We start from the raw sequence: 113,175 nt of genomic DNA, 5'->3' as shown, positions 1-113,175 counted from the left end.
ATCGCGCTGAGGCGGCGTGAATAGCTGCGGAACCGAAATCTCCAATCCGATAGCAAGCTTCTTGAGCGCATCGTAAGTGGGCGACATCTGCCCGTTTTCAATCTTGCTGAGGGTTGAGCGTGCCAAACCGGCCTGACTGGCGGCCTGTTCCAACGTCCATTCCCGCGCCTTGCGCAGCTCTCGCACGCGCGCGCCCAGGTCCAGCGGTTCAACTTCGGTGTGATCACCAGAGTCGCGGGCAATTCGGATCAGGGATTTGGGATCTTGGGTGCTCATGCCCTTCTCTATAGGCCCGGCCAGCCGCGCTTGCAACGCGACAGGCGGCGCGGTAGCCAGAGGTCATGTTGTCCATCTTCGATCAGGGGGCGCCCGTGCCCTGCCCCGCTCCGTTCAACCTGGCAGCCCATGTTCTGGGCCGCGCGGATCAAGTCCCGAATAAAGTGGCTTTGTCAGTCTTACAAACGAACGGCGCGCAGGATTGGAGCTATCTCGATCTGAAAGCAGCTGTGCTGGGCACCGGCACGGGTTTGCTGCAGGCCGGTCTGAAACGCGGTGACATTGCTCTGATGCGGCTGGGCAATACAGTGGATTTCCCGATCGCCTATCTGGGTGCGATTGCCGTGGGCATTGTACCGGTGCCAACCTCGTCGCAATTGACGGAACCCGAAACTGCGAAATTGATCAACGATCTCTCTCCGGCGGCAATTCTGCGTGATCCGGATGTTGCCTGTGCCGTTCATCCCAAGCAGATCGAATTAGATACATTGCAAGCGATGCGAAACCTGCCACAGGCGGGCTTCGACATGGGCGACCCCGAACGTATGGCCTACATCGTCTATACTTCAGGTACGTCGGGCAAGCCTCGTGCAGTGGCCCATGCCCACCGTGCAATCTGGGCGCGGCAGATGATGGTCGATGGTTGGTACGGCCTGCGCGAGACCGACCGGCTGTGCCACGCTGGGGCATTCAATTGGACGTATACGCTGGGCACCGGCTTGATGGACCCATGGACCATCGGTGCGACGGCCCTGATCCCGGACCCCGGCACCGATATCACCGCCCTACCCACCATGCTGCGCCAGCATCGCGCAACGATCTTTGCTGCGGCCCCCGGCGTCTTTCGCAGGATATTACAAAAAACTGATCGGATGACGCTGCCAGACCTGCGGCACGGCTTGTGCGCAGGTGAGAAACTATCGCGCGCCCTGCATGAGAATTGGACGGCTTTAACCGGCACCGAGCTTTTCGAAGCCTACGGAATGTCCGAATGCTCGACCTTTATTTCTTCCAGCCCTGATTATCCCGCACGCGACGACGCATTGGGGCAACCGCAACCGGGGCGTCGTGTGGCGATCCTCGGCCCCGACGGTCCTGTGCCTCGGGGGAAGGAAGGCACCATCGCCATTCACCATTCTGACCCCGGGCTGATGCTGACTTATCTCAACGCCCCCGATGAAGTTGAAGAGCGTATGCAGGGTGAGTGGTTCCTGACCGGCGATCAAGGCGCCATGGCGGTGGATGGCCAGATCAGCTATCTGGGTCGCGACGATGACATGATGAACGCGGGCGGGTATCGCGTGTCTCCGGTCGAGGTCGAAGCCGCCCTGTCTCGTTTTCCGGGCGTCACACAGGTCGGCGCAGCCGCAGTCGAGGTCAAACCGGACACATTTGTGATAGCAGCCTTCTATACTGGTCCGGAAAAGCTGGACGATGTGGCTCTGCGTGCCTATGTCGAGGCCAACTTGGCGCGTTACAAACAACCACGCGCCTTCATCCACGTGCCTGCCCTGCCAACCGGCGGCAATGGCAAACTCCTGCGCCGGGCGTTGCCGGCCTATTTCGAGGCACCTACCAAATGACCCAGACAGTCAAGCTCGACATCCTGTCCGACCCGATCTGCCCGTGGTGCTATATTGGCAAAACGCATCTGGATAAGGCGTTGGCCAACGTGCCCGATCATCCTTTTGTCATTGAATGGCACCCATTCCAGTTGAACCCGGACATGCCAGATGAGGGTATGGATCGGCGCGAGTATCTGGAACGCAAATTCGGCGGTAAAGAAGGTGCGGTGCGCGCCTATGCGCCCGTGGTTGAACACGCTGAAAGCGCCGGTTTGAAGATCGACTTCGAAGGTATGAAACGAACGCCCAACACACTGGATGCGCATCGCCTGATCCATTGGGCTGGAATCGAAGACAAACAGAATGCCGTCGTCGATGCGCTGTTCGATGCCTACTTTGTTCAGGCCCGCGACATTGGCGACCCAGAGGTGCTCGCAGATATCGCCGACGGTGCCGGAATGGACGCGGCGGTGGTAATGAAACTGCTGAAATCAGACGCCGACCGCGAAGACATGAGCAAGCGTGATACCCATTCACGAGAAATGGGCGTCAGCTCGGTCCCGACATTCATTGTGGCCAACCAACACGCTGTTCCGGGTGCTCAACCACCTGAAATGTGGGAGAAAGTGATCGCCGAGATTTTGTCTCAACTTGAGGCTTCCCCTGCAGAATAGCACAGAGGTCTGTGCAAAATTCCAGTCTGGCCTAACCTGACCCGCCGTGATAGCGCGAACGGGTTAGGAGTGCTTTATGGCCAACCGCATGTCGAAGGCGGAATTCATTGCTCTGATTGCAATGATGTTCGCCACCATCGCTTTTTCGATCGATTCAATGTTGCCCGCCCTGCCCGAAATCGGCGCGCAACTAAGCCCCGACGACGTCAATCGGGCGCAACTGATCCTGACCTCTTTTGTGTTGGGCATGGGAATTGGCACGTTCTTCACCGGCCCTCTCTCGGATGCTCTGGGACGCAAACCGGTTATATACGGCGGCGCGGCCCTCTATATTGTGGCCTCAGCAGTTGCCTGGGCCAGTTCGTCACTGGAACTGGTACTGATCGCACGTGTGGTTCAGGGGCTCGGCGCGGCCGGGCCACGAGTGGTTGCCATGGCGATCATTCGCGACTTGTATTCCGGTCGCGAAATGGCGCGGATCATCTCGATTGCGATGATGATTTTCACATTGGTACCTGCTGCTGCACCGATGCTGGGCGCGGGCGTGATCGCCCTCTTTGGCTGGCGCGGGATTTTTGTGTCGTTCATTCTGTTCGCGTTGGTCATCATCTCTTGGATGGGCGTTCGCCTGCCGGAATCTCTGGCGCGGGAAAACCGCCGTCCCTTCCGCTTTCCGTTGATGCTCTCAGCCACGAAAGAAATGTTTGCCCATCCGACCGTCCGCCTTTCGATCATGGTTCAGACCCTGTGTATGGGGGTGTTGTTCACCATGCTGACGATGGTTCAGCCGGTTTATGACGTAGTCCATGACCGCGCCGAAAGCTTTCCGTTCTGGTTTGGGTTCGTGGCGCTGATGTCGGGGTCGGCCAGCTTACTGAACGCAGCACTTGTTGTGCGCGTGGGCATGCGCCGGATGGTGACTTGGGCACTGGGGGGACAAATCCTGATCACCGCATTTGTTATGACCCTAAGTGCCATGCACCTTTCGCCGGACGCTTCATTCGCGCTGTTTGTTTTCTGGCAAACAATGGTGTTTTTTATGGCCGGCGTAACATTGGGCAACCTGAACGCCATCGCCATGGAACCGATGGGGCATATCGCCGGAATGGCAGCCTCGGTCATCGGATCCATCTCAACGGTTCTGGCAGCGGCCATTGCCGCGCCGATCGGATTGCTGTTCGACGGTTCAATCGCACCTTTGACATTTGGCATCCTGACCATGTGTATTCTGGCTTTCGGCCTGATGCTGCATATGGGCCGCGTTGAAGAGCGCCTGCCAGCCTGATCTGTGCAACGTGTCGGAAACGCGCTACCCTCAGCTCATGCTGAGGGGAGTTTTTCCGATGAGTGACTATTACGATCTGGGCCACTATACATGTCCAATCTCCACTTCGATCCCCGAGGCGCAACTGTGGTTCGACCGCGGCCTGAACTGGACCTATGGGTACAATCACGAAGAAGCTGTTGCGTGTTTCCAGCGCGCGGCCGAGCATGACCCTCAATGCGCCATGGCCCAGTGGGGCGTGGCCTACGCGGCAGGGCCGAATTACAACCTGCCCTGGGATTTGCAGGACGAACGGGGGCGTAGAAAAGCCCTATCACTGGCCTTTGATGCCATGCAAAAAGCACTTGAGCTGGCCGACACATGCACGCCTGTTGAGCAAGCCCTGATCCGGGCCCTTCCTGCGCGCTACCCACAGCGAGATCCTATCGAGGATATGCACCCGTGGGATAACGATTTTGCCGCCGCAATGCGCGCGGCGTTTGCGAGGCATTCCGATCACCTTGACCTGCGCACAATCTATGTAGAAGCGCTTTTGAACCTGACACCCTGGAAGATGTGGGAGCTGAAAACGGGCGAACCGGCCAAGGGCGCTGCAACGCTTGAGGCCCAAGACGTGTTGGAATGGGCCATGGCCAACGAACCGGCAGCCATGTCGCATCCCGGTATTCTGCACCTTTATGTCCATCTGATGGAGATGTCACCTACGCCAGAAAAGGCCCTGAAAGCCGGTGATGTCCTGCGCACATTGGTTCCGGATGCGGGCCATCTGGTGCATATGCCGACACATATCGATGTTCTCTGCGGTCACTACCACAATGTGGTGCATTGGAATGAGAAAGCTTCGCAAGCTGACCTGAAGTACTATGAACGCGAAGGCGCGTTCAACATTTACACCGGTTATCGACAACATAACTATCACTTCGCCATCTACGGTGCGTTGTTTCTGGGGCAACTCGAACCTGCCCTGCGTGCCAATCAGGGCCTGTGGGAAACGACGCCCGAAGAAATGCTGCGCATCGAAAGCCCCCCCATGGCGGATTTCTTCGAAAGCTACATGTCCATGGGTCCACATATCCTGATCCGATTTGGCCTGTGGGACGAGGCCAAAGCGCTGGAACTACCCTCGGACCCGGATCTTTACCGTACTTTAACCGCCACGACCCATTACGCGCGCGCCATTGCCCACGCCGCAACCGGTGATGTCATCAACGCCGAAGCCGAAGAGAACCTGTTTCTCGCAGCCAAGGAATGCGTGCCCGAAACCCGCAGGCTGCACAACAACCGTGTGATCGACCTGTTGGAAATAGCGCGGGAAATGCTGCACGGTGAGATCGAATATCGCAAAGGCAATTTCGAAATCGCCTTTGCCCATCTGCGCCGCTCGGTCGAACTGGACGATACACTGCCTTATGACGAACCCTGGGGCTGGATGCAGCCGACACGCCACGCGCTTGGAGCCTTGCTGTTCGAACAAGGCCATACGGAAGAAGCAGAGGCAGTCTATCGCGAAGATCTGGGTCTCGGCGGCTCGCTAAGCCGCGCTTCGATCCACCCAGACAATGTTTGGAGCCTGAAAGGGTTGCACGATTGCCTTAAAGCCCGTGGAGAAGAAGTAGAAATCCTGCAGATCAAACAACGGCTCGGCCTGGCCCTCGCCCGCGCCGACCGTATAGTGGCTGCGTCATGCTTTTGTGCACAGTCTGCGATGCGTAATTGAAGTGTTAAGGTCGCGCTGACGCGCGATGCCTCCGGCGGAGGTGTTTTTAGCCAGATGAAGCTGGCATCCCTTGTTCATCTGGCCGAAAATACCTCGGGGGAGTCGCGCGACACGCGCAGCGGGGGCGGAGCCCCCTTCCTACATCTCAACCGGCCTTGGCCTTTTTCTTTTCTGCGACCACTTTCTCGGCAAGGTCGCGAGCAATTGCAAAGGCACCTTTAATCTTGTCGCTGTCTTTCTTCCAATCGCGACGCACAACGATCTTGTTGTCCTTGACCTTGGCCATGCCACGCTGGTTTTGAATGAATTCAACCAGCCCCTGGGGGGACGCAAATTTGTCATTGTGAAACTGGATCGTTGCGCCCTTTGGCCCACCGTCCAGCTTTGCAATTCCCGCTCGTTTGCACATTGCCTTGATACGCACGACCAGCATCAGTGTGTTTACTTCCTTCGGCAGTTTTCCAAACCGATCGATCAGTTCAGCCGCGAAGCCTTCCAATTCGACCTTTGTTGCCAGTGACGACAGGCGACGGTAAAGACCTAGACGCACGTCCAGATCAGGTACGTAATCCTCGGGGATCAGAACCGGTACACCCAGATTGATTTGCGGAGCCCATTGATCGTCGGCATCCGACAGCCCTTCCATCTCGCCCGCTTTGATCTTGGCGATCGCCTCTTCCAGCATCGACTGATAGAGTTCATATCCGACATCGCGCATCTGGCCGGACTGTTCTTCGCCCAGCAGGTTGCCCGCACCGCGAATGTCGAGATCCTGAGAGGCCAGTGTAAACCCGGCACCCAATGTATCCAGCGAGCCCAGAACGCGCAGGCGTTTTTCGGCCGTTGCGGTCAATTTCTGCCGCGGTTTGGTGGTCAGGTAGGCATAGGCGCGCGTCTTGGACCGCCCTACCCGGCCCCTGATCTGATAAAGCTGCGCAAGGCCGAACATATCCGCGCGATGAACCACCATCGTGTTCGCGGTCGGAATATCCAATCCGCTTTCAACAATCGTCGTGGCCAGCAGCACGTCGTACCTACCGTCGTAGAACGCGTTCATGCGATCATCAAGCTCACCTGCCGCCATCTGACCGTGGGCCACCACATAGGTCAGTTCGGGCAATTGAGATTTCAGGAATTCTTCGATTTCGGGCAGGTCCGAAATACGGGGTACAACATAGAAACTCTGCCCGCCGCGGTAATGTTCACGCAGCAGCGCTTCTCGGATCGTGACCGCATCGAACTCGCTGACATAGGTACGGATCGCCAACCGGTCGATGGGCGGTGTTCCAATGATCGACAGATCGCGCACACCTGTCAGAGACAATTGCAACGTGCGCGGGATCGGCGTTGCGGTCAGAGTCAGCACGTGAACGTCGCTGCGCAGTTGCTTCAGCCGTTCTTTATGGCTCACACCAAAATGCTGTTCTTCATCAATTATCAGCAGACCCAGATTGTTGAACCGGATATTCTTGGCCAGCAGCGCATGGGTCCCAATCACGATGTCCACCGTTCCGCGTGACATCCCATCGCGGGTTTGCTGAGCCTCTTTTGCAGAAACAAATCGCGACAGTTGCCGAACCTCCAGCGGAAAGCCCCGGAACCGTTCCTTGAAGCTTGCCGCGTGTTGGCGGGCCAGCAAGGTGGTCGGTGCTACGACAGCCACCTGAACACCGGACAAAGCCGCGACAAACGCCGCACGCATCGCCACCTCGGTTTTGCCAAAACCGACGTCTCCGCAAATCAGCCGGTCCATTGGCGCACCGGAATGCATGTCCTCCATCACATCCGAGATCGCGCGCAACTGGTCGTCGGTTTCCTGATAGGGGAACCGGGCGCTGAACTCTTCCCACGCATGCGGAGGTGGGTCCATCACCGGAGCCTTTCTCAAGGCACGTTCAGCAGCGATGCGGATCAGCTTATCCGCCATCTCGCGGATACGCTCTTTCAGCTTGGCTTTCTTGGCCTGCCAAGCACCGCCGCCCAGTCGATCCAATAGCCCTTCGTCATGGCCGTATTTCGACAGCAGTTCGATGTTTTCGACAGGCAGGTACAGCTTGGCCCGCTCGGCATATTCCAGCAGCAGGCATTCGTGGGCGGCGCCGGCAGCTGTGACGACCTCCATCCCCAAGTAGCGACCGATCCCGTGGTCCACATGCACAACCAAATCACCGGGGCTGAGTGATTGGGTCTCGGTCAGGAAATTCTCGGCCTTGCGGCGTTTCTTGGGTTGGCGGATCAGGCGATCACCCAGAACATCCTGTTCGGCAATGACCGTCAGGCCCGGGGTTTCAAACCCATGCTCCAGCGCCCAGACAGCAAGGTGCAAGCCGCGTTTTCCGATGCGGGTGTCATTGGTGACCGGGATGGCCTCAGCCAGACCTTCGTCCTCAATCAGACCGGTCAGGCGTTCGCGCGCACCTTCTGAATAAGAAGCAATCAGAACCGGGCCTTTGTCCAGCTTGGCTGTGATGTGGCTGGCCAGAGCGCCGAACAGGCTGATGCTCTCTTGCTGGCGTTCTGGTGCAAAGTTCCGCCCGATCCGCCCGCCCGCGTCAATGACACCGGGACCCGAGGCCTGTGGCAAGGGGCTGAACTGCATGACACGACGACCCGAAACCGCCGATTCCCACGCGGCATCATCGAGATACAGCAAGCCCGGAGGTGTGGGTTTGTAAACCGTCTCCATGCGGGATCGGTTTTCAAGCGCCAGACGCCGGGTTTCATATTGATCGGCAATCGTGTCCCACCGGGCCAATCTTGCAGGCGCAACCTGATCATCGACGGTGATCGTCGCATCCGGCAAGTAATCAAACAGTGTCTCAAGCTTGTCATGGAAGAACGGTAGCCAGTGTTCGATACCCTGATGCTTGCGACCGGCGCTGACTGCCTCGTACAGCGGATCATCTGTGCCTGCCGCGCCGAATTCGATGCGATAATTCTGACGGAACCGAGTGATGGCGGCCTCGTCCAGAATGACCTCGGACACAGGCGCAAGCTCAACCACATCCAGCTTTTCGGTCGTGCGCTGAGACACCGGATCAAAACGGCGCGCGCCGTCCAGAACATCTCCGAACAGGTCCAGACGAACGGGGCCGGATTCTCCGGGAGGGAAAATGTCGATGATGCCACCGCGGATGGCATAATCTCCCGGCTCCATGACCGTGGGGCTTTGTGTAAATCCCATGCGCACCAGAAAGTTCCTGAGCGCGGTCTCATCGATGCGCTGTTCAACACGTGCGGTAAACGCCGCCTCGCGCAGAACCTCGCGCGCCGGCACACGTTGGGTGGCAGCATTCAGCGTGGTCAGCAACACAAACTTCTGCGGCATCTGATGAACCAGTGCCGCAAGCGTGGCCACCCGTGCCGCCGAGATATCCGCATTTGGCGACACCCGGTCATAAGGAAGGCAATCCCAGCCCGGAAACACAAAGACCGGCATGTCAGGAGCAAAGAAAGTCAGCGCGGCGCGCATCGCCTCCATCCGCTTGTCATCACGTGCGACATGGGCCACCGCCCCGTCTCTGCGGGCGATTTCATTCAGCACAAGCTGTGCGTCAAACCCTTCGGGGGCACCGCCAACTGTCACGTGGTTCGGAGCCTTCATCGCCTCGCCTTTCAGATTTTGCTATCCCAGAACGCCAATCGAAATGTTCTGATACATGCCCCAGAACGAAGTGACCAGTATCGAGATCATGCCTATGATCTGGGTATAGAGCCGACAGCGCGCAATGGTTTTCGATACGGTCTCGAGGGTCAGTTCCTGCCGCCGCAAGCGCCGCGCGTGCACAATGTTCACCAACAGCACCCATGTCATTGGAAACAGCAACAGAAATACGGCCTGCGCGAACTCGACTCCATAATAGAACCCGAGCGTAGCAAGGCCGGTGAACAAAAAACACCCAAACGCCAAAAGGATCGTACCAGACATGTCGACGATCAGCAGAATCCGGTTGGTGTGAATGCGAACGATATCAAGAAGATCAATCTCGACCTGCCCTCCGACCCGCCGGGCCCGCACCACCAGATCGTAAGGGATGCCCATCACCCAATGGCTGGCCGATGACCACATCACGGCCAAAACGATCCAAAACCACAGATTCGAAAAGCTGCGCATGTCGATGATCTCGAAGATCGAAGAGTACCAGTCCAAACCCAACCCTTTATTCAAACCACTCAGGGAGGCTCTGCCACGCAGCCGCGTCCATTGATACCCTTGAGACCTTTGTGAATTCATGCCACCCAATGCTCGAATGTTCAAGGAGAACGCGCCATGAAACCAACCATTGCCCAATACCCCATGACCCGCTTTCGTCGCGCCCGTCAGTCTCAGGCAATTCGCGGGCTGGTGCGCGAAACCACATTGACCACGGATGACCTGATTTGGCCGATTTTTGTGCGCGATGGTGAAGGGATTGAAGAGCCCGTACCCTCGATGCCGGGTGTAGTTCGCCGGTCGGTAGATCTGATTGCAAAAGCTGCCGTCGAAGCGCAAGCGCTTGGAATTCCCTCGATTTGCATCTTTCCCTACACAGATTCCGCGCTGAAAACCGAAGACTGCGCCGAGGCCTGGAACCCTGACAACCTGTCGAACCGGGCGATCCGGGCAATCAAGGCGGCCGCGCCCGACATCGCTGTGATGACCGACGTGGCACTGGACCCCTACAATATCAACGGCCACGATGGCTATGTCGTCGATGGCGAGATCGTGAATGATCAAACGGTCGAGGCGCTTGTCAAAATGACCCTTGCTCAAGCTGACGCTGGTGCGGATATCATCGGCCCATCAGATATGATGGACGGCCGGATCGGGGAAATGCGCCGCGCTCTGGAAGGCGCGGGCCATCACAACGTAATGATCCTCAGCTATGCCGCAAAATATGCCAGCGCCTTTTACGGACCCTTCCGCGACGCGGTAGGCGCATCCGGGGCGCTGACCGGTGATAAGAAAACCTATCAGATGGATCCCGCCAATTCGGACGAGGCATTGCGTCTGATCGAACGCGATCTGACCGAAGGTGCAGATATGGTGATGATCAAACCGGGGATGCCCTATCTGGATATCTGCCGCCGGGTGAAAGACAGCTTTGGTGCGCCGACCTATGCTTATCAGGTATCCGGCGAATACGCGATGATCCAGGCTGCCGCTCAGAATGGCTGGATCGACGGAGAAAAGGTGATGCTGGAAAGTCTGCTGGCTTTCAAACGCGCCGGGTGCGACGGCATCCTGACCTATTTCTCGCCGCAGGTTGCGCGCATCCTGCAGGGCTAAAACCCCAGAGAGTCGCAATTTTTCGCCGACAAACCCGCTATGGCGAGCAGCTTTCCCGTGACACATCGCCTTAATCGGCGTATCCTTGCCAACAAGATCGGGATCACCCGACACTTCAGGCACAGTTACAGAGATAAAAAACCATGAGCAGTTCCAACTCCCCCCGACTGAACCGTCGCGGCTTTGCCTTTGGCATGGCGGGTCTGACCCTTACTGCCGCCTGCGGCAATGGCGTCGGCAATTCCAACGCGGCCACAATCGATGCTCGCGTTGATGCCACGCTGACCGAAATGTACAGCCGCTACCCCAACACGGTTGAAATCGCGAACAAGGCCAACGGCTTGCTTGTCATGCCACTGATTACCGAAGCCGGGTTCGTGTTCGGCGGCGGCTATGGCCGCGGCGCTTTACGCATCAACGATGCAACGGTCGATTTTTATTCGGCCGTCAAGGGCACCGCCGGGCTGCAGATCGGCGCACAGCAATATGCGCATGTTCTTTTCTTCATGACCGAAGATGCGCTGAACGATTTCCGTCGCTCCAGCGGCTGGACCGCCGGAGCCGACATTGGCTATGTGGTCAGCGATCAGGGCGACTCGCTGTCAACCGATACCACGACGCTGCGCACACCAGTTCTCGCCGCTATCTTCGGGCAAGCGGGCCTTCAGATCGGCGCAACCGTCGAAGGCACGAAATACACACGCATCATTCCATAACCCGGATTACCACTTCCCCCACAAATGGCCCCCGTCGCAGCGTAACACTGCGGCGGGGCATTTGTTTTTAACCCTGTTTGAGCAGGTTCATGCCGCGTTCCTCTTTCGGTCAGACCGACCATCCTCTAATCTCTGCGCAACCTTCATCTGAATAAGAATATGGGGCAGTAATGGGTCTTGTTTTCCGCTGGCTGGTGCGCATTGCGTCGGGACTGATCATTTTGATCCTCGTCGCAATGGGCCTTGTCTATTTCCTGGCCAGCCAATCCCTGCCGGATTATGACCAGACGCTTGAGGTTGACGGCCTGACCGCCCCGGTCGAGATCGTGCGCGACACGGCCAACGTGCCGCATATTCTGGGCCAGACTGATCCCGATGTGTTCTTTGGCCTTGGGTACGCCCATGCACAGGACCGATTGTGGCAGATGACTGTTATGCGCCGTACCGCGCAGGGCCGCCTGTCCGAAGTCTTTGGTCCGCGTACGCTTCACATCGACAAGCTACTGCGTCGGTTCGACCTCTATGGCCTCGCTCATCGCTCGGTCGAGGTGCAGGACGACTATACCAGGGCCGCCCTGCGTGCTTATTCTGCGGGGGTCAACGCCCGGCTGACCGAAATCAACGAAGAGGCGCTGGGACGTGGCGCGCCGGAAATGTTCCTGTTCAATGCCCCGGTCTCGCCCTGGCAACCGGGCGACAGCATCGCGATAATCAAGCTGATGGCACTGCAGCTGTCGGGTCACCTGAGCGATGAAGTTCTGCGTGCCCGTACGTCTTTGATGCTGAGCGACGCCCAGCGTTTGGCGGATATCCTGCCCGATGTTCCCGGACCCGGCATTGCCGCACTGCCAGAATATGCGGCGCTATTCCCCAACCTGCCACGCTATGCCGCTGGTACGGAGATCCCTGAAACACCGCTTTCACCGTTTCCAAAACGCGGTCTTGCCGGGGCATCGAACGCCTGGACCGCTGCACCGTCACGATCGGCAAGTGGCGGGACCCTGTTGGCCAACGATCCGCATTTGGGCTTCACAGCGCCCGGGGTCTGGTATCTGGCGCATCTCGGTCTGGAAAAAGGCGGTGTGATCGGAGCCTCGATCCCCGGTGTTCCCGCCATCATGACCGGGCGCAGCGATCGATTGGGATGGGGGCTGACATCCTCCTATCTGGACGATCAGGACGTTCATATCGAGCAACTGAACCCTGATAACCCTGAAGAATACCTGACCCCGGACGGCTTTAAAGAGTTCCAGACCCGCCCTTCGATCATCGAAATCAAGGGGAAGGCTCCGGTTACGCTGACCCTGCGCTGGACAGACAACGGGCCGGTGCTGCCGGGCACGGATTACAAGCTGGAAACCATCATGCCACCAGGCCACGTGGCATCCCTGTCCTGGACAGCGCTCAGCCCGCAAGACACGTCGATGTCGGCGTCCATGGCGCTGATGAACGCCGACAACGTTCAGCAGGCCATCACGGTCGGTGAGCAGTTCATCGCGCCATCGCAGAACCTGTCATTGGTCGACAAGACGACCAATGCGATGAAGCTGATCGGAGCCATGCCCCGCCGTGATCTGCAAAATCAAAGTCGCGGACGTATCCCGACACCGGGCTGGATCGAAGCCAATCGCTGGCAGGGCCGCCTGCCCTATGCGGACAACCCGGAATTTGTGGCCCCTGTCGGCGGTGTTCTGGGCAACACGAACAACAAGATCATCGACCGCCCGTTCCCGGATCATGTGTCCTATGAATGGGGCGATACACAGCGCGTGCATCGCTGGGAACGCCTGATGCAATCGCGTGAGGTCCATACCCGCGACAGCTTTGTCGAAGCGCAACTGGACACGGTCAGCTTTACCGCACGGTCCCTGCTGCCGCTGATCGGTGCCGATCTTTGGTTCACCGGTGCCTCGGCCCCCGAAGGCACGCCGGAACGACAGCGCCAGATTGCGCTTTCCCTGCTGGCGGATTGGAACGGTGAGATGAACGAACACCTGCCAGAGCCGCTGATCTACGCGGCCTGGCTGCGGGCGCTTCAGATCCGCCTGATCTCGGACGAACTTGGACCGTTGGCCAGCGATTACAAACATGTCGAGCCGCTTTTCATAGAACGGGTCTATCGCAACATCGACGGTGCTGGCATCTGGTGCGATGTACTGCAGAGCGCTCCGGTCGAGACCTGTACCGAGATGGCGGGGCTCGCACTGGATGACGCCCTGATCTGGATTGCCGAACGGTATGGCAGTGCGCTTGAATCCCTGCGCTGGGGCGACGCGCATCAGGCGGCCCACGATCACCCCGTGCTGGGAACCGTCCCTGTTTTGCGCTTTTTCGTGAACATTCGCCAATCAACCAGTGGCGGTGACAACACCCTGCTGCGTGGTCGCACGTCGGGCGAAGGTCCGGACCCATTCCAGAACGTGCACGGCGCGGGGTATCGCGGCGTTTATGACTTCGCCGACCCCAACAGCTCGGTCTTTATTACGGCAACCGGGCAATCCGGCCATTTCCTGTCGCGTTACTATGACGATCAGGCACAGCTTTGGCGGCGTGGCGAGTATATCCCGATGTCGCTGGACATTGATCTGGCCCGTGCAGCAGCCGTTGGCGTAACCAATCTGATCCCGCGATAATCCGCCTATTCGGCAAGTCCCCGCCCTGTTGGCCGGACCATCGTGGTACCTAAGGTGAAATTCGCCTAACATCGTCGAACCGATTATGTGGGACCAAAGGGGGGACGATTATGGCCAGCATTCGGGATACTCTGAACAACCTCGCACGGGATTACGCTATTGCATGGAGTTCAGGTGACCCCGATGCGGTTGCCGGTTTCTTCGCGCCAGACGGGCAGATCACAATTAACCGAGGCGACCCGATTGAAGGGCGTGCAGCGATTGCTGACATGGCCCGAGGCTTTTACGCCGATTTTCCGGATTTGGAGGTGCGTTGCGACATGATGCGATGGGCTGGGTCCCATGCCATATTTGTCTGGACCCTTGAAGGGCACCACTCTGAGACCGGAAATCATGTTGTCGCGCGTGGATGGGAAGAGTGGGAATTGACACCAGACTATCTTGTTCAGTCATCGCTGGGATGGTTCGATCCGGAGGACTATCAGCGCCAGATCGACGGCGCATGAACTAGCCTCCGCCGGTTCCGCTTTCAATCTTGTAGTTTCGCGGTATCCCCCGAGTGATCCGAGACCAGTCAGACGCCTGAGCTCTTGCTTGGTGCGCGTCGAACGCCTGCTGATTTACAAAGACTTCGGACACGTTAAACCGACCTGGATTGGTCTGATCCTCAATCACGTCGAATGAGATACAGCCCGCTTCCGCTCTTGTCAGCTTCACATGTTCCTGCAATGCCGCGCGTACCTCTTCGAGCCGGTCGGCTGACACGTCGATATAGCCGTTCAGGAAAACTCTTTTATCCGCCATTTCAGACATGGCCCGACCTTTCGCCAAATTTACAGCGCCTCAAACTGAGCCGCCTGTTTTTTGGTCCACAAAACGGTAATACGAAACCCTTCTTCTGTCTGTTCTTCACTACGCACGACATCCTGGCGGAACAGCCAGGCCCGTTTGTTGCCTTCCGAGAAGGACAGGTCCAAAACCACCTCATGCCGCGCGCCTTGCAGATGCGTCGCGGTCTCGGACAGCAAGGGGTCAATCCCTTCCCCGGTTACAGCGGAAATAGCGAAAATAGCCGGGTCTCGTTCCGCGCGCGCCAACGTCGCCTCGCGTTCATCAGCGTTGAGCAGATCAATCTTGTTCCAAACTTCGATACTGGGACGTTCCTCATCCAGACCCAACGAGGTCAGGATCGTCTCGACATCCTGCGCCTGCGCTTCCGTTTCCTCGTGACTGATGTCGCGTACATGAACGATCAGATCAGCGCCCAGAACCTCTTCAAGTGTGGCCCGGAAGGCCGCGACAAGTTCGGTCGGCAGGTTCGAGATAAAGCCCACCGTGTCCGACAGGATCACCTCGGGGCCATCTGGCAATTGCACCCGGCGCATGGTCGGGTCCAGCGTGGCAAACAACATGTCCTTGGCCATCACTTCGGCCCCGGTCAGGTGATTGAACAGCGTCGATTTTCCCGCGTTCGTATATCCGACAAGTGCAACGATAGGATACGGTACCTTGGCCCGCGCCGCCCGGTGCAACGTTCGGGTCTTTACCACTTTCTGCAATTGGCGCCGCAAGCGTACAAGTTGCTCGTCAATGGCGCGGCGGTCGGCTTCGATCTGGGTTTCGCCGGGTCCGCCGACAAATCCCAAACCGCCACGTTGACGTTCAAGGTGGGTCCATGCCCGTACCAGCCGCGTCCGCTGATAGCTGAGCGCCGCCATCTCGACCTGCAACACCCCTTCTCGCGTCCGGGCACGGTCGCTGAAAATCTCAAGGATGAGCCCGGTTCGGTCAAGGATCTTGACCTTCCACGCCTTTTCCAGATTGCGTTGCTGCACCGGAGTTACCGGCCCGTCGATCAGAACCAGCTCAACTTCGTTTTCGCGAAATCGCTCGCCAAGTTCTTCAATCTTGCCGCTGCCGAACAAATACCCCGCTTGGGCGCGTTGAAGGCGTACGATTTCAGACCCGATCACATCCAGATCGGGCAATGCAGCGGCCAGTGCCACCGCCTCTTCCAGCGCCGGTTCAGGGACACGGCGCTGTTCATCTGATTTGATTTCGGGATGCAACACCCAAGCCCGGGTGCGCGCCCGTGCATGTTCCATCAAGAGGCGTCTTCGCCCTCATACAGGTTGATCGGCTGTGATGGCATGATGGTTGAAATCGCGTGCTTGTATACCAACTGCGACTGTCCGTCGCGGCGCAACAATACGCAGAAATTGTCGAACCAAGTGATCACACCCTGCAACTTCACACCGTTGATCAGGAATATAGTGACCGGAACCTTAGCTTTCCGTACATTGTTCAGGAAGGCATCCTGAAGATTCTGTCTGTCCGAAGCCATATTTTTATAATCTCGCCATTGTTCTTGCTACGCGCTGCGGACCAACGCGCTCCCTCGGGGCGAGTATGGAGTGCTGCGCACAGATATTCCAGATGAAAAATCAGGCGTTAGAGAAGCACATGGTGTGGTCGGTTCAATCCCGCCACAAAGAAGGTGTGATCAGAGCAATGATCGCCAGCGTTTCCAGTCGACCAATGACCATCGCCGCGCAAAGCGTCAGTTTGGCACCCCCGGACAAATCGATCAGACGAATGGGAACATCTGTGGCAAGTTCGATCAACGGGCCCGTGGTGCTGAGTGTGGCAACACTGAGCACCATGGCCTGTTCAAACCCTGACCCCATCGCGGCCAGCAGCAGATTGAATGCCGCGAGGGTCAACGCAAAGAGCATAAGGAATATCCAGGCGATGAAAGCACCATCGCTTTGGATACGCCGATTGCCACCGCCCGCACCGCTGACGGATGAGGGATAGATCAAGCGGTCGATCTCTCGCGCGCCGTTCAGATACAGGGCATAGACCCGCAGTAATTTGACGCCTCCGGCTGTGGTAGCGACTCCTCCACCAATCAAGGCCAACCCCATCAGCAACAGACCTGGTGTTCCCAATCCCGACAATTGCTGCGCGTCGTTCCAGTTGGCACTTTCAAACCCTGCGGTCGTCAGGAAGGCCAGCACAGTGAACAGCATCCCCCAGACAACCTGCAGCGCCTGCATTGGTTCGATTTGGCCACCGATTTCCGTAACGCCCGCAAAAACGCGGAAGAACAGCAAAATCGCAACGGCCAGAACAATCATCAAACCAATGCGAAACTCAGGATCCGTATCCAGCCGGGAATAGCCCGTTGTGGCCGTATCTTTCGAGAAGGTCAGGCGCGAAAGTGCGAAGAACAGGAACAGAAACAGGATTGCCTCACCCGTGAACCCGGCCTGCGCCCCTTCCATTCCCCCAACCGGAGAGATGCCGGACGTGGCCATAACTGCCATCGCATGGCACACAGCCGTCAAACCGACTTCACCGGCGATCAGCAGAAGAATCCAGATCACCGCGGTCAGCCCGGCATAAACGGGCGTCAGCGTCTTCGCCACACGGATCAGGCGGCCACGCGGGTCCACTCTTTCACTTTGTGCGACACCTGACACCGGACGTCCGGGCTGCCCTCTGGCCGTCACTTCGAACCCTCCCAGCGACAAAGGCGCAAGGATCGCGGCGGCAGCCACCCACATCAGCAAGCCCCCCATCCATCCGACCAAAGCACGCCACAGGTGCAGCGGAGCCGACAGTCGGCTCGGATCTGGGAAAAGATCAGCTCCCGTGGTCGTCAACGCGCTGACCATATCGAAATAGGCGTTCAGAAAGATGGTTGTTCCAAGCGCATCATGAAACGGGATGGCGAGAAAGATGGGCAGGATGGTGAAGCAGGCCAGCATCACCGCCAATTGCCCCAAAGTCCCGCGTCTCGGTATTCGGTTAGAAGACGCCATCGCGATTGTGGCAACCAGAAACAGCCCTAAGAGACCCGAGTAGAGAAACGATCGCGATGTCTCGTGATCGTCCAACGCCAGCGCATAGATCGCCGGAATCCACATAGCTAGCGACGCAATCCCCCAGATCAACAGAAACAACGGCAACCGCCGCAACAACCCAACCTGTTGTGTTCTCGCACGCGCCATCAGAAGAAATCGATTGAAACCTGCATCAGGCGTTCGACCTCTGGCACGTCCTTGGCCATTGCAAAAATTGCAACCACGTCCTTTTCATCGATCCGCAGGCTGCCCGTTGGTCGCAAGACTTCATCTCCTTTGCGCACCGCACCCACCAACACGCCCTCGGGGAAGTCGATATCGCGCAACCTCTGACCGGCCATTGGCGAGGTCGACAGGACCTCGGCTTCGATCACCTCGGCCTCGGCATCGCCGATGGAGTAAACCTGCCGTACGCGACCATGACGGATGTGCCGCAGGATCGAGCTGACAGTGGTCGCACGCGGGTTGATATACGCATCAATCCCCAGCGGCCCCATCAGAGCCACCATGCTGGGATCGTTGATCAATGCAATTGCCAGCGCACAACCTTCGGCCTTGGCGCGCACAGCCGCCAGCATGTTCGTGCGGTCGTCATCGGTGACCGCCAGCATCGCATCGGCCCGGTCAATCCCTGCTTCGCTCAGCAATCCGGAATCCAGCCCGTCTCCATGCAGCACAATCGTCCGCTCCAGAGCTTCGGCAGCGACCTCTGCGCAATGGCGGTCGCGTTCGACAATCTTGGCGCGCACCCGGCTTTCGCGCTCTTCCAATGTTCTGGCCACTTCCAGCCCGACATTGCCGCCCCCCACGATCACCACGCGGTCCTGACGTTTCTGTGCTTTGCCGAACACTTCCATGGTCCGGTCCACGTCTTTGACATTGGTAAAGACATAGCATTCATCGCCCACGAACAGCTGATCCTCGGATTCGGGCGCAAACAGCGTGCCCTCTCGGCGAACTCCCACCACAATCGAACTGAGGGTCGAGAACAGATCGGTCAGCTGCCGCAGCGGCGTGTTCACGATCGGACAATCCTCTTCCACCCGAATGCCAAGCAGCTGAGCTTTTTCATCCATGAAAATCTCGGTGTCGAAGGCGGATGGAGCTGACAGGCGGCGCATGGCGGCGGCGGCCACTTCGCGTTCGGGGCTGATCACCACGTCAATCGGCAGATGATCTCGGCGGTACAGATCCGAGTGGATCGCCTCAAGATAGGATTTCGACCGCAACCGCGCGATTTTGCGCTGGATCGAAAAGACCGAGTGCGCCATCTGACAGGTGACCATGTTCACCTCGTCTGAATGTGTCGCGGCGATGATCATGTCGGCATCACGGGCCCCTGCCCGCTCTAATACGTCAGGGTAACTTGCGAACCCGGCAATTCCCTGCACATCCAGCGTTTCTGTCGCCCGGCGCACCAGGTCGGGGTTGTTGTCCACGACCGTGACGTCATTCAATTCACCCGAAAGATGCCGCGCAATCTGCCAACCAACCTGGCCCGCGCCGCAAATGATGACCTTCATGTTCCTGGCCCTTCTGCCTGAAATGTTTGAATGACAGATGCCCCCAGAGCGGTCAATTGAATTGTCATCGCTGCCCGGCTGCGGCAAGATAAGCATATGAAAACGCTGTTTCCTCTGCTTTTGTCCTTGATGGTGCTCTCATCGTGCGGACCACTTTCGCTCTATTATCGCGAGGGCGAAACCGTGTCGCGTCTGCAGAAAGAGACAACGCAGTGCCAGCTCAAGGCGGTCAAAGAGGTACCGGTTGCCAATCAGATCCGCCAAAGCCCACCAACCTATTGGCCGGGGCGTACCTATTGCGATGGCAGAGGCCGATGCTATCGATCCCCTGGCTGGTGGCAGCCCGGCAGGGTCTATACCGTGGATGTGAACCAGGGCCTGCGTAATACAGTCGAAGCGCAATGCATGGCCCAGAAAGGGTTTCGACCTGTCAGCCTGCCGCCCTGCAAACAGAACGTGAAATCCCGGGTACCCGCAACGCGAACCACCACATTGCCGCCGCTCAACAGCGCCTCATGCTTCGTGAAGTTCGATGATGGTTCATTTCAGATCATAACGCCCGGTCAGGCAGGTTGAAACCTGATTGAAAATGGGTTCACGGCCTAACCAAAGCACATTGTATCAGGCCGTGACATTTGGTGCGAAACCGGCAGTTTACTCCGCCGGTTCCGGTTCGTCGATCTGCGCGACCCGCGCGCCGGATTTGTTCGAGGTGACCACACCCAGCGACTTCAGCTTACGGTGCAGAGCGCTGCGCTCCATGCCGACGAAGCTGGCCGTGCGGCTGATATTGCCGCCAAACCGGTTGATCTGAGTGAGCAGGTATTCTCGTTCGAATGCCTCCCGGGCTTCGCGCAATGGCAAAGTGGCCAAGGCACCCGACAGAACCACGCGGCCTGACTCTTCGGCCTTCTCCTCTTCGCTTGGCAATTCCCGAGCCTCGATCGGACCGGTGCCGTCACCCAGGATCAGAACCCGTTCGACGAGGTTCTTGAGCTGACGTACATTCCCCGGCCAGGTCATCGTCTGCAACAGAGCAACTGCTTCTTCCGACAATTCCCGGATTGGTAAACCCTGCGTTTCGTTGCACATTTCAATGAAATGTTGCGCCAGTACCGGAATATCCTCACGGCGGTCTTCCAATGATGGAACGGCAATCGGCACAACGTTAAGACGGTGATACAGCTCTTCCCGGAACCGTTCGGCTACGATTTCCTCATCAAGATCTCTGTTCGTCGACGAAATCACCCGTAGATCCACGCGCACCTTGTCGGATCCGCCAACGCGCTGGAACTGCTGATCCACAAGTACGCGCAGAATCTTGGACTGTGTGCCCAGGGGCATGTCGGCAACTTCGTCAAAATACACAACGCCGCCATGGGCTTCTTCCAGCAATCCGGGCTCAACTCCGCGCTCGGTTGACTCTCGGCCGAACAGAACCTCTTCCACGCGCTCGGGCTCGACCCCGGCGCAGTTCACGGTGACAAAGGGAGCATTGGCGCGGTTGGAATTGGCGTGGATATAGCGAGCTGCAATTTCCTTTCCCGACCCGGCAGGCCCGCTCAGCATCACGCGGCCATTTGACTTAGTCACCTTGTCAAGTTGCCCTTGCATGGCCCGGAACGATGCCGATTTGCCAATCATATCGGAATTATTGACCTCTTTCCGCTTCAAAGACGCATTCTCGCGCCGCAGACGAGAGGTCTCCATTGCGCGGCGGATAACAACCATTAACTGGTCAATATTAAACGGCTTTTCGATAAAGTCATATGCGCCTTGTTTTATTGCGGCGACGGCAATTTCGATATTGCCGTGACCTGAAATGATCACAACCGGCACATCTGGATTGTCGCGCTTCACCGCCTTCAGGATATCGATCCCGTCCATGCGGCTGTCTTTCAGCCAGATATCAAGGATCAACAGCCCTGGTGGCTCGGAATTGATTGACGCCATACACTCGTCCGAGTTGGCCGCCAGCCGGGTTGAATAGCCTTCGTCCTCCAGAATGTCGGACACCAGCTCGCGAATATCGCGTTCGTCATCTACGATCAGAATGTCGCTCATCTTTGGCCTGCTTTCAGTTTGTTGGTTCTAATTGCCTGCTTCTGTGGCGCAGCGGTTGCGGACGTATTGCCCGCTGGTAAACGGATAACGGCCATCGCGCCAAAATGGTCCTGTCCGTCAAATACGGGCGCATCCTCAAGTGTCAGCGCTCCGCCATGCTCTTCTATAATTTTCTTGACGATGGGCAGTCCAAGCCCGGTCCCTTCGTCGCGTGTCGTCACATAAGGTTCGAACAACCGCGCCCGGTCTTCAGGCAGACCGATGCCGTTATCCGCAATGGTGATGACGGTACCCGCGTCATCGTTGGAAATTGCCACTTTGATCTGTGGTATAAGATTCTCCGGGGCACCTTTTTCTTTAAGGGATACAATCGCTTCTCCGGCGTTCTTGATTAGATTGGTCAGTGCCTGATTCAGCATGGTCGCATCCACATCCGCCATAATCGGCTGCTGCGGAATATCTGCATCGATCTGGACATCCGGCTGTCCGGCCTGCTGCAACAACACCGCCTCGCGCACCAGATCAACCACATTCTCTTGCCGCCGATCAGGTTCCGGCATCCGCGCGAATTTCGAGAATTCATCAACGATGCGCCGCAGATCGTTGGTCTGGCGCACAATTACGCCCGTCATCGACTCGAGGCTTTCGCAATCCTCTTCTTCAAGCTTGCGGGCAAACTTGCGCTTGATCCGTTCCGCGCTCAGCTGGATCGGTGTCAGTGGGTTCTTGATCTCATGAGCAATGCGGCGGGCCACGTCGCCCCACGCCGCCATCCGTTGCGCGCTGACCAGATCGGTGACGTCATCAAAAGCTACAACGTAGCCTTCCAACCCCCCATCTTCACCGTGACGGATGGCCATACGGACCAGCAGATTTTCCAACCGACCTTTACGGGTAACTTTCACTTCTCCCTGAACAGCCTCTTGCCCACTGTCCTTTAAGCTTTCAAACAAGGGCAGAAATTCCGGGACAGCAATGCCGATGGCCAGATGTTCTTCACCGCGCGACCAGTCCAGCAACCGTTCTGCCGACCGATTCACGAAGGTGACGCAGCCTTCGGGATCAACCCCGACCACACCTGATGTGACCGAGCTGAGCACCGAATCAAACAGACGACGCCTGCTTTCGATTTGCTGAGTGTTTTCCAGCAGCGTGTCCCTCTGCCCCTTCAACTGCCGGGTCATCTGGTTGAAATACCGACCCAACATGGCGATCTCGTCATCGCTCGCCTCTTCGATGACCTGGACGCTCAAGTCACCGGCCCCAACCCGTTGCGCAGCCGTGGTCAAACGCCCCACCGGGCGTGACAAACGTTCGGCAAACCACATGCCCAAGGACATCGCGGCAAGGATCAGGATCAGTGCAAAGCCCAGGTACAGCAGACCGAACTCGAACAGGACCCTGCCCCGTTCGCTTTCCAGCTGTTGGTAGAATTGCGCGGTTTCCTTGGTGTCGTCCAGCAGCGTCAACAACTGCCCATCCACCTCGCGGCTGACATAAAGGTACCGGTCCAGATAGGCTGTAAGTGGCACCAGCGCGCGGAACTCATTGTTTGGCCAGTCGGCGATGATTAACAAACCGTTGTCCGAAGCTTCGACCATCTGTTCGGCAGTCGGCTCTTCGTAGTTGAACAAATAGGATCGATCCCCACGAGACTTGATTTCCCCGCTTCCATCGATGACGTAGGCCTCTCGCAGGCCCCGCTGAATCTGAGCCTGCCCTTGCGCCAGTACTTCGCGAAGTTCCGCATCCGAAATGTAGAAATCAAGCGAGCGCGCATTGTCCAGATAGCGCGCCAAAACGGACGCATCCTGCGTCAAACCACGGCGATGTTCCTGCTCATATGCTTCTGCGGCAGTCAGAGACGAACCCACAACCTGCCGCACCCGGTCGGAAAACCAGCCCTCCAGACCAATGTTCACGGTCAGGCCAGCAAAAATCGCAACGGTGACGGTTGGAACCAGTGCCAGAAGCGTAAAGGCGCCTATCAGACGCAAATGCAGGCGCGAGCCGGCAGATTTCGCCCGTCGCGCTGCAACCAGGCTGCCCACCTGACCAAGCACAAGGGCCGCGACAACCAGAACATAAACAAGGTCTGCAAGCAGAATCAGCCGCAAAGTCGGCGCCGTTGCGCCAAGGTCAAAGGGGCCGATTACCAGGTATGTGGCCAACGCCAGAACTGGACCTAAAAGGACCAACCCAAAGGTGCTGAAATTGCGCAGTTTCCGTGATTTACGCCATCGAATAATCGATGGGATCATCCCGCTCCGTGTTCGGGTTGCCACCGTCTGCCCTCATCCTGATGTGCCGCTTTCGCGGCTTACCGCCATATATCGTGATCTTTTCCCAACAGATGCCGGGATGCCACGGTTTGTGTGGCGATATTACATCAGTTTGCGGCGGCGTGTCACCTGAATATCGAGATCAGAGATCTTTTTTCGCAACGTATTTCGATTTATCCCAAGCAAATCGGCACATTTTGCCTGATTCCCGCCTGTTGCATCCAGTGCGATTTCGATCAACGGGGCCTCAACTTCACGCAAAATACGCTGATACAGGCCTGGCGGCGGCAGAATATTGCCGTGCAAATCAAAATAACGTCGCAGATGACGCTCGACCGACGTCGAGAGCTTTTCACGCTCTCCTCCGCTCAGAACCGGCTCGGCCTCCGGTTGGCTGCCTAGCACCATTTCCACTTCGGACTTCGAGATTTCGTCCGCCCTGCTGGTCAGCCCCAGTCGGCGAACGGCATTTTCCAGTTGCCGAACGTTTCCGGGCCAGGAATATCGCCGCACCAACTCCACCGCCTCGGGGCTGAGCCAGCGTTTGGTGTCGTTTTCCCGCTCTTCCCGCGCCAGAAAGTGATCGGCCAGCAGCGAAATGTCATCCACCCTTTCGCGTAAGGACGGCACGTGGATCGTTGCTCCGCATAAACGATAGTACAGGTCCTGACGGATACGTCCGCTCTCCATCCCTTCGGTCAGGTCTGATTGGCTGGTTGCCATGAAGCGCGGAACGTGGTCGCCCGGCGTATCCATCATTCGCACGATGCGGGCTTGAACCTCATCCTCGATATCTGCGATTTCATCTATCAACAGCGTGCCCCCACGCACCCGCGCCATCACCCGAGCCGGACCTTCCAGATCCCGCAATTCAGAAGCGGTGACCGTGACAAAAGGCAAGGTACGGCGATCCGAAAAATCGTGAATAGCCCGCGCAATCAGTGACTTGCCGGTGCCACTTTCACCGGAAATCATCACTGACAGATCCGTGTTCATCACCCGTGCGACCAGTCGGTAGAGTGCCTGCATCACTGGTGTACGCCCGACCAAAGGCAGCTCCTCGGGGCGCTCGCTTACGCCTTTAACAGGCTCTGGTTGCGTGCGTTGTTTCTGATCCAGTGCCCGTGCCGTTCGTTTCATCAGATCCGGAAGATCGAAGGGTTTTGGCAAATAGTCATAGGCATCCGCTTCAGTCGCCTGAATCGCCGTCATGATGGTGTTTTGTGCGGATATCACAATGACCGGCAAACCGGGGCGGTCCTCGGCGATCTTCGGCAGCATCTCCAGACCGTTCCCATCCGGCATGACAACGTCCGAAATCACCACATCTCCCTTACCCTCGCTGACCCAGCGCATCAGCGTGGTCAGTGATGAGGTCGCGTGCACCTTACACCCGGCACGCGTGAGGGCCTGTGTCAGAACGGTACGGATCGTGCGGTCATCATCTGCAACCAGTACAGTGCCATCCATCAGATGCTCTCCTTCTTGTCTTCGATTGCATCTCGCGGCGCGCGACGCAGCGAAAGCTTGAAAACCGTTCGTCCCGGCACGGACTCGGCCGAAATCCATCCGTCATGATCCGAAACGATCTTGCTGACCAGCGCCAACCCTAGGCCAGTGCCGTTCTCCCTGCTGGACACGAACGGGTCGAAAATATCACCGCGTATCTCTTCAGGCAGGCCCGGACCATCATCGATAATCTCAATCTGCAAAGGCAGCGAATGACCCGACCCATCGCTGCGGCGCAGCCGGAAAGAATGTTCGAAATAGGTGCGCAGGCGGATTGTTCCGCCCTGTGGCCCGGCGGCCTCGGATGCATTCTTAAGCAGGTTCAGGACCACCTGCAGAAACTGGTCCGGGTCACCATAGGCCAGCGGCAGCGATGGATCATAGTCTTCGATGATCGTCATGTCTGCGCCAAATCCCAGCAACGCGGACCGTCTTGCACGATCCAGCACATCGTGAATATTGACCGGTTTGAAATCAGGTTTCTGCAGGTTTCCGAATTGTTCGACTTGTTCCAGAAGTTTTACAATCCGGCGACTTTCCGCAACAATAAGATCTGTCAATTCAAGATCTTGTGGCGATATATTCATGCTGAGCAATTGCGCGGCGCCAGTGATCCCGGCCAACGGGTTCTTGATTTCATGCGCCAGCATCTCGGCCATCCCGATCGCCGATTGCGCCGCCGATTTGACCGTGTTTCCGCGTGTCATCCGACCTGCCAGCTCACGAGGCGAGATGATCATGATCATAGACCCCGGATGCCCAACCAAAGGCGCGATCTGCAGCGCGCATTGCAGCGGCGCCCGATTACCCGAACCAACATCCACATCGTTCACGAACAAAGGCGTACCCTGCCACCGCGCGCGCTCAAAAGCTTCTTCCAGCGGCGCGTCCACGGCAATCTGATCCCAGACCGGGTGGCTGACGACCGATTTTCGTGAGGCGTTCAAAAACCCTTCACCCGCCGAGTTCACTTCGGAAATGCGATCATTTTCATCGATGATGAACGCCGGAACCGGCAGAGAGTTCCAGATGCTGGCGTCAGAATTCATGCCGCCACCTCGCCCGTATCGTTTAGCGCATCCGCCAACAGTCTCAGCACTTCCGCCGGATCGCGTGAGGTCAGAATCGCCCGGCGCAAAGGCGCAGGGGTCGTGGCCTCGTCCATGTACCACCCCAGATGTTTGCGGGCGACGCGCAGGCCCAGATCGGTGCCATAGAAGTCCAGCATCGCCTGATAATGCGCGCGCACCATGTCGATCAATTCCTCTCCGGTCGGAATGTCGGACGCATCCGCCCCGTAAAGGTCATGACAAATCTGCGCCAACAGCCAGGGTTTGCCCTGAGCGCCACGGCCGACCATCACCCCATCCGCACCAGATTGGCTTAACGCGGTTCGTGCGGCGGCAGTATTCACGATATCACCGTTTGCAATGACCGGGATCGAGACAGCCTCTTTTACAGCCCGGATAGCGTTCCAATCGGCATGACCTTTGTAGAACTGGCAGCGTGTACGACCATGGATCGTGACCATCTGAATGCCCGCCTCTTGCGCGCGGCGCGCCACGTCTGGGGCATTGAGCAGATTGTCGTCCCATCCCAGCCGGGTTTTCAGCGTCACGGGCACGTCAACCGCGTCTACAACAGCCTCGATTAACGTCAGCGCATGATCTGGTGTTTTCAGAAGGGCCGAGCCGGAATAGCCGTTCGTCACCTTCTTGGCGGGGCACCCCATGTTAATGTCGATCACCCGCGCGCCCCGGTCGGCCACCTGACGGGCGGCCTCAGCCATCCAATGTGCCTCGCGTCCTGCCAGTTGCACAGCGGTGTTTTCAACGTCTGCGGACAGTTCCGCCCGTTCGCGCACGCCCGGTTTGGCCTGCACCATCTCCTGACTGGCAACCATTTCACTGATCACCATACCCGCACCAAAACGCATCACCAGATCGCGAAAGGGGCGATCCGTGATTCCGGCCATGGGGGCCAGCAAAACAGGCGGTGCAACGTCCTTGTCAGCGAGGTGTAATGTCAACGTGCTTAATCCTTGGGCAGTTGCCGGTTTGATATCGTTTTCCGCGCATATGAACAACAAAACGGCGCACAACAAGCCCGCAAAATCATCACTTGCCTATTTTTTAATCACCTCACCATGGGTGATTGCCTCTGCATTCACCGCCGCCTAAACAATCCCCATCATCAGGAGAGCGTGCGCACATGATAACAGCCGCCATCATAGTTGCCGCCGGACGCGGGTTGCGCGCCGGGGGTGGAGTGCCAAAACAATGGCGCGGCCTTGCCGGTCGAAGGGTGGCTGATTGGACAATCGAACGCTTTCGAGGACAGGTAGATCACATTGTCCTGGTGTTGTCTGATGAAGACGCGCCCGCATGGGAAGAATTCCGTGAAACGGACCTGATCCTCGCATCAGGTGGAACAGACCGCGCTGGATCCGTGCGCAATGGGCTGTCGGCATTGTCCGACCTGAATGTACAGCGCGTTTTGATCCATGACGTTGCAAGACCTTGCGTTACACGCCGCATTATTCAGGACGTTCTGAGCGCCCTAGAAGCCTATCGGGCGGCGGCGCCCGGTCTGGCGGTCACAGATGCCCTGTGGGTTGGGCAGGAAGACGTCGTGACCGGCACGCAGGATCGTAGCAACCTGTTCGCAGCTCAAACACCGCAAGGGTTTCACTACGATGTCATCACCACCGCCCACGCCACCCATCCTGGCGGCGCTGCGGATGATGTTGAGGTTGCACGGGCCGCAGGGCTCGACGTCTGCATCGTTCCGGGCGATGCGGACAATCTGAAAATCACCCGACCCGAGGACTTTGCCCGGGCGGAACGCATAATGGGAACGGATATGGATGTAAGGCTGGGCAATGGCTACGATGTGCACCGCTTCGGCGACGGGGACCATGTGATCCTCTGCGGGGTGAAAGTGCCGCATGACCGCGGCCTGCAGGGCCATTCAGATGCGGATGTTGGGATGCACGCGGTTACCGATGCGATCTATGGCGCATTAGCGCAGGGGGACATCGGTCAGCATTTCCCCCCTTCGGACCCGCAATGGAAAGGTGCAGCCAGCGAGATCTTTCTGCGCCACGCTGTCGAATTAGCCGAACAGATGGGATATCGCATTTCGAACGTCGATTGCACACTGGTCTGCGAATATCCGAAAATCGGCCCGCACGCTACGTCCATGCGGGAAAGAATATCTGAAATCATGGGGCTGCGCGCTGATCAGGTGTCGGTCAAGGCGACTACGTCCGAGCGTCTGGGCTTCACCGGTCGTAGTGAGGGCATCGCGTCTGTGGCAACAGCTTGTCTGGTGAAGGCATGAACATCGCACAGATGATTGGCACTGTTGGCGGCGTTGGCTATTTGCGCCCTGCGCCCGGCACCTGGGGATCTCTGGCGGCGCTGCCGATGGTCTGGGTTCTACACACGTTGGGTGGTTTCCCCTTGCTGGCAATCGCAACGATTACAGTTTTCATTGGTGGCCTCTGGGCCACGCGTGAAATGACCGAAGGACAGGATGATCACGACCCGTCCGAAATCGTGATAGATGAGGTCGCGGGCCAGTTCATCGCGCTTTGGGCGATTTCGTATCCGTCCTGGGCACATGGGATCGACATCACCGCGCTCTGGCCCGGCTGGGTTGCAGGTTTCATCCTGTTCCGCCTGTTCGACATCACCAAACCCGGCCCTGTTGGCTGGGCTGATCGTCGCGGCGACCCTATGGGTGTGATGCTGGACGACGTGATTGCGGGTATTTTCGCGGCCATCGGAGTGATGGTTCTGGCCGGCATTGCACACGGAGTTCTGGGTTTATGAGCGTTGCCGAGTTGCTGGACCGTGCCAAGGCACAAGGGGTTATGATCACCACCGCCGAAAGCTGTACCGGCGGCATGGTTGCTGCAGCCCTGACCGATATTCCCGGAAGCTCCGCCGTCGTTGATCGGGGTTTCGTCACTTATACCAACGACGCCAAACAGGACATGCTGGGCGTTTTGGCAAAGACGCTGAACACGCATGGCGCGGTTTCTGAAGAGGTGGCGCGGGAAATGGCCGAAGGTGCTCTGCGCAATTCACAAGCGCAGCTTGCCGTGTCGATCACTGGAATAGCCGGGCCGGGCGGTTCCGAATTCAAACCCGAAGGACGTGTGTGTTTCGGATTAGCCGCCAAAGGGCGACCGACATTTGTCGAGACCATCGAATTCGGCGCCCGTGGCCGGGATGCCGTGCGGAACGCGGCGCGGGACCACGCGCTGGATCTGCTGCGCAAGGCCCTTCCTCCGAGCGCTTAAACTTTCAGCACCCTGCATCTGAAACCGCCTCATTTGACATCAATCGAAAAAAGGCCACCAAAACAGGCATCTTTTTTCGCCTTGCCTCTTTTTTCTCCAACCGAGGGTGGCTTGAACCAAGCCACACCACTCGCAAAGCGCCGGTCCGTGCCGAGTTTTCACGGGCCGGCGTATTACTTCGGAAGGGAGGACGGCCCATGAACGGAGCCGATACAGCCTGGATCATCGTTGCAACCGCACTGGTCCTTTTCATGACATTACCGGGCCTCGCCCTTTTCTATGGCGGCCTTGTACGCGCACGAAATGTGCTCAGCGTTTTCATGCACTGTTTCTCAATTGCCTGTTTGATGAGCGTTCTATGGCTGGTCGCCGGGTATTCGATCGCTTTCGGCCCCGCTGAGAGCGGAGTGTGGGGCGGTCTGGGCAAGGCATTCTTGAACGGCGTTGATGTGGACAGCCTTGCAGGCACCCTGCCCGAGATTCTGTTCTTTGCCTTCCAGATGACCTTCGCCATCATCACCCCGGCCTTGATCGTGGGCGCCTATGTCGAGCGGGTGGGCTTTGGATTTGTCCTGACTTTCTCGGCACTGTGGATGCTGCTGTGCTATGCGCCGGTGGTGCATTGGATCTGGGGCGGCGGGATGTTGGCAGATGGCGGCATTCTGGGCGAGATCGGTGTGCGCGACTTCGCAGGCGGCATCGTGGTGCACGAGACCGCTGGTCTGGCGGCCTTGATCATCGCGGTCATCCTCGGCCCGCGCCGCAATCGGACGACCCCTCCACACAACCCCGGCTATGTCATGGTTGGCGCCGCAATGCTGTGGGTCGGATGGTTCGGCTTCAACGGAGGCTCGCAACTGGCCGCCGACGGAGGGGCTGCAATGGCGTTGACGGTCACCCATCTGTCCGCCGCGACCGCGTCACTGAGTTGGGCCCTGTGGGAACGTATCCGTTTTGGCAAGGCCTCGATGGTCGGTCTGGTCACTGGCACCATCGCAGGTCTGGCCTCGATCACGCCCGCCTCGGGCTTTGTGGGCCCGGTTCAGGCGTTGATCATCGGTGCGGTGGCTGGCGTGTTGTGTCAGGAAGCGGTTGCAGTTGTGCGCAACAGGTTGAACATTGACGACACGCTGGATGTGTTCGCCGTGCACGGCGTCGGCGGTATTTTTGGCACCATCATGATTGCCCTGTTTGGCCTGGGCACATGGACCGCACAGCTGGGCGGTCTGGTGATCGTGGGTGTCTTTACGGCAATTGTCACGATTGTGTTGGTCAAGGTGGTTGCACTGATCACGCCACTTCGCGTAGACGCCGAGACCGAGACAAATGGCCTCGACCTCTCGGTACATGGCGAGCGGGCCTACGACATGAGCAGTTAAGCCCACCTTGGCTGCCCATCGCCCGCAAGGGCTTAAGCGGACCTCTCGGGGGTCCGCTTTTCTTCTGCGGACCTCTCGACTCCGGCCCAAGGGTCGGGCTATCAGCCCGCAACGTGTTTTCAGCTCCGAGGTTTGCGCCATGATCCCCAGTTCCTTTCCCGACAGCACCGAAATCGCCCGCCTGACCGCGCGGATGCTGCTGGAGATCAAGGCCGTACATTTCAATTCACGTGAGCCGTTTACACTGGCATCCGGCCTGCCCAGCCCGACCTATATCGACTGCCGCAAACTGATCTCGTACCCACGCATCCGCTCGACCCTGATGGACTTTCTGACTGTCACCGTAATGCGCGATGTCGGTTTCGAGGCGTTCGACAACATCGCAGGCGGTGAAACCGCAGGTATCCCCTTTGCCGCCATGGTCGCAGAGCGCATGGCCCTGCCCATGACGTATGTCCGCAAGAAGCCCAAAGGCTATGGCCGCAATGCCCGCATCGAAGGCGCGATGAGCGAAGGCGAACGTGTGCTGCTTGTCGAGGACCTGACCACCGATGGTGGATCAAAGCTTTCCTTTGTGGATGCGATCCGCGAAACCGGCGCAACCTGCGGCCATACGGCGGTGATTTTCTATTATGGTATCTTCCCTGAGACCGAAAAGACATTGGGCGACCATGGTGTAAAGTTGCACAGCCTGTGTACTTGGTGGGATGTTCTGGCCGAGGCTAAGACTCAGGAAGCGTTTGACAAAGAAACCCTGGACGGTGTCGAAGCATTCCTGAACGACCCGCGTGGCTGGCAGGAAACAAACAAAAAGTAGTCGACACGATACTGTTGACGAACCGGAAACATTAAGTCTGCGACAGGCTTTTTCCCTACAACATGTTGACGCCAGACCCTTTCATACTTCAATATGATGGGGTCGATAGATATTCACAACTCTATCCCCAGAAACATACAATTTGCCCCGACTCGCGGGGCTGGGCTATGGACTTTGTCCCAAGGGACGGTGAGAGCAGCAATGAACGAGATCAGCAGTATCGAGCAGGCGGCAGCACAGATTCAGAATGCCGAAACCATGCCGCATTCCATTGAGGCCGAACAGCAGCTTCTGGGTGCGATCCTGACCAATAACGACCTGTATGACCGGGTCGCCTCGATCATCGGGGCCGAACATTTCTATGATCCGGTCCACGCGCGCATTTACGAGGTCGCCTCGACCCGCATCGCCAAAAACACGCTGGCCTCTCCGGTGACGCTGAAGTCTTTCATGGCCGAGGACGAAGGCCTGAAGGAACTGGGTGGACCCGCTTATCTGGTCAAACTCGCAGGGGCTTCGATCAGTGCCTTTGCAGTGCATGACTACGCCCAGATGATCTATGACCTCGCCATCCGGCGCGAGTTGATCCGGCTGGGTCGCGACATCTCGGACAAGGCCGCACGGGTCGATGTCTCCAGTGAGCCCAAAGAACAGATCGTCGAGGCCGAACAGCAGCTTTACCAGCTGTCCGAGCAGGGCCAGACCGAACAAGGCTTTCAATCCTTCCTCAAGGCCGTCACCGAGGCGGTCAACGTCACCAACGAGGCCTACCAGCGCGGCGGTGGCATGGCAGGCATTTCCACCGGTCTTGCCGACCTGGACAAGCAGCTGGGCGGTTTGCACCCGTCGGACCTGATCATTCTGGCGGGTCGTCCGTCGATGGGGAAAACCTCGCTGGCGACCAACGTGGCGTTCAACGTGGCCAAGGCGTATAAGCGCGGCACCAAACCGGACGGCAGCGAAGGTGCGATTGATGGCGGTGTGGTTGGGTTCTTTTCTCTCGAAATGAGCGCCGAACAGTTGGCGGGGCGTGTTCTGGCCGAAGCCTCGGAAATCTCCAGCCACAAAATCCGTCAGGGTGACATGACCGAGGCCGAGTTCCGCCGCTTTGTGGATGCAGCGAAGGAACTGGAAGCCTGCCCCCTGTTCATCGACGACACCCCGGCCCTGCCGATCTCGCAGCTTGCAGCCCGCGCGCGTCGGTTGAAGCGGACCCATGGGTTGGATCTGCTGGTGATCGACTATTTGCAGCTGTGTCGCGGCATGGCCGAGAACCGCGTCAATGAGATTGCCGAGATTTCGATGGGCATGAAGGCCATCGCCAAGGAATTGCAGATACCGGTCGTCGCCCTGTCGCAGTTGTCGCGTCAGGTTGAAAACCGCGACGACAAGCGCCCGCAACTGTCTGACCTGCGGGAATCGGGCTCGATCGAACAGGATGCTGACGTCGTGATGTTTGTGTTCCGCGAGGAATACTACAAAGAACGCGAAAAGCCCGGCGATCACGAGCTGGAGAAGATGGAAGACTGGAAGCAGGCGATGGAGCGTCTGCATGGCAAGGCCGAGGTCATCGTCGGCAAACAGCGCCACGGCCCCATCGGCACGATAGAATTGTCTTTCGAGGCGCAGTTCACGCGCTTTGGAAATCTGGTCAAGCCCTGGCAACAGGGTGGCGAAATCGAGGGCTATTGATCGCAGAAGGATCGCCCGTCCAAGATTTCCCCGCCAAGCGTTTTGTTGTTTTCCTCGCCCGGTGGTAGAGTAAGGGGGTTACTCGCCTATAACGCGCCGTTCCTGCCCGGAGACCAACAGATTTGCCCGCGATTATTTCGGAAATCAGATATCGCAACGGTCCGAACTTTGCTCCGGACGGAGATTTCATAGAAATCCGCGTCCCCACCGGAACTGATGTCACCGGGCTGCAGGTTGATGTCTATAATGCCAACGGTACGGTGCGCAGTTCGACAGATGTCGGCACAGGAACAATGACGACTGTGGGCGGGTTTGATTATTATGTGATCTCGGCCCGGATCAACCGACTGGGCGCTGTTTCCCTATCAGACAATGGCACGCTCCTCAGCTTTGTGTCCTTCGACGCTCAGGTGGACGCAACCCAGGGGCCAGCCAACGGCCAGACCTCAACCCAGATTGGAAGCAACGGCACCGACGACACGTCATCGCTTTCGTCGACAGATGGGGTGAATTTTGTGGAGGACCCGAATCCAAGCCCCGGAGCCCCCTGTTTCACCTCGGACACGCTGATCCTGACGGATCGCGGGCAAATATGTGTTCAGGATATCAGGCCCGGTGACCGTGTCTTGACCACAGGCGGCACTGCGGAAACCGTTCGTCTGGTTATGACCCGTTTCCTGCGCCAGTCAGAACTTTTGAAAACACCCGAACTGCGCCCGGTCTGTATCGTGGCCGGAGCCCTTGGCCATGGATTGCCCCGTCGGGATCTGGTGGTATCCCGACAGCACAGAATGCTAGTGCGCTCAGCTATTGCGCAGCGAATGTTTGCCACCCGGGATGTATTGGTCTCGGCTATCCGGTTGACAGAATTGCCGGGCATCTTCCTTGATTGTGATGCGACGCAAGTGACCTACCACCACCTTGTCTTTGACCGCCACGTGGTTCTGTTTGCGGAAGGCGCACCAAGTGAAAGTCTTTTCACCGGGCCAGAGGTGCTCAAGTCCCTTCCGCCTGAGGCGTTGCGCGAACTATTACAACTGTTTCCGGGCCTGAAAAGCGATCAGGACATGGATCCAGCCTGCTATATCCCCAGCGCCAAGCGGCAGAAAAAGCTGGTGGCCCGGCATATCCGGAATAGCAAGGCGATCATCGATCAGGCTCTTTTCTAGGCGATTGACGACGTGGCTGACGCGGTCACACCCCGTTTACCACAGCGATGGGTTATTCAGCGCAGAAACGCATTCCGAAGGACCTCTCAGTGGATTCAGTTCCTGACCGTCGAGCGGCTGGCCTAACCAACCGTGCGGATGGCTCAATTTCAGCGGCGGTTGTGCAGTCGCTTCGGTGATCTGCCTGAAACCCGTTTTGCTGTAATAAGCCGGGTCACCATAGGTCAGTGCCACATTTGCACCCGACGCCCTCAAATGCTCCAGGCCAAAAGAAATCAGCGCCTGCCCGACACCAGTTTTCTGAGAGTCGGTTCTGACGGCCATCGGAGACAATATGAAAACATGGCGCGTGTCCTGAGGAAACGTCATCCGCGAAAAGATGGCACACCCAAGCAGCACCTGATCCCGCTGCGCAGAGCACAATATCAAATCCGCAGATGGAGTGCCCGAGATCAAGTCCTGCACAAATGCCCCGATAACCGCGCCCTCTTCCGGCCCTTCCGACGCGGCAAAGACATCCGCAAAAAGGTTGACGACCTCTGACGGGTCGGGTGGCAGTCCAGTAGAAAAATCCATGACTTCCTCAATATCTGATATGTCGCTCTCACCTATGCCAGGACGGAACGATCCCGTTCTCAGGATCGCTTTAACGTTGATGTGAAGACAATCCTCAAAACGACCCCGCCCAGCGGCAAACTGCCAAATCATCCTGAATCTTTGGTGTTTTCCGCCGTAGGGAACAAAACACCGGCATAAACCGCTACGCAAATGCGCCATTCCCTCTTGACCTCGGACGGCGCAATGTCATGAACAGTGCCATGAGTACTGCACGTTTGACGATCAATCTTCAGGCGCTCGCCAGCAATTGGCGGGCGCTCGACGCGAAAACCGAGGTGGAAACCGGCGCCGTGGTCAAGGCCGATGCCTATGGGCTGGGGGCCGGACCTGTCAGCAGCGCGCTGGCCGAAGAAGGCGTTCGCAAGTTTTTTGTGGCTGCCGCCGAAGAAGGTGCCGTTGTCCGCGAGGCAGTCGGCCCCGGCCCGATGATCTGTGTCTTTGCAGGGCATATGGAGGGCGACACCCAACTACTGCTCGCCAATGATCTGACGCCGTTGATCAATTCGGCCGAGCAGTTTCTGCTCCACCTGAAAGCCCTGCCCGATCATGCGTTCGGCATCCAGCTGGACAGCGGCATGAATCGGCTGGGTCTTGAGCCTGCCGACTGGGCCGAGTTACGCCCGAAGGCCGAGGCGCTGAAACCGGTCGTTGTCATGTCTCATCTTGCCTGTTCGGACGAGCCTGACCATCCGATGAACCAGCAGCAACTGAAAACCTTTCGCGATATGACCGATGGTGTCACCGCACCTCGCTCTCTGGCTGCGACCGGAGGTACCTTTCTGGGACCTGAATTCCACTTCGATTTCTGTCGACCAGGCATCGGTCTATATGGCGGCATGCCCTTCGCCGGGGCCAAGCCCGTGGTCACCGTCGATCTGCCTGTCATTCAGGTTCGCGAAGTGGCCGTGGGTGAAACCGTCGGCTATGGCAACAGCTGGATCGCCCGTCGGCCTTCTCGTATCGCCACGGTCGCGGCGGGGTATGCGGATGGTCTGCATCGCGCCATCGGCGGCGGCATTGACGCCTTCGCTGGCAACCAGCCCTGCCCGGTTGTTGGTCGCATCTCGATGGACCTGATCACGGTGGACGTCACTGACCTGCCCAATGACCCGGAACGCCTGCGTATTCTCAACGGCCATCAAACCGTCGATGATCTGGCCGAAGCAGCTGGTACAATTGGCTATGAAATCCTGACATCTATGGGCAATCGCTATTCGCGGGGCTACGTGGAATGAATCCGATCACCGCGCTCGGAGGGCTGGGCCGCGCCGTTCTGAGCCTGCTTGCCGCCTTTGGACGGGTGGCGCTGTTCGCGCTTGATGCCATCTCGCATATCGTTCGGCCGCCTTTTTATCCGCGTGAATTCGGTATGGCGCTGCTGAATATCGGCTGGCTGTCCCTGCCCGTGGTCGGTCTGACCGCGATCTTCACTGGCGGCGCGCTTGCCCTGCAGATCTATGCCGGCGGCGCGCGTTTCAACGCCGAAGCCGTGGTGCCCCAGATCGTCGCGATCGGCATGGTGCGAGAGCTTGGCCCGGTGCTGGTCGGCCTGATGATCGCGGCCCGCGTGACCTCCTCCATCGCGGCCGAGATTGCCACGATGAAAGTGACCGAGCAGATCGACGCTCTGGTCACGCTGTCGACCCATCCGATGAAATACCTGACCGCCCCGCGCGTCTTGGCCGCGTTGATCACCGTGCCCGCATTGGTTGCGGTAGGTGACGTGATCGGCATTGCCGGGGGCTACACCGTCGCCACGCAAAATCTGGGCTTCAACCCAGCGACTTATCTGAAAAACACAGTCGACTTTCTTGAAACCCGCGACATCGTCTCATCGCTGGTCAAAGGCGCGGCCTTTGGCCTGATCGCGGCCATCATGGGTTGTTATTACGGTATGAACTCAGGCCGCGGCGCACAGGGTGTGGGCCGCGCTACCAAGGGCTCGGTCGAGGCAGCTGCCGTATTGATCCTGGCAGCAAATTTCGTTCTCACAGGGGTATTCTTCTCGCTATGATCCGGATGGATAACGTACAAAAAGCCTTTGACGACAACCACGTGCTGCAAGGCATGAACCTTGAGATTCCCAAGGGCACCTCGATGGTTATCATCGGCGGCTCGGGAACGGGCAAATCCGTGGCGCTGAAATGCATCCTCGGCCTGATCCAACCCGACAGCGGCATGATCTATGTCGACGGCAAAGACGCCAGCAAAGGCGACCGGGATGCGTTTCTGGCGCGGTTCGGGATGCTGTTCCAGGGCGCGGCCCTGTTTGACTCGATGACCGTCTGGCAGAACGTTGCCTTCCGCTTGCTCCGCGGTTCTCTGAAGCGCCCAACCGAGGAAGCGCGCGAGATCGCCATCGAGAAACTACGCCGCGTGGGCCTGAAATCTGACGTGGCCGACCGCTTTCCGGCGGAACTGTCAGGTGGCATGCAAAAACGCGTGGGCCTCGCCCGCGCCATCGCCGCCGAGCCCGAGATCATCTTTTTCGACGAACCCACCACCGGCCTTGACCCGATCATGTCCGGCGTCATCAACGACCTGATCCGCGAAATTGTGACCGAGATGGGCGCCACCGCGATGACCATCACCCACGACATGAGCTCGGTCCGCGCGATTGCTGATAACGTGGCCATGCTGCACGGAGGCGTGATCCAATGGACCGGTCCGGTCGGGCAGATGGATGCGTCTGGTGATCCTTATGTGGAGCAGTTTATCAGCGGGAGTGCAGAGGGGCCGATTGAGGCGGTGCGCTAAACGTGGAGCAAACATGCGTTGAACTTGGTCAGCTATACCGCTCTGACGGTGCTAGCATAGGTTTGCTCCTCTTCATCTTGATTATATTATTTCCGTTTTCGATATTCACTTCGGTAATAGCCAAGAGGAAGCACGGTTTAGTTAATCGAGCGGTTCATATTTGTTTTTACACATCTCTTTTGATGGCTGGATTGGTACTACTAAAACTATTCATACCAGCTTTCTTGGAGCCAAATAGCGTTCGCGCCCTAAATTATAGTTTCGTTTTATCGTTGGCCTTGGGCGTACTATATCTCTTTCTCACGTTAACCTGGATAATCGGTGCGATCAAAACTCGGTTCAAACCTCGTGAGTTTGAAGTCATCCCGGCGATACTTCTTTTCGCGATTTTGATCTGCAGCACATTGCAGGTGATGGAAGCGATAAACTACGTAAAGCTCCGCGAATTGCCGCAGTGCGAAAGAAATGAGAGCTCTTTACCTTCATCTACGCCGCTGGATGGCTAAATCGGAACCCAAAATATAGTTCTATTTGGAACTAGTGTATTTGAACTGGCCGGAACTTTAGCATGACCCTCCGCCTAACCACTCTCTCCCTCCTTATCCTCTACCCCATCGCATGGTTCGCCCCGCTGATGCGCGCGGGATTCCTGCCAATCTTCGGCCTCAGCGAAATCAGCGTCATCACCGGGCTGCAATCCTTGTGGAAATCCGACGTCTTCCTCGCTCTGATCGTCACAATATTCGCCCTCTTCGCCCCCTACATCAAAACCATCGGCACCGCCCTGATCCAATGGAATCTGCTGGATGCGCGCGTCCAACCCGCGCTGAACATCCTCGGCAAACTGGCTATGGCCGACATCTTCCTGATCGCGCTCTACATCACTTTGGCCAAGGGCATCTCTTACGCGACTATCGAAACCGCATGGGGTCTTTACCTCTTCACAGCCTGCATTCTGGCTTCCATCGCGCTTGGCCATATTACAGAGATGACATCCACTTCACGAAAAGCTCAGACCTAATTGATTGAAAACAGAAATCTAAGTATCATCTTTATATTTCGAGCAGCAGTGTTTTGTAGTTTTCGGGTCCGCAGCGGATCGTTCTAAGTTGTTTGATCATCCTCCGCTTCGGCCCGGTGTGTTCCGGTTTGAAGAAGGAGTACGACGATCATGGCCGCCCTCCATAATATAACATTGCAATGTCAGAATGCCTTTTTGAGATTGACTTTTTTACTGATCTGCATGATGGCCTTGCTGGCCGTTTCAGCCACGCTTTTGTCCGCTTTGGGTGTTTTGCCCTGGCTTTCAATGCAGGCCGGATTCGGCAATGAACCGGTACCAGACGCCGGGATGTTCATTCAGATTGGCCTGACCGCACTGATTCTCATGCTGGCGTTTTATCTGCCTGCCAATGCGCGAATGATGGCGCTGGAAAACAACCATCGCAAATTTGCTCTCAACATGTATGACATCGCGGAAGCCTATCAGATGGCCCATGCCGCCGACCGTGGCGGGCTGTTCATGATGTCCTCCGAGTTCGACGCGGTCAAGGAACGCATGGGGTTTCTGCGCCAGCATCCAGACCTGCAATCGCTTGAGCCTGAAATCCTCGAACTGGCCGCGCAGATGAGCCAGATCAGCCAGGAACTGGCCCAGACCTATGGCGATGCGCGGGTCGAACGGGCGCAGATGTTCCTGCAACAGCGGCAAGAAGAAATTGAGTTGTTTCAGCAACGGCTGGGAGAGGCGCAAGTGATCCAGAACGAATTGCGCCAATGGACGCGCGATGTGGAAATGGAAGAGACGATCGCCAAGTCGCAACTGGCACGCCTGCGGGATGAACTGTTCGAGCTTCTGCCAGAGCTGTCGACCCAATTGCAGGCACCGCGCAGCGAAAAATCCTCCAAAGCGTCCAGCGTGATTGCCATGTCCCCCCCTCGGGCGGCGGAATAGGCGCGTCAGCGCCCGCTGTGGGCGATGGCCCATCCGGGCCTGAGGCCGCAGCGCGCCACCGGCAGTAAGGAAAGCCCGCAAGGGCTTGAAGAACCGCCCAAGCTCGGGCACGAAGTGCGACATGGCAAAAATGACTTCTTTCTCCTGCTCGGCCTGTGGCGCAACGCATACCCGGTGGTCTGGACGCTGCGATGCCTGCGGCGAGTGGAATACAATCATTCAGGACGCGCCCCTTTCGGCTGGCCCAGCCAAAAAGTCCCTCGGCGGTAAACGCGGCCAGTCCATAGAGCTCACGGATTTGTCGACCGAGGAAACACCTCCGCCCCGCACCCTCTGCGGAGTTGAAGAACTCGACCGCGTACTCGGAGGTGGTTTAGTCCCGGCCTCTGCGCTTCTGGTGGGCGGAGACCCGGGTATCGGCAAATCGACCCTGCTGCTGCAGGCTGCCGCCCGTTTTGCACGCGCAGGCGTCAAGACCATCTATGTCTCGGGCGAAGAAGCCAGCGCACAGGTCCGAATGCGGGCGCGCCGTCTGGGGCTTGAAGACGCGCCGGTACAACTCGCCGCCGAAACCAATCTGCGCGACATCCTCACTACGCTTGAGGCAGAAAAGCCCGGTCTGGCGATCATCGATTCGATTCAGACCATGTGGGCCGACAATGTCGACAGCGCACCGGGGTCGGTGTCACAGGTCCGGGCCGCAGCACATGAATTGACCACGTTTGCGAAACGGCACGGTGTCTCGATCATCATGGTCGGTCACGTCACGAAGGACGGCCAGATCGCCGGCCCCCGCGTGGTCGAGCATATGGTCGACACTGTGCTGTACTTCGAGGGTGAGCGCGGCCATCAGTTCCGCATTCTGCGCGCGGTCAAGAACCGCTTTGGCCCCGCTGACGAAATCGGCGTGTTCGAAATGACCGGCAAAGGTCTGGCTCAGGTCACCAACCCTTCGGCCCTGTTCCTGTCGGAACGCGGCAAACCCAGTCCGGGCTCGGCGGTTTTTGCCGGAATAGAAGGTACCCGCCCCGTTTTGGTCGAATTGCAGGCCCTCGTCGCCCCGTCGCCTCATTCGCAGGCACGCCGCACAGTAGTCGGATGGGACAGCGGCAGGCTGGCGATGATCCTTGCGGTGCTCGAAGCACGCTGCGGCATCCCTTTCGCGGGTCTTGATGTCTATCTGAACGTCGCCGGAGGTTTGAAAATCAGCGAACCCGCTGCCGATCTGGCCGTTGCCGCTGCGTTACTGAGCGCACGCGAAGACACGGCCCTTCCCACGGATACGGTCGTTTTCGGAGAAATCTCGCTGTCTGGGGCACTTAGACCCGCCCCCCAGACCGAAAACAGGTTGAAAGAAGCGCAAAAACTTGGTTTCACGGCGGCAATTGCTCCGGCAGGTGGCAAAACCGGTACTGTGGCAGGTCTGACACTCACCCGACCCTCTGATTTGGTGGGGTTTGTTGGCGAAACCTTCGGAGCAGGTTAAGGTCGCGCCGCGAGGGGCAGAAAACGAACAGGCGAGGGCCATGGAAGGTTTTACAATAATTGACGGGGTGGTCGCCCTGATCATCGTGCTGTCGGGCTTGCTGGCCTACTCACGTGGCTTCATGCGCGAGGTTCTTGCCATCGCAGGCTGGGTCGCTGCGGCGGTTCTGGCGTTCATCTTTGCCCCACAGGCCGTGCCGTTGGTCAAAGAAATCCCGGTGGTCGGAGATTTCCTGCGCGACAGCTGCGAATTGTCTGTGATCACTGGCTTTGCGGCAGTTTTCGCCGTGGCTCTGATTGTGGTCAGCATCTTCACACCGCTGTTTTCGTCGCTAGTCCAGCGCTCTGCTTTAGGGGGTCTGGATCAGGCGCTGGGGCTGTTCTTCGGTATCGCGCGTGGCATCCTGCTGGTTGCGATCGCCTTCTTTGTTTACGACACTGTGATGACCGGCCAATCCTATACAATCGTGGACGAAAGCCGTTCGGCGAAAGTGTTTGAACAATTCAGCGGTCAGATTGAAGAACAGAACCCCGAGGCGGCTCTGGGTTGGATCACCACCCAATATGAAGAACTGGTGGCCAGCTGCTCGGCAGGGCAAGAGTAATCTTCAGACGCAGCGTTCGCCAAAGGTTGATCGTTTCAAATCAGGTTTCCAGTGAAAGCCCGGCATAGCCCGGGCTTTTTTGATGTGCCAGGATCAGACGAACCCTTCTCCGCCACAGACTGTGCATCGGATCGTTTTCAGCCCAAAACACCCGTCACACCGGCTGAATACAGGTTTCCCAAGGATATCGCGGCTTTTGGCCAACTCGCCTGCCCCATTGCATATCTGACAGGGCGCACGCCCCATTCCGCGGCACCGATGACAGCGTTGCTTGATCCGTTCCTGCTTTTGATTGGGGTTATGCTGCCACATTCAGGTCCTCTGGGTGCTGTACCGATCCAGACTTGCACATATTCATTAGCATGACAGCATATATGACTGCACAAGTCATCATCTTCATGAGGATGCTCCAAACCAGACAATTTCAGCCTGCGGCAACAGATGAGCGTGATCCTTTGATGACAGCCACGCCAATAGGTACTATGTGGATGCCAACCCGCCACGGAATCGGAGCCACCGATCTTGTTCTTTCTGTACGAATGCGCGCTGGTCGTAGTGATGGTCGCCCTATTGGCGTCATGTTCACCTGCTACCAAACCACCCGCGCACGCCGTACAGAGGACCCGAAGCCGAAAAGCGGTCTTTCCTCAGATCAAGTCGTCATAGAAGTTGGAGCCCCGTAAATGTGTGGGATTTTGGGAATCGCAAGCCGGACACATGATGTGTTTGCCGAGATTTATGACGGGCTGCTGATGCTGCAGCACCGAGGTCAGGATGCGTCGGGGATCGTGACCTACAATGACGAGTTTTTCCGTGAAAAGAAGGCCAATGGTCTGGTCAAGGATGTCTTCAATGCCAAAGATGCCGAAACCCTTCTGGGCCATGTCGGTATGGGCCATGTGCGCTATCCAACCGCAGGTTCGCTCAGCGCGGCAGAAGCACAGCCTTTCTTTGTGAATGCACCCTATGGCATCTATCTGGTTCACAATGGAAACATCACCAACACGGCCGAACAGCGCAGGAAGGTCACCGGCAAATACAGCCGCCACCTGCGCACCACATCAGATTCCGAAATCTTGCTGAACGTACTGGCCGATAAAGTGGCTGACGCGATCAAAGTGAACGGGAATGCCGAACCCATTCGCAACCTGTTTGCGGGTGTAAAAATGACGATGGAGCGCATTCAGGGCGCTTATTCCGTTATCTGTCTGGTGGCAGGTGTCGGAATGCTGGCATTCCGCGATCCGTTTGGCATCCGTCCTTTGTCAGTCGCCAAGCGCGAAGTGGATGGCGAAGGAGACGACTACGCTTTTGCATCAGAAGACGTAGCTTTTGGCATCAACGGCTTTAAAAAGCTGCGCGATCTGCGCCCCGGTGAGGCGATCCTGATCGACCTGGACGGCAATATGCACGAATTTCAAGCGGTCGAGGGTAAGCTGACGCCCTGTATCTTTGAATATGTCTATCTGGCGCGCCCCGACTCCTTGCTGGACGGTGTTTCGGTTTACAAAACCCAGATGCGCATGGGCCAGACGCTGGCCAAACAGATTCAGGATTCGGGCCTGGAAATCGACCGGATCATTCCTGTGCCCGACAGTGCTCGCCCTGTGGCTTTGGAAGCCGCGAAAATCACTGGCATCCCCTATCGCGAGGGGTTGGTCAAAAACCGTTATGTCGGGCGTACATTCATCATGCCCGGTCAGGCAGAGCGGCAGAAATCTGTCCGCCGCAAACTGAATGCTGTCCCGCTGGAATTCGACGGCCACAGCGTTTTGCTGATCGACGATTCCATCGTGCGCGGCAACACCATCAAGAAGATCGTTCAGATGTGCCGCGACGCCGGTGCCAAGAAGGTCTATGTCGCCAGCGCCTCGCCGCCGGTGAAATACCCCAATGTCTACGGCATCGACATGCCGACCAAGACCGAGTTGATCGCAAACGGTAAAGAGATCGAAGATATCCGGGCTGAACTGGGCGCAGATGCGCTGTTCTATCAGCATCTGGATGACCTGATCTGGGCGGCCAAAGAAGGTAACCCGGAAATTGATGCCTTTGACTGCTCGTGCTTTGACGGCAATTACATCACCGGCAGCGTCAGCGAAGGTTATCTGGACAGTCTGGAAAACAGCAGCCGCGTCAGCAAGAAACGCGCGGACATGCAAGTTCCCGGGGGGTCCTGGAATGCGGCCAAACTGGCCTCGGGCTGAATGGCCGCACGTTCTACGGGCGCAATCGATTCACTATTTTGACCGAGAATCACAGGAGCCGGGTATGCCAAACTGGGCAACATCCACCGCCCTACCCGGCCTAAAGCAGGCATCGTCAATAGGTGGAAATTTGCCACAACCCAACGGCGATTCCTATGCGATCACAAGAGCTTTTTTCTTAGCCAACGGATCGTGATGGCACGTGTCCGAGCTGCGCTTTTGTTTTTTCGATTGTTTTGATATCCGGCGGCGACCACTCACTCAAACAAAGGGGCTCGGGACACTGTCCCGGACCACGCATCATGTCAAACGCCACAGTCAAAAGCGCGGCCACGCAGCAGGGCGCGCTAAAGAAGAATTCCGTGTCGGTACTTGGGGTATTCGGGCCGAAAGCCGATATGCGCGCCTTGATGCGCCTGTCATCGGGCCGTGTGAAAGAGGTCAAACCCGGCAGCCGCGTTGCCTCCGGCACGGTGATCGCGATTGATGAATATGGCATTATGCTGCGACAAAGCGGCCAGACCAGGCGTATCGCCATTCCCGGCGGTTAATCGCGACTTGACGCCCCGCACGCAGCGGTTCAAACCGCAGCCATGACCGATCAGACCAAAATCGCCCTTGTCACCGGGGCCTCTCGCGGGTTGGGCGCTGCCCTTGCCGAAGCGTTGGCACCCGAATACCACATCGTCGCTGTCGCCCGCACCACCGGCGGGCTGGAAGAGCTGGATGACCGTATCAACGCCAAGGGCGGTTCAGCCACTCTGGCCCCCATGGACATCACGGATCCGAACGCCATGGCGACCCTCTGTCGGGGCATTCATGACCGTTGGGGCAAGGTGGATTTGTGGCTGCACACGGCAATCCACACTTCAGCACTGACACCGGTGCACTTTGTCGATCCAAAGGAATGGACAAAGGCCATCAATACCAATGCAAACGCGACTTCGGTTTTGATCCCGTATGTCACGCCCCTGTTGGGTGAAAACGGCCACGCGGTGTTTTTTGATGACCCAAAAGCTGGTGAGAAGTTCTATGGCATATATGGTGCCACCAAGGCCGCGCAAATGGCTCTGGCCCGCAGTTGGGCGGCCGAGACCGAACGCACCGGACCGCGCGTTTCAATTATTGAGCCTGCGCCGATGCCTACGGCCGTGCGCGCACGGTTCCATCCCGGGGAAGACAGGGATGGGCTGAATAACACTGCAGATGAAGCGGCTCGGATCTTGGCACTGCTTTAGGAATAGCCCTGGCAGGCCATGCCTCCGGAGGAGGTATTTTTAGCCAGATGAAGCTGGGATCAGGCGATATGAGCACCGTTGCGCCCAGCCAGATCGACGAAGAACTGCCAGGCGACACGGCCCGAGCGCGAACCGCGTGTGGCCTGCCATTCGATTGCTTCGGCGCGCAGGGTTTCCGCATCGACTGAAACGCCATAAGCCGCGCAATAGCGATCGATCATGGCAAGATACTCGTCTTGATCGCAGGGATGGAATCCCAACCACAGTCCGAAGCGATCCGACAGAGACACTTTTTCCTCGACCGCTTCAGACGGATTGATGGCGCTGGAGCGTTCGTTTTCGATCATATCTCGCGGCATCAAGTGGCGGCGGTTCGAGGTCGCGTAAAACACCACATTTTCGGGGCGGCCTTCGATGCCGCCATCCAGAACAGCCTTGAGCGACTTGTAGTGCTGGTCGTCGTGGCTGAACGAGAGATCATCGCAGAACAGAATGAACCGGTAAGGTGCCGCGCGCAGGTGGTTCAACAGGCGGGCGACCGAGGCCATGTCCTCGCGTTGCAGCTCGACAAGTTTCAGGTTGGGATGGTCCGCGCTTAGCGTACCATGAACAGCTTTCACAAGACTGGATTTCCCCATGCCCCGTGCGCCCCACAACAACGCATTGTTTGCCTTGTAGCCAGCTGCAAACCGGCGTGTATTGTCGAGCAACGTGTCGCGCGACCGATTGATGCCCACCAACAGGTCCAGATCGACGCGATTGACCTGTTCAACCGGTATCAACCGTTCCGGTTCCACATGCCAGACAAAAGCCGGGGCCGCGTTGAAATCCGGTGTAGCCAGAGGGGCCGGCGCCATGCGTTCCAACGCGGCAGCTATACGATTCAAGGTTTGGTCGTCCATCGGCTCCTCCGGTCAATTCTGCATGGGTTCAAAGCATGATCTTGTTGGCGCAACAAGGCCCGCCAACGAAAAAGGCGCGCCCGGCTGGAGCGCGCCTTTTTAGATTTCTCAGCAGATTACTTCTCGTCTTCGAATTCCTGCATCAGGTCTTCGTCTGCTTCCGCCTCGTCATCGTCGTAATACCCGTCGGCGCGCAGTTGCTCTTCACGCTTCTTTTCGACACGGGCGACAAGGAAGATCGAAATCTCGTAGAGACCGTAGACCACGACAAAGAGAATGATCTGGGTGATCACGTCAGGGGGCGTCACAACAGCCGCCAAAACCAGAATACCGACGACTGCATATTTTCGTACGGCACCCAATCCTTCGGCACTGACCAGCCCCGCCTTACCCATAAGGGTCAGAAGAACCGGCAATTGGAAGCAAAGTCCAAAGGCAACGATGAACTTGATCGTCAGATTCAGGTATTCCTGTGCCGAACCCTGAAACACTACGCTCAGCGGCGCTGAGGTTGCACCATCGGCCACAGCTTCACCTTCAGTCCCGAATTGCTGGAACCCAAGGAAGAAGTCATAGGCTAGCGGCGTGACGACATAGAACGCAAAGCTCGCACCCAGAAGAAACATGAAGGGCGAGGCCAGCATGAAGGGCAGGAATGCGTTCTTTTCTGTCTTGTACAGACCGGGCGCTACAAAGCGCCACATCTGCATCCCGATATAAGGAAACGCCAGAATGAACCCGCCCAGCAAGGAGACCTTGATCGCGACAAAGAACCCTTCCTGCGGCGAGATGAAGATCAGCCCGCAATCCTGCCCGCGATCTGCCAGTACTTGACACAGAGGATTGGTCAGAAAGTTGAAGATCGGTGTGGCCACTGTGAAACAGATGATCATACCGATCAGAAAAGCCACGACACTATGGATCAAACGCGTGCGCAGTTCCGTCAGATGCTCGATCAACGGGGCCGAGGAATCGTCAATCTCGTCGGTTTTGCTCATGTCTTGCTTTCAGTGTTCAGCGCGGCTTCGGCTTCTTCGGCCTTTGCAAGTGCGTCGGCGGCTTCTTTGGCCTTGCGCTCGGCCGCGGCACGGGCGGTGGAGGCTTGGATTTTCTTGGCCTGCTCAGCCCGCTCTGTCGCCAGTTTACCGGTTTCGCTATCAGGATCGAACTTGGTAGGATCGATGCTTTTTGCCATGTCCTGCGCGGCTTGTTTGACACCGTCCATGGCCGAACCGACCGGGTTTGTGGCAGCGTCGAGACCCTTCTTGATCTCATTCACCCCGGCCTGATCGGCAGCCTCGTTCATGGCGCTGCTGAACTCGCGCGCCATTCCACGCGCCTTGCCGACGAAACGCCCGACATTGCGGAACAACACCGGCAGGTCCTTCGGCCCCACAACGATCAGGGCAACGATGCCAATGACCAGAAGTTCGGTCCAGCCCAGATCAAACATCCGGGCTTACACCTTGTCTTTGTCGGTCTCGGGTGTGACGTCCTTGGCCAATTCGGATGCGTCCTGCTCCAACTCTTCCGAACCGTCCTTCACGCCCTTCTTGAACGCGGTAATACCTTTGCCGACTTCACCCATCAGCGAACTGATTTTGCCACGGCCAAACAGAACCAAAACCACTACTGCGATCAGAAGAAGACCGGGAAGGCCTATATTGTTGAGCATGTCATTTCTCCTTTTTCATCGGCACTCTTGTGCGCCGGGAATATAAACTGGTTCGTGTTTACGCTCGGATGCCACTTCTCAAAAGAGACCAGCCCCGAAATGAAGCCAAAAATCGAACTGATCTCGAGAAATTTACGGACTCGCTTTTTTCAACTGACAGGTTTATGTCAGTTGATCATGGCTAGAACGACGATATCGAAACTAGGTCAACGGAGAACCAAATGACCCATGTCGCTGAAATCGTCACCTTTACCCTTGCCAATGGTACCACGCCGGAAGAGTTCGTGAAACTCAGTCAGGCCTCTGAGGCCTTTGTGCGCAGCGCACCGGGCTTTGCCCACAGGCAACTCAGCCAGGGCGAAGACGGTCGCTGGACCGACTATGTTGTCTGGACGGATATGAAGGCCGCTCAAAAAGCCGCAGCGCAGTTTCCGAAACAGAAATGTGCTGCAGGCATGATGGCCGCCATCAATCCAGATAGCGTTCAGATGCGCCACGAGACTGTGCTATGGAACATGACTGCCTAGGTGCGGTTTGGGTGGCGTGCCATGCGCCGCACTGACCGCCTGTTCGATATCATCCAGATCCTGCGCGACGGCAAACTGCACCGCGCGCAGGACATCGCGGACCGGCTCGAGGTGTCGGTCCGTACCATCTATCGCGACATGGATACACTGGTGGCCTCGGGCGTACCGGTAGAAGGTGAGCGCGGTGTTGGTTACATGGTGCGCGAGCAGATCACTCTGCCACCACTGAACCTGACCCCGGCCGAGCTTGAAGCGCTGAACCTCGGCATGGCGATCGTAGCCGAGGCCGCAGACCCTGACCTGAAAGCCGCCGCCAATTCTCTGGCGGAAAAAATTGATGCTGTTCTGCCGACGCAGGTAGTGGCCGAAGCCGATACGTGGAAATTCGCGGTCTACCCCTTTGCCGATGCCGCACGCGGGCTGGCACATATGGCGCCGATCCGCGCAGCGATCAAATCCCGCCAGAAACTCTATTTGTCCTACCGCCGCATTGACGGCGTTTTGACCGAACGCATCGTTCGCCCGTTACATATGGAATACTGGGGACGTGTCTGGACCCTGACCGCTTGGTGCGAATTGCGTCAGGGCTTCCGTGTCTTCCGCATAGACTTGATTGATTCCGTATCACCACTACCGGAACTTTTCGCAGACGAGCCCGGAAAACGTCTGAGCGATTATGACCCAAACGCCTGATAAAATTCATCTTTTCAAAAATAACCCCGCCAGCAGTATAACCCGATTCGGACCATTCATCCTTACTTCAGGTAAGGATCGGGATCGACGGATTCGAACCCTTTGCGCACTTCGAAATGCACATAGGCGTTGTCTCCACCCCGCAGCTGCGCCAATTTCTGACCTCGTCTCACTCGATCACCTTTCTTGACGGTGATATCATCGACATTGGCATAAACCGTCAGCAGATCGTTTTTGTGCTTGACCACGATGATCGGCACCTGGTCCGCATCAGCAGTAATTGCCGCCACTGTGCCCGCGTCGGCCGCAGTAACAGCCGTGCCCGGAGCCGCGGCTATGTCAATGCCTTCATTCTTGCCCTTGCTATAGCCGCGAATGATGTTGCCACTGACCGGCAGGGACAAAGCCGTCGATCGCGTATTTGTCGGCGCTTCGGCCGTCACATCGGGGGCTTCAGCCAGCGGCGCGACCGCTTCGTCGGGCAAAGGCTGCGCAGCACTTGGAGGGGTCGGAGTGGGTGAACCCTGCCCCGGCTCCGTGACTTCGGTTGCCGCAACGGGTGCCGCGGCAGCAGCGCTTTGACGTGGCGCAGGCTGGTTTTTGACCGGGATCAACAGAAACTGACCTTCACGCACAGTGAAATCCGACCCCAGGCCATTCCATTCCGCCAGCGACTCGACCGGCACCTGGTAGAGGCGCGAAATCGTATAGGCCGTCTCGCCTCGCTTGACCTTGTGCCGGACCGGTTCCGGCCCGGATGCAACAGGTGCCTGGGTTGGCGCAGGTTTTGCAGGTTCCAGCGTCGTGGTCCGGACTCCCCCCGATTCCGGGGCCTGATCAATCGCGGCTCCGGCAACTGACGCGATATCTACGCCGCTGCCCGCACCGACTGAACGCGGCAAGGCCAGTACTTCGCCTTCTCTCAACGTGTCAGTCGTCTGAAGACCGTTGAAACGCGACAGCTCGCCCTCTGGCAGGCCAACCCGCGCGGCCACGTCACGCACCTTGTCGCCTCGGCGGGCCACGACCACCTGATAGTTCGGGTAGGTTATCACCCCCCGGCTGTCGGGCGTTGGGCGTGACGTTGTTGCCGACTGCGCGGCATCAGTGGTCGAAAACCCGCCGATCTGCCCACGCAGGTCATAGTCCAATGGCCCCTCACACCCGGCCAGAATAGCCAGAGCGGCCACTCCAGTCGCGCAGCGACGCATAGCTGATTTGGATACTGCACTCATAATTCTGCCCTCAACGCCTGCCCCTGTTGTCCGGGGTTCCGGCGACCAATTCATTAAGCCTGTTACGTCTCGTCCTTACCAAGCCCCTCAAGCAGAGGAACAAAACGGACCGACGTCAATTCGTCATAGTCCAGACCGGTCTCGGTGCGCGTCACTTTGATCAACTGCTGCACCGCGTCCGACTGACCTACGGGTAAAACCATGATACCCCCGATTTTCAGCTGCGCCAAGAGCGGTCCCGGAGGGTCTTCGGCCGCCGCTGTTACAATGATCCGATCAAACGGAGCCTGTTCCGGCAGGCCGAACGATCCGTCAGACAACATAGCCGTGATATTCGTCAGTCCCAGTTCGGCAAACAGCTTACCAGTTTCGCTGACCAGCCGCCGGTGGCGCTCGACCGTATAGACCCGTCGCGCCAGTTTGGAAAGAACTGCGGCCTGATAACCCGACCCTGTACCGATCTCGAGCACCGTATCCCTTGGCCGTACATCCAGTGCCTGCGTCATGAGACCAACGACCGATGGCTGGCTGATTGTCTGACCACAGGAAATCGGCAGGGGCATGTCCTCGTAAGCGCGATCCGAGAACAGGCCCGTCACAAAGCGACCCCTGTCGATCTGCTCCATCGCCGCCAAAACGCGGGCGTCTGTGACGCCCCGTTTGCGCAAGGCAAACAGGAACTGCATTACTGTTTCGGGGTCCAGTCCGCTCATTCGACCGCCTTCAATGCCCCCAGCATGTCATGTGCAGTCAGGTCCGCTCGCATCGGCGTGACCGAGATATAGCCTTCCAGATTGACCGCCGCATCCGTTCCGGGTGCAGTCGGGTTGTGCTGATACCCGCCCTTGATCCACAGGAACCGCCGTCCTGACGGCGAGCTGTGCGGCTCGACCGAGAAATGCGTGTCGCGCCGGAATCCTTGCGCGGCAACGCGTGTTCCCAGCACCTCATCCGCAGGAACGGGAGGAAAATTCACGTTGTAAAATAGGCGGTAGTCGCCCTGTTCTGCCGGATTGGCATCCAGAATGCGCCGAACCAGATCTGCCCCAAAACGCCCCGCAGCTTCGAACGGGTTATCCAGCCCCAGATTGCGTGGGCCGAAATACTGCGACAGTGCAATCGCGGGCACGCCTTGCAGCGCCGCTTCCATCGCGCCACCAATGGTGCCGGAATAAAGCGTGTTCTCGGCCGAGTTATTGCCCCGGTTCACGCCGGACAGAACCAGATCCGGAGGACTGTTTACCATGACATCGTGCAGCCCTGCCAAGACACAGTCCGCAGGCGATCCTTCGGCTGCATAGCGTCGCTCGCTCAGCTTGGCGATCATCGTGGGGTGCGTGTAGCTGATGCAATGCCCGACCCCGGATTGTTCGAAGGCGGGCGCAACCACCCAGACTTCTCCGTCCGGCCCCGCCAGATCAGCAGCAATCGCTTCGAGCGTGATCAAACCCGGCGCGTTGATCCCGTCATCATTGGTCAGAAGAATACGCATGTGCCCGATTTACCCCCGCGTTTGGCCCTTGATAGACCCCGGCCTGCGCTGCGGCAAGCGACGTGGACCTGCATTCTGAGGCTTTCGCGCACCACTTGAGTGGAAATCGAGTAGTTAACCCTTCGTCTCGGGAAAAACAAAGCACCTGTCGCGTCGGATGGTCAGCCACATGACCCGACCCGGCCCCGGCACAAAGACATTCGGAACCGTCGCCCTGAGGATCGTGTTGTCATAGTCCATACGGAATTCGATCAAGCTTTCGTTGCCAAGAAAGCGCGCGCGTTCGACAACGCCTCGCGCTGCGACTCCGTCCGTAGGTGTCGGCAGCGGCCCCTTACCGTTGCGATCGAAATCCAGCTTAACGTGTTGCGGTCGAAATACGATCTCGACATCTGTTCCATCCGGGATACCCGGTGCAAGGAATTGTCCGAACGGAGTGTCAGCCAACGCCCCATTCACTTGAGACCGCAACACATTGACATCACTGAAAAATGCCACGGCTGCCTTGTCTGCAGGTCGGGTATAGACGTTGTACGGCGCGCCCTGCTGAACGATCTTGCCGCGCCGCATCAGGGCGATCTCATCAGCCATCCGCATCGCCTCTTCCGGCTCATGCGTGACCAGCAAAACAGCGGCGTCCTCTTCCTTGAGAATGGCCAGCGTCTCATCCCGGATGCCATCACGCAAACGGTTATCGAGGCCCGAGAACGGCTCGTCCATCAGCATGATCCGGGGGCGCGGCGCCAAGGCGCGCGCCAAGGCCACTCGTTGTTGCTCACCGCCTGACAATTGATGCGGAAACCCGTCTATGAACCGCATCAGGTCGACTTTGCGCAGTAATTCCTCGACCCGGGCGCGCTTCTCGTCCTTGCTGCCCTTCAGGCCAAAGGCCACATTGTTGGCCACGCTCAGATGCGGGAACAAAGCAAAGTCCTGGAACATCAACCCGATCTCACGCCGCTCCGGCGGCACCCGAAACAAGGTGTCACAGATCAGCTTGCCATCGACGTAAATCTCGCCCGAGTCCTGCATTTCGACCCCGGCGATCATCCGCAAAGTGGTGGATTTGCCGCAGCCGGATGGCCCTAGCAGACAGGTTACCTTGCCCGCCTGTACGGTCAATGACACGTCATCCACGACAACCCGTCCCTCGAACCGGCGAATAATGTTGCGAATTTCCAGACGCGGAGGAGTTGCGTTACCTGTCACCGATGGACCCCATTGCCTTTCCCGATCAAATCCATCGGGCTTGGGCGGGGATAGCAACCCCGCCCTTCAGGTGCAAGAGATCAGCAGCATCCGCCCGAAGACGTAGCCTCGTCCACGGTTTCAAACGGGCTTTCGCCGCCACAGCCTTCGAAGATACCGTAATGAGTCGAGAAATCGCCGATAAAGTCGAAGTGGCGAGCAAAACGCGTGTCTTGCAACATCATCCACGTGTTGCCGCAGACAGGAAAGACCTTGCCAGCGTCAATGGCGTGGTGATCGTCCAGAACAAACGCGTGCGGCGCGTTGGGAACGGTACCTTTATAGATCACCGCCTGACCGTAATCCTCGCAAGCCGGTTCAAGTGCGGGTAGTTTGAACAGACGATACGTGGCCGACAAGAACTTGAGCGGAGCCACACGTGCTTCGAGCACGGGGTTTTCGATGGTCAATGGACGATGAGTTTCACGACGCGGGTCGCCAAAACCGGCCTTGCGAGCCATCGACAGGAAGTCATTCCAGTACAATGCACCTGACAGGCACTCGCCATACAAAACTTCATCCTCAGCCATCGCCTGCGGAATACGACGGTCTGCATAGACGTCCGAGAAATACATCTCGCCGCCCTCTTTCAACAGTCGATGCGCGCCGCGCAGAACGGCATCCTTGTCGGTTGCAAGGTTGATCACGCAATTCGACACGATGATATCGAACGATCCGGGCTCCAGATCCAACTCATCCAGCTTTTCGATATAGCCGTGATGGAATTCCACATTGCTCTGCGCGTGGCCAAACACCTCGGCGTGATAGTCCTGATGTGCGCGGGCGACATCCAGTTGCTCGGGTGTCATGTCCACCCCGACCACCCGTCCCTTTTCACCGACCATAGCAGACAGCGCATAGACATCACGCCCGGCCCCACAGCCAAGATCGAGGATCGACATGCCCTCGAGATCTAGCGGTGCGATTAGGCCGCACCCGTAGTAGCGGGTCAGCACATCGTCATGAATTTTCGAAAGAATACGTTTGAGGTGATCCGGCATGTCGTCAGGCGTGCAGCAAGCGTTGGTCTGTAAGTCCGCGCTGCTCTGCAGGACTTCACCATAGTAATTCTGCACCGATTCATGCTTCATCGCAGTCTTCCCTTGTGTATCGCTGCTCTGCAATTAGTGCGGCGTACACTTCTACGCAATCCACAGCCGCGAATTTGACGAAAGCGTGAGCACTCTGATGTGGTATTACCCCAGCAGATCGAAATCGACACCAGCGCGGATTTTGCCGTTCACCTGAATCTCAAGACGGTGTGCACCGGGGATCAGCTTGAAGGTCGTGGCGTCGCCCTTCAATTTGTGGCGTTTGGTCAACTGCAACCGACCGCTCTTAAGAACCGCCTGTTTAAGCTTGTGCACTTTGGCTGAGGTTTTTCCACCAGGACGTTGAAAGTGAACGATATAATCCACCAGAACAGGTTGCGCACCGGACCCGCTCAGATCGACCGAAAACTCCAGAGCTTCACCAATACGGGCTTCGGAATTCAGATCAATCGAAACCGAAATATCAGCGTCCGGGTCATATCCCAGCATCTTCATTGCCTCGGGATGCCCCGCCTTAACCAACCCGCGCAGCGTATGAGAGGTCATCCAATCCAGCTCTGCCGTGGTCTGACGCCCCTCAGCGCGCCACTCATCCAGACGCCCCAGCACCAGATCCGGGTCCTTCTTCGTAATGTCATTAAGATGATTGGCCACCGACCGGGTCACATAACGGGTGCTGTCACCATGCAAACGATCCAACAAAGGCAGCGGGTCTGCAAGTTTCAGACCAACGGCCTGCCCCCATGGCAAACGCGGCCGCGTGCCTTCACTGACCAATCGGCGCACGTGATAGCTGTCATGGGTACACCAGTCCTGCATCCTCTCCAGCACCCTATCCGGGTCTTGGTTGAGGAAGGGTCGTATGGCCCATTCCATAGAGAAACGTTGTGTCACCTCTTCCAGCACACCCAAAGCCAGATCCAGGTGACCCAACCCAATGTCCGCCACCCAATCGCCCAAAGGCGCAAAGATGAAATCTCCAAAATCATCATCCGATTTGGAAGGGTCCAGAGGTTCGGGCAAAGCCCGCAGGATCACCGGAGCGACAGCTGGCAAATCCCCCGGCACGGCCTGTTGCAGGCACGCTGCGATCCAGGCCATACGCTCTTTCAGCTCCAGCTCAGGCAGACGCGACATGACCTGATCCTGAAACTCGGGGGCATCGAACGATGGTTCAGCGTTCGCAAATAACTTGCTAAGATAGTTTACTTTCTCAGCGTTGAACAATTGATCCTTCAACGAAAACCCCTGCGCCATGATTACATCGTCAGGTTGGTGCCGCCACCGTCCAGCAGAATGTTCTGCCCAACGATGAACCCGGCATGCTGCGAACACAGGAAGGCGCAAACCGCACCGAATTCCTGCCGCGTGCCATACCGTCGAGCCGGAATGGTTGCGGCGCGTTCAGCCCGTGCGTCATCCATGGAAATCCCCTTTTGTGCTGCAACACCACCATCCAGCGAGTTGGCGCGGTCCGTCGCATGGATACCCGGCAACAAATTGTTGATGGTCACCCCATGCGGAGCCACTTGGCGAGACGTCCCCGCAACATAACCGGTCAGACCGGTCCGCGCAGCGTTTGACAGACCCAGCGCAGGGATTGGGGCACGCACGGATTGTGAGGTGATATTCACCACACGGCCCCAGCCCTTGTCCATCATTCCGGGAAGCAACGCCTTCATGAATGCAATCGGTGTCAGCATGTTGCTGTCCAGCGCCTTGATGAAGTCGCCACGTTCCCAATCCGACCACACGCCCGGCGGCGGCCCACCGGCATTTGTTACAAGAATATCAACGCCCTGCGCAGCTTCGATCACCTGCGCTTGCCCCTCGGCGGTTGTCACGTCACAAGCGACTGTCCCCACCTCAACGCCGTGCTCTGAGCGCAGGCGTGCGGCCTCAGCCTCAAGAGCGTCAGAGCCACGCGCATTCATCACGAGATTTGCGCCGGCAGCTGCCAAAGCCTCGGCACAGCCCAGACCCAATCCCTTGCTGCTGGCACAGACCAGCGCGCGTTTTCCTTGAATTCCCAGATCCATCGGATCCTCCCTGTCAGTCATTGCCGCATGTCTAGCATCGGCCAGACAGGGAAGACCAGAAACGGTTCGTTGATCAGTAAAAGAACTCTTCCCGAACAATCTTGCCGTCAGCGACGTGATAGACACCCACTTCGCGCATATCAAAGGCGTCACCGGTTTCCTTCACCTTGCCCTGTATTTCGAAAATAACAGCAAAACGGTCTTCGCCGTGGGGAAACGGGTCACTGACAGACGCACCAGAAACTTCATGAGCGCTTTCCCACCACTCATGCTTGCCACGGATGGCGTCGAGCCCCTTGGTTTCCCGACCCATTCCCTGAAAGTCCTGCCCTTCGACTGAAACGGCGTCGGGGGCATAAAGCTTGGACAGGTTTTCCTTGGCCCGGTTTTCACGGCAACCAGCGACCAGTTCGTTGGCGATCTCTTTCAAATTCATTGATCCTCTCCATATTTTGTTCACTATATGTTCTTATTGCCACAGGCGTATGATTCGAACCAGCCCCTTTGTCTTGCTTCGGCAGGTTTCCCCGCATATACGCGCGTTTATGCTTGACACCTCGAACCAACCCACCTTGCCGCCCCAGATTGCCCGGCGCCGGACATTCGCCATCATCTCGCACCCGGATGCGGGCAAGACCACGCTGACGGAAAAGTTCCTTTTGTACGGCGGCGCGATCCAGATGGCGGGACAGGTGCGCGCCAAAGGCGAGGCACGACGGACACGGTCGGACTTCATGCAGATGGAAAAGGATCGGGGCATCTCAGTCTCGGCCTCGGCGATGTCGTTTGACTATGACACCTTCCGGTTCAACCTGGTGGACACGCCAGGTCACAGCGATTTCTCGGAAGATACATATCGCACACTGACTGCTGTGGATGCCGCCGTCATGGTGATCGACGGCGCGAAAGGCGTGGAAAGTCAGACGCAGAAACTGTTCGAGGTTTGCCGCCTACGTGACCTGCCGATCCTGACCTTCTGTAACAAGATGGACCGTGAAAGCCGCGATACATTCGAGATCATCGACGAAATTCAGGAAATGCTGGCCATCGACGTGACACCTGCCGCGTGGCCGATTGGCGTGGGCCGTGATTTCGTAGGTTGCTACGACATGCTGCGCGACCGATTGGAACTGATGGACCGCGCCGACCGGAACAAGGTTGCGGAAAGCATTGAGATCAACGGGCTGGATGACCCCAAACTGGCCGAACACGTTCCCGAACATCTGCTGGACAAACTGCTGGAAGAGGTCGAGATGGCGCGCGAATTGCTGCCCAAGCTTGACCCTCAGGCAGTTCTGGAAGGGCATATGACCCCGATCTGGTTCGGTTCAGCCATCAATTCATTCGGCGTCAAGGAACTGATGGAAGGCATCGGTGCCTATGGTCCGCAGCCTCAGATTCAATCCGCAGAGCCTCGCCAGATATCCCCCGACGAAAAGAAGGTCGCAGGGTTTGTCTTCAAGGTTCAGGCCAATATGGATCCCAAACACCGCGACCGGGTTGCCTTTGTCCGTATGGCGTCAGGCCATTTCAAGCGTGGCATGAAGCTGACCCATGTGCGGTCGAAAAAACCAATGGCGATATCGAACCCGGTGTTGTTCCTGGCTTCTGACCGGGAACTGGCGGAAGAAGCATGGGCTGGTGATATCATCGGTATCCCCAACCACGGACAACTGCGCATCGGTGATACGCTGACCGAAGGTGAAGCGATCCGCGTTACCGGCATCCCCTCTTTCGCGCCGGAACTGCTGCAAACAGTGCGCCCCGGCGACCCGATGAAAGCCAAGCATCTGGAGAAGGCACTGATGCAATTCGCCGAAGAAGGCGCGGCCAAAGTGTTCAAACCTTCGATAGGCTCGGGCTTTATCGTCGGTGTCGTCGGCGCGCTGCAATTCGAAGTGCTCGCCAGCCGGATTGAGATGGAATATGGCCTGCCCGTGCGGTTTGAGGCGTCGCAGTTCACCTCGGCCCGCTGGGTCAGCGGTGAAAAGGCCGAGATTGAAAAGTTCGTGAATGCCAACAAGCAGCATATCGCACATGATCATGACGGCGACATCGTTTACCTGACCCGCCTGCAATGGGATATCGACCGGGTGATTCGCGACTACCCCGCGCTGAACCTGACCGCCACCAAAGAGATGATGACCTGAAGCAACTGGCTGATTGCACAGCTGAACCCGGCTGTGCAATCCTGCGCGCATGAGTGATGACGAACTGACCTATCCCGGTGGCCTGCCCGATATGCTGGACAGCTATGAGGCCCGGCGCAGCCCGTTTCAGTTCGGCACCCTGCCGCTGCCCGAAACGGACGTCGATCTGGATGATCTGGCCAAACGCACCGTACCCGACAGCGCCACTGAATTGCCGGCCGGGCGTAGCACCAATTGGGATCGCAAACGTGTTCAGATCGCGCGGGACTTTGTCGGAAACTCGGAACTTGCTTTTCTGAACGCCCAACTGATCTCGAACCTGCGAAAGCGATCCTTCCCGCGTCAGGCCCCGGCTCTGTTCTGCCGCTTGTGGGATGAACATTCTGACCACCTTTTGTCCGCGCTTGATCTACGATGGCTGGTGTCATCTGTTCAGACCTTTGCGGATCACGGCCAGACCCCGACACAGCGCGAAGTGGGACATGCCTTGCGCGTGTTTTTCAGCATGATGAAGCTTTATGAGTTCGAGCGGCTTTTCTCAGGGTTGGCCCCGGAAACACCGTTTCAGTTCAAAGACAAGAACCATGTCCCACTTCCCTTTCAGATGAAGGGGTTTTCCTTTGAAAAAGGTGGGCTGGACGTCAATCTGATTGCTCCGATCTGGACCAAGGCGATGAACGATCCCACAATTGCGCCTCTGGTAGATCACCTGATGACCGAACTGAACGAGGATCCGGGTGGTGTCTTTCGTCGTCTGAAGCTCATGCGCGATACCCGCGCGCCGCGCAGATGACCACCTGGGGTATCGTTTCCATGGTCCGGGGACCAACCGAGGACGTTCTTCGGTTCGTGGCCCATCACCTCGATCTGGGTGTGGATCTCATGTATATTTATATGGATGAACCCAACCGCCGCACGTTCCGGGCGCTCAGAATGCACCCCAAGGTTCGGGTTCGCGTCTGTGATGACGCCTTTTGGGAAAAACGCGGACGTGCCCGGCCCGAAAAGCATCAGGTGCGCCAGTCGGCGCATGCCACCTTCGCCTATCGCAACACCCCGCTGGATTGGCTGACCCATATTGATGTGGACGAATTTCTTTGGTCCTCGACGCCAATTGCAGAGGTGCTTCAAGAAGTTCCGGACACAATTCAGGCCGCACGCGTCCGCCCGATGGAAGCGCTCGCCGGCAACAACGACCTGTACAAGGCGCATATTCCGCGCAGTCCCGAGCGTGAAGCGCTGGTCGAGATGATTTACCCGAACTACGGGGCTTTCGTTACGGGCGGTTTTTTAAGTCATGTGCAAGGAAAGTTGTTCGTGCGTGCCGGATTGGAAAACCTGAGCTTTCGCATCCACAACCTGTTTCAGAACAAAACACTGCTGCCGTGCAAATACGAGCTCCCTCAGGTCGAGCTATGCCACCGCCATGCCCCGGGTTGGGATCACTGGATTGCGCATTATGAATTCCGAATGAATCGCGGCTCGTATCAGGCAGGCATGGCCACCAATGTTCCGCGTGAACAAGGGGGGCTGAGCAAGAATGAACTACTGAATTGGATCGAAACCGAACAAGGCATGGACGGCCTGCGCGTGTTCTACAATGAAATGAGCGGAACAGACGCAACGGTGCGAACCAACCTGGAACGTCACGGTCAAATTCGCCACCGACCTTTGGACCTGGACAAGAAAGTAGAGAAACACTTTCCCGGAAGTTGCTGAATTGTTGCTGAAAACCCTGGCATGCCACAGGATGACAAGGGTGAAGTTCTCTTCATTTGACCCTGACCAACGTTTTTGTTATGTCCGCGTGCAAGCCGAAATGTCGCATCATGCACATGGCCATCCGGGCCCGGCACATCTTATACGCGCGGGCCAGGTCAAGTGTCCGCACAAACCGGACTTACATGACAAAATTCAACGAACTGAACCTGAACCCGAAGGTCCTCAAAGCCATTGAGGAAGCCGGATACGAAACCCCTACTCCGATCCAGGAAGGTGCGATTCCCCCCGCCCTGGAAGGGCGCGATGTTCTGGGGATCGCCCAAACCGGCACTGGCAAAACCGCCAGCTTCACCCTGCCGATGATCACATTGCTGGCCCGTGGTCGCGCGCGTGCGCGGATGCCGCGTTCGCTGGTGCTGTGCCCGACGCGGGAACTGGCCGCGCAGGTGGCCGAGAATTTCGATACCTATGCCAAAAATGTAAAGCTGACCAAGGCACTGCTGATCGGTGGCGTCAGCTTCAAGGAACAAGATGCGCTTATCGACCGGGGCGTTGACGTGCTGATCGCCACCCCGGGCCGCCTGCTGGATCACTTCGAACGCGGCAAGCTGCTGCTGACCGGCGTTCAGATCATGGTTGTCGACGAAGCCGACCGCATGTTGGACATGGGGTTCATCCCCGATATCGAACGCATCTTCTCGCTGACGCCCTTCACACGCCAGACCCTGTTCTTTTCAGCCACGATGGCGTCCGAGATCGAGCGGATCACCGACACTTTCCTGTCGGCCCCCGCCCGGGTTGAAGTTGCCCGCCAGGCGACCGCGTCCGAGACCATCGAACAAGGTGTGGTCATGTTCAAGGGTGGTCGCCGCGACCGCGAGGCCAGCAACAAACGCAAGGTTCTGCGCACGCTGATCGACGCCGAGGGTGAAAAATGCACCAACGCTATCATCTTCTGCAACCGTAAAACGGATGTGGATATCTGTACGAAATCGCTGAAGAGATACGGCTATAACGCCGCTGCCATCCATGGCGATCTGGACCAGTCGCAACGTATGAAAACACTGGATGGGTTCCGCGATGGTTCCCTGCGTTTGCTAGTCGCTTCGGATGTGGCTGCACGCGGTCTGGATGTGCCGGCCGTAAGCCATGTGTTCAATTTCGACGTACCCGGCCACCCCGAAGACTATGTCCACCGAATCGGCCGTACTGGCCGTGCGGGACGTGAGGGCAAGGCCATCACGATCTGCTCGGGCCGCGATGAAAAGGCACTGGTTGCGATCGAGAAGCTGATTCAGAAAGAAATCCCACGGCTTGAGAATCCGATAACGGAAGAACCCAAGCCCGAAACGCCGAAGCCGGAGAAAAAAGTCAAAGCTCCCGAGGCGAAGAAGGAAGGCAGAAAGGACCGCGAGCCCAAGGGGCGCGGTCGTGGTCGCAGAGATGACAAAGGTCCTACTGTCGTCGGCATGGGCGATCACCTGCCCAGTTTCATCGCCCTGAGCTTTGATGAGCGTCGCGCTGGCTAGACGCTCTGCGTTGGCTTTGATTCGAGATACGCTGCCTCTCCTTTCGATAAAACGCGCATTTCGATGCGGGGGTTTTGGATGAAACGTAAAGCATCTTAAATCGTCAGCACCAGCGCCAGAATCGAGATACCAAGCAACATCATCCCGGCGATCTCTCGCCGGGTGATCGTCTCGCGGAAAAACAGGATCGAGGCCATCAGGCTGAGGATCAATTCAACTTGACCCAACGCCTTAACGTATGCCGCGTTTTGCAGGGTGAAAGCCCAGAACCAGCAGAATGAACCGCCCAGACTTGTCAGGCCAACAAAGATTCCGGTGGATCGTGTCTGCCATACCGCCCGCAGCTCGATCCGGTCGCGCCACAGCAGCCACAACCCCATGCTGACAAACTGGAACGTCACGACCGCGGCCAGCGTGATCAGCGCCCGCAACCAGGCTTCAAATTCGCCCAACTGAAGCGACGCCCCACGATAGCTGACGGCAGAAAATGCAAACAAGACGCCTGACCCAAGCCCCAATTGAGACGCGCGATTCGTCAAATGCCGCCACCAGACCCCGTCCCCACCGGGTGTTTTTGATAACAAAAGCACCGCCATCAGACCCAGCAGAATGGCAGCCAGCGCGGCGCCGGAAACGCTATCGCCCAGCACAAGAAAGCCGACAATCGCGGTCTGGATCACCTCGGTTTTCTTGAAGGTAATTCCAACTGCAAAGTTGCGTTGTTTGAACAACGCCACAACACAGATCGTCGCTAGAATTTGCGCCGTGCCCCCAATAACCGCGTACAGCCAGAACACACCGCCCAACGCCGGCAGGCTCTCCCCTGTTATCTGCAGCGCCACAAAGAGCCCGACAACTGCCAAAGGCATGGAATAGGCAAACCGCGCGAAAGTCGCGCCAGCGGCAGACAGTTTCACGCTGCTCAGAGATTTTTGCAGCATGAAACGCACGGTCTGAAAACTGGCGGCGGCGATGGTGACTGGGATCCAGATACTCATGTCACCCGTTGTGTCGTCAAATCAGGACTTTGGCCAGAGCGGATGCGACACCGGGTCCTTAGCACGCAACAGATACTGCCGGAAAATTTGCGCGTAAGAGCGGTATACATAGGTCTCGTTGCAGGCCAGGTACCTGTCTTTTCCGTGTCGATATAGTGAAGGCAGGCGGTACCATGGCGCGGCTGGATTCATGTGATGAACCACGTGCAGGTTGTTATTCAGAAACAGAAACGCCAGGGGTCCGCGATCTTCGATAATCACAGTGCGCGCGCGGGATTTTTCATGCGCGCGATGCTCCAGAAAGGTGCGGATTTTCAATAACGCGAGCCCGATATAGGCCGAAATCAGATAGGCCCAGATCGGCATTGCCGACTGTGTGACGACCCACAGCACTACCGCTGCGCCGGGTAAGTGCAAAGCCCAGGCCTTCAGGATCGCACGGTCCCCGCGCCCAATTCCACGTATATCATCCCGCATAAACAGAACTTGCCCTATGGCCGGGCCCAGCACCATGCGCCCCAGAAGCGTATTATTCAAGGCCAGCACCAGCTGAGCGCCACGCGGCAGTGCCGACCACACTTTGGGATCCAGATAGTTCGATTCGGGATCATCGTAAGGATCGGTCAGGGTGGCATCCTGATGATGCGCCAAATGCAGATCCCGAAAACGGATATACGGAATGGCCAGTGTCAGCGGCAGTGCCATCAATGTCTCATTCAGCCATTTTGCGCGGAATGGGTGCCCATGCAGGACCTCGTGCGTCAGTGACGAATGCAGGGCTGCAACCAAACCCAGGGCCGGGACTGCCAACCATAAGGATGCACTCGCCAGCCAGAACAGGCCGGCAAGCCACGCGGCATAACAGCCAACGATCAGGAAAAACGTGCCCCATTCGGGTGACTTGGGTGTGGTGGGTTCAGCCATTGCGACCCCAGGAAATACCTGCCCAAATTCTTTCGTAAATCACGTACAGTGTCAGGCCGATAGCAGTGTTCACCAACGCCAATGCGCCACCAACAGCGGCCGAGCCAGTGGCGATCAGGCCCACCAGTGTCATTGTGGCCAACCCCATGGCATTCCACACGATTGCTTTCACGACAGATCTTCGCCGCGTTTCCATTCAGGACCCCATTCTTTTTTGCTTTTACAAAGGGGATACCTTTCATTGCTCGTGCTGAATATTCTGAATATGATTAACAAAATTAATCAAACATGATAAAAATCACCAAATGCAGGGAAATATCGACAAACGCGACCGCGCCGCCCAATTTCGTCTACGTCTGGGCCGCGCAATGGAGGAACGGCACGTCAGCCAAAGCGCACTTGCGCGCGATATCGGCGTTGACCGCTCGACCGTATCTCAACTGTTAGCTGATCATGGTGCACGCCTGCCGAACGCACATGTGGTGGGTGGCTGTGCCGCGGCGCTTGGTGTTTCAGCCGACTGGCTGCTGAGCCTGTCCGACAGACCGGAAAGCGCAGCAGAGATTTTGGCCGGTTCCCTGTCCTTTTCCGAAGCCCCACGTGCCCTTGTGGATGAGCGAATTTTCGAATGGCACAAAGAGGCCGCCGGATACAAGATCCGCTATGTCCCGGCCACGCTGCCCGACATGCTCAAGACGCGCGCGGTACTGGAATGGGAATATGCGCCTCATCTGGGTCGCACGGCAGATCAGGCCATCGGTGCGTCCGAAGACAGGCTGACCTGGATGCGCAGCGCTCAGTCCGACTATGAAATTGCCATGCCATTGTTCGAGATCGAGAGTTTTGCAAGCGCCACAGGGTATTACCGCGGGCTAAGCCCAGAAATTCGGTTAGGGCAAATCGACCACCTGCTGGCGCTGTGTGAGCAGCTCTATCCCCGGATGAGGATCTATCTTTTTGACGCTAAACGACTTTATTCGGCACCTGTGACAATTTTCGGACCACTCCTGTGCGTTTTTTATGCAGGTAGCCATTACATGGCCTTCCGCGACCGGGACCGGATCGAGACATTTTCACGCCATTTCGACACGCTGGTGCGCGAAGCCGTTGTGGCCGCCCGGGATTTCCCGGACCACTTACGACAGCTCAGAACGGCGGTTTCCTGCGGCAAATGATGCAGCCGCGCGCAACCTGTGCTATCGTCCCTTGGCGCGAACCATCGGGCATTCCGACCACAAACGGAGGACCATAGGAATGGACGCAATTCAAACCGCTCAATACGCACGCGCCCTGTATGCTGCGCACGGAGATCGGGCCGAGGCAGAGGCCGCGCAAAAAATGCGCGAATGCGAAGCTGCCGGAAACCAGAAAGAGGCACAGGATTGGCAGGCGGTCCGCCAGACCATCCGCCAGATCCGTGGCCCAAATCAGGGCTGAGTTACAGTTTCGGGTCTGGGTTGACTGTATGCCCATCGACCGCGATTATCTGACCCGACACCAGCCGCGCCGCGTCTGAGGCAAGGAAGACGGCCATATTGGCGATGTCCTGCACTTCTACAAAGCGCCCCATTGAGGTGCCCGAGGCATAGCCTTGATAAACCTCATCCCGGGTCATGCCTTTTGCCTCAGCCTCTCGGGCCAAGACGCCTTCCATGCGCGGGCCTTCCACAGCGCCCGGACAAATGGCATTTGCGCGAATGCCAAGCGGCCCAAGCTCCATTGCCAGTGTCTTCATCAATCCGATGACCGCCCATTTGGCCGACGCATAAGGCGCACGATACGGATAGCCGTATTGACCGGCGGTGGAGGACGTCAGAATGATGCTGCCCGCCCGTGCCGATTTCATCATCGGGGCAGCGTGCTTGGCCGCTAGAAACGCCCCGTCCAGATTGACCGCCAGACAGGCTCGCCACGCATCGAGATCAATGTCCTCAATCGCATCGGTCGGCCCGGCGATCCCGGCATTGGCGCACAACACATCAAGCCCACCAGCCGCTTCGATGGCTCGAAAAACAGCGCTCATGTCGTTTTCACTGGTCACGTCAGCCTGATTTGCGGTCCAATGATCCGGCAAAGTATCCAGCGCGGACTGGTCAACATCCGTGACCCAGACGTCATAACCCGCAGCGTCAAACGCGTCGGCCATGGCCCGACCAACGCCCGACGCACCAGCAGTCACCAATACGCGCCGGGTCATGAAGGTTTCCGAATCGCGGCACCCGCCCCTTCGGGGTAAGGCAACCCGTCCTGCGCCTCGGCAATCCGTGCCATGGCCGCTTCGATCTCAGGCGACGGCGGGCTGGGACGACGGCTTTCAAGGCTGACATGCAGCAGGAAACTCTCACCTGTGGCCAACAGCTTGTCGCCTTCATACATGCTGTGGAACACATGCAGCTTCTTGCCCTGCCCCAGCAGCATCTGCGTGCGCACGTCGATTTTCGCCCCCGCATGGACCTCGTCGATGTAACGGATGTGGTTTTCAGCGGTGAAATAACTGCCACCCGACGAGATGTACTCCATATCGCAACCGATGACCTCCATGAAACGGTCCGTGGCGGCGGCAAAGGCTTCCAGATACTTGGCCTCGTTCATGTGGCCGTTGTAATCCGTCCAGTCCAGCGGCACGGCACGGGACAGGGTCAGGATCGGCTGGCTCAGATCTGCCTGATCCAGTGTAGGCATGGCACCCGGCTTCAACAGCGCATCATGCTGGTTCAGCACCGCCCCCGCACCATAGTTCTGCGCCTTGAGCGCGCGCATCATGCCAACCAGATTGTTGTCCCGAATGCGTTCCAGTTCGCGGATCGAATGCATCCCAGATTGCGCGTCCGATTGATCGGCAATCATGTCGACCAGTTCGTCGGTGAACTCGGGCACATCCATCAGCTTGGTCCACGGCCATTTCAATGCAGGCCCGAACTGCGCCATGAAATGCCGCATTCCCGCTTCACCTCCGGCTACGCGGTAGGTTTCGAACAGCCCCATCTGCGCCCAGCGAATGCCAAAGCCCATGCGGATCGCCTCGTCGATCTCTTGGGTGGTGGCAACGCCATCCTTGACCAACCAAAGAGCCTCGCGCCAGACCGCTTCCAAAAAGCGGTCGGCGATATGCGCATCGATTTCTTTCTTGATGTGTAGCGGGAAGAATCCAACCGAGGTCAGAAGTTCCTTGGCCTTTGCTACTGTCTCTGGCGCGTTCTTGTCGGTTGGAACCAACTCGATCAGTGGCAACAGGTAAACCGGATTGAAGGGGTGCGTCACTACGATCTGCTCGGGCCGCAACGCGCCGTCCTGAAGCTCCGATGGCTTGAACCCGCTGGTCGAAGACCCAATGATCGCGTCCGGATCGCAAGTTTCTTGCAAACCCTTGTAAACCTTAAGCTTCAAGTCCAACCGCTCTGGCACGCTCTCCTGAATCCACGCCGCGCCCTGTACAGCTTCGGCCATGTCGTCATGAAAGCTCAGCGCGCCCTCGACTGGCAACGGCACGTCGCTCAGCCCAGGTAAGGACCGCCGTGCATTGTCCATCACTTCGCCTATTTTGCGTTCCGCCTCCGGGTCCGGGTCGAACACCCGCACATCCCATCCATTGAGCAGGAACCGCGCGGCCCATCCGCCGCCGATGACACCGCCCCCGATGATTGCTGCCGTCTTTGTCATGCTGTCCTCTAATCGATACAGATTACCAGCGTGCGCCCCGCCTCATCCAAATGCGGAATGCATCCAAATTGCGGTGTCACTGCGCTGCATTGTTTGGTTTCCGACAGGCAGAACCCTGCACAATCGGAGGCTTTTTCACAGGCTGCTCCGGCGTCGGGCAAAGGCGTAAAGCAAATAGGCTGCCGGGCTCTTCCACCCAGTTCATAACGCCCGCCATTGGCCTCGCACTCCTGCCGCTCCGCAACGACCGGTTGGTCGCTTGTCACCTGAGCTCCAGACCCACAGGCAGCCAAAAGGGCCGCACCAATCACAACACCACTCAGAGATATGCGACGCATGATTTCAATCCTTATGCCGATGCCTCTGAGCTTTTTGATTTTGCAGCCCCGTGCAAGCGGAGTTTTCAACCCTTCGGTTCACGCTTCGTCAGCCCAAGCTTCTCGCGGACCTCTTGCGGCCCGATCACCCGCGCACCCATGTTTTCGATAATGGTGCCAGCGCGTTCGACCAGTTGCCAGTTCTCGGCCAGAACACCCTTGTCCAGCCACAAGTTGTCTTCCAGCCCGACACGCACATTGCCGCCCGCCAAAACCGAAGCCGCAACAAATGGCATCTCGTTCCGCCCCAGAGAAAACGCGCTGAAAGTCCAGTCATCCGGCACGTTGTTTACCATCGCCATGAAGGTATTCATGTCATCCGGCGCGCCCCACGGCACCCCCATGCACAGTTGCACCAGAGCGTTGGGTTCCAGAATCGCTTCCTTTACCAACTGTTTGGCAAACCACAGATGGCCAGTGTCAAACGCCTCGATCTCGGGCTTCACGCCCAGATCCGTCATCATCTTGCCCATTGCCCGCAAGGCACCGGGCGTGTTGGTCATGACGTAATCGGCCTCGGCAAAGTTCATCGTTCCGCAATCCAACGTGCAGATCTCGGGCAGGCATTCAGCCACATGGGCTACACGCTCGGTCGCACCAACCAGATCGGTTCCTGCCTCGGCCAACGGCAGTGGGTTTTCGACACCGCCAAACACCATATCCCCGCCCATACCAGCTGTCAGGTTCAGCACAGCGTCAACCTCAGCATCCCGAATACGATCGGTCACTTCACGATATAACCCCAGATCGCGCGACGGCGCGCCTGTCTCGGGGTCGCGCACATGGCAGTGAACCACGGCCGCGCCCGCCTTTGCCGCGGCAATCGCACTGTCGGCAATTTGCTTCGGCGACCGTGGCACATGAGGGCTGCGATCCTGCGTCCCGCCTGACCCGGTCACGGCACAAGTGATGAAGACTTCGCGGTTCATTTCCAGAGGCATTGCGTTTTCCCCAAGTTATACCGGTTTTGCCATGAGTTTTCCCCAGGCTTGTCCCCGGATTCCGATTTGCGTTCTGCCCCGACTCTGACGCAGCCTTGGGAAAACCACTTGGCAGAATGCGAATCGAACTTGATGCAATCCGCAAAAAACATACTGCAACCCGAGCATCGGGCCCTGAAAACGGCCGTTCTGGTGCTGGACGAATGCAACACGCTCAGCTTTGCGTCCGCTGTGGATCCGATGCGCGCAGCAAACCGTCTGGCGGATCGCCCGGCCTTTGACTGGGATTACGTCACCGCGACCCCCGAGCCCGCGATGCTCACCAGTGCCCTGCAAGTACCCGGTATCCCGCTTGCGCGTCTGCAAAGCTGCGACCTGATGATTGTGGTGGCCGGGTTCCAGCTTGCCCGTCATGCCACTCCCAGTCTGTTGGCCGGCCTGCGCCGGATCGCCGGAACCGGAGCGACCATGGCCGGGATCGACGGCGGCCCCTGGTTGTTGGCTGAGGCCGGATTGCTTGACAATCACCCTGCTACAACCCACTGGGAAGACTTGGATAATTTCGCATCCCGCTTCCCCGAAGTCGATGCGCGTCCGGACCGTTTCACCGTCTCGGAAGGCCGCCTGACATCAGGTGGCGCGATTCCCGCAGTCGAAATGATGCTGCACATCATCGCAGCCCGGCACGGTGCAAGTTTCGCTTCCCGCGTTTCGGGCCTGTTCCTGTACGATGGCGCTCCGGACCCCGGCAAACCGCAAAGCCGCACTGGCGCACCACACCGCCACACGACGCTGACCGCCAAGGCCAATTCGCTGATGCAGGCGTCCCTGGATGACCCCCTGCCGCTGGCCCATATCGCAGATCACCTGGGCACCAGCCCGCGCACCTTGCAGCAGCAGTTTCGCCTGCGTCTGAACACAACGCCGCAGGACCACTACCTGCAACTGCGTTTGGCCGAGGCCCGCCGACTTGTCACCGATACAGACATGCCGTTGATGGATGTGGCGCTCTCTACCGGGTTCGCCTCACAATCCAGCTTCGCCCGCGCCTTCCGCACCGCGCACGGCCTGTCAGCCCGCGACCTCAGGCAAGAACGCGCGCATCCAACCCATCACTGAGCTGATCCGAATTCATCTGGCCATAAATACCGCGGGGGAGTCGCCAAGGGCGGCGGGGGCAGAGCCCCCTAAAACGGCATCGGGTGCGCCCGATGTGCCCGACCAATCTCATCCAACACCTGCTGAGACAATTCAAGGTTCGCACCCGCAAGTAGATGGTCCAGCTGCGCGGCAGTCGTGGCCCCGAATATGGCTGACGTCATGAAGGCGCGTGTCCGACACCAGGCCAGCGCCATATGCACCGGATCCAACCCATGCCGGCCAGCGATGTCCAGATAGGCAGTAACCGCGTCAAATACACGGCTGGATTTCCGGCCACCCATCCCTGGCACCAACGACATACGTGACCCGTCAGGCACGGCATCGTTCTGATACTTGCCAGTCAAGAATCCTGCAGCCAAAGGTGAAAAAGCCATCAGCCCGACATCTTCATGCACACTCAGTTCACCCAGGTCGGTGTCGAAGTGACGACACAACAACGAATATTCGTTCTGCACAGACGCCACACGCGGCGCGCCCGTCTGTTCGGCCAATCGCAACCACTGCGCGGTACCCCAAGCGCTTTCATTCGACAAACCAAAGGCACGGATGTTGCCTTTGTCCACCTGATCTTGCAGCGCCTCAAGACATTCCTGCATGTTAGCCAGAACATCTTCGGTATTGTGCCCGGACGGTGCGAAATCCCAGTTCTGACGGAACATATAGCTGCCGCGATTGGGCCAGTGGAACTGATAGAGATCGATGTAATCAGTTTGCAACCGCCGCAATGACCCTTCGACGGCACTGGGAATGGTTTTGGCCGAAATCGGCGCACCGTCACGAACATAGGACAACCCTTCGCCCGAATGTTTGGTCGCCAACACGAAATTGGCCCGGCGTGCGGCATTGGCGACATTCCAGTTTCCCAGAATTTCTTCGGTGCGACCGATCGTTTCCTTCGAAACAGGGTTGACCGGATACATCTCCGCAGCGTCGACAAAGTTGATCCCCACGTCCAATGCCGTGTCCATCTGTGTATGCGCATCCGCTTCCGAGGTCTGGGATCCGAAAGTCATCGTACCAAGGCAAAGGTCGCTCACCATGATCCCGGTGCGACCCAAAGGCTTCATTTGCATCATCAAATCTCCTGAAAATGGCACAGCCGCTCAGGCTTCGGCCTTCTTCTCCCACCGCCCGGATTCTTCCGACCAGTATTGCGCCTGGCATCCCGCGGTGGTCAGCGCCTTCCACTGACCGCGCGCGAGTTGGACAGCCATGTCGTCATTGCCATCGAACAGAATACAGACCCGTTCCAAGGCCGAGACCTCATCAGGCTCAACCGGAGCACCGTCCACTGTCATGACACACACCGCATCGTTTTTGACTTCGGGGCTGGTGGTCAGCAGGATCGGCTGCTCGGTGTCATGTGGGCCACCTTCGCGGCCATGCGGCAGGAACCCGTCCTCGGGGCCCAACCACAGCTTTTCATCCAGCCAGTCCATCCGCGCGGGATCAATTCCCCGCACGGCAATCCGCCACCCGGCCTGCCGTGCCTTGTCCAGCAGCACAGGCAAAGTGTGCTCCAACGGTTGACGGGTCAGGTGGTAGAAAAAGACAGTGCCCATCTGCTTACTCGAAACTGTCCTGCACGAACCGGCTCAGCGCGCGCACGCCCCAGCCGGTGGCCCCTTTGGGTGCATAAGATGTCTCGGCCGACACCGAGGCAACACCAGCAATATCCAGATGAATCCAGGGCGTTTCTTCTTTCACGAAACGCTGCAGAAACTGCGCGGCCGTAATCGAGCCTGCCGGGCGACCACCCACGTTCTTCATGTCCGCGATACGTGATTTCAACATCTTGTCATATGCATCGCCCAGCGGCATCCGCCATGCACCTTCATCTTCGGCCTTTGCGGATTTCAAAAAAGCGTCGCAGAACGTGTCATTGTTCGAGAACACACCGGCATTCTCATGCCCCAATCCGATAATGATCGCGCCGGTCAGAGTGGCCAGATCGATCATGCCTACAGGGCTGAACCGTTCCTGCGCGTACCACATCATGTCACACAGAACCAGACGACCCTCTGCATCGGTGTTGATGATCTCGACCGTATCACCCTTCATCGACTTGACCACATCGCCCGGGCGGGTGGCATTGCCCGAAGGCATGTTTTCGACCAGACCCACAAGGCCCACCACATTGGCTTTGGCCTTGCGCTTGGCCAGCGCACGCATGGTCCCGGCAACAACACCTGCACCACCCATATCCATAGTCATATCTTCCATGCCACCCGCTGGCTTGAGCGAAATACCACCGGTGTCAAACACCACGCCTTTACCAACCAAAGCCAGCGGCGCGTCGTCCTTGTCACCGCCCTTCCAGTGCATCACGACCACCTTTGATGGGCTGACGGACCCCTGACCAACGCTCAGCAGCGTGCGCATGCCCAGCTCGGCCAGCTTGTCTTCTTCCAGAACTTCAACCTCAAGGCCCAGTTCCTGCATCTCAACCAGGCGATCGGCAAATTCTGTAGTGGTCAGAACGTTTGCAGGTTCGTTGGTCAGATCACGGGTCATCCGCACACCATCGGCAATCGCGTAAAGCGGCGCAAATCCTGCTTCGACTTCCTTGGGTTTCGAATGACTGATCGTGACGGTGCCAGCCTCTTCGCTTTCTTTGGTTTTGTGCGCGTCAAAATCATAGCTGCGCAGCGCGATCCCAAGCGCCAGATCTTCTGTCTGCGCCTGATTGCCGACCATCACCAGCACGTCCTTGCCACCCGTCAGTTTGGCCAGTGCCGCACCCGTCTTTCGCGCCTCGTCGGCCTCTGGTCGGCGTGGCAATACCAGAACATCGAGTGCCTCCGCCACCATCCCTGCCGGCCAGGCCAATGAGATCACGTCACCTGTTTTGGCCTTTCCGAATTTCTCACTTTCAACAAGCCGCGCCACAGCGCCCTTGGTCAGACGGTTGGCCCGACGAGCAGCCGGGTTCATCTTTCCGTCGGACGGAATGATGATGGCGACCCGCCCTTTGGCCTGCGCTATCCCATCCAAGTCAAACTCCTGAAAACGGATTGGTACCAGACTGCTCATTGCAAACTCCTCAAATTCTGTTCCCCAAGACCTAGCCCGCGCTGCCCGACTTGACCAGATAGCAGTTTTCCCCGCCTTTCAATTGCATTAAGGTCCCGAAAAAATAACCGGCAGGCTCGGGGGAGAAAGAAGTGACACGAGAGGGCAGGCATACGCCGTCGCGCATGGTGACATGCACGCGCGATTTTGGCCCGAACCCCGGTATTTCAGGCATGGCGGGGGCGTGCTCGTGATCCTCGACCGTTATTTCGCCCGCCGCTTTCTACAAAGTTTTCTAGTCATCGGCGGTATCTTTCTGACCCTAATGATTCTCATCGATCTGATCGAACAAATCCGCCGGTTTGACGAAGTCGATCTGTCGTTCGGGCAATTGCTGCACCTGACACTGCTGAATACGCCGGCCGCCATCAGTGAAATGCTGCCCCTGTTGGTTATCCTGTCGACCATCGCCCTCTTTGTCGGACTGGCCCGAACGTCCGAGCTTGTGGTGACCCGCGCCACAGGCCGATCAGGCATCCGTGCATTGGTTGCCCCGGCGTTTTTGGCCCTGATCATCGGCGCACTGGCCGTAGCACTGTTGAACCCTATCGCAGCAGCGACATCCGAAGAGTTTCAGCGCCTGTCGGATTCTTATAAAAACAACGGCAGTTCAGCCTTGTCGATCAGCAGCGAAGGCCTGTGGTTGCGACAATCCGCAGAAAACGGTCAAGCCGTCATCCATGCGCGGGGAACCTCTAACGGAGACTCTCTGGGCCTGGACGACGTAACCATCATTACCTTTGCGCGGGACGGCAAACCGACCCAACAGATCGTCGCCGACCGTGCCGAACTGGAAGATGGAAACTGGGTTCTGTCTCAGGCCAAGATCTGGAATTTGCAGGAGGGGCAGAATCCCGAAACCAACTCGGTTGTGCATGAGCGGCTGGAATTGCCGACCTCGCTGACGCGGCAGCGGATCATGGACACCTTGGGGCAGCAGGATTCGGTGTCTGTCTATGATCTGCCACAGCTGATCAAGGATCTCCGCGAAGCCGGATTTTCAACCAAACAATATGAAGTCTGGCTGCAGGTGCAACTGGCCCGGCCCTTGTTTCTAGTCTCGATGGTACTGATCGGAGCTGCTTTCACTATGCGTCACGTCCGGTTCGGCGGCACAGGGATTGCCGTGCTCACAGCCGTTCTGCTTGGCTTTGCCATCTACTTCGTCCGCAATTTCGCGCAAATCCTTGGGGAAAACGGACAATTGCCCACCTATATCGCCGCCTGGGCACCGCCCTTTGCCGCCATTTTGTTGTCTCTTGGCCTGCTTCTTCATGCGGAGGACGGCTGATGCGGCGCATCGTTCCTTTGCTTTTGACCAGTGCGATGGCCCTGTCAGTTCCGGCTGCCCTAACAGCGCAAACCGCACCGGCCGAGCCCAGCCCGCAAGGTGCACAAACACAGGCTGAGCCCGCGCTGCTGGTGGCCGACAAGGTCTTCATAACACCGGAACGAAAACTGGTGGCCGAAGGCAATGTCGAGGCGTTTCAGGGCGACACAAAACTGTCGGCCCAACGGATCACCTATGATCGGGAAACCGGTGAACTGTCGTTGGAAGGCCCAATCCGCATCGATCAGGGCGGTCAATCCACCCTTCTGGCGGACTCGGGGCAGCTGGACAGCGGCATCCAGAACGGCTTGTTAATCGGCGCACGGATGGTTTTCGATCAGCAAATCCAGATCGCCTCGGTTCAGGCGAAACGGGCCGCGGGTCGCTATACACAATTCAGCAAAGTCTCGGCCACTTCGTGTCACGTGTGCACCAACGGAAAGCCGCCTCTCTGGCAAATCCGGGCCCGCAAGGTCACCCATGACCAACTGGAACGGCAATTGTATTTCGAGGGCGCACAGCTTCGGGTACTTGATTATCCGGTTTTCTATTTCCCTTATCTGCGCCTGCCAGATCCTACGTTGGACCGCGCAACCGGTTTTCTGGTGCCGTCGATCCGTAGCACCTCGCAATTGGGAACCGGGATTCAGGTCCCTTATTTCATTAAATTGGGAGACCACAAGGACCTGACCCTGACACCTTACGTGTCAGCCAAAACCACGACACTGGGATACCGTTATCGCCAGGCTTTCGTGAACGGGCGTATTCAGGTCGAAGGCGCCTATACTCGGGATGACATTCAACCAGATCAGGATCGCGGCTATCTGTTCGCCAGCGGCTGGTTCAACCTGAAAAACGATTTCAGGTTGACATTCAACCTGCAAACCACTTCGGACGATGCGTATCTGGCCGACTATGGCCTGCCGGATCTGGACCGCCTGCGCAGTGAAATCGCGCTGGAACGGATCAAGCGTGACACTGCGTTCAAAACGAGCATCATCCATTACAAAACGCTGCGTGACAGCGAAAATCAGGACGAAATCCCATCGCGTGTCTTCGACCTGAACTATGAAAAACGTTATTTCCCCACCACACTCGGAGGAGAGGTTCGTCTGGCCTTTATCGGCCATGCACATGAACGCACCAGCGACGCCGACATTGTCGGCCGAGACATAGCGCGGGCGACCTTCGATGCCGAATGGCTGCGAAGCTGGACGTTTGCGTCCGGCCTGCGTGCAGACGCAACGCTGGGTGCATCTGTGGACACGTTCAACATTCGCCACGACAGCAACTTTCCCAGTAACGTGACCCGCTCGACCCCGCGCGCCGCTCTGACCCTTCGTTATCCGATGACCCGTCGCGAAAAGTCTGGCGCAGTTCAGTTTCTGGAACCGATCGCACAGTTCGGCTGGACCCATGTCTCTGACGCCAATGTGCCTGACGATGAAAGCACGTTTCAGGAATTCGATCAGGGCAATCTGCTGGCTCTGTCCCGATTTCCCGCGGAAGATCAGCGCGAAGACGGTGCCACCGGGGTCATTGGGTTGAACTGGGCACGCTATGGCGCGGGCGGCTGGCAGGCTCTTGCAACTGTGGGTCAGGTTTTTCGGGCCGATGCTGACCCTAATTTCACCCTGACATCTGGATTGCAGGGCACAACGTCAGACTTGCTTGTGGCAGGGCAACTCACCACGGCCAATGGCTGGTCGCTTGGCGGGCGCGGCCTGATCGACAGCGATTTCAGTTTCGTCAAAGCTGAATTGCGCGGAGCCTGGACATCCGAATACGCCGGTCTGTCCGGCAGCTATGTTTGGCAGGAACCGGACCCGGCAGAGAACATTACGGACGAAATCTCTGAAATCTTGCTTCTTGGCCACTATCAGGTTGATCAGAACTGGCTTACAAATGCCGAGGCGCGCTATGATCTGGCCCAATCGGAACCGATCCGGCTGGGTCTTGGAGTGACCTACCAGAATGAATGCGTTCAGGTTAACATGTCCGTAAGCAGGCGCTTTACTTCAACATCCACTATTGAGCCTTCGACAGAATTCGGCTTTACCCTGTCACTGACAGGGTACGCCCTTGAAGGTGGTGGTAAGACATACAAGAGAACATGCAGTTGATAACAGGTTTCTCCAGGTTTCTCCGTTCCGGTTGGCTTAGACCGGTTGCGCCGGCACTTGCCGCGGCTCTCCTCGCAGTTGCGACTCCTCAAGTTGGCGCGCAAAGCCTGTTTTCGCCGGCGGTCCGTGTCAATCAGGACATTGTCACCTGGTATGAGCTGGAACAGCGCCTGCAATTCCTCAATGTTCTGGGTTTGCCCGGCGGGAACGAATCCGAAGTCAGGGATTCCCTGATCGAAGAAAAACTGCGCAAGCAGGTCATGCGCGAAGCTGGTGTACAGGCCACCCCGGAAGCCGTTCAACTGGGCATCGACGAGTTCGCCTCGCGCGGGCAATTGTCCACGGAACAGTTCCTGCAACTGTTGGGTGAAGCGGGTGTCGACCCCGAAACTGTTCGCGACTACGTGGCAGACCAGCTGGCCTGGCGAGACTATGTCAGCTCACGCTTCCTGTCGCAGGCGCGTCCGACCGAAGACGAAATTGATCGCGCGCTGGGACAAACCGGTGGCGGCGGCCTTCAGGTGCTGCTGTCCGAAATCATCATTCCGGTTAATCCACAAACCGTCGCTCAGACCGAGTTGCTGGCCGAAGAAATCTCGCGACTGGACGGGTTGGATGCATTCTCCGCTGCTGCGGCCCAGTATTCCGCAGCCGCAACCCGCGACGAAGGCGGTCGTTTGGACTGGTTGAATATCTCTAACCTGCCTCCAGCGTTGCAACCTGTGATTCTGGGGCTCCAAACCGGTGAAATTACCGATCCCATCACCCTGCCAAACGCCGTAGCCCTGTTTCAGATGCGCGGATTGCGCGAGGTCGCAACTGCTGCCCCTAACATCTCCAAAGTGGATTATGCCATCTATTACCTGCCAGGTGGACGAAGTGCGGAAACCCTGTCCCGCGCAGCCAAACTGCGGGAAGAGATTGACACTTGCGACGACCTGTATGGTATCGCCAAGGATCAACCGGTCGACGTTCTGGACCGTATCGAAGCCGCCCCATCCGACGTGCCGCGCGACGTGGCAGTCGAACTGGCCAAGCTGGATCGAAACGAGGTGTCAACTACTCTCACCCGCAACAACGGGCAGACGCTGATGTTCCTGATGCTATGCAACCGCACCCGTGACCTGGGCGAGAACACTTCGCGGGCGGACGTGGCGAACGCACTGGCGCAACAGCGTCTACAGGCCTTTGCGGCAAGCTTGGTGGAGCAACTGCGGGCTGACGCCGTCATTATTCAGGAATGATACGCCCGATTGCGCTCAGCTGCGGTGAACCGGCCGGAATCGGCCCGGAAATCGCAGCCAAGGCGTGGGCTGAATTGCGCGACACCTGCCCGTTTTTCTTTATCGGCGACGCCAGCCATCTGCCCAATGGTACGCCGATTGCGAAAATCGAACATCCGGCACAAGCTCTTGAAGTCTGTGATCGGACCATGCCCGTCCTGCAGTTGGATTTCCCTGTACCCAATGTGACTGGCCAACCGGATCCGGCCAACGCGCCATCGGTGATCGACGCCATCGAAACCGGCGTCGACCTCGTGAAAGCCGGAGCCGCTGCAGCACTTTGTACGGGACCAATCCACAAAAAAGCCCTGATCGACGGCGCCGGGTTTACCTATCCCGGCCACACCGAGTTTTTGGCCGCCCTCTCTGGCACCCACCGGGTTGTCATGATGCTGGCCAGCGACCAGTTGCGGGTTGTCCCTACGACAATCCATATCCCGCTCTCACAGGTTCCTGCCGCACTTACTCCGGACCTTCTGCGCGAAACCATCGAAATTACCATACGCGGCCTGCACCAACAGTTCGGTATCCTGCACCCCCGCATCGCCATAGCAGGCCTAAACCCCCATGCCGGTGAAGGCGGAAAAATGGGCAGCGAAGAGCTTGACTGGATCGCGCCGATGCTGGCTGGTCTGAATCCCGAAGGCGCAACCCTAACAGGCCCCCACCCTGCAGATACGCTGTTCCACGCTGCCGCCCGCGCCAATTATGACGCGGCTATTGCGATGTATCATGATCAGGCCCTGATCCCGATCAAAACGCTGGACTTCGACCGGGGCGTGAACGTCACTCTCGGCCTGCCCTTTATCCGCACCTCGCCTGATCACGGCACGGCGCTGGATATCGCCGGGAAAGGCATCGCCACCCCGACCAGCCTGATCGAAGCCCTGAAACTCGCCCAACGCATGGCACAAAGCTCTTGATCCTTCACCTGGCTGAAAATACCTCCGCCGGAGGCAAAAATTCTCTGGCGCTGTCCCTGCGACCTGCGGCACGGTAATCGGAACATGAGTGCAATCGACAATCTTCCCCCTCTGCGCGAGGTCATCGCCACACATCAGCTCTCGGCGCGAAAATCGCTTGGGCAGAACTTCCTGCTGGACCTCAACCTGACCGCTAAAATCGCCCGCCAGGCCGGTGATTTGGCAGAGTGCGATGTGTTGGAAATCGGCCCTGGCCCTGGCGGGTTAACGCGAGGGCTGTTGTCTGAGGGTGCGCGCAGGGTAGTGGCCGTTGAAAAGGATACACGCTGCATCGCGGCGCTGAACGACATCGCTAAGGCCTATCCCGGCAGGCTTGAAGTCATCAACGGCGACGCGCTGGAAATCGACCCGCTCGAACACCTGACACCACCAATCCGTATTGCGGCCAACCTGCCTTACAATGTCGGCACGGAACTGCTGGTCCGCTGGCTGACCCCGCCCGAATGGCCGCCGTTCTGGCAGAGCCTGACGCTGATGTTCCAACGCGAAGTGGCCGAGCGCATCGTGGCCCAACCCGGCGGCAAGGCGTACGGTCGTCTCGCCATTCTCGCCCAATGGCGGGCCGAGGCGCGCATCGCCATGTCCCTCCCGCCCGGTGCCTTCACCCCACCGCCCAAGGTCTCCAGCGCGGTGGTCCACCTGACCGCCCTGCCCGAACCCCGCTATCCCGCCGATGCTGCGACCCTGTCGCGTGTTGTGGCTGCCGCTTTCAACCAACGCCGCAAGATGCTGCGCGCCTCGCTCAAGGGGGTTGCTCCGGACATCGAAGATCGCCTGCTGACCGCTGGTATCCAACCCACTGAGCGTGCCGAGCAAGTCGCTCTGGAGGCGTTCTGCGCGTTGGCGAGAACCATCAGAAACCCATAGATGATCTGGATTTAGCCGGCCCAACCTGGACCGGTTTGCGAACTGCCAAATTATTAACTGCTACAAGTTGCCTGATTTCCGACTGGAGAAACACAATTGAAGACCATAGCCTCACTATTAACCGTTCTTGCCGCCACTTTCCGCTAACCGGCCAAGCAGCTGAAATAAAATTACATTGTAAATTCGAAACCGACCGCAATGGGTGGATTCCCGAAGAAGCCATTTACGAGATTAACGCGACGTCAAATTCGGCCTCGGCATATGACGCGTTGATTTACCATGTCCACAACGCACCTGTTGGTACAAAATTCTCGGAACGTAAGGACGGCAGACACAGGCTGAAATGGAAGCTGAAGCTACCTGCCAAGATCACACGAAGTCTCGATAACAGCGTGTATCGCGACTACGAGACCTTCCGCACGATCACATACACGGCCTTCATAGACCTTGAAACCAAGACTGCTCTTCTGAAAACAAGCTTGGGCAGATCAGCAGAAGGCAACGGGACTTGCCAGATACTGAAATAATCTCTCTGGTCAACCAATAGACAGCCAAGCCTGATCCCGATGGGCATTGATATCAAGAAAAAACCCTGCTCGTTTTCACGTGCAGGGTACTTTTCAGTCCGATACCTAAGCTTGTCTTCACTCAGCGGCTTCCGGTGCATCACCTTTGTCAGAAGGTGCTTCGTCTGCCGGTGCCGGAGCAGGTTTCGGCTTACGCGCGCGCGGCTTACGCGCAGGCTTTTCCTTGCGCGGAGCTTCTTCTTGCGTTTCCGTAGCCGGTGCGTCTTTGCTTTCCGGCGTCTCGACCAGACCGCTGTCCGGGCTCGAGGACGGATGGGACAGGTCCATCACATCCGGTTGCGGGGCTTCGGCCGGGTCAGCCTGACGGGCCGCTTCACGTTCCTGCCGTTCAGCGCGTTCACGATCACGCTCGGCCTGACGTTCGCGGTTCTGCCGCTCTTGCTCTTCGCGGCGAGCGTCCATCTCGCGCTGCGCTTCGCTCAGCATGCGCAGGTAGTGTTCCGCATGCTGCTGGAAGTTCTCCGCGGCCACGCGGTCGTTTGCCAACTGCGCGTCACGGGCGAGCTGGTTGTACTTATCTATGATCTGCTGTGGCGTGCCACGCACTTTGCCTTCAGGCCCCGAGCTGTCAAAAACCCGGTTTACAACGTTGCCGCCGGAAGGGCGATTGCGGTTATTCTTGGCCCGCGAGCGGGATTTGGAAGATCTCATCTTACTTTACGTCAGCCTTATCAATTCGCTGTCGCTCAACCCGTTTTTTGCATTGCTCTAAGGCGTTTGCCGTCACGGGATGTCGACTATTTTGGGCTTGGCGTCAGGGGTGCGCTGCAACAGCGTCAACCTCGCCGACTATTCCTGAGTAACCATGTCCTGACCGTGCAGACAAGAGGAATCTGAGGTTTTCACGAGGTTTTTTATTCAAAGCAGCTTTTTTTGGCCTTATTCCCTTATCTCATCCAGGCATTTTTGCGCCGACAACCCGGTCTCGCCCGTCCAGATCGGGGATCACGCAGACATCCGCCAAACCGGCTGCGTCAAACAAAGCAGATACCATATTTGCCTGTGTCGGCCCGATCTCCACGAGTATACGCCCGCCCGGCAAAAGAAAATCAGGGGCCGAGGCCGCAATCCTCCGATACGCGCCCAGCCCGTCTCCTTCATCCGTCAGCGCCATACGCGGCTCATGTTCCTGCACTTCGGGCGAAAGATCTTTCATCTCGGACTCAGAAATATACGGCGGATTGGAAACAATTAGATCAAACTGACCTTCAATGTTTTCAAACCAATTTGACTGCACGATCTCGACCCTCCCCTGCACTTGATGGTGTACCGCATTGGCGCTGGCCTGAAGACACGCCGCCTCGCTAAGATCGCCGCCTACACCTGATGCGCTGGTGCGCTCAGCAAGCAATGTAACCAGGATACAGCCCGAGCCCACGCCCAAATCCAGAACATGATCGAAAGGTTCGCTCAGCGCCGCTTCGATCAGGGTTTCGGTTTCGGGGCGCGGATCCAGAACATCCCGGCTAACGCGAAACCTGCGCCCGTAAAATTCGCGTTCGCCCAGCAAATGCGACACCGGCACCCGAATGGCGCGCAGCGAAATCAACTGGTCATAGCGTTCGGAAATCTCGGGCTGCAATTCCTCGGGGGCAATCAGTGTGACTCGGCTGGCTTCAATCCGTGCCGCATGGGCCAACAGCAGACGGGCGTCCCGCGCCGGGTCTTCGACGCCTGCAGCCCTGAGGCGTGCCGTCGCGGCCACCATGGCCTGCGCTGCTGTTTGCAGACCCTTCATTGCGCCATCTCGGCCAGCAGACGGGCCTGATCATCTGCCGAAAGGGCGTCAATCACGTCGTCCAGATCGCCCTGCATCACCTGATCCAACTTATAAAGCGTCAGATTGATCCGGTGATCCGTCATCCGCCCCTGTGGAAAATTATAGGTGCGAATGCGTTCTGAGCGGTCCCCCGAGCCCACCTGGCTGGCGCGATCTGCTGAGCGTGCGCTGTCGATCCGCTGCCGCTCCAGATCATAAAGTCGCGTTTTCATCACCCGCATGGCAATCTCGCGGTTGCGATGCTGGGACTTCTCGGAACTCGTCACAACCAACCCAGTCGGAAGGTGTGTAATCCGTACCGCCGAATCGGTAGTGTTCACATGCTGCCCACCCGCACCTGAACTGCGCATCGTATCGATACGGATGTCGTTGGCGTCGATCTGAATATCCACATCCTCGGCCTCGGGCAAAACTGCCACGGTTGCGGCCGATGTATGTATGCGCCCGCCGCTTTCAGTCTCGGGTACACGCTGCACCCGGTGCACGCCGGATTCGTATTTCATTCGGGCAAAGACGTTGTCGCCCTTGATGTGGGCCACCACTTCCTTGATGCCGCCAAGATCCGAGGCCTGTTCTTCGATAACTTCAAACCGCCAACCACGTGCTTCGGCATAGCGTTGATACATGCGCAGCAGATCGCCCGCGAACAAAGCAGCCTCGTCCCCACCGGTACCGGGACGAATTTCCAACATGGCCGGGCGCGCATCCGCTGCGTCCTTCGGGAGCAGCGCCAGTTGCAATGCATGTTCTGCTTCGGGGATACGGGCTTGCAACTCGGGAATTTCCTCCTCGGCAAGTTCCTTCATATCCGGGTCGGCCAACATCGTTTTCGCCTCACCCAGATCAGATACCAGCTGGCGCCATGCCATGATCTGGTCAACCACCGGTTTGAGGTCGGAATATTCCTTGGCCAAAGTCGCAATATCACCACCTGATGCCCCATCGGCCATAGCGGCTTCTAGGTATTGGAAACGCTGGGTGATCTGTTCAAGACGTTCTTCGGGGATCATCCGCGCGGTGTCTATCATCCGGGGGCTTTGGTCAAGGGCAACGTCGTGCTAAGCTGGTCACATGACACGGTATGTTCTTGCTCTGATGCTAACCTCTACGCCGGTTTTGGCGGACTATATCGGCCCCGACGGCAAGACCCGCGATTGCTATTGCACCGACACGTCCGGGTCCCGCATCGAACTGGGAGAGATGATCTGCCTGCAGGTTGATGGCCGCATGTTCACAGCTCAATGTCAGATGTCGCTGAACGTGCCCATGTGGCGTGAGGTGCAGGAAGGGTGTCTGTCGTCTGGGTTGCAGTCGAACTTACCCGTTCTGGAAATGCCCTTTGGCTTTGAAAGCGCTCTGTGAGCGCTACAAGTCTTCCCACCTACTCAATTTGTACGCCTTGCGCTGATACAGTCTGAGCGCAATCGTAAGAAAAGTGAGTGGTGCCGCGGCTATTACCGCGGGCCCGAGTATGTCAGGAAGCCAAAGGTATTTTCCAAATAGGACCATTGCTCCCGCTTGAACCAAGGAAATCAACGAAACCAACAAAACAAACACAGCGACACTGGCAAGAGGCGACTCCCAATAGAGGAACGGATTTGGTTTTAAACCGAACCTTCGTAAACGCCAAAGATCAGTGTCAATTCGTATACTCTGCGTGACACCAGCCTCTTCCATTTCGGACAATGCCCGGTGAAACTTTCGCTTATGGTTGTTCATACTAAACAAATGACCATTTAACTCTACAATTTCAACTTATTGCAACGTTTCCAGCCAACCATCTACCCTCGCCTTGTTCACCCCGAAGTCCTTGCGACCAAATCGCAGGCGGCCATGGATACGCAGGAAGTCGCCGTCTTGTTGAATGGTGGAATAGTCGGGAAAACCGATCCATTTCGAGCGGGTGACATAGGTGATCATGCCCTCACCGACCGAGCCCGCCAGCACCGAAGTGCGCGGCGTGGCGCGGACGATCTGATCGAAACGCTGCAACCCATCCGGGCCGGTTTCCACAACACGCAGCACGCCATTTGGCAGGTCCTGATTATCCGCTGCAACCGGCGCAACATGCCATTGGGCGGGATCTGACGGGGCCAACCGGACATAAGCGCCCAGCCCGACCACAAGCGCGATCACTGCCCAAAGAACCATCTTTCTCATCCCGCATTATCCTCTTGGTGAAACTCTATGCGGATCAAACGGCGGGGCAAGTCATTCCGGCCGGCTTACCGTGACGTCACACCCGGCAGGATGCACAGCATCTCATAGATCAGGTTCGCGGCCGTCAGCGCCGTGTTGCCCGACGGATCATAAGGCGGAGAGACCTCGACCAGATCACACCCCACCACATTCACGCCCTGCAACGCGTGAATCAGTTGCAGCGCTTGTGGCGTGGTCAACCCGGCAATCTCCGGCGTACCGGTGCCCGGTGCAAATGCCGGGTCCAGGCTGTCGATATCGTAAGTGACATAAACCGGATGATCCCCGATGATCTTGCGGATCTGCGACCCGATCTGCGTCAGGTTCTGCTGCCACAGCTCCCAGGCCGGGAACTGGCGGAACCCCCAATCCCTGGCTTCGGTAAAATCCGAGGCCGCATAGCCCGAGCCGCGAATGCCGATCTGAAAGGTCTTGTCAGGGACAATCAGCCCCTCCTCAAAGGCACGGCGGAAAACAGTGCCGTGGGTTTCCTTTTCGCCAAACATCTCATCGTTCACATCCGCATGGGCATCCACATGCACCAAAGCCACCGGGCCATGCTTTGCCGCAATGGCCCGCAGGATCGGCAGAGTGATCGAATGATCGCCACCCATCGCCACCGGGATCACATTCTTCTCCAGGATCGCATCATAGCTTTCCTTGATGATCCTGAGGCTTTCGGCCAATGAGAATGTGTTGATCGCAAGATCCCCAATGTCGGCGATCTGCAGACTGTCGAACGGGGCAGCCGACGTGGCCATGTTGTAAGGCCGGATCATCGCGCTTTCGCTGCGGATCTGTTTCGGCCCGAACCGCGTGCCAGACCGCCACGAAGTTCCGATATCCATCGGAATCCCCAGCACCGCCACATCCAAACCCGCCAAAGAGGCCGCCTGCGGCAGGCGCATGAACGTATTCGGCCCCGAGAATCGCGCCAGATCATTGCCGCTGACCGGTTGGTTGAATTCAGTCATGCGCGTTATTCCCCATTCCTGTCATTCACTTGATCCAGCACATACCGGACGTATGGCTAACTATTGGTTAACGCGTTATTGCGCGGGTTCACTCTTTTGTCTTTGCCAGCTTGTCCCACCCCAGCAGGCAAATGATCTGTGTCGCTACATGCGCGCCCGCAATTGCCGTCGCGCCCGAGGTGTCAAAGGGTGGAGAAACCTCCACCACATCGCCGCCCTTGATGTTAATCCCGGCGATGTCGCGCAGGATGATCTGCGCCTGGATCGAGCTGAGCCCACCCCAAACCGGCGTGCCCGTGCCCGGGGCAAAGGCCGGGTCCAGCCCGTCGATGTCAAAGCTCAGGTAAACGGGGCTGTCACCCAGAATGCCTTTGATCTTTTCCGCCACAACAGCAGGCCCGGATTCATAAACCTCGCGCGCATCGATAATGTTCACGCCCAGCGTGTCCTCGTTGGTGGTTCGGATACCGACCTGAACAGAACGCTTGGGATCCACGATGCCGGATTTTACCGCCTTGTAGAACATCGTCCCGTGATCGACCCGGGACATGTCGTCATCAGCCCAGGTATCTGTGTGCGCATCAAATTGCAGCAGCGACATCGGCCCGTATTTCTCGGCATAAGCTTTTAGAATCGGAAAGCTGATATAGTGATCGCCCCCCAGTGTGACCGAGGCTACGTCTGCGGCCAGAATAGTGCGGATATGATCGGTCAGCGTGTCAGGAAAAGCCGGGATATTGGCGTAGTCATAAGCCATATCGCCATAATCAACGATCGCCAGTTCGCTCAGCGGATCATAAGGCCATCCATAGGGTGCGTCGGGCGATTGCAGCGCGCTGGCTTCGCGGATCGCGCGCGGGCCAAGCCGGGTGCCGGGGCGGTTCGTGACGGCCTGATCAAAGGGAACGCCGGTCACGGCGATATCCACTCCGGTCAGGTTCTTTGTGTAGAGCCGCCGCAGAAACGATGTCGCCCCGCCAAACGTGTTTTCATAAGATAACCCTTTGAGATCCGGGTTGGTGAACGCCTCATCCACCTGGTTCTTTGCATCTTCCAGTGCCATTTCTTTACCCCGTCAGCCCAGCGGCTGCGCCTTTTCCACGATCCGCGCGAAGAACGAAGCCCCCACCGGCGCGATATTATCGTTGAAATTGTATTTCGGGTGATGCAGCCCTGCGCCATCACCCTGCCCCAGAAACAGATAGGCACCCGGCCGCGATTGAAGCATGTAAGAAAAATCCTCGGCCCCCATGTCGCGCCCCATTGTGTCGACCACCCGCTCGGGCCCGGACACTTCGCGCGCGACTTCGGCAGCAAAAGCAGTCTTTTCAGAATCATTGATCGTAGCTGGATATCCGACCTGATAATCCAAACGTGCCTCTACCCCGTATGAAGCCGCCTGCCCCTGAACGATTTGCTCCATCCGCTCTTTCACCATCTTCTGTACAGAAGGATCGAAGGTGCGCACCGTGCCATTCAGATAGGCGGTATCAGGGATTACGTTATTGACTGTTCCTGTGTGAATCTGGGTAACCGAAACCACCAGATCCTCCACTGCATAATGGTTGCGGCTGACAATGGTCTGGATCGCCTGAGCAATGCCACAGGCCGCCATAACCGGGTCGCGGGCCTGATGCGGCATCGCCCCATGCCCTCCGACACCCTGGATATGGATCTCAAACGAATCCACCGCCGCCATGATCGGACCCGGGGTGGTATAGAACGCCCCTTCCGGATTTCCCGGATCGTTGTGGATGCCATAGACCTGAGAGATATCAAACCGCTCCATGATTCCTTCTTCGACCATAACGCCTGCGCCACCGCCTTCTTCTTCGGCAGGCTGAAAGATCAAAGCGACGCGGCCTCTGAAATTTCGCGTCTCGGCCAGATACCGCGCTGCCCCCAGCAGCATCGTGGTATGCCCGTCATGCCCGCAGGCATGCATCTTTCCGGGGTTCTGAGAGGCATACTCCACTCCGGTCTCTTCGGGGATCGGAAGAGCATCCATGTCTGCGCGCAGACCGATCGTCGGCCCGTCGCCCTGCCCGTTGATGATCGCGACCATCCCGGTTTTGGCGATGCCCTCGTGCAACTCATCGACCCCGAACTCACGCAGACGCTCGGCCACAAAGGCCGCGGTTTCATAGCACTCGAATTCCAGTTCGGGGATGGTATGCAGATACTGGCGCCATCTGGTCATATCGGCAGAGAAATCGGCAATTCGGTTGACGACGGGCATCTGGGGTGGACTCCTGATCGGGACTGCGGAATGGATGCATCTGACACCGGAATGAAAGGGTTCGCAATGGTCGAAAATCCACTGATCCATGACAGTGATGCGGGTATCGAGCGTCTGTTGGAAATTATGCGCCGCCTGCGCGATCCCCAATCCGGCTGTCCGTGGGATATCGAACAGGATTTCGCGACCATCGCGCCTTATACGATCGAAGAGGCCTATGAGGTCGCCGACGCCATCGAACGCAAGGCCTATGATGAGCTGAAAGGAGAGCTGGGCGACCTGCTGTTCCAATCCGTCTTCCATGCGCAAATGGCTGAAGAGGCCGGGCATTTCACCTTTCAGGACGTGGTGCGGACCATGTCTGACAAGATGGTTAACCGCCACCCGCATGTGTTTGGCGATGAATCGCGTGACAAATCAGCTGACCAGCAAACCAAGGACTGGGAATCTATCAAGGCCGCTGAGCGCGCAGGCAAGGAACAGCAAGGCGCGCTGGACGGCGTCGCAGCCAACCTGCCCGCCCTTCTGCGTGCCCATAAGCTGCAGAAACGTGCCGCTCGTGTGGGATTTGACTGGCCCGATGCCAGCCATGTGCTGGCAAAGATCACCGAAGAAGCCGCCGAGCTGGAAGAGGCACGTGACAAGATGGATGCTGATGCGCTTGAGGATGAATTCGGCGATCTGCTCTTTGTCATGGTCAATCTGGGCCGCCATCTGGGGATCGAACCCGAAGCCGCCCTGCGCCGTACCAATGCCAAGTTCACGCGTCGTTTCGAACAAGTCGAGGCCCGGCTGGCCGAGCGAGGCAAGACGCCCTCACAAAGCGATCTGGCCGAGATGGACGCGCTCTGGGATGAGGTCAAAAATGAAGAGCATCGCGCCAACGGCAAACTCCCGCCGGTGGATGCGATAGCCGCACCCAGAAACGGGTAGACAAGCGATCCGACACTTGCGAGTGTCCCACCTTCACGACCGCCGGAGACGCGCATGCCCCCTCGCAAGATCATCATCGACACCGATCCCGGACAGGACGATGCTGTCGCTATCCTGCTGGCGCTGGCCAGTCCCGACGAGATTGAGGTTCTGGGCATCACTGCGGTTGCAGGCAACGTCCCACTGGAGCTGACGGCCAAGAACGCGCGAATCGTCTGCGAGCTGGCCGGTCGGACTGATGTGCCAGTTTATGCGGGCTGCGACCGACCGTTGAACCGCGCGCTGATTACGGCGGAACATGTACATGGCAAGACCGGGCTGGATGGCCCGGACCTGCCTGATCCGCAAATGCCTTTGTCCGATGGGCACGCGGTGGATTTCATCATCGAAACACTGCGTGCTGAAGAACCGGGAACCGTAACTCTTTGCCCTTTGGGGCCACTGACGAATATCGCGACCGCTTTCCGCAAAGCCCCTGATATCGTCGATCGGGTTCAGGGAATCGTTCTAATGGGTGGGGCGTATTTCGAGGTGGGGAACATTACTCCCACCGCCGAATTCAACATTCATGTCGACCCTGAAGCCGCTGATATTGTGTTTAAATCTGGTGTACAATTAGTGGTGATGCCGCTGGACGTCACGCACAAAGCCCTGGTCACCAAGCCGCGCAATGACGCTTTCCGTGCGATCGGGAGCAATGTCGGAATCGCCGTGGCCGAGATGACTGATTTCTTCGAGCGGTTTGACAAAGAGAAATACGGAAGCACAGGCGCGCCTCTGCATGACCCGTGCGTAACTGCCTATCTGATCCGACCAGAGCTGTTCACCGGTCGTTTTGTGAATGTGGAAATTGAGATCCAGTCCGAACTGACCCTGGGCATGACCGTTGCGGATTGGTGGGGTGTGACTGACCGCTCCCCCAATGCGCTGTTTGTGGGGGAAGTCGACGCTGACGGGTTCTTTGCCCTGCTGACAGAAAGGCTGGCCAGACTATGAGCGCCTCTCTTCGCCTTGCGCGCCCCGAGGATCTGGATCGCCTGATGGCGCTGGTCACCGCGTTTCATACCGAGGCCGGGATGGATCAGGACGCCGATAAAACCAGAAACGCACTGACCCCGTTGCTGGAAGGTATCCCTCATGGCTGTGTCTACCTCATCGGACCCGGACGCGCGCCTCTGGGCTATATCATCCTGACCTTTGGCTGGTCGGTCGAGTTTGGTGGCATGGACGGTTTCGTGGACGAGATCTATATCCGCCCTGCCGTTCGGGGCCGCGGTATCGCAACCGAGGTTATGCTGGATTTACCCAAAGCCCTTGCTGGGGCAGGCTTGACCGCCCTTCATCTGGAAGTCGATCGAAACAACGAAGCCGCTCAGAAGCTTTATCTGCGTACCGGGTTCAGGCCGCGCGACAGGTACGTGCTGATGAGCAAAACGCTTTAACGCGACTCGCCCCGGAAAATATTAGCCGGATTCATGTCCTGTACGGGATCATTCGACGAAACCGGGTCGCCGGTAATTGGGTAAGTATCCGGACCCGCGCAAGCGGACAGAATTGTGATGGACGCTGCGGTGGCTATCAGAAGGAATTTGGATACAGACATCGTAGTCTCCTTTCTGCGATGCAATCAGGCTAGATCACGCGCTTGTGTTTATTTAGGTAAAAGTTCACACATAACATGATTTTTGCATTTATTTTAGAAACACAGCGATCATTCTATTGCTTCTGTGCACCGGAACCTTCTGATTAACCTGACCAATTCAGACCACACCTCAATCCCAAGGAAAATTCAGATTTTCGGTATATTTCATCGGTTTTTCCGGATTGATTGTAAGGATCTAACACCCTGAGAAAAACAGAGCGCGGCGCCCTCAACCTCAGGTAGCGCCCCCGGAAACAGACATTTCTTCGGTATCTTTCCCCGTGACCGTTCCGCGGGCGTCCGATTAGGACCCTTGAAATCTCATATCCATGAACGCAGAGGGTCAGAAATGGAACAATTGATCGGTCAACTGGTTGGCGGTGCCATAGGCGGCACAGGGGGCGGCAAGGTCGTCAAGGGCTCTGACATGGGCAGTCTTGGCAACATGTTTGCCGGTGCCGTGGGCGGCGTAGGCGGCGGTCAACTGCTCAGTGGTTTGCTGGGGGCCGGTGGTGCTGCGGCGGGCGGCATGGATCTGGGGGCTCTGGCCGCGAATCTTGTCGGTGGTGGTGTCGCAGGTTTGGTGGTTCAGGTTGTTGTCGGCATGATCATCAAGAAGATCAAAGGCTGACGCCCTGCCCCTCAAAAGACACGGGGGCCATTGGCCCCCGTACCTAGATTACTTCAGGATCGATGCACCGGCGTAGTCAGCAACTTCGCCCAGCGATTCCTCGATCCGGATCAGTTGATTGTACTTGGCCAACCGGTCCGACCGCGCCAGCGATCCGGTTTTGATCTGGCCGCAATTTGTCGCCACGGCCAGATCGGCAATGGTGGCGTCCTCGGTCTCGCCCGACCGGTGCGACATCACGTTGGTGTAACGCGCGCGATGCGCCATATCGACAGCGCGCAGGGTTTCGGTCAGCGAACCGATCTGGTTCACCTTGACCAGCATCGAGTTGGCACAGCCGCGCTCGATCCCTTCGGCCAAACGGATCGGGTTGGTCACGAACAGGTCGTCGCCCACCAGCTGCACCTTGTCGCCAATGGCATCGGTCAGGGCCTTCCAGCCGTCCCAGTCATCTTCGGACATGCCGTCTTCGATTGAGATGATCGGATAGTCGTTCACCAGCGCGGCGAGGTAAGCGGCGTTTTCTTCGGATGTCAGGGTCTTGCCCTCGCCCGACAGGACGTATTTACCATCCTTGTAATACTCGGTCGCCGCGCAATCGAGCGCCAGGTGAATTTCGTCTCCCGGCTTGTATCCAGCTTTCTCAATAGATTTCAGGATGAAGTCCAGTGCCTCGCGGGTTGATGCGATGTTGGGGGCGAAACCGCCCTCATCCCCGATTCCGGTGCTGAGACCGGCGGCAGACAGCTCTTTCTTCAGGGTGTGGAACACTTCTGAACCCATGCGCACGGCTTCACGGATATTCGCGGCCGCAACCGGCATGATCATGAATTCCTGAATATCGATCGGGTTGTCGGCGTGCTCGCCGCCGTTGATAATGTTCATCATCGGAACCGGCAGAACCCGGGCCGAAGTACCGCCCACGTACCGATATAGAGGCTGCGTGGTGAAATCCGCAGCCGCCTTGGCCGTCGCCAGCGACACACCCAGAATGGCGTTTGCGCCCAGACGGCCTTTGTTTTCCGTCCCATCCAGTTCGATCATGGCCTGGTCGATGGCCACCTGCTCGGTCGCGTCGAAACCTACCAGTTCTTCGGCGATCTCACCGTTCACGGCGGCAACGGCTTCCAGAACACCCTTGCCCAGGTAACGCGCCTTGTCGCCGTCACGCTTTTCTACGGCCTCATACGCGCCCGTGGATGCGCCCGACGGAACGGCGGCGCGCCCCATGGTGCCGTCTTCCAGAATCACGTCGACTTCAACTGTCGGGTTACCCCGGCTGTCCAGAATTTCGCGTGCGTGGATGTCGATGATGGTGCTCATGAGGCCTGTCCCTATGGCTGCGGTCGGTTGCACGCGTCATAGCAGCAACCGGTCAGAAGTAAACCGGTTCCGTTATCGCTAACATGAATATTTCCGAACCTTTAGGGCTAACAGCCCATTGTTTGCGCCAACACGGTCAGGCCGGAGCCAGCGCGCGCGCCAGACGCCGTTCACGGATAAAGGTGTAAAGACCCGAGCCGATGATCAGGGTCGCCCCTGCCATTGTCAGCGTGTCCGGGCGTTCGCCGAACATCAGCATTCCGGCGAGGATCGAGAACACAAGACGTGTGTACCGGAACGGCATAAGGGCAGACGCCTCGCCCACCCGCATCGCCGTTACGATACCGTAATACCCTAGCACACCAAAGCCGATGGCCCCCAGATACGGACCTGATTGACCTGTTTGAACAGGCACATAGGATGCCCCGGACATCACCATCAGAATCAGACCCGCGACAGCAACCGCAATATAAGCCTGCATCGCAACAACGGACGAAGCGACCCGTGCATCCAGCCTGCGCGTGATTAGATCACGGGCGGCAATTGCAACGACAGACAACACCACAAACAGCGATTCCGGCCGAAAGCCCTCCATCCCGGGGCGGATGATCATCAGAACACCGATAAAGCCGACACCAATGGCGCTCCAGCGACGCCATCCGACCTGTTCCCCCAGAAACAGGGCCGCCCCCATGGTGACGACCAGCGGCATGGCCTGAAACACCGCAGCAACGGTGGACAGATCAATCAGTGACAAGGCTGTCACAAACGCCACTGCGCCAAAACCTTCTGTCGCGGCGCGAACCAATGGCAGGGTTTTCCAAGCCACAGGATCAAAGATCCGTTTGCGTGTGACCACTGACATCGCGGCAAAGACGAGCCCGCAAAACACGCCCAGAAACACCATGATCTGTCCTGTCGGCACAGAGCCAGACAGCACCTTGATGAACATGTCCTCAAGTGCAAAGGCCGCCATCGACCCGATGAGCAGCAGAATGCCGTTTACGTTGTTCATATGCGTGTCCGTAGGAAAAGGGCAATTCAGGCGCCAATGCACGCACAACAACCTCAACCAATGGCAACTGGCAAGACAATTCCCCGTCACGCCTGATGAATTAACGTGAGGGGATCAATCGCGTTTTGTGATGGATCAATCCTGTTCCAGCGGAACACCATACAGTTCCAGCCGGTGCCCCTTTAACTTATATCCCAACTTTGCCGCGATTTTTTCTTGCAGGGCTTCAATCTCGGGGTCGACGAATTCGATAACCTCACCAGACTGCATGTCAATCAGATGGTCATGATGGTCCCGCTCGGCATCTTCATAACGCGCGCGCCCATCGCCGAATTCCAGACGTTCCAGAATTCCCGCCTCTTCGAACAGCTTGACCGTGCGATACACCGTTGCGATAGAGATACCTTGATCTATCGCTGAGGCACGCGAGTACAGTTCTTCGACATCAGGATGATCGTCGCTTTGTTCCAGTACCTGCGCGATGATCCTTCTTTGACCGGTCATGCGCAGCCCCTTGGCTTCACAACGCCCAATAATTGTATCCGACATGATGCCCCTCAGACTTGCTCGGGTGTCTGTCTTAATAGGTCTGTTCGCTTTGCGCTACAGGGATTTCATCTTTTCCAGCGTTCTCAGCCTGCACCTGTCAGATCGGCCCAGACCGGCAAATGATCTGATGCGATATGTGCGGGTCGCCTGTCATGAACACCGTGGGCAATGGCCTGCACCCCGGTGCCCAGCGCGATCCGGTCCAGCGCCCCCAGCGGCTGCGCGGCAGGAAAACTGGGCCTGGGCGGTAGAAATTGCATTTCCGGGGCCAGATGATCCAACACCGGTTGACGAGACCATTCATTGAAATCACCGGCCCAAACCGTCGGCATCTGATCCAGATCTCCGTCATTCCGCCGGATATGTGAAATCTGCTGCCGTCGCGAAGCGGGCAAAAGCCCCAAATGCATACCCATCACTCGCAGCGGCCCGATATGGGTGTCAAACTCAACTCGAACCGCCCCTCGTGGTTCCAACCCCGGTAAGTCGTGATACCCTTTTCGGCGCACCGAGATATCTTTCCCCCGCCAGATCACCGCGTTACCGTGCCAGCCCAGACTGCCGGCACCTCCCAGATCGACAATCTGCCACCCCGCCTCGTCCAGCATGAAATGCGGCAGCGCCGCCGGGCGCGGTGGCAGGCGTTTGTCGGCCTCCTGCAATACGACGATGTCAGCCTGCATGTTTTCGATGACCTGCAAAATACGCTGCGGCTGACGCCGGAAATCCAGCCCGACGCATTTCTGTATGTTGTAGCTTGCGATGCGCAAAGAGGATGACGTTTGCATAGGAGTGTGACCAATTGAACTGGCTCCAAAGTGCCATGCCTGACGCTGGGTGCAACCCCCCTGCTCTGTTTCCTACCGCCGGAAGTAAGGGTCGCCGTTGGACCCAAGTATTTTGTCCGTAAAATTGGCGATTGCGCCCTGCTTGCTTTCAATGCAGAGGTTCCGCTTGATCCCCAGCCCCGCAACACTCTATCCCGATGCGGTGACGACGTCGCGTCGCAGCTAGACCGAGGCCGAGGTGAGCTTGAGCCAGACCCAACCAGACAGAAGCACACGGGCCAGTATCATCCTGGTGATGGGCGGCGCGCTGTGGGGCCTTTATTGGATCCCGGTCCGGTTTTTCCTGGACCAGGGCCTGACCGGCCCCTGGCCCGGAATCGCAATGTATTGCGCGGCCCTGATTGCTTTGATCCCCTTTATCTGGGCTGACAGACGTCTGCTGACCCGTCAATGGCGTGACCTGATGCTCAGCGGTATGTTCACGGGGGCGGCGTTCAGCTTGTATTCCATCAGCCTGGTCTACACCGATGTCGTACGGTCGATCCTCCTGTTCTACCTCACTCCCATCTGGGGCACCGTTCTGGGCCTTGTGTTCCTGGGAGAGCGCCTGAGCCTGATGCGCCTTGCGGGCCTGATCTGCGGGCTTGGCGGACTGTTTGTCGTACTTGGGGACTCCGGGTTCGTGCCATGGCCGCAGAACATGGGCGACTGGCTGGCGCTGGCGTCAGGTGTCTGCTGGGCTTTGGGCACTCTGGGCCTGTACAAGGCTGGCAACATCTCCATTTCGGGTCAGGTCTTTGCCTTCGTCACTGGGGCGTTGTTGTTGTCACTTCTCAGTCTTGCAGTACTGGGGAACCAAACCCTGCCAAATATCGCTCAGGGTGAAACACTCCGGGTCGTGGGCTATGCTCTGCTATCGGCGTTTTATGTCCTGCCGATGGTCTACATGACCATCTGGCCAGCAACAAAGCTGTCCCCCGCCCGTGTCGGCCTGCTGTTGATGAGCGAGGTTGTCATCGGCCTCGCCTCCGCTGCGGCCTTGTCCGGTGAACCCTTTGGTCTGCGCGAGTTTCTGGGCGCCACCCTGATCGTCAGCGCCGCAGTGTTGGAAATCCTGCGAAAGTAGGCTCGCGCCATGCGTTACGTCCCGCAGAACGTCGCGTGTACCACCTCATTCTTGGCCGGAGGACGCTTCAGATCCGCAGCGCCGGCCTGTTCGTCGTAAGGTCGCGCTAGGACAGCACTCAATCGGTGGAACAGCGCGTAATCGCCTTTCACCGCTGCCTGAATCATTTGTTCGATCCGGTGATTGCGCGGAATGAAAGTCGGATTTGCCGCGGTCGTTACGTCCAGCGGCGTTGCTTCGCGTTCCAACCGTGCACGCCAACTCTCTTCCCAACCATCAAAAGCCGCGGGGTCAAGGAACTGATCCCGAGCAGCGTCACTGCCCAGCGCCCGGAAGGTATTGGTGAAATCCGCCTGCCCTTCGGCCATGCGCTTCAGCAAGCCTGTGATCAACTCCAGATCGCCATCTTCAGCAGTCGTCAGACCGATCTTCGCCCGAAACCGTGTCAACCAGTTCTGTTGCAGCATGTCCGGCATGGCATGGACGATCTCGGTCGCCTCTTCCACGGCGGCCTCTTTGTCGTCTACCTGCTGGATCAATGATGTCGCCAGCTGCGCAAGGTTCCACACCGCGATATCGGGCTGGTTCGAATAGGCATAGCGCCCCATTTGGTCAATCGAACTGAAGACGGTATTGGGATGATACGTATCCATGAACGCGCAGGGGCCGTAATCAATGGTCTCTCCCGCGATTGAGCAGTTGTCAGTGTTCATTACCCCATGGATAAAGCCCACGCTCATCCATTGCGCAATCAAACTGGCCTGCGCATCCCGCACCGAACGCAACAGGCCCATTGGGCCTTCAGCTTCAGGGTAGTGGCGCGTAATGGCATAGTCTGTCAGACGCTTCAGGCTGTCCAACTGACCCCGTGCGGCAAACACCTGAAAGGTGCCAACCCGCAGATGGCTGGTCGCAACCCGTGTCAGCACCGCACCCGGCATTGGCCCTTCGCGAAAGACAGTCTCACCCGTTTCCGCCGCTGCCAGAGCACGCGTGGTTGGAATGCCCAGCGCGTGCATCGCCTCGGACACCACATACTCGCGCAGGACAGGCCCCAGCCACGCCCGGCCATCGCCCCGGCGCGAAAACGGCGTGGGGCCTGAGCCTTTCAGCTGTATGTCACGACGCATTCCGTCCGTTCCGACAGTTTCACCCAGCAACACCGCGCGTCCGTCACCAAGCTGCGGGTTGTATTGCCCGAACTGATGCCCGGAATATAGCTGTGCGATCGGTTCAGCGCCCTCGGGAATACTGTTTCCCGCAAAAGCTTGGGCCATGTCCTGCACATCGCCGGGTGAAATCCTCAGCAGCCGCGCCAGATCATCGTTGAACACAATCATCTTCGGCGCGCGCACAGGAACCGGTGATTGCCGCGCAAAGAATGCATTCGGCAGACGGGCATAAGAGTTATCGAAAGGGATCGTCAGTGTCATGCCGCAAACATATTCCTTGGGCGCACGAATACCATAGCGGATCGCGCCGTCCCGTGCATAATCGCGCTCAAACACGAGGGACCGTATGAACGCACAAGAGATTATCGACGGCCTGAACCTGCAACAGCACCCCGAAGGTGGTTGGTACGCCGAGACCTGGCGTGCTGAAAACGAAGGCCGTCCCACCGGCACCTGCATCTATTTCCTGTTGCAGGAAGGCGAAAGCAGCCACTGGCACCGTGTCGATGCGACCGAGATCTGGCTTTATCACGCGGGCGCACCGCTGATCTTGTCGCTGAGCGCATCTGACGATGGTCCTGCCGCCGACCATCTGTTGACGCCCGATCTGTCGCAAGGCGCGCCTCAACTGATTGTACCCAAGGGCCACTGGCAAGCGGCGCGCAGCACTGGAGACTATACGCTGGTCAGTTGCACAGTCTCCCCCGGGTTCCAATTCGAAGGGTTCGAACTGGCGGAACCGGGGTTTGATATCCCAAAAGTGTAACCCGTACGACATCGATCGCTAATAAGTGGAGTTTACAGAAAGCCGACCTTTTATCATTCTATACAGGTAGCTTCTGGTGACGGAGTATCGAGTGAGAATCAAACAGGCCTTTCTGTCTGTCCCGTTCCTGCTGGCAATTGCGGGTTTTGCAAACGCTGAACCTGCGTGCACCGAATCCCCCCTTCCGTCTGACCTGATTGAACCCGAGGTTTTGAGCGAAGATCATCTAACGGCGCAAAGGAAGCCGGAAAAAGTCGAGCCCGCCGTGCTGGCTTCAAAACGCCCTGCGCTTCGCCCCTGCAAGTTTCGTCAGTTTGAAGTCGGTCGCGAACGCATGCTTGAGCGTGGTGCAGTATGTGGCGACTGGACCATTCTGGGGGAAACGCGAAAACCTCTTTCCGGAAAAGCCCGGGGGTGTGGGATCGCCAACCCCGTTCGGGTCTATAGAATCTCTGAAATCGCGCTTAGCCAGTTGTCGTTGATGGATTGCCAGACAGCAGTCACGTTGAAGACGTGGATCGAGAACACCGCCAAGCCCGCCTTTGCCGATCAGGGCGGCGGGCTCAAAGGATTGCGCATTGTCGGGCACTATGCCTGCAAGACCCAGAACAACCAGCCGCGCGCGCGCATTTCGGAACACGCACGCGGGCGGGCTATCGATATATCGACCTTTGTCCTTCAGGACGGAACTCAGATCACGGTGCGCGACGGGTGGAACGACGGTGAACAATCTTCCGTCATGCGCAAATTGCACCGCGAGGCCTGCGGAGTGTTCGGAACCGTGTTGGGTCCAGATGCTGACCGTTATCACACCGGACATTTCCACTTTGACACAGCCCGCCGCAAGGGCGCACCGGTGTGCCGATAAACCTTCGGGTTGCGCCGCTTATTTTTCGTTTCGGCTTTTGATCAACATATTGATCAGCGGCACCAGCAGTGTTGCTGCCGAACCCAAAGGGTTCGACCCGATGCTCTTGACCGCCTGCACGACCTCTCGCGCCTCTGCGGTCATCTCTTCCAATTCGTCTTCAATATCCGCTATGGCCATGTCGCGCACTTCTACGGCCGGGGCGACCTCTTCCTCGACAGTGTTGCGCCTTGCGATCAGAACCAGAAATCCTGCAAATACCAAATTTCCAAAGGCCAACAGCGCCGCCGCCGAGGCTGGCGACATTGAGTTTTGAAGAGCCAAAAACAAGGAAACATTCAATAGTACCACCGCCAACAACACTAAGATGCCAGCGATACCCATCAGTATGGTCTGCTGTTGAACCACAGCAAGACGGCGGCGTGTAATCAAACGTTCGGTCCGGTAAATCGTCACCAGATTTTTGCTTAGTCTGCTCATAACTGGTCTCCTAACCCTGCGCGCGCCCGACGACGTACCCCAGCGAAAACGCTATCAGCAACGCCGTGATCGGATAGTCTTTTTGCAAGCGACCAAACTCCTCGACCACGTCTTCTCCCAGCGACTGAACCTGACTCAGGTCGATCCCATGGTCTTCCAGCAGCTTCCGGATTTCATCCGATGATTTGGCGCGCTCCGGCGGATCGTTAGGGTCCAGGTCTTTTTCGACCTGCGCTTCCAACGTCGTATTTCGTTCCCGTAACTTCTGTAACTCGGATTCAAGCTCTGCTTTGGTCGCCATAATGCCTTACCCTCATTCAATGGGTCCGGGGTAACCGTCGCACAAAGAGTTGTTTTTTTGAACTGTTTTCCGGGTGGCGTTACCCAACCGGATCCATCGAAACCGAGCTTACGACCCCGCCACCAACCAGCGCCTGAACTCCCGTTGTTCCGGGGCAAGAGGTCGGCAAACCCCGCAACACACGCACGGCCAAATAGGCAAAAGCTTGCGCTTCTAGCATGTCGCCGTCCAATCCCACAGCCTCGACCGGCTCAACCGGGCAATCCAGTGAAACGCGCAGCATCTCCATCAACACGGGGTTATGCCTGCCACCCCCGGTGACCAGCACACAGGATGGCGGCTTCGGGCAGTGCTCCATCCCTTGCACCACACCTGCGGCGCACATCCCGGTCAGGGTGGCCACCGCATCGGCGTCATTTAATTCCTGCACCAGACCGATCATTTCCGAGAAATCGTTCCGGTCCAGCGATTTCGGCGGCATCCGGGCGAAAAAGGGCTCGGCCAGAAACAGTTCCAGCGCACCCATCTCGACAGTACCGTCGCGCGCGATCGCCCCGTCCCGGTCCATGGGAAGCCCCAGCCGTTCCTGCATCAGATCATCGACCGGCGCATTGGCCGGTCCCGTATCAAAGGCCAGCAACGCGCCGGGCGCTTCGGGGCCGTCAAACGTCGGGTCCACATAGGTCAGATTGCCAACGCCACCCAGGTTCAGAAAGCACAAAGGCCGGTCCGCACCGAACCATTTCGCACAGGCAAAGTGAAAGAACGGCGCAAGCGGCGCCCCCTCGCCCCCCATTGCCACATCATCACTGCGGAAATCCCAGACCACCGGACGCCCCAACGCCTGTGCCAACCCGAGGCCATCGCCCACCTGCAAGGTCCCACGCCCGCGCGGCTCGTGTGCCAGCGTCTGACCATGAAAGCCGATCAGGTCCACATCCTCGAACTCGGACAGCGCTTCGGCATGGGCGAATGTGATCATCTCGGCCGCTGCATCGACCTGAGGTCCGTGCCACTGCCCCAGTGCTGCCCGCAGCACATCGCGCTCGGCATCCGAATACGCGCGATATCCGCTTTCACCAAAGCCAAGGATCGAGTGCCCATCAGTTTCCACAACCGCAACGTCCACCCCGTCCATCGAGGTGCCGGACATCGCGCCCAATACCCGGACCGGTCCGTGTTTTTTGATGGTCTGGCCCAAGCCTGCCTCCTGAATTGGCTGTGTCTTCCGCCGCATCCGGGTCTGGGGGATCACCTCTGGGTTGCAGCCCGGTCAACCTGCCTTCTGTTGGACGACAAAGGCAAGCGTTCTGATCCAGCTGATCGGTTTTTTTCTCGGGGCGCGTGTCTGGATCGACACCCTTGATCCCCCGCCGCCCCTGAGATGAAAAGGTGCCTTTTCCTCTCCTGCGCTGCCGCCTATACAGTGCCCCGCAACAGTAACCCAAAGGGCACGATATGACCTACCACCCCAAATCGGATTTCATCGCCACGATGATCGAGCGCGGCTTCCTCGCCGACTGCACCGATTATCAGGGCCTTGACGACGCGCTGATTAGTGGGTGCAAACCGGCCTATATCGGCTTTGATGCAACGGCCAAGTCGTTGCATGTGGGCAGCCTGATTCAGATCATGATGCTGCGCTGGTTCCAGAAAACCGGCCACCAGCCGATCACTTTGATGGGCGGCGGCACCACCAAGGTGGGCGACCCTTCGTTCCGCGCGGATGAACGCCCCTTGCTGGGCCCCGAACAGATCAATGAGAATATCGCGGGCATCAAAAAGGTGTTCTCGGCCTATATCGACTATGACTCTGAGGCCGAGAATAAGGCTCTGATGCTGAACAATGAGGAATGGCTGGACAACCTGAATTACCTCGATTTCCTGCGGGACATCGGGCGGCATTTTTCAGTCAACCGGATGCTGAGCTTTGAATCGGTGAAGTCCCGACTGGATCGTGAACAGTCGCTGAGCTTTCTTGAGTTCAACTACATGATCCTGCAGGCCTATGATTTCCTGGAACTGAACCGCCGCTATGGCTGCGTTCTGCAGATGGGCGGCAGCGACCAATGGGGCAATATCGTAAATGGTATCGACCTGACCCGCCGCGTGCTGGATCACGAAATCTATGGTCTGACCTCACCCCTGCTGACCACCAGCGACGGCAAGAAAATGGGTAAATCTCAGGACGGCGCGGTCTGGCTGAACGCGGACATGCGCTCGCCCTATGAATTCTGGCAGTTCTGGCGTAATACCACCGACGCTGATGTCGGGCGGTTCCTGAAACTCTACACCGAAATGCCGGTGGACGAGTGCGACCGCCTGGGTGCGCTGCAAGGATCCGAAATCAACGAAGCCAAGATCCGTCTTGCCAACGAGGTGACGACGCTGGCCCACGGTGCGCAGGCTGCTGAGACCGCCGAAGCCACCGCTCGCGAAGTGTTCGAAAAGGGTGGCGTGGGCGACGATCTTCCCACCCTGACCCTCAGCGCGGCTGAGCTTGGTGATGGTATGTCCATCGTGCAGATCATCGTCAAATCTGGCCTGGCCAAATCCGGCAAGGAGGCCAAGCGCCTGATCGCCGAAAACGGCGCCAAGCTGGATGACGCGCCGCTGACCGATGCGGGATTGATGATAGACGCAGGCGCCCTTTCATCCCCTATCAAGCTGAGCGCGGGCAAAAAGCGACATGCGCTGGTGCAACTGGGCTAACCCAGCAGGGCTGATCCCGATCGAATAGAAACGGCCACCCGATCGGGTGGCCGATTTACTTTCGGAAAGGAACGCTTACCTGCGATCTTTTCCACCGCCGCGACCGGGCCGGTCACCGCTTTCATCATCGTTGGCGTTGTTGCCGCGACCCGGGCTGTTGCCCTCGCCGCCATTGCCGTGGCCATTGTTGCCCTTGCCACCGCCTTTGCCTTTCCCGCCTTTGCCTTCGCCTTTGCCTTTCCCACCTTTACCTTCGCCTTTGCCTTTCCCACCATTACCTTCTCCACCGCCGGATTCTCCGCCACCGGACTCACCACCGCCGCCGGACTCACCACCGCCGCCACCGGACTCGCCACCGCTGCCGCCAGATTCACCACCGCCGCCGCCAGATTCACCACCGCCGCCGCCAGATTCACCACCGCCGCCGCCAGATTCACCACCGCCGCCGCCAGACTCGCCGCTGCCGGTTTCGCCTCCGCTACTGCCGGGCGCGCCACCGCCACCGGATGCACCACCAGCATCTGCAATCCCAGACCCACCGGGTTCAGAGCCACGGCTTTCGCCACGGTTTTCGGCTTGGCCAGACAAGCTTGCCGTCGGAAAATCCGTCAACAACGCGGCAAGCCCCGGGCATTGCGCTCCGGTAACACTCAACGTTGTCGTAAAGTCAGAACGCTTTTGAAGCCTGTCCAGAAAACTCGGGGTCACCTGCACACAATCGCACAACCCGGCATAGTCCCCGGCATTGGCAAGGTTTCGTGCCGTTTTCCAGTTGCAGGTTTCCGGTGCGGCAACAGCACTGCCAACCATCACCATTCCAAAAACAGGAACAGCAATAGCTGCACCCAATATTTGCTTCGTACTCTTTACCATAACAGATCCTCCTGGCGAAAAAACACACAAAGGCGCTGAATTCTTCGCTCACGAACAGGCGCGTTTTCGTGAAGTTGGGGTTAAGATATCTTGAGGATCAGCCCGACCATCGCGCCGGATGATCTCGGTCCCTTACCCTAACGCTCTCTTTCTCAAAGATATGGACACCGCCCCTGCAAAACAGTTATTGAACAAGTGTTCATATTCTCGGGAGGAGTTCACCATGCACCTGTCCACCACTGCCGCCCTCGTGACCGGCGGCGCGTCCGGTCTGGGCGAAGCCACGGCCCGCCACTTCACCTCGAAAGGCGCGCAGGTCACCATTTTGGATCGTGATGCGGACCGCGGCGCAAAGGTTGCCGCCGAGATCGGCGGGCATTTCGTGCAGACCGATGTGACTGACGAGCAGTCGGTGGCCGCCGCCATACGCCATGGCATGGACAAGATGGGCAAGATCACCGCGACCGTGAATTGCGCAGGCATCGCCTACGGCATCAAGACGGTCGGCAAGGACGGCCCTCATCCTCTGGACGCGTTCCAGCGCACCATCGACATCAATCTGATCGGCACCTTCAACGTTTCCCGGCTGGCCGCCGCCGAGATGGCAAAGAACGAACCCGAACCAGACGGCGCACGCGGCGTGATCATCAACACCGCTTCCATCGCCGCTTTTGACGGGCAAAAAGGTCAGGCGGCCTACGCGGCCTCCAAAGGCGGGGTTGTTGGCATGACGCTGCCAATGGCTCGCGATCTGGCCTCGAGCGGAATTCGGGTCATGACCATCGCGCCGGGCATTTTCATGACCCCGATGCTGGCGGGCCTGCCAGAAGAAGTGCAACAACAGCTGGCAGCCGACGTCCCGAATCCGGCCCGTCTGGGCGATCCGAAAGAATACGGACGACTGGCCGGTTTCATTGTCGAGATGGGATACCTAAATGGAGAAGTCATCCGCATCGACGGTGCCCTGCGCATGCGTTAAACCTGACCTATGTCGGAACGTGAAAAAATGCAGTCAGGACAGTGGTATTGCTGTCTGGACCCGGAACTGGACGCCCTGCGCGCACGGGCAAGACGTGCCGTTCACGCTCACAACACCTGCCCGCCAGACATGCGCGGAGAGATGGCGCCAGAGCTGCACGCTTTGCTGGGCGGTGTAGGCGAGGCATGTTTTCTCGAGGCCCCATTTCACTGCGCCTACGGGATGAACATCCATCTGGGCAACCGGGTGTATTTCAATGCCGGTTGCGTTGTTTTGGACACGGCCCCAGTGCGGGTCGGAGACGACACGATGTTCGGCCCCAATGTCCAGATCTACTGCGCCCATCACGCCAAAGACCCCGCTGAACGGGCACAAGGCCTGGAAATCGGAATGCCGGTCATAATCGGCAGGCAAGTCTGGGTCGGCGGAGGCGCGACCTTGTTGCCCGGGATCACCATCGGCGACAATGTCACAATCGGCGCGGGCAGCGTTGTTACCAGGGACGTCGCAGCCGGAGAGACCGTGGTAGGAAATCCAGCCAAACGACTGACACCCTAAGCGCTTTCCGCTTTTTCCTCTAACGTCAACCACTCCTCCTCAGCGGCAGAGAGTTTCTCCTGCCGCTCAACCAGCGCCTCGCTGGCTTTATGGAATTTCACCGGCTCGCGGGTGAACAACTCAGGATCGGACATCAACTCTTCAAGCTTGGCGATTTCAGCCTCTAGGCGCGCGATCTCGGCAGGCAGTTTTTCCAACCGGTGCTTTTCCGAGAAGGACAGGCCTGGTTTCTGCTTCGTGTCCTGCTTGACCTTTAGCTTTGATGCCTTTGCTTTTTCTTCCTTTTTCTCGACCACATCGCCACGCTGCGCGATGTAATCTGACCAGCCGCCTGCATAGACGGTGGCGCGTCCGTTTCCTTCCATCGCAATCGTGGTTGTAGCCACCCGGTCCAGAAAATCTCTGTCATGGCTGACCAGCAGAACCGTGCCGTCATAATTGTCCAAAAGCTCCTGCAACAGATCCAGCGTCTCGACATCCAGATCGTTGGTCGGTTCGTCCAGAACCAGAAGGTTCGAGGATTTCGCCATCAACTTGGCCAGCAGCAACCGCGCCTTTTCCCCACCAGACAAGGACTTAACGGCCGCTCTTGCCTGCTGCTCGTCAAACAGGAATTCCTTGAGATATCCCACCACATGCTTTGGCTGCCCACCGACCATCACCTGATCAGCCTTGCCCGAGACCCGCATCTCGGGGTCCCCAGTCAGGCTGTCCCACAGGCTCATTTCAGGGTCCAGTTGAGCGCGGGTCTGGTCGAACACCGCGACCTCAAGATTGGTACCCAACGACACCAAGCCTTCGTCCGGGTCCACTTGCCCCAGCAGCATTTTCAGCAACGTCGTCTTGCCAACCCCGTTCGGCCCCACAAAGGCCACACGGTCACCGCGCTGCACCAGCAGATCAAAGTTCCGGACGATCTGCGTGTCGCCATACCCCTTGGCCAATCCTCTGGCCTCGATCACCTTTCGGCCCGATTTCGGCCCCGCCTCAAGCGTCATCGCAGCCGAGCCCTGCCGTTTGATCTGCGCTGACTTTTCGGCCCGCAGCGCCTGCAACGCCCGTACCCGACCCTGGTTACGTTTGCGTCGTGCGCTGATGCCCTCAACTGCCCATTTCGCCTCAGACTTGATCAGACGGTTCAGCTTGTGGCGTTGCTGGTCCTCTTCTTCCCAAATCTTGTCCCGCCAGGTTTCGAAAGCTTCAAAGCCCTGTTCCTGCCGTCGGACAGCCCCCCGATCAACCCAGAGGGTCGCCCGCGTCAGCGCCCGCAAAAACGCGCGGTCATGCGAGATCAGCACAAAAGCCGCGCGGGTTGACCCAAGTTCGCGCTCCAGCCACGCAATAGCTTCGATATCCAGATGGTTGGTGGGTTCGTCCAGCAACATCAGATCCGGTGCTTCGGCCATCAGCTTGGCCAGTGCCGCCCGCCGACGCTCTCCACCCGAGGCGGTTTCAATTGCGCGTGAAGGGTCAAATTTCAGCCCCTCACCTGCCCGTTCTACCTTGTAAAGTTCGCCGGGCTCCAACCCGCTGGAGGCATAGTCCCCCAGCGTGGCAAACCCTTCCATCGTTGGGTCTTGCTCCATATAGCCAACGGATTTTCCCGGTGGGACAACGATCTCACCGTGGTCGGCCTCGACCAGCCCGGCAATCACCTTCATGAGGGTGGACTTACCCGAGCCATTTCGCCCAACCAGGGCCACGCGATCACCGGGCTGTACCACCAGATCAAGTTCGGAAAAAACCGGATCACCCCCGAAAGTCAGGGAAATGCCGGACATCTGCAACAAAGGAATTCTCGCCATGCCCGCCAGCTAAACCGGCAGTCACACTGCGTCAACGCCTGTGCTTCACCTTTTCAAAAATACTCAATCTACCCGGCCACTGCCCGCAGCAAACGTTTTCGTGCCGGGGGAATCGATCCGATTTCAAGCCCGGTGAACACATGCAGTGTGTTCATATGACGGTCCACCACTGCATGATCGCTGACCCAACCGCCCATCATCAGATAGGTTCGCAGCAAAGGCGGCATCCGCAACATCGCCTTTTTCGCATCCGGTCTGCGCCGCAAACGCGCGGCAAAGCGGAAAACATCCGGCGCCTTCACTCGTGGCAACCATCGTTTCGGGGCCAGATGGCGATGTTTGAGCATCGCGAATGCATCCAGATACTGCTCGGTCTCGGTTCCAGCGAAAGAGGAACACCCAAACAGCATCTCGACGTTGTTCTGGTCCACATAAGCCGCCATTGCCCCCCATGCGACGCGCAGGATATCCGGGTCGCTTAAATCCGGGTGAACGCAAAACCGGCCGATCTCGACCATACGGCCACCGAAACCCTCCATCGAGCTCAGGTCGTAGAACTGTGCGGAATAACTGCGTCCGATTTCGCGACCATGGTCCATCGTCAGCATCCGAAAGCAACAGACTACCTGTCCGGCAGACCGCATATCCTCAACCAGGATATGGCTGCATTGCATATCGAAATCGTCGCTGTCCGGTTGCCGGATGCCAAAAGCAAATGTCCGCAGGGCCTGTGCGGCCCTGATGTCCTCAGCCGATTGCGCCAGTCGGGCGCGGTAGCGCCCTTTGCTCAACAAAACTGTCGTCGCCACGGTCGCATCCTCCACGGTTGCCGACCCATTGTTGTCGTCATGGCCTCGGTAGCACATTACATGTGACTGTCTTATGACCAACAAATGGCGGAGGACCGAATTAATTGGCGCCTGGAATATTGGCCGGGTTGAAGTTGCCGATATTGCCAAGCAGCTGACGCAGGAAGCCTTTATCCTGAACGTTGGAATCGGTCACGCGGCGTTCCAGGGGAACCACGATGCCGTCTTCCAGACCGAAGCGTTCTATGTTTCGGACAACACCGCGCTGGTCAAAACTGATGGCAACCAGCTCTCGGGATACCACCTCGGGTCGTTTCGGGCCGTAGTGGCGCACACGCGAACGGACATAGTAGTAACCCGATTCCTGCACGACACCCGATGCGCCTGGCGCACCGATGGCCTCTTCAACGCTGTCGCGCGTGTCGACGCCGACTTTGATTTCCGCCAATTCCTCAGCCGGAGGCACATAGCCGTGATTCTTAAAGATGGGCGTACAAGCCCCGGCCACAGCCAGACAGACAATAAACACAAGCGATTTCGTCGCTGGTTTCAACCGGTTCACTACCTTCAACATGCTCACCCTCTTGCCTTGGCCTCTTGCGGCTTCTATCCGATTACAGAAACCACAGCCACGGTTCAACACATAGAAAGGCTCACAAATGAGCAACATTACATCACTTCGGGTGGCTGACCTGCCCCAGAACGCCCCGACACCCTTTGATCTGCGCCCCGCATCCGCCGCTCTGGACGGGATCAGACAGGACCTGGGGCTGCTGGGTCTGCGCAAACTCAGCTTTTCAGGCGAGGTTCGCGCTCAGGGCAAGCGTGACTGGGTTCTGAACGGCAAACTTGGCGCAACCGTCATCCAGCCTTGTGTTGTCACGCTCGAACCGGTCACGACCCGGATCGACACGCCAGTTCATCGCACATTTCTGGCGGATTGGACTGATCCTGACGAACCGGAGTTCGAAATTCCGGAAGATGACGAATCCGAACCTCTGGGTCCTGAAATAGACCCTGCATTGGTTATGGTCGAGGCTCTGTCACTTGCACTGCCGCAATATCCCCGAAAAGATGATGCCGAGTTGAGTCAGGCAGACTACACCGAGCCCGGAAAACAGGCGTTGACGGACGAAGATGTCAAACCCTTTGCCGGATTGGCAGGATTGCGCGACGCACTCAAAAAAGACGAGTGACAGAGGGCTGAATTCCTGTCATAGCAGACGGTCAGAAAAATCGCTTGAACATGACGAGAATCGCAGTATCTTCGCGCGCTCATCGGAATTTTGGGTTGGACATTGCTGGGCTGGTCCCCTAAACGCGCGTCAAACCACGATAAACGAAATATGAAACCCCGGTCGGCGGCGAATCTGCTGACCCTTAGTAGACAAAGGTTGAGACCATGGCCGTCCAACAGAACAAAGTTTCCAAGTCGCGTCGCAACAACCGCCGCGCACACGACGCTCTGGTTGCTGCAAACCCGAACGAATGCCCGAATTGCGGCGAGCTGAAGCGCCCACATCACGTTTGCGCATCCTGCGGCCACTACGATGATCGCGAAGTCGTCGCTCAGGCCGACGAAATCGATCTGGACGAAGACGCAGCCTAAGCCTGATCGAGCGCAGAACCAGGCATGACTGAACAGCCCACGCACGCCGGACGGATCACCATTTCGGTCGACGCTATGGGTGGGGACGCAGGTCCCGCTGTGGTTGTTGCCGGTCTTGCGAAATCGGCCGACAAGAACCCGGAAATCAGGTTCTTGCTGCACGGACCCGAACAGGCTTTGCGCAAGTTAGTCGCCAAACGGCGTGTCCTTGAAGGGCGCGTCGTTTTTCGTGATTGCCCCGACGTGGTCACGATGGAGGATAAACCTAGTCAGGTCGTGCGCAACGGCAAGCAGACCTCGATGTGGTCTACGCTGGAAGCAGTGCGCCAGAACGAAGCCCATGGTGCGGTTTCGTGTGGCAACACCGGCGCACTGATGGCCCTGTCGATGATGCGCCTGCGTAAATTGCCCGGCGTAAACCGGCCGGCTATTGCGATACTGTGGCCTTCGCGCAACCCGCAGGGGTTCAATGTGATGCTGGACGTCGGCGCAGACGTGCGCGCCGACGCCAAGGATTTGCTGCAATACGCCCTGATGGGCGCGTCGTACGCACGCAACGGCATGGCCTTGAGCCGCCCCCGGATCGGGTTGCTGAATGTCGGCACAGAAGAGCACAAAGGGCGCGCCGAGCTTAAAGAAGCACATTCGATGATTTCGGAATTCGCAGAGCAGGCGAATTTCGACTTTGTGGGTTTCGTTGAAGGCAGCGACATTCCCGGTGACAAGGCGGATGTCATTGTAACCGATGGCTTTACCGGCAACGTCGCGATCAAAACCGGCGAAGGTACAGCCAGCCTGATCGGCGACCTGCTGCGTCAGGCCTTCAAGTACTCTCCCCTGTCCCGATTGGCTTCGATTTTAGCTATCACATCGCTGAACCGCTTGAAGAAGCGGATCGACCCGCGACGCGTGAATGGTGGCGTGTTTCTGGGGCTGAACGGCACCGTGGTAAAATCCCATGGCGGAGCTGATGCGACAGGCGTGTCAGCCGCAGTCAAACTGGCCTTCACTTTGGCGCAATCCGGCTTTGCCGAAAAATTGGCCGCACGGGTTGCATCCACTGCCCAGCTTGCACAAGATGCCGCGCAAACAGCGCCGCAGACAGATAAATAACAAAAAAGGCAGTACCCTAAAATGGCAGGCCGTTCAGTTGTAGTTGGTGTCGGGCATTATTTGCCGCAGCGCGTTGTTCCCAATTCCGAGTTTGAAAATACCCTGGACACAACCGACGAATGGATCAAAACCCGCTCGGGGATCGAACGTCGCCATTTTGCTGCCGAAGACGAGACGACATCCGATCTGGCCACCAAAGCCGCCGAAGCCGCATTGGCTGATGCAGGTCTGACAGCGGATGATATTGATGCGATCGTCTTGGCGACTTCGACAGCGGACCTGACCTTTCCTTCTGCTGCCACCATGGTTCAGGCTCGTTTGGGCATGACCCAGGGCTTTGCTTTTGATGTACAGGCGGTTTGTGCAGGATTCGTTTTTGCCCTGTCCAACGCAAATGCATTGATCGTTTCGGGTCAGGCTAAGCGGGTACTGGTGATCGGGGCTGAGACCTTCTCGCGGATCATGGACTGGACCGATCGATCCACCTGCGTGCTGTTTGGCGACGGTGCTGGTGCTGTGGTTCTGGAAGCGCAGGATGGCAACGGCACCGCCGAAGATCGCGGTATTCTGGCGACCGATCTGAATTCGGACGGGCGCTATAAGGACCTGCTGTATGTCGACGGTGGCGTTTCGACCCAATCCACCGGGCATCTGCGCATGCAGGGCAATCAGGTTTTCCGCCATGCCGTTGAAAAACTTACAAAAACGGCGGAAACCGCTTTGGATCGTGCGGGGCTGAGCAATTCGGACGTGGATTGGATCGTACCGCATCAGGCCAATATCCGCATCATTCAGGGCACCGCCAAGAAAATGGGCCTGCCGATGGAGAACGTCGTGGTGACTGTACAGGATCACGGCAACACGTCGGCCGCATCGATTCCTCTGGCCTTGTCGGTTGGTAAAGAACGCGGGCAGATCAAGCCAGGTGATCTGATCGTGACCGAAGCCATTGGCGGCGGGTTGGCCTGGGGCGCGGTCGTTCTGCGGTGGTAACCGGCGCAAACCGGCTTACACACCCGCCCGCAATTCATTGATATTGACAGCGAATTTGCCATACCCATATGCTTCAACAGAAACAGGGGAAATGGTATGGGCGACAAAACACTGACTCGAATGGATCTGAGCGAAGCCGTCTTTCGTGAAGTTGGGCTTTCTCGAAATGAAAGCGCACAGCTGGTTGAAAGCGTTCTGAACCATATGTCCGACGCATTGGTGCGCGGCGAACAGGTGAAGATTTCATCCTTCGGTACGTTCAGCGTTCGCGATAAGACCGCTCGTGTTGGTCGCAATCCCAAAACCGGCGAAGAAGTTCCCATTCAGCCGCGCCGCGTGCTGACCTTCCGCCCGTCGCATCTGATGAAAGATCGCGTCGCCGCCGGGAATCGCAAGTAAACCCGAGGTCACGCGGATATGAGCAAGTCTCCCGACGCGTTTCGAACAATCAGCGAGGTTGCTGATTGGCTTGGCGTTCAGGCCCATGTCCTACGATTCTGGGAAAGCCGGTTCACTCAGGTCAAGCCGGTAAAGCGCGCTGGCGGGCGCCGGTATTATCGCCCCAACGACATGCGTCTGTTGGGGGGTATCAAAAAGCTGCTCCACGAAGACGGAATCACGATCAAGGGCGTTCAGCGTATTCTGCGGGAGCAGGGCGTCGCACATGTTGCGTCGCTTTCGCCACCTTTGGACGAACCGGGCCCTGCTCTAATTGAGCCCGTTCAGGACAGCGTCGTACAATTTGAGCAGAAACCCACCGTAAAGACCGAGCAGATTCATATGGATCTGGTCGATCCGGCACCGCAGCCCGCAAATGGAGGTGCGGCGGTCCCCACAGCCCCTGGTGCCGCATCAAACCAGGGATCACAACGTGAACCCGAACTGGATGCTGCCCCTTTGCTGGGTGGAATCGCTTCGCTGGCGTGGAAGCAAACAGACTTTGACGATGATCTGCTGCGCCGCATAGCGCCGATTGCAAAAGACCTGCGCCGCTGGCTGGACCGTGTCGAAACACAGGCGACGGGTTAGGAAAAAAAGGCATTGTTTTCCTCTTGCCCCTGCCGGGAAAATCTTTATGAACACCCCAACGTCGGGCTATGGCGCAGCCTGGTAGCGCGTCCGTCTGGGGGACGGAAGGTCGCAGGTTCGAGTCCTGCTAGCCCGACCAAATCACACCGACGTTTATGGCACACAGGCCAGATCCCACTCTGGCACCAGAGGGGATCGAGATGACAGGTGTATGCCCGAACCAACATCTAGAAGCGATGATCGAGCGCGGTGAGATCTCCGCCAGCCCAAAGGTGCTGCCTGCGCAAATCCAACCGGCCAGCCTTGATTTACGTTTAGGGACAGTAGCTTACCGCGTACGCGCCTCGTTCTTGGCGGGTGAAGGCCGGACCGTCATAGATCGGTTGACCGAGTTCGAGATGCACCGCATCGATATCTCGGATGGTGCGGTTCTGGAAAAGGGGTGTGTCTATCTTGTGCCGTTGATGGAATCGCTGGCCCTGCCCGGAGACATGAGCGCCGTGGCCAATGCCAAAAGCTCGACCGGGCGGCTGGACCTGCTGACGCGCACCATCACTGACGGCGGAACAGAATTTGATCGGGTACCTGCGGGCTACGCGGGTCCGCTCTATGCCGAAATATGTCCGCGCTCATTCTCAGTTCTGGTTCGCCCTGGAATGCGGTTGAACCAGATTCGGTTCCGTCGGGGTCAGGCTGTTCTGTCGGATGCCGAACTGACAGCCCTGCATGCAGAGTCCCCGCTGGTGGATGGCCCCGCTGTGATTCAGGACGGTCTGGGCTTTTCCGTCGATTTGCAATTGCCCAATACCGATCTCGTCGGTTACCGCGCCAAGCCCCACACCGGTGTGATCGATCTGGATCGAATCGGTGAATACGACCCACAGGATTACTGGGAGGAGGTGCGCACCAAAGATGGCTGCATCATCCTTGACCCCGGTGCGTTCTATATCCTTGTCAGCCGCGAGGCGGTGCATATTCCACCAATGTATGCTGCAGAAATGGCGCCCTATCTGGCGATGGTTGGTGAGTTTCGGGTGCACTATGCCGGCTTTTTCGATCCCGGCTTTGGTCATGCCGAAGCAGGAGGTGCCGGATCGCGCGGCGTTCTTGAAGTTCGCTGCCACGAAGCGCCTTTCGTGCTGGAGCACGGGCAGGTTGTCGGGCGACTGGTCTATGAAAAAATGGCTGAGATGCCGACGCAATTGTACGGTGCAGGCATTGCGTCAAACTATCAGGGTCAGGGCCTGAAGCTGTCGAAGCACTTCAAGGCTGTAGGTTAACACTTAGAACTTCATGAACCGGCGCATTTGCCGGGTCACACGCTGCGCCTGCCGCAGGTTCTGCGCATGGCGCGGTGCTGCAGGCCGATTCGACCCTTTCGACGGGTCCGAGCTATCGCCCTTGCGACTGGCCATATCGATGCCTTTGTTGACGCCTTTATTGACCAGGCGACGCATGACCTGACGCACGATCATGTCGATGATCCGGTTCGCATTCATTGCTCAACTCCGTCTTCTCACGCATTAAGATAGGCGTTCTATACGGCAACAAAAGGGCTGTTCGATCACTCTTCCTCGAACAGTTCGGTCTGGTCTTCATCGCCCTCGTCCTCTCGCCCTTCACCCAATGGAATGGCACCGGGTGGAGGCCGATTTTCCAGCAATCCTGCGGCCCGCAGCTCTTTTAGCCCAGGCAAGTCACGGGCATTCTCCAGGCCAAAATGATCT

Annotated in this window: 117 protein-coding genes and 1 tRNA gene (2 of these 118 only partly in view); 59 read left to right on the top strand and 59 right to left on the bottom strand. The window is 57.8% G+C overall.

Annotated elements, in window-relative coordinates; translation table 11 throughout:
• Positions 1-276, bottom strand: the start of a protein-coding gene (locus Q0816_RS04110; protein ID WP_298847941.1) for an XRE family transcriptional regulator. Its footprint begins 348 nt before the window's first position; 276 of the gene's 624 nt are visible here — the first part of the coding sequence; it begins with the start codon at positions 274-276; its stop codon lies off the left edge, out of view.
• A 65-nt stretch (positions 277-341) separates the two neighbouring features.
• Between Q0816_RS04110 and Q0816_RS04105 the strand changes: the two genes are divergently transcribed.
• The 4 genes from Q0816_RS04105 to Q0816_RS04090 all read left to right on the top strand — a co-directional run bounded on the left by Q0816_RS04105 (position 342) and on the right by Q0816_RS04090 (position 5,517).
• Positions 342-1,859, top strand: a complete 1,518-nt coding sequence (locus tag Q0816_RS04105) for a class I adenylate-forming enzyme family protein (protein WP_298847940.1) — start codon at positions 342-344, stop codon at positions 1,857-1,859.
• Positions 1,856-2,515, top strand: coding sequence for a DsbA family oxidoreductase (locus tag Q0816_RS04100; protein WP_298847939.1), 660 nt, complete (start codon positions 1,856-1,858; stop codon positions 2,513-2,515). Before Q0816_RS04105 ends, Q0816_RS04100 begins: the two co-directional genes overlap by 4 nt.
• A 76-nt stretch (positions 2,516-2,591) precedes the next feature.
• Positions 2,592-3,800, top strand: a complete 1,209-nt coding sequence (locus Q0816_RS04095; protein WP_298847938.1) for a multidrug effflux MFS transporter — start codon at positions 2,592-2,594, stop codon at positions 3,798-3,800.
• A gap of 58 nt (positions 3,801-3,858) precedes the next feature.
• Entirely contained in the window at positions 3,859-5,517 is a 1,659-nt protein-coding gene (locus tag Q0816_RS04090; protein ID WP_298847937.1) for a hypothetical protein, read from the top strand.
• A 145-nt stretch (positions 5,518-5,662) separates the two neighbouring features.
• Here the strand turns inward: Q0816_RS04090 and mfd are convergent, their stop codons facing one another.
• Positions 5,663-9,121 (bottom strand): transcription-repair coupling factor, encoded by a 3,459-nt coding sequence (mfd, locus tag Q0816_RS04085; RefSeq protein WP_298847936.1) that lies wholly within the window; start codon positions 9,119-9,121, stop codon positions 5,663-5,665.
• A gap of 21 nt (positions 9,122-9,142) precedes the next feature.
• A complete protein-coding gene (locus Q0816_RS04080; protein WP_298847935.1) occupies positions 9,143-9,667 on the bottom strand; it encodes a component of SufBCD complex in 525 nt (174 codons plus the stop codon).
• A 120-nt stretch (positions 9,668-9,787) separates the two neighbouring features.
• Here Q0816_RS04080 and hemB point away from each other — a divergent pair, with 120 nt between their 5' ends.
• The 4 genes from hemB (at position 9,788) to Q0816_RS04060 (ending at position 14,641) form a co-directional block, all read left to right on the top strand.
• On the top strand, positions 9,788-10,786 hold the full coding sequence (hemB, locus tag Q0816_RS04075; protein ID WP_298847934.1) for a porphobilinogen synthase: 999 nt from the start codon (positions 9,788-9,790) through the stop codon (positions 10,784-10,786).
• Positions 10,787-10,929: 143 nt separating this feature from the next.
• Entirely contained in the window at positions 10,930-11,502 is a 573-nt protein-coding gene (locus Q0816_RS04070; protein WP_298847933.1) for a YSC84-related protein, read from the top strand.
• Between the two features lie 170 nt (positions 11,503-11,672).
• The gene (locus tag Q0816_RS04065) at positions 11,673-14,135 is read left to right on the top strand and encodes a penicillin acylase family protein (protein WP_298847932.1); all 2,463 of its coding nucleotides are present in this window, start codon (positions 11,673-11,675) and stop codon (positions 14,133-14,135) included.
• Positions 14,136-14,245: 110 nt separating this feature from the next.
• Positions 14,246-14,641 (top strand): nuclear transport factor 2 family protein, encoded by a 396-nt coding sequence (locus Q0816_RS04060; RefSeq protein WP_298847930.1) that lies wholly within the window; start codon positions 14,246-14,248, stop codon positions 14,639-14,641.
• Between the two features lies 1 nt (position 14,642).
• Here Q0816_RS04060 and Q0816_RS04055 read toward each other — a convergent pair whose 3' ends face one another.
• From Q0816_RS04055 to trkA, 5 genes are all read right to left on the bottom strand, one after another.
• A complete protein-coding gene (locus Q0816_RS04055; protein ID WP_298847929.1) occupies positions 14,643-14,939 on the bottom strand; it encodes a putative quinol monooxygenase in 297 nt (98 codons plus the stop codon).
• A gap of 29 nt (positions 14,940-14,968) precedes the next feature.
• Positions 14,969-16,240, bottom strand: coding sequence for a GTPase HflX (hflX, locus tag Q0816_RS04050; RefSeq protein WP_298847927.1), 1,272 nt, complete (start codon positions 16,238-16,240; stop codon positions 14,969-14,971).
• A complete protein-coding gene (gene hfq, locus Q0816_RS04045) occupies positions 16,240-16,479 on the bottom strand; it encodes an RNA chaperone Hfq (RefSeq protein ID WP_005982826.1) in 240 nt (79 codons plus the stop codon). Before hfq ends, hflX begins: the two co-directional genes overlap by 1 nt.
• Positions 16,480-16,612: 133 nt before the next feature.
• Positions 16,613-18,151 (bottom strand): TrkH family potassium uptake protein, encoded by a 1,539-nt coding sequence (locus Q0816_RS04040; protein WP_298847916.1) that lies wholly within the window; start codon positions 18,149-18,151, stop codon positions 16,613-16,615.
• Positions 18,151-19,527: a Trk system potassium transporter TrkA gene (gene trkA / locus Q0816_RS04035; RefSeq protein WP_298847914.1), complete on the bottom strand. Its 1,377-nt coding sequence runs from the start codon at positions 19,525-19,527 to the stop codon at positions 18,151-18,153. The genes Q0816_RS04040 and trkA overlap by 1 nt, the downstream gene beginning before the upstream one ends.
• A 96-nt stretch (positions 19,528-19,623) precedes the next feature.
• Here trkA and Q0816_RS04030 point away from each other — a divergent pair, with 96 nt between their 5' ends.
• Entirely contained in the window at positions 19,624-20,103 is a 480-nt protein-coding gene (locus Q0816_RS04030; protein WP_298847912.1) for a hypothetical protein, read from the top strand.
• A gap of 78 nt (positions 20,104-20,181) precedes the next feature.
• Here Q0816_RS04030 and Q0816_RS04025 read toward each other — a convergent pair whose 3' ends face one another.
• The 5 genes from Q0816_RS04025 to dusB form a co-directional block, all read right to left on the bottom strand.
• On the bottom strand, positions 20,182-21,591 hold the full coding sequence (locus Q0816_RS04025) for a sigma-54 dependent transcriptional regulator (RefSeq protein ID WP_298847910.1): 1,410 nt from the start codon (positions 21,589-21,591) through the stop codon (positions 20,182-20,184).
• The gene (locus Q0816_RS04020) at positions 21,588-23,852 is read right to left on the bottom strand and encodes a PAS domain-containing sensor histidine kinase (protein WP_298848163.1); all 2,265 of its coding nucleotides are present in this window, start codon (positions 23,850-23,852) and stop codon (positions 21,588-21,590) included. Before Q0816_RS04020 ends, Q0816_RS04025 begins: the two co-directional genes overlap by 4 nt.
• Positions 23,853-23,975: 123 nt before the next feature.
• Positions 23,976-25,343 carry a response regulator gene (locus Q0816_RS04015; protein WP_298847909.1) on the bottom strand — a complete coding sequence of 456 codons (1,368 nt, stop codon included), beginning with the start codon at positions 25,341-25,343 and terminating at the stop codon, positions 23,976-23,978.
• Positions 25,343-26,431, bottom strand: coding sequence for an ATP-binding protein (locus tag Q0816_RS04010; protein ID WP_298847907.1), 1,089 nt, complete (start codon positions 26,429-26,431; stop codon positions 25,343-25,345). Before Q0816_RS04010 ends, Q0816_RS04015 begins: the two co-directional genes overlap by 1 nt.
• Positions 26,428-27,411 (bottom strand): tRNA dihydrouridine synthase DusB, encoded by a 984-nt coding sequence (dusB, locus tag Q0816_RS04005; RefSeq protein ID WP_298847905.1) that lies wholly within the window; start codon positions 27,409-27,411, stop codon positions 26,428-26,430. The genes Q0816_RS04010 and dusB overlap by 4 nt, the downstream gene beginning before the upstream one ends.
• A gap of 182 nt (positions 27,412-27,593) precedes the next feature.
• Between dusB and Q0816_RS04000 the strand changes: the two genes are divergently transcribed.
• The 7 genes from Q0816_RS04000 (at position 27,594) to Q0816_RS03970 (ending at position 34,748) form a co-directional block, all read left to right on the top strand.
• Positions 27,594-28,724, top strand: a complete 1,131-nt coding sequence (locus Q0816_RS04000) for a bifunctional 2-C-methyl-D-erythritol 4-phosphate cytidylyltransferase/2-C-methyl-D-erythritol 2,4-cyclodiphosphate synthase (RefSeq protein WP_298847903.1) — start codon at positions 27,594-27,596, stop codon at positions 28,722-28,724.
• Positions 28,721-29,218, top strand: a complete 498-nt coding sequence (locus Q0816_RS03995; protein WP_298847900.1) for a phosphatidylglycerophosphatase A — start codon at positions 28,721-28,723, stop codon at positions 29,216-29,218. The genes Q0816_RS04000 and Q0816_RS03995 overlap by 4 nt, the downstream gene beginning before the upstream one ends.
• Positions 29,215-29,691 (top strand): CinA family protein, encoded by a 477-nt coding sequence (locus Q0816_RS03990; RefSeq protein ID WP_298847899.1) that lies wholly within the window; start codon positions 29,215-29,217, stop codon positions 29,689-29,691. The genes Q0816_RS03995 and Q0816_RS03990 overlap by 4 nt, the downstream gene beginning before the upstream one ends.
• A gap of 197 nt (positions 29,692-29,888) precedes the next feature.
• Positions 29,889-31,070, top strand: a complete 1,182-nt coding sequence (locus Q0816_RS03985; protein ID WP_298847897.1) for an ammonium transporter — start codon at positions 29,889-29,891, stop codon at positions 31,068-31,070.
• 139 nt (positions 31,071-31,209) lie between these two features.
• Positions 31,210-31,887, top strand: coding sequence for an orotate phosphoribosyltransferase (locus Q0816_RS03980; RefSeq protein ID WP_298847896.1), 678 nt, complete (start codon positions 31,210-31,212; stop codon positions 31,885-31,887).
• Between the two features lie 201 nt (positions 31,888-32,088).
• A complete protein-coding gene (locus Q0816_RS03975; RefSeq protein WP_298847895.1) occupies positions 32,089-33,579 on the top strand; it encodes a replicative DNA helicase in 1,491 nt (496 codons plus the stop codon).
• A 122-nt stretch (positions 33,580-33,701) separates the two neighbouring features.
• Complete coding sequence (locus Q0816_RS03970) at positions 33,702-34,748, top strand: Hint domain-containing protein (RefSeq protein ID WP_298847893.1); 1,047 nt, start codon at positions 33,702-33,704, stop codon at positions 34,746-34,748.
• Between the two features lie 36 nt (positions 34,749-34,784).
• Here the strand turns inward: Q0816_RS03970 and Q0816_RS03965 are convergent, their stop codons facing one another.
• Positions 34,785-35,324 carry a GNAT family N-acetyltransferase gene (locus Q0816_RS03965; protein ID WP_298847891.1) on the bottom strand — a complete coding sequence of 180 codons (540 nt, stop codon included), beginning with the start codon at positions 35,322-35,324 and terminating at the stop codon, positions 34,785-34,787.
• A 242-nt stretch (positions 35,325-35,566) separates the two neighbouring features.
• Here Q0816_RS03965 and alr point away from each other — a divergent pair, with 242 nt between their 5' ends.
• The 10 genes from alr (at position 35,567) to Q0816_RS03915 (ending at position 45,612) form a co-directional block, all read left to right on the top strand.
• Entirely contained in the window at positions 35,567-36,601 is a 1,035-nt protein-coding gene (gene alr / locus Q0816_RS03960; RefSeq protein WP_298847889.1) for an alanine racemase, read from the top strand.
• Complete coding sequence (locus Q0816_RS03955) at positions 36,598-37,380, top strand: ABC transporter permease (protein ID WP_298847886.1); 783 nt, start codon at positions 36,598-36,600, stop codon at positions 37,378-37,380. The genes alr and Q0816_RS03955 overlap by 4 nt, the downstream gene beginning before the upstream one ends.
• Positions 37,377-38,123: an ABC transporter ATP-binding protein gene (locus Q0816_RS03950; RefSeq protein WP_298847884.1), complete on the top strand. Its 747-nt coding sequence runs from the start codon at positions 37,377-37,379 to the stop codon at positions 38,121-38,123. The genes Q0816_RS03955 and Q0816_RS03950 overlap by 4 nt, the downstream gene beginning before the upstream one ends.
• A 568-nt stretch (positions 38,124-38,691) precedes the next feature.
• Complete coding sequence (locus Q0816_RS03945) at positions 38,692-39,144, top strand: paraquat-inducible protein A (protein ID WP_298847882.1); 453 nt, start codon at positions 38,692-38,694, stop codon at positions 39,142-39,144.
• A gap of 195 nt (positions 39,145-39,339) precedes the next feature.
• Complete coding sequence (locus Q0816_RS03940) at positions 39,340-40,077, top strand: DNA repair protein (protein WP_298847880.1); 738 nt, start codon at positions 39,340-39,342, stop codon at positions 40,075-40,077.
• A gap of 121 nt (positions 40,078-40,198) precedes the next feature.
• Positions 40,199-41,563 (top strand): DNA repair protein RadA, encoded by a 1,365-nt coding sequence (radA, locus tag Q0816_RS03935; RefSeq protein ID WP_298847878.1) that lies wholly within the window; start codon positions 40,199-40,201, stop codon positions 41,561-41,563.
• Positions 41,564-41,603: 40 nt separating this feature from the next.
• A complete protein-coding gene (locus Q0816_RS03930) occupies positions 41,604-42,167 on the top strand; it encodes a CvpA family protein (RefSeq protein WP_298847877.1) in 564 nt (187 codons plus the stop codon).
• A gap of 683 nt (positions 42,168-42,850) precedes the next feature.
• Positions 42,851-44,374, top strand: coding sequence for an amidophosphoribosyltransferase (gene purF / locus Q0816_RS03925; protein ID WP_298847875.1), 1,524 nt, complete (start codon positions 42,851-42,853; stop codon positions 44,372-44,374).
• Positions 44,375-44,676: 302 nt separating this feature from the next.
• Positions 44,677-44,925, top strand: coding sequence for a hypothetical protein (locus Q0816_RS03920; protein WP_298847874.1), 249 nt, complete (start codon positions 44,677-44,679; stop codon positions 44,923-44,925).
• 42 nt (positions 44,926-44,967) lie between these two features.
• Positions 44,968-45,612: an SDR family oxidoreductase gene (locus Q0816_RS03915; RefSeq protein ID WP_298847872.1), complete on the top strand. Its 645-nt coding sequence runs from the start codon at positions 44,968-44,970 to the stop codon at positions 45,610-45,612.
• Between the two features lie 59 nt (positions 45,613-45,671).
• Here Q0816_RS03915 and Q0816_RS03910 read toward each other — a convergent pair whose 3' ends face one another.
• The 4 genes from Q0816_RS03910 to Q0816_RS03895 all read right to left on the bottom strand — a co-directional run bounded on the left by Q0816_RS03910 (position 45,672) and on the right by Q0816_RS03895 (position 48,189).
• The gene (locus Q0816_RS03910; protein ID WP_298847870.1) at positions 45,672-46,514 is read right to left on the bottom strand and encodes an ATP-binding protein; all 843 of its coding nucleotides are present in this window, start codon (positions 46,512-46,514) and stop codon (positions 45,672-45,674) included.
• 116 nt (positions 46,515-46,630) lie between these two features.
• The gene (tatC, locus tag Q0816_RS03905) at positions 46,631-47,512 is read right to left on the bottom strand and encodes a twin-arginine translocase subunit TatC (protein ID WP_298847869.1); all 882 of its coding nucleotides are present in this window, start codon (positions 47,510-47,512) and stop codon (positions 46,631-46,633) included.
• The gene (gene tatB, locus Q0816_RS03900; RefSeq protein ID WP_298847867.1) at positions 47,509-47,967 is read right to left on the bottom strand and encodes a Sec-independent protein translocase protein TatB; all 459 of its coding nucleotides are present in this window, start codon (positions 47,965-47,967) and stop codon (positions 47,509-47,511) included. Before tatB ends, tatC begins: the two co-directional genes overlap by 4 nt.
• Positions 47,968-47,973: 6 nt before the next feature.
• Positions 47,974-48,189, bottom strand: coding sequence for a twin-arginine translocase TatA/TatE family subunit (locus Q0816_RS03895; RefSeq protein WP_008758019.1), 216 nt, complete (start codon positions 48,187-48,189; stop codon positions 47,974-47,976).
• A gap of 221 nt (positions 48,190-48,410) precedes the next feature.
• On the opposite strand from Q0816_RS03895, the gene Q0816_RS03890 reads away from it, so the two are divergent.
• Together Q0816_RS03890 and Q0816_RS03885 are read left to right on the top strand one after the other, a co-directional pair.
• Positions 48,411-48,716 (top strand): hypothetical protein, encoded by a 306-nt coding sequence (locus Q0816_RS03890; RefSeq protein ID WP_298847864.1) that lies wholly within the window; start codon positions 48,411-48,413, stop codon positions 48,714-48,716.
• A 21-nt stretch (positions 48,717-48,737) separates the two neighbouring features.
• The gene (locus Q0816_RS03885) at positions 48,738-49,409 is read left to right on the top strand and encodes a YafY family protein (RefSeq protein ID WP_298847863.1); all 672 of its coding nucleotides are present in this window, start codon (positions 48,738-48,740) and stop codon (positions 49,407-49,409) included.
• 62 nt (positions 49,410-49,471) lie between these two features.
• On the opposite strand, the gene Q0816_RS03880 is transcribed toward Q0816_RS03885, so the two are convergent.
• The 8 genes from Q0816_RS03880 to Q0816_RS03845 form a co-directional block, all read right to left on the bottom strand.
• Positions 49,472-50,644, bottom strand: a complete 1,173-nt coding sequence (locus Q0816_RS03880; protein WP_298847861.1) for a peptidoglycan DD-metalloendopeptidase family protein — start codon at positions 50,642-50,644, stop codon at positions 49,472-49,474.
• Positions 50,645-50,706: 62 nt separating this feature from the next.
• A complete protein-coding gene (locus Q0816_RS03875) occupies positions 50,707-51,357 on the bottom strand; it encodes a protein-L-isoaspartate(D-aspartate) O-methyltransferase (RefSeq protein ID WP_298847859.1) in 651 nt (216 codons plus the stop codon).
• A complete protein-coding gene (gene surE / locus Q0816_RS03870) occupies positions 51,354-52,136 on the bottom strand; it encodes a 5'/3'-nucleotidase SurE (RefSeq protein ID WP_298847858.1) in 783 nt (260 codons plus the stop codon). The genes Q0816_RS03875 and surE overlap by 4 nt, the downstream gene beginning before the upstream one ends.
• Positions 52,137-52,250: 114 nt before the next feature.
• Positions 52,251-53,345, bottom strand: coding sequence for an ABC transporter ATP-binding protein (locus tag Q0816_RS03865; protein ID WP_298847856.1), 1,095 nt, complete (start codon positions 53,343-53,345; stop codon positions 52,251-52,253).
• A gap of 80 nt (positions 53,346-53,425) precedes the next feature.
• Complete coding sequence (locus Q0816_RS03860) at positions 53,426-54,475, bottom strand: methyltransferase domain-containing protein (RefSeq protein ID WP_298847854.1); 1,050 nt, start codon at positions 54,473-54,475, stop codon at positions 53,426-53,428.
• Between the two features lie 105 nt (positions 54,476-54,580).
• Positions 54,581-55,693 carry a hypothetical protein gene (locus Q0816_RS03855; protein ID WP_298847852.1) on the bottom strand — a complete coding sequence of 371 codons (1,113 nt, stop codon included), beginning with the start codon at positions 55,691-55,693 and terminating at the stop codon, positions 54,581-54,583.
• Positions 55,694-55,695: 2 nt separating this feature from the next.
• Positions 55,696-56,475, bottom strand: coding sequence for an SDR family oxidoreductase (locus Q0816_RS03850; RefSeq protein ID WP_298847850.1), 780 nt, complete (start codon positions 56,473-56,475; stop codon positions 55,696-55,698).
• Between the two features lie 73 nt (positions 56,476-56,548).
• Positions 56,549-56,911: a nuclear transport factor 2 family protein gene (locus tag Q0816_RS03845; protein WP_298847848.1), complete on the bottom strand. Its 363-nt coding sequence runs from the start codon at positions 56,909-56,911 to the stop codon at positions 56,549-56,551.
• A 109-nt stretch (positions 56,912-57,020) separates the two neighbouring features.
• Here Q0816_RS03845 and Q0816_RS03840 point away from each other — a divergent pair, with 109 nt between their 5' ends.
• The 4 genes from Q0816_RS03840 to Q0816_RS03825 all read left to right on the top strand — a co-directional run bounded on the left by Q0816_RS03840 (position 57,021) and on the right by Q0816_RS03825 (position 61,876).
• Positions 57,021-58,625: a peptide chain release factor 3 gene (locus Q0816_RS03840; RefSeq protein ID WP_298847846.1), complete on the top strand. Its 1,605-nt coding sequence runs from the start codon at positions 57,021-57,023 to the stop codon at positions 58,623-58,625.
• A gap of 49 nt (positions 58,626-58,674) precedes the next feature.
• Entirely contained in the window at positions 58,675-59,418 is a 744-nt protein-coding gene (locus Q0816_RS03835; RefSeq protein WP_298847844.1) for a hypothetical protein, read from the top strand.
• A complete protein-coding gene (locus tag Q0816_RS03830) occupies positions 59,415-60,344 on the top strand; it encodes a glycosyltransferase family 2 protein (RefSeq protein WP_298847842.1) in 930 nt (309 codons plus the stop codon). The genes Q0816_RS03835 and Q0816_RS03830 overlap by 4 nt, the downstream gene beginning before the upstream one ends.
• 185 nt (positions 60,345-60,529) lie before the next feature.
• Positions 60,530-61,876, top strand: coding sequence for a DEAD/DEAH box helicase (locus Q0816_RS03825; protein WP_298847840.1), 1,347 nt, complete (start codon positions 60,530-60,532; stop codon positions 61,874-61,876).
• A gap of 95 nt (positions 61,877-61,971) precedes the next feature.
• On the opposite strand, the gene Q0816_RS03820 is transcribed toward Q0816_RS03825, so the two are convergent.
• The 3 genes from Q0816_RS03820 to Q0816_RS03810 are packed head-to-tail and all read right to left on the bottom strand — an operon-like array spanning position 61,972 to position 63,994.
• Positions 61,972-62,874, bottom strand: a complete 903-nt coding sequence (locus tag Q0816_RS03820) for an EamA/RhaT family transporter (RefSeq protein WP_298847838.1) — start codon at positions 62,872-62,874, stop codon at positions 61,972-61,974.
• A gap of 21 nt (positions 62,875-62,895) precedes the next feature.
• The gene (locus Q0816_RS03815) at positions 62,896-63,798 is read right to left on the bottom strand and encodes a fatty acid desaturase (protein WP_298847836.1); all 903 of its coding nucleotides are present in this window, start codon (positions 63,796-63,798) and stop codon (positions 62,896-62,898) included.
• Complete coding sequence (locus Q0816_RS03810; RefSeq protein WP_298847834.1) at positions 63,791-63,994, bottom strand: DUF2061 domain-containing protein; 204 nt, start codon at positions 63,992-63,994, stop codon at positions 63,791-63,793. Before Q0816_RS03810 ends, Q0816_RS03815 begins: the two co-directional genes overlap by 8 nt.
• Before the next feature lie 109 nt (positions 63,995-64,103).
• On the opposite strand from Q0816_RS03810, the gene Q0816_RS03805 reads away from it, so the two are divergent.
• The gene (locus Q0816_RS03805) at positions 64,104-64,973 is read left to right on the top strand and encodes a helix-turn-helix transcriptional regulator (protein WP_298847832.1); all 870 of its coding nucleotides are present in this window, start codon (positions 64,104-64,106) and stop codon (positions 64,971-64,973) included.
• A 79-nt stretch (positions 64,974-65,052) separates the two neighbouring features.
• Positions 65,053-65,235: a hypothetical protein gene (locus Q0816_RS03800; RefSeq protein WP_117868740.1), complete on the top strand. Its 183-nt coding sequence runs from the start codon at positions 65,053-65,055 to the stop codon at positions 65,233-65,235.
• Between the two features lies 1 nt (position 65,236).
• Here the strand turns inward: Q0816_RS03800 and Q0816_RS03795 are convergent, their stop codons facing one another.
• The 4 genes from Q0816_RS03795 to Q0816_RS03780 form a co-directional block, all read right to left on the bottom strand.
• Entirely contained in the window at positions 65,237-65,995 is a 759-nt protein-coding gene (locus tag Q0816_RS03795) for an SDR family oxidoreductase (protein ID WP_298847829.1), read from the bottom strand.
• A complete protein-coding gene (locus Q0816_RS03790) occupies positions 65,992-67,458 on the bottom strand; it encodes a carnitine 3-dehydrogenase (protein WP_298847826.1) in 1,467 nt (488 codons plus the stop codon). Before Q0816_RS03790 ends, Q0816_RS03795 begins: the two co-directional genes overlap by 4 nt.
• An 8-nt stretch (positions 67,459-67,466) precedes the next feature.
• The gene (locus Q0816_RS03785) at positions 67,467-67,796 is read right to left on the bottom strand and encodes a hypothetical protein (RefSeq protein WP_298847824.1); all 330 of its coding nucleotides are present in this window, start codon (positions 67,794-67,796) and stop codon (positions 67,467-67,469) included.
• Between the two features lie 65 nt (positions 67,797-67,861).
• Entirely contained in the window at positions 67,862-68,776 is a 915-nt protein-coding gene (locus Q0816_RS03780; protein ID WP_298847822.1) for a 3-keto-5-aminohexanoate cleavage protein, read from the bottom strand.
• Positions 68,777-68,908: 132 nt separating this feature from the next.
• Here Q0816_RS03780 and Q0816_RS03775 point away from each other — a divergent pair, with 132 nt between their 5' ends.
• A complete protein-coding gene (locus Q0816_RS03775) occupies positions 68,909-69,895 on the top strand; it encodes a GlxA family transcriptional regulator (protein ID WP_298847820.1) in 987 nt (328 codons plus the stop codon).
• A 68-nt stretch (positions 69,896-69,963) separates the two neighbouring features.
• On the opposite strand, the gene Q0816_RS03770 is transcribed toward Q0816_RS03775, so the two are convergent.
• Genes Q0816_RS03770 through Q0816_RS03760 form a run of 3 tightly spaced genes read right to left on the bottom strand, consistent with a single transcriptional unit; the run spans position 69,964 to position 72,970 of the window.
• Entirely contained in the window at positions 69,964-71,010 is a 1,047-nt protein-coding gene (locus Q0816_RS03770) for an aldo/keto reductase (protein ID WP_298848161.1), read from the bottom strand.
• Positions 71,011-71,040: 30 nt separating this feature from the next.
• Positions 71,041-71,499: a DNA polymerase III subunit chi gene (locus Q0816_RS03765; RefSeq protein WP_298847818.1), complete on the bottom strand. Its 459-nt coding sequence runs from the start codon at positions 71,497-71,499 to the stop codon at positions 71,041-71,043.
• A gap of 4 nt (positions 71,500-71,503) precedes the next feature.
• Positions 71,504-72,970: a leucyl aminopeptidase gene (locus Q0816_RS03760; protein ID WP_298847817.1), complete on the bottom strand. Its 1,467-nt coding sequence runs from the start codon at positions 72,968-72,970 to the stop codon at positions 71,504-71,506.
• A 229-nt stretch (positions 72,971-73,199) separates the two neighbouring features.
• Between Q0816_RS03760 and lptG the strand changes: the two genes are divergently transcribed.
• The 5 genes from lptG (at position 73,200) to rsmA (ending at position 79,595) form a co-directional block, all read left to right on the top strand.
• Entirely contained in the window at positions 73,200-74,300 is a 1,101-nt protein-coding gene (gene lptG, locus Q0816_RS03755; protein WP_298848159.1) for an LPS export ABC transporter permease LptG, read from the top strand.
• On the top strand, positions 74,300-76,462 hold the full coding sequence (locus tag Q0816_RS03750; RefSeq protein WP_298847815.1) for an LPS assembly protein LptD: 2,163 nt from the start codon (positions 74,300-74,302) through the stop codon (positions 76,460-76,462). The genes lptG and Q0816_RS03750 overlap by 1 nt, the downstream gene beginning before the upstream one ends.
• Entirely contained in the window at positions 76,453-77,706 is a 1,254-nt protein-coding gene (locus tag Q0816_RS03745) for a peptidylprolyl isomerase (protein ID WP_298847814.1), read from the top strand. Before Q0816_RS03750 ends, Q0816_RS03745 begins: the two co-directional genes overlap by 10 nt.
• Entirely contained in the window at positions 77,703-78,668 is a 966-nt protein-coding gene (pdxA, locus tag Q0816_RS03740) for a 4-hydroxythreonine-4-phosphate dehydrogenase PdxA (protein ID WP_298847812.1), read from the top strand. The genes Q0816_RS03745 and pdxA overlap by 4 nt, the downstream gene beginning before the upstream one ends.
• Before the next feature lie 84 nt (positions 78,669-78,752).
• A complete protein-coding gene (rsmA, locus tag Q0816_RS03735) occupies positions 78,753-79,595 on the top strand; it encodes a 16S rRNA (adenine(1518)-N(6)/adenine(1519)-N(6))-dimethyltransferase RsmA (protein WP_298847810.1) in 843 nt (280 codons plus the stop codon).
• A 644-nt stretch (positions 79,596-80,239) separates the two neighbouring features.
• Here rsmA and Q0816_RS03730 read toward each other — a convergent pair.
• The 3 genes from Q0816_RS03730 to prfA form a co-directional block, all read right to left on the bottom strand.
• A complete protein-coding gene (locus Q0816_RS03730) occupies positions 80,240-80,833 on the bottom strand; it encodes a DUF4167 domain-containing protein (protein ID WP_298847808.1) in 594 nt (197 codons plus the stop codon).
• A gap of 241 nt (positions 80,834-81,074) precedes the next feature.
• The gene (gene prmC / locus Q0816_RS03725; protein ID WP_298847806.1) at positions 81,075-81,920 is read right to left on the bottom strand and encodes a peptide chain release factor N(5)-glutamine methyltransferase; all 846 of its coding nucleotides are present in this window, start codon (positions 81,918-81,920) and stop codon (positions 81,075-81,077) included.
• The gene (gene prfA / locus Q0816_RS03720; RefSeq protein ID WP_298848158.1) at positions 81,917-82,972 is read right to left on the bottom strand and encodes a peptide chain release factor 1; all 1,056 of its coding nucleotides are present in this window, start codon (positions 82,970-82,972) and stop codon (positions 81,917-81,919) included. Before prfA ends, prmC begins: the two co-directional genes overlap by 4 nt.
• Positions 82,973-83,033: 61 nt before the next feature.
• Here prfA and Q0816_RS03715 point away from each other — a divergent pair, with 61 nt between their 5' ends.
• On the top strand, positions 83,034-83,324 hold the full coding sequence (locus Q0816_RS03715) for a hypothetical protein (protein ID WP_298847805.1): 291 nt from the start codon (positions 83,034-83,036) through the stop codon (positions 83,322-83,324).
• 3 nt (positions 83,325-83,327) lie between these two features.
• On the opposite strand, the gene Q0816_RS25995 is transcribed toward Q0816_RS03715, so the two are convergent.
• The 5 genes from Q0816_RS25995 to Q0816_RS03695 all read right to left on the bottom strand — a co-directional run bounded on the left by Q0816_RS25995 (position 83,328) and on the right by Q0816_RS03695 (position 87,374).
• Positions 83,328-83,681 (bottom strand): DUF6404 family protein, encoded by a 354-nt coding sequence (locus Q0816_RS25995; RefSeq protein ID WP_367180464.1) that lies wholly within the window; start codon positions 83,679-83,681, stop codon positions 83,328-83,330.
• A gap of 36 nt (positions 83,682-83,717) precedes the next feature.
• A complete protein-coding gene (locus Q0816_RS03710) occupies positions 83,718-84,122 on the bottom strand; it encodes a DUF1499 domain-containing protein (protein ID WP_298847803.1) in 405 nt (134 codons plus the stop codon).
• A 65-nt stretch (positions 84,123-84,187) separates the two neighbouring features.
• Complete coding sequence (speB, locus tag Q0816_RS03705; protein WP_298847801.1) at positions 84,188-85,135, bottom strand: agmatinase; 948 nt, start codon at positions 85,133-85,135, stop codon at positions 84,188-84,190.
• Positions 85,136-85,223: 88 nt separating this feature from the next.
• Entirely contained in the window at positions 85,224-86,198 is a 975-nt protein-coding gene (gene speB, locus Q0816_RS03700) for an agmatinase (protein ID WP_298847799.1), read from the bottom strand.
• 12 nt (positions 86,199-86,210) lie between these two features.
• Positions 86,211-87,374 (bottom strand): M20 aminoacylase family protein, encoded by a 1,164-nt coding sequence (locus Q0816_RS03695; RefSeq protein WP_298847797.1) that lies wholly within the window; start codon positions 87,372-87,374, stop codon positions 86,211-86,213.
• Positions 87,375-87,440: 66 nt separating this feature from the next.
• Here Q0816_RS03695 and mazG point away from each other — a divergent pair, with 66 nt between their 5' ends.
• Genes mazG through Q0816_RS03680 form a run of 3 tightly spaced genes read left to right on the top strand, consistent with a single transcriptional unit; the run spans position 87,441 to position 89,749 of the window.
• Positions 87,441-88,307 (top strand): nucleoside triphosphate pyrophosphohydrolase, encoded by an 867-nt coding sequence (gene mazG / locus Q0816_RS03690; protein WP_298848157.1) that lies wholly within the window; start codon positions 87,441-87,443, stop codon positions 88,305-88,307.
• A gap of 54 nt (positions 88,308-88,361) precedes the next feature.
• Positions 88,362-89,303 (top strand): nucleoside hydrolase, encoded by a 942-nt coding sequence (locus Q0816_RS03685; RefSeq protein ID WP_298847795.1) that lies wholly within the window; start codon positions 88,362-88,364, stop codon positions 89,301-89,303.
• Positions 89,300-89,749 (top strand): N-acetyltransferase, encoded by a 450-nt coding sequence (locus tag Q0816_RS03680; RefSeq protein ID WP_298847793.1) that lies wholly within the window; start codon positions 89,300-89,302, stop codon positions 89,747-89,749. Before Q0816_RS03685 ends, Q0816_RS03680 begins: the two co-directional genes overlap by 4 nt.
• On the opposite strand, the gene Q0816_RS03675 is transcribed toward Q0816_RS03680, so the two are convergent.
• Positions 89,746-89,910 (bottom strand): hypothetical protein, encoded by a 165-nt coding sequence (locus tag Q0816_RS03675; protein WP_298847791.1) that lies wholly within the window; start codon positions 89,908-89,910, stop codon positions 89,746-89,748. The two genes, Q0816_RS03680 and Q0816_RS03675, sit on opposite strands and share 4 nt — an antisense overlap.
• Positions 89,911-90,298: 388 nt before the next feature.
• Here Q0816_RS03675 and Q0816_RS03670 point away from each other — a divergent pair, with 388 nt between their 5' ends.
• Positions 90,299-90,580, top strand: coding sequence for a hypothetical protein (locus tag Q0816_RS03670; protein ID WP_298847789.1), 282 nt, complete (start codon positions 90,299-90,301; stop codon positions 90,578-90,580).
• Between the two features lie 48 nt (positions 90,581-90,628).
• Here the strand turns inward: Q0816_RS03670 and eno are convergent, their stop codons facing one another.
• The 4 genes from eno to Q0816_RS03650 all read right to left on the bottom strand — a co-directional run bounded on the left by eno (position 90,629) and on the right by Q0816_RS03650 (position 94,255).
• Positions 90,629-91,903 carry a phosphopyruvate hydratase gene (eno, locus tag Q0816_RS03665; RefSeq protein WP_298847788.1) on the bottom strand — a complete coding sequence of 425 codons (1,275 nt, stop codon included), beginning with the start codon at positions 91,901-91,903 and terminating at the stop codon, positions 90,629-90,631.
• 136 nt (positions 91,904-92,039) lie between these two features.
• Positions 92,040-92,918: a DMT family transporter gene (locus tag Q0816_RS03660; RefSeq protein ID WP_298847786.1), complete on the bottom strand. Its 879-nt coding sequence runs from the start codon at positions 92,916-92,918 to the stop codon at positions 92,040-92,042.
• Positions 92,919-93,053: 135 nt separating this feature from the next.
• Complete coding sequence (locus Q0816_RS03655; protein WP_298847785.1) at positions 93,054-93,467, bottom strand: Fur family transcriptional regulator; 414 nt, start codon at positions 93,465-93,467, stop codon at positions 93,054-93,056.
• Positions 93,468-93,550: 83 nt separating this feature from the next.
• A complete protein-coding gene (locus tag Q0816_RS03650) occupies positions 93,551-94,255 on the bottom strand; it encodes an endonuclease/exonuclease/phosphatase family protein (protein WP_298847783.1) in 705 nt (234 codons plus the stop codon).
• A 244-nt stretch (positions 94,256-94,499) separates the two neighbouring features.
• Between Q0816_RS03650 and Q0816_RS03645 the strand changes: the two genes are divergently transcribed.
• Entirely contained in the window at positions 94,500-95,381 is an 882-nt protein-coding gene (locus tag Q0816_RS03645; RefSeq protein ID WP_298847781.1) for a DMT family transporter, read from the top strand.
• 14 nt (positions 95,382-95,395) lie between these two features.
• On the opposite strand, the gene Q0816_RS03640 is transcribed toward Q0816_RS03645, so the two are convergent.
• Positions 95,396-96,814, bottom strand: coding sequence for a YdiU family protein (locus tag Q0816_RS03640; RefSeq protein ID WP_298848155.1), 1,419 nt, complete (start codon positions 96,812-96,814; stop codon positions 95,396-95,398).
• A gap of 85 nt (positions 96,815-96,899) precedes the next feature.
• Here Q0816_RS03640 and Q0816_RS03635 point away from each other — a divergent pair, with 85 nt between their 5' ends.
• Together Q0816_RS03635 and Q0816_RS03630 are read left to right on the top strand one after the other, a co-directional pair.
• The gene (locus tag Q0816_RS03635) at positions 96,900-97,319 is read left to right on the top strand and encodes a cupin domain-containing protein (RefSeq protein WP_298847779.1); all 420 of its coding nucleotides are present in this window, start codon (positions 96,900-96,902) and stop codon (positions 97,317-97,319) included.
• A gap of 91 nt (positions 97,320-97,410) precedes the next feature.
• Entirely contained in the window at positions 97,411-98,187 is a 777-nt protein-coding gene (locus tag Q0816_RS03630; RefSeq protein WP_298847777.1) for an extensin family protein, read from the top strand.
• Between the two features lie 18 nt (positions 98,188-98,205).
• On the opposite strand, the gene Q0816_RS03625 is transcribed toward Q0816_RS03630, so the two are convergent.
• The 3 genes from Q0816_RS03625 to Q0816_RS03615 form a co-directional block, all read right to left on the bottom strand.
• On the bottom strand, positions 98,206-98,667 hold the full coding sequence (locus Q0816_RS03625) for a hypothetical protein (RefSeq protein WP_298847776.1): 462 nt from the start codon (positions 98,665-98,667) through the stop codon (positions 98,206-98,208).
• Between the two features lie 10 nt (positions 98,668-98,677).
• Complete coding sequence (locus tag Q0816_RS03620; RefSeq protein WP_298847774.1) at positions 98,678-98,968, bottom strand: hypothetical protein; 291 nt, start codon at positions 98,966-98,968, stop codon at positions 98,678-98,680.
• A 79-nt stretch (positions 98,969-99,047) separates the two neighbouring features.
• Positions 99,048-100,169 carry an anhydro-N-acetylmuramic acid kinase gene (locus Q0816_RS03615; protein WP_298847772.1) on the bottom strand — a complete coding sequence of 374 codons (1,122 nt, stop codon included), beginning with the start codon at positions 100,167-100,169 and terminating at the stop codon, positions 99,048-99,050.
• 257 nt (positions 100,170-100,426) lie between these two features.
• Here Q0816_RS03615 and tyrS point away from each other — a divergent pair, with 257 nt between their 5' ends.
• A complete protein-coding gene (gene tyrS / locus Q0816_RS03610; RefSeq protein ID WP_298847771.1) occupies positions 100,427-101,680 on the top strand; it encodes a tyrosine--tRNA ligase in 1,254 nt (417 codons plus the stop codon).
• A gap of 75 nt (positions 101,681-101,755) precedes the next feature.
• Here tyrS and Q0816_RS03605 read toward each other — a convergent pair whose 3' ends face one another.
• Entirely contained in the window at positions 101,756-102,553 is a 798-nt protein-coding gene (locus Q0816_RS03605) for a hypothetical protein (protein WP_298847769.1), read from the bottom strand.
• Positions 102,554-102,776: 223 nt separating this feature from the next.
• On the opposite strand from Q0816_RS03605, the gene Q0816_RS03600 reads away from it, so the two are divergent.
• Together Q0816_RS03600 and Q0816_RS03595 are read left to right on the top strand one after the other, a co-directional pair.
• Positions 102,777-103,532, top strand: coding sequence for a 3-hydroxyacyl-CoA dehydrogenase (locus Q0816_RS03600; RefSeq protein ID WP_298847767.1), 756 nt, complete (start codon positions 102,777-102,779; stop codon positions 103,530-103,532).
• A 9-nt stretch (positions 103,533-103,541) separates the two neighbouring features.
• Positions 103,542-104,090 carry a sugar O-acetyltransferase gene (locus tag Q0816_RS03595; RefSeq protein ID WP_298847765.1) on the top strand — a complete coding sequence of 183 codons (549 nt, stop codon included), beginning with the start codon at positions 103,542-103,544 and terminating at the stop codon, positions 104,088-104,090.
• Here the strand turns inward: Q0816_RS03595 and Q0816_RS03590 are convergent.
• From Q0816_RS03590 to Q0816_RS03580, 3 genes are all read right to left on the bottom strand, one after another.
• The gene (locus tag Q0816_RS03590) at positions 104,087-105,895 is read right to left on the bottom strand and encodes an ABC-F family ATP-binding cassette domain-containing protein (protein ID WP_298847764.1); all 1,809 of its coding nucleotides are present in this window, start codon (positions 105,893-105,895) and stop codon (positions 104,087-104,089) included. The genes Q0816_RS03595 and Q0816_RS03590 overlap by 4 nt on opposite strands.
• 68 nt (positions 105,896-105,963) lie before the next feature.
• On the bottom strand, positions 105,964-106,704 hold the full coding sequence (locus Q0816_RS03585; protein WP_298847762.1) for a GNAT family N-acyltransferase: 741 nt from the start codon (positions 106,702-106,704) through the stop codon (positions 105,964-105,966).
• A 100-nt stretch (positions 106,705-106,804) separates the two neighbouring features.
• A complete protein-coding gene (locus Q0816_RS03580; protein ID WP_298847760.1) occupies positions 106,805-107,278 on the bottom strand; it encodes an outer membrane protein assembly factor BamE in 474 nt (157 codons plus the stop codon).
• 85 nt (positions 107,279-107,363) lie between these two features.
• Here Q0816_RS03580 and Q0816_RS03575 point away from each other — a divergent pair, with 85 nt between their 5' ends.
• The 8 genes from Q0816_RS03575 to Q0816_RS03540 all read left to right on the top strand — a co-directional run bounded on the left by Q0816_RS03575 (position 107,364) and on the right by Q0816_RS03540 (position 112,728).
• On the top strand, positions 107,364-107,900 hold the full coding sequence (locus Q0816_RS03575) for a DUF177 domain-containing protein (protein WP_298847758.1): 537 nt from the start codon (positions 107,364-107,366) through the stop codon (positions 107,898-107,900).
• A gap of 206 nt (positions 107,901-108,106) precedes the next feature.
• Positions 108,107-108,313: a 50S ribosomal protein L32 gene (gene rpmF, locus Q0816_RS03570; RefSeq protein WP_008756996.1), complete on the top strand. Its 207-nt coding sequence runs from the start codon at positions 108,107-108,109 to the stop codon at positions 108,311-108,313.
• Between the two features lie 24 nt (positions 108,314-108,337).
• A complete protein-coding gene (gene plsX, locus Q0816_RS03565; RefSeq protein ID WP_298847756.1) occupies positions 108,338-109,426 on the top strand; it encodes a phosphate acyltransferase PlsX in 1,089 nt (362 codons plus the stop codon).
• A gap of 21 nt (positions 109,427-109,447) precedes the next feature.
• On the top strand, positions 109,448-110,419 hold the full coding sequence (locus Q0816_RS03560; protein WP_298847754.1) for a beta-ketoacyl-ACP synthase III: 972 nt from the start codon (positions 109,448-109,450) through the stop codon (positions 110,417-110,419).
• Between the two features lie 96 nt (positions 110,420-110,515).
• Positions 110,516-110,818 carry an integration host factor subunit alpha gene (gene ihfA / locus Q0816_RS03555; RefSeq protein WP_152458234.1) on the top strand — a complete coding sequence of 101 codons (303 nt, stop codon included), beginning with the start codon at positions 110,516-110,518 and terminating at the stop codon, positions 110,816-110,818.
• Positions 110,819-110,836: 18 nt separating this feature from the next.
• Complete coding sequence (locus tag Q0816_RS03550; protein WP_298847748.1) at positions 110,837-111,448, top strand: MerR family transcriptional regulator; 612 nt, start codon at positions 110,837-110,839, stop codon at positions 111,446-111,448.
• A 62-nt stretch (positions 111,449-111,510) separates the two neighbouring features.
• A tRNA-Pro gene (locus Q0816_RS03545) sits at positions 111,511-111,587 on the top strand.
• A gap of 61 nt (positions 111,588-111,648) precedes the next feature.
• A complete protein-coding gene (locus Q0816_RS03540) occupies positions 111,649-112,728 on the top strand; it encodes a 2'-deoxycytidine 5'-triphosphate deaminase (RefSeq protein WP_298847746.1) in 1,080 nt (359 codons plus the stop codon).
• Between the two features lie 3 nt (positions 112,729-112,731).
• Here Q0816_RS03540 and Q0816_RS03535 read toward each other — a convergent pair whose 3' ends face one another.
• Positions 112,732-112,947, bottom strand: coding sequence for a hypothetical protein (locus Q0816_RS03535; protein ID WP_298847745.1), 216 nt, complete (start codon positions 112,945-112,947; stop codon positions 112,732-112,734).
• 65 nt (positions 112,948-113,012) lie between these two features.
• Positions 113,013-113,175, bottom strand: partial view of an SMC-Scp complex subunit ScpB gene (scpB, locus tag Q0816_RS03530; RefSeq protein ID WP_298847743.1) — the end only. 488 nt of this gene lie beyond the right edge of the window; only the last 163 of its 651 coding nucleotides appear in the window; the start codon falls outside the window, past its right edge — the gene reads right to left on this strand; it ends in the stop codon at positions 113,013-113,015.

This window comes from uncultured Ruegeria sp. (assembly GCF_947497005.1).
Lineage (GTDB): Bacteria > Pseudomonadota > Alphaproteobacteria > Rhodobacterales > Rhodobacteraceae > Ruegeria.
Note: the sequence above shows the minus strand (reverse complement) of the source record. Positions and strands in the feature narration are given on the sequence as shown.

Bases quoted from the DNA above. Each gene is read 5' to 3' on its own strand.
- Q0816_RS04105 (WP_298847940.1), top strand. From the start codon at position 342: ATGTTGTCCATCTTCGATCAGGGGGCGCCCGTGCCCTGCCCCGCTCCG.
- Q0816_RS04100 (WP_298847939.1), top strand. From the start codon at position 1,856: ATGACCCAGACAGTCAAGCTCGACATCCTGTCCGACCCGATCTGCCCG.
- Q0816_RS04095 (WP_298847938.1), top strand. From the start codon at position 2,592: ATGGCCAACCGCATGTCGAAGGCGGAATTCATTGCTCTGATTGCAATG.
- Q0816_RS04090 (WP_298847937.1), top strand. From the start codon at position 3,859: ATGAGTGACTATTACGATCTGGGCCACTATACATGTCCAATCTCCACT.
- mfd (WP_298847936.1), bottom strand. From the start codon at position 9,121: ATGAAGGCTCCGAACCACGTGACAGTTGGCGGTGCCCCCGAAGGGTTT.
- hemB (WP_298847934.1), top strand. From the start codon at position 9,788: ATGAAACCAACCATTGCCCAATACCCCATGACCCGCTTTCGTCGCGCC.
- Q0816_RS04070 (WP_298847933.1), top strand. From the start codon at position 10,930: ATGAGCAGTTCCAACTCCCCCCGACTGAACCGTCGCGGCTTTGCCTTT.
- Q0816_RS04065 (WP_298847932.1), top strand. From the start codon at position 11,673: ATGGGTCTTGTTTTCCGCTGGCTGGTGCGCATTGCGTCGGGACTGATC.
- Q0816_RS04060 (WP_298847930.1), top strand. From the start codon at position 14,246: ATGGCCAGCATTCGGGATACTCTGAACAACCTCGCACGGGATTACGCT.
- Q0816_RS04055 (WP_298847929.1), bottom strand. From the start codon at position 14,939: ATGGCGGATAAAAGAGTTTTCCTGAACGGCTATATCGACGTGTCAGCC.
- hflX (WP_298847927.1), bottom strand. From the start codon at position 16,240: ATGGAACATGCACGGGCGCGCACCCGGGCTTGGGTGTTGCATCCCGAA.
- hfq (WP_005982826.1), bottom strand. From the start codon at position 16,479: ATGGCTTCGGACAGACAGAATCTTCAGGATGCCTTCCTGAACAATGTA.
- Q0816_RS04040 (WP_298847916.1), bottom strand. From the start codon at position 18,151: ATGGCGCGTGCGAGAACACAACAGGTTGGGTTGTTGCGGCGGTTGCCG.
- trkA (WP_298847914.1), bottom strand. From the start codon at position 19,527: ATGAAGGTCATCATTTGCGGCGCGGGCCAGGTTGGTTGGCAGATTGCG.
- Q0816_RS04030 (WP_298847912.1), top strand. From the start codon at position 19,624: ATGAAAACGCTGTTTCCTCTGCTTTTGTCCTTGATGGTGCTCTCATCG.
- Q0816_RS04025 (WP_298847910.1), bottom strand. From the start codon at position 21,591: ATGAGCGACATTCTGATCGTAGATGACGAACGCGATATTCGCGAGCTG.
- Q0816_RS04020 (WP_298848163.1), bottom strand. From the start codon at position 23,852: ATGATCCCATCGATTATTCGATGGCGTAAATCACGGAAACTGCGCAAT.
- Q0816_RS04015 (WP_298847909.1), bottom strand. From the start codon at position 25,343: ATGGATGGCACTGTACTGGTTGCAGATGATGACCGCACGATCCGTACC.
- Q0816_RS04010 (WP_298847907.1), bottom strand. From the start codon at position 26,431: ATGAATTCTGACGCCAGCATCTGGAACTCTCTGCCGGTTCCGGCGTTC.
- Q0816_RS04000 (WP_298847903.1), top strand. From the start codon at position 27,594: ATGATAACAGCCGCCATCATAGTTGCCGCCGGACGCGGGTTGCGCGCC.
- Q0816_RS03995 (WP_298847900.1), top strand. From the start codon at position 28,721: ATGAACATCGCACAGATGATTGGCACTGTTGGCGGCGTTGGCTATTTG.
- Q0816_RS03990 (WP_298847899.1), top strand. From the start codon at position 29,215: ATGAGCGTTGCCGAGTTGCTGGACCGTGCCAAGGCACAAGGGGTTATG.
- Q0816_RS03985 (WP_298847897.1), top strand. From the start codon at position 29,889: ATGAACGGAGCCGATACAGCCTGGATCATCGTTGCAACCGCACTGGTC.
- Q0816_RS03980 (WP_298847896.1), top strand. From the start codon at position 31,210: ATGATCCCCAGTTCCTTTCCCGACAGCACCGAAATCGCCCGCCTGACC.
- Q0816_RS03975 (WP_298847895.1), top strand. From the start codon at position 32,089: ATGAACGAGATCAGCAGTATCGAGCAGGCGGCAGCACAGATTCAGAAT.
- Q0816_RS03965 (WP_298847891.1), bottom strand. From the start codon at position 35,324: ATGGATTTTTCTACTGGACTGCCACCCGACCCGTCAGAGGTCGTCAAC.
- alr (WP_298847889.1), top strand. From the start codon at position 35,567: ATGAGTACTGCACGTTTGACGATCAATCTTCAGGCGCTCGCCAGCAAT.
- Q0816_RS03955 (WP_298847886.1), top strand. From the start codon at position 36,598: ATGAATCCGATCACCGCGCTCGGAGGGCTGGGCCGCGCCGTTCTGAGC.
- Q0816_RS03950 (WP_298847884.1), top strand. From the start codon at position 37,377: ATGATCCGGATGGATAACGTACAAAAAGCCTTTGACGACAACCACGTG.
- Q0816_RS03945 (WP_298847882.1), top strand. From the start codon at position 38,692: ATGACCCTCCGCCTAACCACTCTCTCCCTCCTTATCCTCTACCCCATC.
- radA (WP_298847878.1), top strand. From the start codon at position 40,199: ATGGCAAAAATGACTTCTTTCTCCTGCTCGGCCTGTGGCGCAACGCAT.
- Q0816_RS03930 (WP_298847877.1), top strand. From the start codon at position 41,604: ATGGAAGGTTTTACAATAATTGACGGGGTGGTCGCCCTGATCATCGTG.
- purF (WP_298847875.1), top strand. From the start codon at position 42,851: ATGTGTGGGATTTTGGGAATCGCAAGCCGGACACATGATGTGTTTGCC.
- Q0816_RS03920 (WP_298847874.1), top strand. From the start codon at position 44,677: ATGTCAAACGCCACAGTCAAAAGCGCGGCCACGCAGCAGGGCGCGCTA.
- Q0816_RS03915 (WP_298847872.1), top strand. From the start codon at position 44,968: ATGACCGATCAGACCAAAATCGCCCTTGTCACCGGGGCCTCTCGCGGG.
- Q0816_RS03910 (WP_298847870.1), bottom strand. From the start codon at position 46,514: ATGGACGACCAAACCTTGAATCGTATAGCTGCCGCGTTGGAACGCATG.
- tatC (WP_298847869.1), bottom strand. From the start codon at position 47,512: ATGAGCAAAACCGACGAGATTGACGATTCCTCGGCCCCGTTGATCGAG.
- tatB (WP_298847867.1), bottom strand. From the start codon at position 47,967: ATGTTTGATCTGGGCTGGACCGAACTTCTGGTCATTGGCATCGTTGCC.
- Q0816_RS03895 (WP_008758019.1), bottom strand. From the start codon at position 48,189: ATGCTCAACAATATAGGCCTTCCCGGTCTTCTTCTGATCGCAGTAGTG.
- Q0816_RS03890 (WP_298847864.1), top strand. From the start codon at position 48,411: ATGACCCATGTCGCTGAAATCGTCACCTTTACCCTTGCCAATGGTACC.
- Q0816_RS03885 (WP_298847863.1), top strand. From the start codon at position 48,738: ATGCGCCGCACTGACCGCCTGTTCGATATCATCCAGATCCTGCGCGAC.
- Q0816_RS03880 (WP_298847861.1), bottom strand. From the start codon at position 50,644: ATGAGTGCAGTATCCAAATCAGCTATGCGTCGCTGCGCGACTGGAGTG.
- Q0816_RS03875 (WP_298847859.1), bottom strand. From the start codon at position 51,357: ATGAGCGGACTGGACCCCGAAACAGTAATGCAGTTCCTGTTTGCCTTG.
- surE (WP_298847858.1), bottom strand. From the start codon at position 52,136: ATGCGTATTCTTCTGACCAATGATGACGGGATCAACGCGCCGGGTTTG.
- Q0816_RS03860 (WP_298847854.1), bottom strand. From the start codon at position 54,475: ATGAAGCATGAATCGGTGCAGAATTACTATGGTGAAGTCCTGCAGAGC.
- Q0816_RS03855 (WP_298847852.1), bottom strand. From the start codon at position 55,693: ATGGCGCAGGGGTTTTCGTTGAAGGATCAATTGTTCAACGCTGAGAAA.
- Q0816_RS03850 (WP_298847850.1), bottom strand. From the start codon at position 56,475: ATGGATCTGGGAATTCAAGGAAAACGCGCGCTGGTCTGTGCCAGCAGC.
- Q0816_RS03845 (WP_298847848.1), bottom strand. From the start codon at position 56,911: ATGAATTTGAAAGAGATCGCCAACGAACTGGTCGCTGGTTGCCGTGAA.
- Q0816_RS03840 (WP_298847846.1), top strand. From the start codon at position 57,021: ATGCTTGACACCTCGAACCAACCCACCTTGCCGCCCCAGATTGCCCGG.
- Q0816_RS03835 (WP_298847844.1), top strand. From the start codon at position 58,675: ATGAGTGATGACGAACTGACCTATCCCGGTGGCCTGCCCGATATGCTG.
- Q0816_RS03830 (WP_298847842.1), top strand. From the start codon at position 59,415: ATGACCACCTGGGGTATCGTTTCCATGGTCCGGGGACCAACCGAGGAC.
- Q0816_RS03825 (WP_298847840.1), top strand. From the start codon at position 60,530: ATGACAAAATTCAACGAACTGAACCTGAACCCGAAGGTCCTCAAAGCC.
- Q0816_RS03820 (WP_298847838.1), bottom strand. From the start codon at position 62,874: ATGAGTATCTGGATCCCAGTCACCATCGCCGCCGCCAGTTTTCAGACC.
- Q0816_RS03815 (WP_298847836.1), bottom strand. From the start codon at position 63,798: ATGGCTGAACCCACCACACCCAAGTCACCCGAATGGGGCACGTTTTTC.
- Q0816_RS03810 (WP_298847834.1), bottom strand. From the start codon at position 63,994: ATGGAAACGCGGCGAAGATCTGTCGTGAAAGCAATCGTGTGGAATGCC.
- Q0816_RS03805 (WP_298847832.1), top strand. From the start codon at position 64,104: ATGCAGGGAAATATCGACAAACGCGACCGCGCCGCCCAATTTCGTCTA.
- Q0816_RS03800 (WP_117868740.1), top strand. From the start codon at position 65,053: ATGGACGCAATTCAAACCGCTCAATACGCACGCGCCCTGTATGCTGCG.
- Q0816_RS03795 (WP_298847829.1), bottom strand. From the start codon at position 65,995: ATGACCCGGCGCGTATTGGTGACTGCTGGTGCGTCGGGCGTTGGTCGG.
- Q0816_RS03790 (WP_298847826.1), bottom strand. From the start codon at position 67,458: ATGACAAAGACGGCAGCAATCATCGGGGGCGGTGTCATCGGCGGCGGA.
- Q0816_RS03785 (WP_298847824.1), bottom strand. From the start codon at position 67,796: ATGCGTCGCATATCTCTGAGTGGTGTTGTGATTGGTGCGGCCCTTTTG.
- Q0816_RS03780 (WP_298847822.1), bottom strand. From the start codon at position 68,776: ATGCCTCTGGAAATGAACCGCGAAGTCTTCATCACTTGTGCCGTGACC.
- Q0816_RS03775 (WP_298847820.1), top strand. From the start codon at position 68,909: ATGCAATCCGCAAAAAACATACTGCAACCCGAGCATCGGGCCCTGAAA.
- Q0816_RS03770 (WP_298848161.1), bottom strand. From the start codon at position 71,010: ATGCAAATGAAGCCTTTGGGTCGCACCGGGATCATGGTGAGCGACCTT.
- Q0816_RS03765 (WP_298847818.1), bottom strand. From the start codon at position 71,499: ATGGGCACTGTCTTTTTCTACCACCTGACCCGTCAACCGTTGGAGCAC.
- Q0816_RS03760 (WP_298847817.1), bottom strand. From the start codon at position 72,970: ATGAGCAGTCTGGTACCAATCCGTTTTCAGGAGTTTGACTTGGATGGG.
- Q0816_RS03750 (WP_298847815.1), top strand. From the start codon at position 74,300: ATGCGGCGCATCGTTCCTTTGCTTTTGACCAGTGCGATGGCCCTGTCA.
- Q0816_RS03745 (WP_298847814.1), top strand. From the start codon at position 76,453: ATGCAGTTGATAACAGGTTTCTCCAGGTTTCTCCGTTCCGGTTGGCTT.
- pdxA (WP_298847812.1), top strand. From the start codon at position 77,703: ATGATACGCCCGATTGCGCTCAGCTGCGGTGAACCGGCCGGAATCGGC.
- rsmA (WP_298847810.1), top strand. From the start codon at position 78,753: ATGAGTGCAATCGACAATCTTCCCCCTCTGCGCGAGGTCATCGCCACA.
- Q0816_RS03730 (WP_298847808.1), bottom strand. From the start codon at position 80,833: ATGAGATCTTCCAAATCCCGCTCGCGGGCCAAGAATAACCGCAATCGC.
- prmC (WP_298847806.1), bottom strand. From the start codon at position 81,920: ATGAAGGGTCTGCAAACAGCAGCGCAGGCCATGGTGGCCGCGACGGCA.
- prfA (WP_298848158.1), bottom strand. From the start codon at position 82,972: ATGATCCCCGAAGAACGTCTTGAACAGATCACCCAGCGTTTCCAATAC.
- Q0816_RS03715 (WP_298847805.1), top strand. From the start codon at position 83,034: ATGACACGGTATGTTCTTGCTCTGATGCTAACCTCTACGCCGGTTTTG.
- Q0816_RS25995 (WP_367180464.1), bottom strand. From the start codon at position 83,681: ATGAACAACCATAAGCGAAAGTTTCACCGGGCATTGTCCGAAATGGAA.
- Q0816_RS03710 (WP_298847803.1), bottom strand. From the start codon at position 84,122: ATGAGAAAGATGGTTCTTTGGGCAGTGATCGCGCTTGTGGTCGGGCTG.
- speB (WP_298847801.1), bottom strand. From the start codon at position 85,135: ATGACTGAATTCAACCAACCGGTCAGCGGCAATGATCTGGCGCGATTC.
- speB (WP_298847799.1), bottom strand. From the start codon at position 86,198: ATGGCACTGGAAGATGCAAAGAACCAGGTGGATGAGGCGTTCACCAAC.
- Q0816_RS03695 (WP_298847797.1), bottom strand. From the start codon at position 87,374: ATGCCCGTCGTCAACCGAATTGCCGATTTCTCTGCCGATATGACCAGA.
- mazG (WP_298848157.1), top strand. From the start codon at position 87,441: ATGGTCGAAAATCCACTGATCCATGACAGTGATGCGGGTATCGAGCGT.
- Q0816_RS03685 (WP_298847795.1), top strand. From the start codon at position 88,362: ATGCCCCCTCGCAAGATCATCATCGACACCGATCCCGGACAGGACGAT.
- Q0816_RS03680 (WP_298847793.1), top strand. From the start codon at position 89,300: ATGAGCGCCTCTCTTCGCCTTGCGCGCCCCGAGGATCTGGATCGCCTG.
- Q0816_RS03675 (WP_298847791.1), bottom strand. From the start codon at position 89,910: ATGTCTGTATCCAAATTCCTTCTGATAGCCACCGCAGCGTCCATCACA.
- Q0816_RS03670 (WP_298847789.1), top strand. From the start codon at position 90,299: ATGGAACAATTGATCGGTCAACTGGTTGGCGGTGCCATAGGCGGCACA.
- eno (WP_298847788.1), bottom strand. From the start codon at position 91,903: ATGAGCACCATCATCGACATCCACGCACGCGAAATTCTGGACAGCCGG.
- Q0816_RS03660 (WP_298847786.1), bottom strand. From the start codon at position 92,918: ATGAACAACGTAAACGGCATTCTGCTGCTCATCGGGTCGATGGCGGCC.
- Q0816_RS03655 (WP_298847785.1), bottom strand. From the start codon at position 93,467: ATGTCGGATACAATTATTGGGCGTTGTGAAGCCAAGGGGCTGCGCATG.
- Q0816_RS03650 (WP_298847783.1), bottom strand. From the start codon at position 94,255: ATGCAAACGTCATCCTCTTTGCGCATCGCAAGCTACAACATACAGAAA.
- Q0816_RS03640 (WP_298848155.1), bottom strand. From the start codon at position 96,814: ATGACACTGACGATCCCTTTCGATAACTCTTATGCCCGTCTGCCGAAT.
- Q0816_RS03635 (WP_298847779.1), top strand. From the start codon at position 96,900: ATGAACGCACAAGAGATTATCGACGGCCTGAACCTGCAACAGCACCCC.
- Q0816_RS03625 (WP_298847776.1), bottom strand. From the start codon at position 98,667: ATGAGCAGACTAAGCAAAAATCTGGTGACGATTTACCGGACCGAACGT.
- Q0816_RS03620 (WP_298847774.1), bottom strand. From the start codon at position 98,968: ATGGCGACCAAAGCAGAGCTTGAATCCGAGTTACAGAAGTTACGGGAA.
- tyrS (WP_298847771.1), top strand. From the start codon at position 100,427: ATGACCTACCACCCCAAATCGGATTTCATCGCCACGATGATCGAGCGC.
- Q0816_RS03605 (WP_298847769.1), bottom strand. From the start codon at position 102,553: ATGGTAAAGAGTACGAAGCAAATATTGGGTGCAGCTATTGCTGTTCCT.
- Q0816_RS03600 (WP_298847767.1), top strand. From the start codon at position 102,777: ATGCACCTGTCCACCACTGCCGCCCTCGTGACCGGCGGCGCGTCCGGT.
- Q0816_RS03595 (WP_298847765.1), top strand. From the start codon at position 103,542: ATGTCGGAACGTGAAAAAATGCAGTCAGGACAGTGGTATTGCTGTCTG.
- Q0816_RS03590 (WP_298847764.1), bottom strand. From the start codon at position 105,895: ATGGCGAGAATTCCTTTGTTGCAGATGTCCGGCATTTCCCTGACTTTC.
- Q0816_RS03580 (WP_298847760.1), bottom strand. From the start codon at position 107,278: ATGTTGAAGGTAGTGAACCGGTTGAAACCAGCGACGAAATCGCTTGTG.
- Q0816_RS03575 (WP_298847758.1), top strand. From the start codon at position 107,364: ATGAGCAACATTACATCACTTCGGGTGGCTGACCTGCCCCAGAACGCC.
- rpmF (WP_008756996.1), top strand. From the start codon at position 108,107: ATGGCCGTCCAACAGAACAAAGTTTCCAAGTCGCGTCGCAACAACCGC.
- plsX (WP_298847756.1), top strand. From the start codon at position 108,338: ATGACTGAACAGCCCACGCACGCCGGACGGATCACCATTTCGGTCGAC.
- Q0816_RS03560 (WP_298847754.1), top strand. From the start codon at position 109,448: ATGGCAGGCCGTTCAGTTGTAGTTGGTGTCGGGCATTATTTGCCGCAG.
- ihfA (WP_152458234.1), top strand. From the start codon at position 110,516: ATGGGCGACAAAACACTGACTCGAATGGATCTGAGCGAAGCCGTCTTT.
- Q0816_RS03550 (WP_298847748.1), top strand. From the start codon at position 110,837: ATGAGCAAGTCTCCCGACGCGTTTCGAACAATCAGCGAGGTTGCTGAT.
- Q0816_RS03540 (WP_298847746.1), top strand. From the start codon at position 111,649: ATGACAGGTGTATGCCCGAACCAACATCTAGAAGCGATGATCGAGCGC.
- Q0816_RS03535 (WP_298847745.1), bottom strand. From the start codon at position 112,947: ATGAATGCGAACCGGATCATCGACATGATCGTGCGTCAGGTCATGCGT.